Consider the following 111,286-nt stretch of genomic DNA (forward strand, 5'->3'; position numbering starts at 1 on the left):
GCCCGCTGTCGAACGGCGGCGCCTCGCTGATCTTTGAGGGCGTGCCCAACTATCCCGACTCTTCGCGTTTCTGGCAGGTGGTCGATAAGCACAAGGTCACCACCTTCTATACCGCCCCGACCGCCATCCGCGCCCTGATGCGCGAAGGCGAGGCGCCGGTGAAAGCGACCTCGCGCGCCAGCCTTCGCGTGCTCGGCACGGTCGGCGAGCCGATCAATCCCGAAGCCTGGCTGTGGTATCACCGCGTTGTCGGTAATGAGCGCTGCCCGATCGTCGATACCTGGTGGCAGACCGAGACCGGCGGCCACCTGATCACGCCGGTTCCGGGCGCGACGCCGCTCAAGCCCGGCTCGGCCACGCAACCCCTGCCGGGCGTCGTGCCGATGCTGGTCGATGCCGAGGGCAAGGAATTGCACGGTGCGACCGAAGGCAATCTGTGCATTGTCGATTCGTGGCCCGGCCAGATGCGCAGCGTCTATGGCGACCATCAGCGCTTCCTCGACACCTATTTTTCGACCTATCCGGGCAAGTATTTCACTGGCGACGGCTGCCGCCGCGATGAGGACGGCTATTACTGGATCACCGGCCGCGTCGATGACGTGCTGAACGTCTCCGGCCACCGCATCGGCACGGCGGAAATCGAAAGCGCGCTGGTCGGCCATTCGGGCGTCACCGAAGCGGCGGTGGTCGGCTATCCGCACGACATCAAGGGGCAGGGCATCTGGTGCTATGTCACGCTGAAATCGGGCGTTGTCGGCACGGACGCGCTGAAAAAAGAGCTGCGCGACCATGTGCGGCAGGAGATCGGGCCGATCGCCTCGCCCGACGTGATCCAGTGGGCGCCGGGTCTGCCCAAGACACGCTCCGGCAAGATCATGCGCCGCATCCTGCGCAAGATCGCCGAGGGCCAGCCCGAAGCGCTCGGCGATATCTCGACCCTGGCCGATCCGTCGGTGGTGGCTGACCTCGTTGAAGGTGCGAAGGGGCTGGGCTAGGTTTGTCTTTCCCTCTCCCCGTTCACGGGGAGAGGACGGGAAACAAGCCGCGACTGCGGCGCAGGCGACCGGGTGAGGGGATGTCACGCTCCTTTGTTCAAACGGCGGGCGGCCCCTCACCCGACAATCTGCGGCTTCGCCTTGCCTGTCGTCCTCTCCCCATGTCATGGGGAGAGGGAAGGAGCCTGATCCGATGACAAATTCTCCCGATCTCACCGACGATGAACTGGACCGTTATGCGCGGCATATTGTGTTGCGCGAGATTGGCGGTCAGGGGCAGATGAAGCTCAGGGCCGCCAGGGTCGCGCTGGTCGGCATGGGCGGGATCGGCGCGCCGGCGGCGCTCTATCTGGCGGCGGCAGGGGTTGGGACGCTGGGCCTGATCGACGACGATCATGTCTCCCTGAGCAATCTGCAAAGGCAGGTGCTGTATGCGACGCGCGATGCGGGCGCGTCCAAGGCGGAAAGCGCGGCGACCCATCTCAACGATCTTAATCCGTACTGCGATTGCCGCATTCACCGGCTGCGGCTCGATGAGGGTAATGCGGCGGAGGTGCTGGGCGGTTATGATCTGGTCATCGACGGCTGCGACAATTTTCCGACGCGGCTGCTGGTCAACCGGGTCTGTCACGGGTTGAAAGTGCCGCTGATCTCGGCGGCGATCGGGCGCTTTTCCGGGCAGTTGGCGACGTTTGACGGCTCGCCATGTTATCAGTGCCTCGTGCCGGAGGTTCCGCCCGACGCCGAAACCTGCGAGCGCGTCGGCGTGGTCGGGGCGCTGGCCGGGGTGATGGGGACGCTGGCGGCGCTGGAGGCCGTGAAATGGATCACCGGGGCGGGCGAGACGCTCAAAGGGCGGTTGATGATCTTTGATGGGCTGAGTTTTGACAGCCGCATCGTCAGACTGGCCGCCGATCCGGCCTGCCCGGTATGCCAGCAGGGCTGAGGGCGGCAGTTGAGTTGCGCTGCAACATAGTATATTTTGCAACCGCATAATCTGCGGAGCGCTCCCCATGTCGCCGACCACCCTTGAACAGGCCGCCGCGCAACTCGCGCCCGGCGAGACGGAACTTTATCCGGTCGCCAAACATACGCTGATCGAGGATGTGTACGCCTTTGCGATCGGCGTCTCGTTCATCGTGCTGGGGATGATCTTTCTGAAGGCGGTCGGTCTGGTCACCGGCGGCGTGGCCGGGATTGCGCTTTTGGTGTCCTACATCGTGCCGCTGCCGGTCGGGGTGCTGTTCACCCTGATCAATATTCCGTTCTTCCTGTTCTCCTGGCCCGCCATGGGCAGGCGCTTCATGATCAAGACCGTGCTGGTCAATCTGGCCATTATGGGCGCGGCGCAGGGCGCGCCATTGGCGTTTCACCTGTCCGGCGTCAACGCGATCTTCGCCGCCCTGTTCGGCGGCACCATCATCGGCATGGGGATTCTGGCCCTGGCGCGGCACGGCGCGGGGGCAGGCGGCACGGGCGTGCTGGCGCTGTTCTTACAAAAGCGCAAAGGGATCAATGCGGGCAAGACGCAGATGACCTGCGACGCCCTGATCCTGTCGGCCTCGATTCTGGTCCTGCAACCGCATCAGGTGCTGTTCTCGCTCATGTCGGCTATCGCCATGAGCGGCGTTTTGATCGGCTTTCACAAGCCGGAGCGTTATATCGGCAGATAGGTTTAGGTTTTCTGCGGCCTGCCGAAGGCTTCGCGCAGCTCGTCCTTGGCCCTTTCCAGCACGCCGCGCTGGCGCTTGGACAGATTATCGCCCGCGCGATTGATGTAGAAGGTCAGCATCGACATGGCTGAGCGGTAGGGGCTCGACTTGCGGCGGTGGCTCTGCTCCGCCGAGTGTTTCAGCGACTCGGCGATCTTCTTCGGGCTGTGCGAGGTGAAGATGTCCTTCTTGGTGTCCATCGCATTGGAATGCTCGGTGACTTCCTGCGACCATTTCTTCTGTGTTGCATTTTTCTGGGTCATGGCGGCTCTCCTTTCAGAAGGAAGCATAACCGCGTCAGGGATCAGGACGCGATGCCGGACACCGGCGCGGTGCGTTTAAAGCGCGTCAGGATCAGGCCGCGTCAGCTTCGCTCAGAAAGGTGGCGATCAGGGTGCGGATGCGCGTATTGCGTTCGGAAATTTCGCGCGAGGCCTGCGCCACCTGTCCGGCGGCCTGCGCGGTGTGCGCGGTTTCCGACTGCATGCGCGCGACGGTCTCGCTGACCGCCTGCGCGCCGCCGGAAGCGCTGGCGACATTGCGCGAAATGTCCTGTGTCGCCGCGCCCTGCTGGGTGACGGCGGCTGCGATGGCCGAGGTGAAGGCGGTGACGTCGCCCATGGCGCCGGTAATGTCGCCGATGGCGGCGACCGTCGCCTGGGTCGAGCTTTGGATGGCGGCGATCTGGGTCGAGATGTCGGCGGTGGCCTTCGCCGTCTGCTGGGCCAGCGACTTGACCTCGGAGGCGACGACGGCGAAGCCCTTGCCCGCCTCGCCCGCGCGCGCCGCTTCGATGGTGGCGTTGAGCGCCAGCAGATTGGTCTGGGCGGCGACGGCCTGGATCAGCCCGACCACTTCGCCAATGCGACCGGCGGCCTCGGCCAGGCTGGCCACCTTGGCGTTGGTGTCCGAGGTGACGCGTGTGGCCTCGCCGACCGCGGCATTGGCGCGCGTCACCTGCTCGCCGATGTCGTGGATCGAGGCGGTCAGCTCCTCGGTGGCGCTGGCGACGGTCTGGACATTGTCGGAGGCGTCGAAGGCCGCCTGACCGGCGCGGGCGGCGTTGTCGGCGGTGTGCTGGCTGGCGCGGCTCAAGGTGTCGCTGGCCGTGAGAATATCGTCACTGGCCACGGCGACGCCGTCGAGGGCCTGCGCGATCTCCGCCTGAAACGCCGCGACCAAGGTTTCCAGTTTTTGCTGACGCTCAGCCTTGCCCGCCTCATCCTGTGCGCGCGCCTGCGCCAGTTGCAGACGTTCGACGCCCTGAATGCGAAACTGCTCCAGCGCCCGCGCCATGCTGCCGATTTCGTTGCGCCAGTCGGTATAGGGCGCCTCCTCGTCGTAGCGGCCGTCGGCAATGGCGACGACGCTCTGCTCCAGCCGCTGCAAGGGCGCCATCAGGCGCTGCGACGCGAAAAAGGCGGCGGCGGCGAACAGCAGGATGAGCGCGACGCCCATGATGCTGATCTTGACCATCAGCCGGGCGGCGGCGCCGGAAATGTCGTGAGCGGCGGTGCCGGAGAACAGGATGCCGATCACCTTGCCTTGCGTGTTCACGACCGGCTGATAGATGGTGTAATAGGGCTTGCCCAGGATTTTGGCCTTGCCGATATAGGTTTTGCCAGCGCGAACATCGCTCCAGGCCTGGCTGTCATGGCCGAGCTTGGTTCCGGTCGCGCGCGTTCCGTCCGGCTTTTTGATCGAGGTCGCGGCGCGCACGAAGTCGTCGCTGGCCGCGTCATAGGTGAACAGGGTCGCCGCCTGACCCGATACGCGCGCCATCTGATCGACGAGGTCGTTCGCCGAGGCTTCGGGCAACTGATCCAGCGTCACCTTCCTGACATTGCCATCCGGCGTCCAATCCACGAGCGCGTCGCCAAACTGGCCCTGCAGGATAGACGCGTCGATGCGCATGGCGGCGTTCTGAAAGCGGATCGCGGTGCGGGTGGCGTCCGCCTGAACCTGAAAACTGACCACGACGATCAGGGCCGCAGCCGTCAGCCCTACAAGCGCGACGGTTAAAAGCCCGATCAGATGGGCAAGCCGGATGCGGGCAAACAGGGCGTTCATGTTCAGACGATCCTCAAAAACTATGCTGCACTGCTTCCATTTGCTGCCCGATGAGGCTTAATGGCGGTTTAATATCCGGGGCCGCTTCCCTGGCGTTAAAGCTTGGAACTCAAGTAAATCAGAGATTTGCATTGGGTTGTGTCATAAAAAATTCACAATTCAGAGGTGAATTCTCGGCGTCCGTGGCGCTGGTTGGACTTTCGCGCCCGCTTCCTGTATAGGACGCGGCTTCTCCGCAAATTGAGTATCCCGCTGTGGCCCATACGCTTGACCTGTCTGCAAAGCCTTCTTCGTCGCCTGTGAACATTACGGGCCTGACGCGCGAGGGGCTGGTCGAGGCGCTGATCGCGTCGGGAAGCGTGGAGCCGCGCAAGGCGAAGATGCGGATGCAACAGGTCTGGCGCTGGATTCACCATTACGGCGTCACCGATTTCGACCTGATGACCGATATCGCCAAGGATCAGCGGGCGCTGTTTAAGGACCACTTTACTTTGGCGCGGCCTGAGATCGTCGAGCGGCAGATTTCGCGCGACGGCACGCGCAAATATCTGATCCGCATGGCCCCCGGCATCGAGGTCGAGAGCGTCTATATTCCCGATGTCGGCCGGGCGGGCGCCCTGTGCGTGTCGTCGCAGGTCGGTTGCACGCTCAACTGCTCGTTCTGCCACACCGGCACGCAGAAGCTGGTGCGCAATCTGACCGCCGCCGAAATCGTGGCGCAGGTGCAGGTGGCGCGCGACGATCTGGGCGAATGGCCGTCGCCCAAGGAAGACCGCCGCCTGAGCAATATCGTCTTCATGGGCATGGGCGAGCCGCTCTATAATCTCGACAATGTCGCCGATGCGATCGCCATCATTTCCGACCATGAAGGCATCGCCCTGTCGCGCCGCCGCATCACGGTTTCGACCTCCGGCGTCGTGCCGGAACTGCCAGCTCTGGGCGAGCGCACGGCGGCCATGCTGGCGATCAGCCTGCACGCCACGAATGATGATTTGCGCGATGTGCTGGTGCCGCTCAACAAGAAGTATCCGATTGAACAGTTGATGGCGGGCATCCGCGCCTATCCGGGCCTGTCCAATGCGCGCCGCGTGACGTTTGAATATGTCATGCTCAAGGGCGTCAATGACTCACCCGCCGAGGCGCGTGAGCTGATCCGCCTTTTGAAGGGCATACCGGCCAAGATCAATCTGATCCCGTTCAATCCGTGGCCGGGGACGGATTATCAGTGTTCGGACTGGAAGACGATCGAGGCCTTCGCCGCCATTCTCAACAAGGCCGGTTACGCCTCGCCGATCCGCACGCCGCGCGGGCGCGACATTCTGGCGGCGTGTGGTCAGCTCAAGTCCGAGAGCGAGAAGAAGCGCGCCAGCGTCGTGCGCCGTGAAGCCAAAGCGGCGGCGGAAGTTGCCGCTGAGACTGCTTCAGAACAGGACACGGGCGAGGCTGAAGACCATCTGCCCTATGCGCACCTTGCGGCGGGCATGATCGGCTAACCCTTTACCGCTAAGGGGTTTGCGTCTGTCATAATAAATTTATCCACAGGCGTCGCGGGTGGACTTGATCTTGCACAGGGTCTGCTCCAAGACTGTCGCCGTCCCGCAAACGGCGCATGGTTCGCGTGACCCAGGGGTAAGTGATGACGTCGGATTTCAACTTTAATTTCCTGTCGCCCGAAGTGCTGCGCCCGGAAATGCAGGCCTTCGCCGCCGGTTTTCCGGTGACCCTGCTGCATGCGGGCGTGACCCTGCTGCTGCTGCTGATCGGCGCCACCATCTATTCCATCCTGACCCCCTATAAGGAAATCCATCAGATCCGCGAGGGTAATTCCGCCGCCGCCGTCGCCTATGGCGGGGTGATCATCGGTCTGGCGATTCCGCTGGCGGCGTCGATGGCGGCCTCGACGAGTTTGCGCGAAATTCTGCTGTGGGGCGGGGCGACCATCATCCTGCAACTGTTCGTCTTCCGTCTGGTCGATTTCCTGCTCACCGGCCTGCCCGCGCGCATCAATGAGGGCGAGGTGTCGGCGGCGGTGCTGCTGGTCGCGGCCAAGCTGGCGGCGGCTCTGGTGCTGGCCGCGGCGGTGGCGGGCTAGAGATGAAGGCCGACTGGCTTCTTTATGGCGCGGCGCTGATCGCCCTGGTGGCGGTTCCCGGCAAGTGGCATGAGCGCTCCGACGCGCCGCCCGCGCCGCCGCCGCCGGGCATTGGCGAGATGTCGCTGTTCGCCACCTATACTCCGTTCAACGCCATGTCGATCATCAACCTGCCGGTCGACAACACCAAGGTGATGACCGGCACGGCCTTTTCGGTCGCGAAGTCCGGCGAGTGGATCGTGGCCAGCGCCTCGGTGCGCGACTGCACGCATCCGTTTATCAATATCGGCGGCAATCTGGCCGCGCCGATGACGGTGAAAGCCATCAAGGGCGTCGATAATTATGTGATGGGCGTGACCGACGGCGCCGGGCGTCCGCTGCCTCTGGTCGATCCGAAGGATGTCAAGCCGGGCATGCGCGCCTTCATGCCGGGTTTTCCCGGCGGCGTGGTCGGCGAGGCGACGGCGCGGCTGATCGGTCAGACCCTGATCGAGCGCTCCAAACGCGGCGGGCATAATGAAACCGTGCTGGCCTGGGCCAAGGCGGGCCAGACGCACGACCTCAAGGGCGATCTGAATCAGCTTCTCGGCGGTCCGGCCATTGACGATACGTCGCGCGTGGTCGGGATCACCCTGAAGGAATCGCCGCGCCGGGGCCGCATCTACACCTCGACGCCGCAGACCGTGCTGGCCATCGCCAATCCGCCCGAGCGCACGCCGGACTATGAGTCCGAAGCTATCGTCACCAAGCGCAATTACGGCATTGTGGCGGATACGCTAAGGCGTGAATACCGGGTGGCTCAGGTGGGCTGCATCAAGTCGTAACGGCTTAAAATTACACATTTATACACACTTTTATTGCAAACGACGACTCCCGCAGCTATGATGCGCTGGGGGGACAAGAAGATGAAAAGCCGTGAGGTTATTCGGAAACTTGAGGCGAACGGATGGAAAGAGGTTCGCCAGTCAGGGAGCCATAAACAATTTCGCCACCCGGACATCAAAGGCGTGGTGACGGTCCCGCACCCCAAGGCTGACCTGCCCACCGGCACATTGAAGAGCATAGAGAAACAGAGCGGATTGAGTCTCAGATAGGATACCGGCCGATGACGAATCTTTATTTTCCAGCCATTATCGAGCGCGGCGTCGAAGGGTTTGGCGTTTTTTTTCCTGACCTGCCCGGTTGCGTCAGCGCAGGGGCCACGCTTCAGGCGACGGCGCGCCAGGCGGAAGAAGCCTTGTTCCTGCACCTGTCCGGCATGGCCGAGGACGGGGAGCCTGTTCCGACTCCGTCTGATATGGACGCCATTGAACGCGACCCGGATATTGACGAGGTCTGCCGCATTCTGGTCCGCGCTGAATTGCCGGGTCGCAAGGTGCGGGTCAATATCATGATGGACGAGGACGTGCTGGCGGCGATCGAGCGCGTCGCCGACAACCGGTCGCAGTTTCTCAACGATGCGGCCAGGGCCGCGCTGGCGGCGCGTCGGGCGGCATGACCCGCAATGCGCTCGATCCCGAACATCTCGCCCACCTGGCCGTTGCCGATCCGCGTCTGTCGCATCTGTGCGCACGGTTTGCGCATATCCAGTATCGCCTGAGGCCCGGCGGGTTCGAGGCGCTGCTGCGGCTGATCGTCGAACAGCAATTGTCGGTCAAGGCGGCGGATACGATTCTGGCGCGCGTTGTGGCGGGGGTGGGGGAGCTGACGCCGCAGACGGTGCGCGATCACCCCGACGAGGCGCTGCGGTCCTATGGCCTGTCGCGGCCCAAGATCGCCTATATGAAGGCGCTGGCCGAGGCGATATTGCGCGGCGAGTTCGATGCGGCGTCCCTGCTGGTCATGGATATCGAGACGGCGGCGCAGACGCTTTTAAAGCTCAAAGGCATAGGCCGCTGGACCGCCGAGGTTTATCTGATGTTTTCCGAAGGCAGGCTCGACCTGTTTCCGGTCGGGGACGTGGCCCTGCGTGAAGCGGTCGGCTGGCTGGATGGGCTGGAGGCGCGCCCGGATGAAAGCTATTGCGCGGAGCGGGCCTTGCTGTGGTCGCCGTATCGGTCGGTGGCGGCGCACCTGCTCTGGGCGTGGTATGGCGCGGTGAAGCGCGGCGAGATGGGCCGCGAGTTCAGCGCGTCTGTTTGAGCCAGGCGATCAGGTCGCGCCGGTCCTGGGCGTCGTTCATCCCCCAAAAGCCCATGCGCGTGCCCGGAACCGCCTTGCCGGGCGAGGCCAGAAACGCATTGAGCGTAGCGTCATCCCAGGTCTGACCATAGGCGCGCAGGGCGGGGCTGTAGTCATACCCCGGCAGGCTGCCAGCCTTTCGTCCGTACACGGAATAAAGGCTTGGGCCGAAGACGGTGACGTTCTTTTGCAGGGAATGGCAGCCTGCGCAGGCGGCGAACTGGCGCTGGCCGTTGGCGAGGTCGGGCGCGTGCAGGGCGGCGGGTTTCGGCTGGCAGGCGGTCAGGACGAGCAGCAGCGGCAGAAGGCGCTTCATGCGACCTCCAGCGCGTCGCCGAGGCGGATCAGGCCGCCTTCCAGCACCCGCGCCGTGACGCCGCCGTGGCCGCGCACGGCGTTGTAGCCGCCGGGACCGAAGGTCTCTTCCATGCGGGAACAGGGGTGACATTCGCCGGTGGTCTGCAACAGGGCGCCGCCGAGCCGGAAACGCTTGTCCTTGAGCGCCAGCAGATTGACGCCGGACACGACGATATTGCGGCGAAGCTGGTCCGGCGCGACGGTTTCTAAGCCGAGAAACTCGGCGATGGCGGCAAGGTCAGACGCGCCGATCAGAGTCAGGTGGCGTTCGCCGGAACGACCACTGTAGCGATCGCCGATCAGGCCGTTGTCGGGGGTGAGCGTGGCTTCATCTCGCGGCTGCATGGCGGCGCGGCGGGCGGGACGCACGCCAATCCACGCGATGCGACCGGGGCGCATCGGCGCGTTGATCAGTTGAGCGAGCGGCGAGCCGGGCTTGAGCATGACGCGTCATAGCGCGCCAGCCGCCGCGACCGCCAGCTATTTTTCCTTGACTGTCTTGACCGTATTGCCCGGCGCGGCTTCGACATCGGGCTTCAGCGCGTGCTGGTTGGCGTCCTTGGGGACGTCGAGCTTGTGGTCTTTTTCCGGGTGGAAATATTCCTTGTCCTCGCCGGCCTGATTGAGCTGGTCGGGCGAAAACACCTTCTGGCCTTCATGAACGGGATTGGGCATGGGAGCGCCTCCTTTATGGCGTTCAGTATAACGCCGGGTGGATAAGAGACGGGTTCGGATAGTGGCAGGGGAGGCAAGGGCGCGATAAGTTCTTGCGCAATAAATCTACATATGTATATTTAGCGCATGACACGCTCACGACGCCTATCGGATCAGGCTATAAATGTGCTGGCTGTGCTTCATCGTCATCGTGACGACTGGAGTTATGGGCTGGAGATTTCAGGCGAGACCGGCCTTAAATCGGGCAGCCTGTACCCGCTGCTGATCCGGCTGCACGAGCGCGGCCTGCTCGAAAGCCAGTGGTTGGCGCCGCAGCGCCCTGGGCGTCCGGCCCGCCACGGCTATCGGTTGACTAACGCCGGACGCGAAGCCCTTGCCGCGAACCGTCGTCAGGCGACCGCTTTATCGTTCACACCCAAGGAGGCCTGAATGCGCCTGTCGTTCCTGCTGATGCGCTTAGCCTTTGTCATCACGCCGTCAGCACGAGCTGAATGGCGCGCCGCCATGCAGGCGGAATATCAGGTCATGGATCGAGGAAGACTTTCGTGGTCGCTGGGCTGCCTAATGACGGCGACAGGCTGGCGGATGAAGTCGGGCACGGGATATCTGATGGGCGTGGTGTCGGCTTTCATTGTGACGGCTTTCATTTTGAATCCGGTGAGCCTCATACTGCTCATGCTACATTCGCGTCATGAGCCTGTCTGGCGACCACTGATTTACGTCGTGGCCGATATGCCGACCGTGCTTGCCTGTATGGCTCTCAGTCTGTGGAGGCCGCGCTACGGATATGTCAGCGCCGTGCTGATGACGGGACTTTTCTTTACTTCAACCTATGGACTCGCCTTGCTGGCAGGCAGGACGTTCAGCTATCTGCATTTCAATGATATGCCGCCGGTTATCGGCGAACTGCTGTTTTTAGGAATCTGCATGACCGCGGCGTTCATGGGCCGGGCTCTGCATTGGGGCCTGTTCCGCCGTGGCGCGTCCGCCACCCTTTGACTTTTACCCGGCGAGGCCTTATCGGCTGCGGCCATGAGCAATACGCCTGAGACCGAAGCGCCGCGGCGCAGAACCTTCGCCATTATCTCGCACCCGGACGCCGGTAAGACGACCCTGACCGAGCATCTGCTGCTGGCGGGCGGGTCGATCCGGGCCGCCGGGCAGGTGCGGGCGCGCGGCGAGAACCGGCGCACGCGCTCGGACTGGATGAAGATCGAGCGCGAGCGCGGCATTTCGGTGTCGTCCTCGGTCATGACCTTCGAGCATGACGACAAGATGTTCAATCTGCTGGACACGCCGGGCCACGAGGACTTTTCCGAAGACACCTACCGCACCCTGACCGCCGCCGACGCGGCCATCATGGTGCTGGACGCCGCCAAGGGCATCGAGCCGCAGACGCTCAAACTGTTCGAGGTGTGCCGCCTGCGCGACATTCCGATCATCACCTTCATCAACAAGATGGACCGCGAGGCTGAAGACCCGCTGGCCCTGCTCGACGAGGTGGCGGCCAAGCTGCAACTGGACCCGTCGCCGCTCTACTGGCCCGCCGGGTCCGGCAACCGTTTCCGGGGGATGGTCGAATTGGCGTCGGGGCAATTCTATCCGTTCACGCGCCGCGAGTCGGGCGCGGAGTACGATCAGGGCCATGACGGTCCGGCTTCGCTGAACGACGCGGTGACAAACGGCTGGCTCGACGCCGCGGAAAGCGACGAATTGCAGGAGACGGCGGAGCTGATCTCGGCGGGTTTCAAGCCGTTCGATGTCGAAAGCTTCCTCGAAGGCCATATGACGCCGGTGATTTTCGGCTCGGCCCTGCGCCACTATGGCGTCAATCAGCTTCTGGCCGCCATTGCGGCTTACGCGCCCGCGCCGAAGACAATCGCAGCCACGCGCGGCGGGACCGAGGCCGAAATCGAGCCGACCGAAAAGGAGGTCACCGGCTTTGTGTTCAAGGTGCAGGCCAATATGGACCCGAACCACCGCGACCGCATCGCCATGCTGAAACTGACCTCCGGCAAGTTCACGCGCGGCATGAAGCTCAAGGTTCAGAACACTGGCAAGCAGATTTCGGTCAATGCGCCGATCATGTTCTTCGCTTCGGACCGCGAACTGGCGGAAAACGCCTTTGGCGGCGACGTGATCGGCATTCCGAACCACGGCGTGCTGCGCGTCGGGGATTCCCTGTCGGAAAGCGGTCTGGTGCGTTTTGCGGGCCTGCCCAACTTCGCGCCGGAAATCCTGCAACGGGTGCGCGTCAAGGATCCGCTCAAGGCCAAGCACCTGAAAAAGGCGCTGGAATCGCTGGCCGAGGAGGGGGTGACTCAATTGTTTCGTCCGTCGATCGGGGCGGATTTCATTGTCGGGGCGGTGGGCCAGCTTCAGTTCGAGGTCATGGCCGACCGGCTGGCCAATGAATACGGACTGGAATGCCAGTTCGAGCCGTCGCCTTACGCCGAGGCGCGCTGGCTGGGCGGCGAGGCGGCGAAGATTGAGGACTTCGCGGGCAAGTACCGCGCGCAGATGGGCGCCGATATCGACGAGGCGCCGGTGTTTTTGGGCAAGTCCGGCTGGGAGATCAACTATGTGGCGGAGCGCTTCCCGGAGGTAAAATTCCTGCGGACGAAGGAGCGGGCCTAAACCGCTTTAATCTGCGCTCGTACTGGATCATGCCGATGAACAGGCAGACGATCTGCGCCCAGCCCGCCCATACGCCCAGCATGGTGACATAGGCGTAGCCGTTCAGATGGATCGCCTTACCGACGAAAACCGTGACCACCTCATTGATCTGGCAGGCGGCGGCGAAGGCGATCCAGAGGCGGCGGTCGTACAGGCTGAGCAGCAAAAAGCCGATCAGGGTCGCGATATCGAGCAGGACGAAAGCGATATTGGGGCCGTGATGTCCGCTCTGGGCCACGGCGCTCAAAATCCAGCCGCTGCCCATAATGCCCGCATACATCTGCTCGCTGCGTCCGCCGCGCCACAGCGCCCACAGACAGACCAGAAAGGCGGCCAGTTCGCTGCTGCCGACCCAGAATAGCCAGATGATATAGTCGCGATGTCCGTACATGATGTCTTTTCTGTATGCGGGCGGGTGTTACGCCGCCGGTTCGCGCCTATTTAAGGGGGCGGGCTGGGCGACAGCAAGACAGGAGCATCATTATGAACGCATCGGCAGCGGGACAATTTGCGATTGGCGGCGATCTGAAGGTCAACCGCCTCGGCTATGGCGCCATGCGCATCACCGGGCCGGGCGTCTGGGGGCCGCCGCACGACCGGGCCGAGGCGATCCGCACCTTGAAGCGCCTGCCGGAGCTGGGGGTCGATTTTATCGACACGGCGGACTCCTACGGGCCGGACGTGTCCGAGCAACTGATCCGCGAGGCGCTGCATCCCTATGACGGCCTCATTATCGCGACCAAGGGCGGACTGACGCGCAAGGGGCCGAATATCTGGATTCCGAATGGCGATCCCGACTATCTGATCAGACAGGCGCATAAGAGCCGCGAGCAGTTGGGCGTCGAGCGCATCGACCTGTGGCAGTTGCACCGCATCGACCCGAAGACGCCGCGCGACGAACAGTTTGCGGCGGTCAAGACGCTGCTGGACGACGGCGTGATCCGCCATGCGGGCCTGTCGGAAGTGTCGGTGGAGGAGATCGAGGCGGCGCGCAAGGTCTTTCCGGTCGCCACCGTGCAGAACAAGTACAATCTGGTCGAACGCCAGAGCGAGGCCGTGCTCGACTATTGCGAGGCGAACGGCATCGGCTTTATCCCGTGGTATCCGCTGGCGGCGGGCGAGCTGGCGCGGCCCGGCGGCGCGGTCGATACGATCGCGCAGACCTACAACGCCACGGCGGGCCAGATCGCCCTGGCCTGGGTGCTGAAGCGTTCAAAGGTCATGCTGCCCATCCCCGGCACAAGCAAGGTCAGGCATCTGGAGGAAAATGTCGCGGCGGCGGAGATTGCGCTCAGCGACGCGGATTTCGCCGCGCTGGATAAGGCGGGGCGCGGTTAGGGCTTAGGCGATGCGGCGCGCGGGCGTGGCGACGGCCTGGTTCTTGACGTACAGGCCGCGCATGCCCGGCATGGGCTTGAAGGCGTCGGTAATGCCCAGCACGGTCTCCGCCGCGCCGAGCAGCAGATAGCCGTCGTCGGGCAGAAGCGTCGCCATCTGCTCCAGTACGCGCTTCTTGGTTTCCAGATCGAAATAGATCAGCACATTGCGGCAGTAGATCACATCCTGACGACCGATCATGCGCAGATCGTCGAGCAGGTTCATCTTCTTATAGCGCACCGAGGCGCGTATCTTGGGCGAGATGCGCCACATCTCATCGACCTTCTCGAAATGCTTGACCATCATGGTGATGGGCAGGCCGCGCTGCACTTCGAACTGGGTGTAGAGGCCGGCTTGCGCCTTTTCCAGGCAGCGGTCGGAAATGTCAGTGGCCAGAATATCGAGCGTGACGCGCGGATACTGCATGCGCAGCTCGTCCATCAGCATGGCCAGCGAATAGGGCTCCTGACCGGTCGAGCAGGCCGCGCACCACACCTTGATCTCGCCGTTCAGGCGCGACTTGGCCAAAGCTGGCAAGACGTCGGACTTGAACTGGTCGAACGGGGTCTTGTCGCGGAAGAAGAAGGTCTCATTGGTCGTCATCGCGTCGGTGACGGCGGTCATCAGCTTTTCGTCGCGCTTGGCGCGCAGCGAGGTCAAAAGCGCGGCGACATTGGAGAAGCCTTCGCGGCGGGCGACGGGCGATAACCGGCTTTCGATCAGATAGGTCTTGTCGGCGCCGAGGATCAGACCTGAGCGCGCCTTGAGCGTCGAAGCAAGGTGGTCGATATCTTCAGGGCTCATTGCGGGCGTTCTCCTCGTGCGAAGGCCTTGCAGGCCGCCGACAGGGCAGGGATGGGTTTTATGAGTTCGGCAAGGCCCGCCTCGGCGACGGCGCCGGGCATGCCCCAGACGACGCTGGTGGCTTCGTCCTGCGCCAAGACGCTGGCGTTGACATCGACAAGCGCCTTGGCGCCGTCGCGGCCGTCATGGCCCATGCCGGTCAGCACGACGCCAAGCGCGTGATTGCCGTAGATGTCAGCGGCGGAGCGGAACAGGGGATCGACCGCCGGGCGGCACCAGTTGATCTGCGGCCCCTGATCCAGCTTTATCGTCGGCAGGCCCAGCGGGCCTTTGACGGTCATGTGCCAGTCGCCGGGCGCAATATAGATTGTGCGCGATTCGATATTCATGCCGTCCTTCGCCTCGACAACCCTTTGCGGCAGGGCCTTGTCGAGATGTTCGGCCAGGATGGCGGTGAAGGTGGCCGGCATGTGCTGCACGATCAGGACCGGCAGCTTCCAGTCCGGGCCGAGGCCCATCAGGAAGTTGCGCAGGGCGGGCGGGCCGCCGGTCGAGGCGCCGACGAACAGGGCGTCGATGCGCTTGGGGCCGGTGCTGCGCGGACGCAAAACCACCGGCGCGGCGGGCGCGGCGACCGGGCGCGGGGCGGGCGTGAAGGCCGATGGCGCAGACGCGGGACGCTCCAGCGTCGCGGGCTTTTCGGGCGCGGGCGCAGCGGCCCCCGGCGGGGTCGGCCACTGCCGCGTGCGACCGCACAGCGCGCGGATCTTGGTCAGAAGTTCGGTGCGGAAGCCGTCGGCGCCGCCGATGCGCGTCGAATCGGGCTTGGGGATATAGTCCGCGGCGCCCAGCTCCAGAGCGCGGATGGTGACATTGGCCCCGCGCGTCGTCAGGGTCGAGGCCATCAGCACCTTCAGCCCCGGCTTGGCGGCCAGCAGCTTGGGCAGGGCTTCGAGCCCACCCATATTCGGCATCTCGATGTCGAGGATCAGCACGTCCGGCTGAATTTCGCGCACCTTTTCGACGCCCTTGGCGCCGTCGATGGCCAGACCCGCCAGAACCATGTCCGGCTCCTGTTCAAGCCAGCGCGAGATCAGGCCGCGCACGACCGCCGAATCGTCGACGATCATGACCTTGAGCGGTCTTAAAGAGGCGGCGGTGTGCGGATTAAGCGCCATGCGGAACAGCCCGGTACTGGGGTTTAAATAAGGCCGACTTCCGAGAACTTGGCTTCCAGGATCTCGCCGTCAAAAGGCTTCATAATGTATTCCGACGCGCCTTCGGTCAGGGCTTCGGTGATGTGGGCCAGGTCGTTTTCGGTGGTGCAGAACACCACGACGGGCGATTTGCCGCCATCCTCCTTGCGCAACTGGCGCAGGAAGGTGATGCCGTCCATGACCGGCATGTTCCAGTCGAGCAGGATGGCCGAGGGCATTTTTTCCTTGCACGCCTTGAGCGCCTCAAGGCCGTCCCCGGCTTCGGAGACTTCAAAGGACAGGTTTTCCAGGATGCGGCGGGCGACCTTGCGGATCACGCGGCTATCATCGACGACGAGACAGGTTTTCATCCTGTTTTATTCCTTAGGATACAAAAATCAGGCCGCCTTCAGATGCGAATTGTCCAGCAGCGTATGCGGGTCCAACACTATCAGAAGTTCCTTTTCCAATTGATAAACGCCGACAATAATATCGCTCCAGCGCGGCGGCAGATTGCCGGGCGCGGCGTGGAACTTTTCGTCGTCCAGTTTCAGCACCTCATCGACCGAATCGATGACCAGACCGTAGGAATCGCCCTGCACCTCAAGCCCGATGGCCAGCGGCTCCGGCGCGTCGGCGGGGCGCGGCGGCAGGCCGAGGCGCTGACGCGCGCAGACGGCGGTGACGATGCGGCCGCGCAGGTTCAGAACGCCCGCGATTTCGGAGCGCGAGAGCGGCACGGGCGTCAGCCCGCGCGGATGGAAGACGTCGTGGACGCGGGCGGCGTCCACCCCGAACAACTGACCGCCGACGCGGAGGGTCACATAATCACGCAGGCTCATGCCACGGCCCTTTCACTGGAGGCGCCCGGCTTGCGCTGATGCTCGGCCAGACCTTGCAGATGGTAGTAATCGACATCGAGGATTTCGCAGGCGCGGCTGGACACCACCGCCGTGCCGCGCACGCCGGGGCGGTCCGCCGACAGTTCGATCTGCAGGCGGTCCTCGACGACATCGACGATCTCATCGACGGCCAGGCCCATCGCATAGCCTTCGCCGGTGAAGACCAGCAGCGGCTGAATGCCCTCGCTCATAATGTCGTGGACGCCGTTGAGCCCCAGGATCGGCATCAGCTTGCCGCGATATTGCAGAGCGGCGCGGCCGTCCATACGCTCGATCTTTTCGACCTCGACGTGTTCGAGGCGGGTGATATGCTCCAGCTCGACCGCCTTGGGCGCGCCGCTTCCGGCCTTGAACAGGAGCATGGCGACCTTGGCGGAATCGCCGGTCTCGACGACCTCCTCGCCATCCTCGGCCTGCTTTTCCTCCAGCATATTGCCCGCGCGCTCGGAAAGCGCGTTCGGATCGAGGATCAGCACGACGCTGCCGTCGCCCAGAATGGTGGCGCCGGAGAAGACATCGACGTCGCGCAGGATGGTGGCCAGCGGTTTGACGACGATTTCCTCGGTGTCGAGCACGTCCGCGACCACGAGGCCGTAGCGGCGCTCGCCGACCTGGATGACCATGACGAAGGTGGCGTCCTCATCGACAGCGGCTTCGAGTTGCAGGGTCGGGCCAAGCTGCACCAGCGGCAGAAGCTTGTCGCGCAGGCGCAGGACCAGCGAGTCGTTGATCTTTTCGATGCGGTGTTCGGCGTTGGCGCCGGTGCGCAACAGCTCCAGCACCGAGGTCTGCGGCACGGCGAACTTCTGCCCGCCCGCGCCGACGATCAGGGCCGAAACGATGGCCAGGGTCAGCGGAATTTTGATGGTGAAGGTGGTGCCCTGGCCGACAATGGAGGTCAGGTCGATCTGGCCGCCGATCTGCTCGATATTGGTGCGCACCACGTCCATGCCGACGCCGCGGCCCGACAGGTTGGTCACCTTGGCGGCGGTCGAGAAGCCGGGGGCGAAGATGAAGCGATGAATCTGCTGATCGCTCATGCCCTCGACTTCGCTGCGCGAGGCCAGGCCCTTTTCGATGATCTTTTCGCGGATGCGGCCCGTATTCAGGCCGCGCCCGTTATCGGAGATGCGGATGACGATGTAGCCGCCTTCGTGGAAGGCCGCCAGCTTGATCTGGCCGTTGGCGGGCTTGCCGAGCTGGACGCGCTCATCGGTCGATTCCAGGCCGTGGTCGGCGGAGTTGCGCACCATATGGGTGAGCGGATCGCGGATCAGCTCCAGCACCTGACGGTCAAGCTCGGTGCCTTCGCCCTCCATGACCAGGTCGATCTTCTTGCCCAGTTCGTAGGACAGGTCGCGCACCAGGCGCGGCAGCTTCTTCCACGCCGCGCCGATCGGCTGCATGCGCGTCTTCATCACGCTGTCCTGCAATTCGCCGGTCAGGGTCGAAAGGCGCTGCAACGGCGTGGCGAAGGCGGAGTCTTCGCGGTTTCTGGAAATCTGGAGCAGTTGGTTGCGGGTCAGCACCATTTCCGACACCAGGGTCATCAGCCCTTCCAGCACGTCGACCGAGACGCGGATCGACTGGGTGGTGGCGATGCCCTGCGGATCGTCGCTCATCGCCATCGGGGCGGCTTCGGGCTTCGGCGCGGGCGCAGCGGCCTTGACCGGCTCCGGCGCCTTTTCGACGACGGGTTCGGGCTTGGATTCGGTCCTGGGTTCGGGCTTGGGCTCGGTCTTGAGTTCGGCGGCGGGCGCCGGTTCGTCCATCCAGTCGGGCGCCTCGGCGGCGGCGAAGGCGGCTTCGAGATCGGCTTCGGAGACTTCGCCGGGGCGCAAGGTCCGGCCCGTCGCCGGATCGACATCGCCCGGTTTCAGGCCAGCAGCGCCATCCGTAGCGTCTTCGGGTCCGTCGGCGGCGGCGAAGGCGGCCTCCAGCTCGGCTTCGGAGACTTCGCCGACGCGAAGCACGCGGCCCGTGGCCGGATCGACGTCGCCCGCCTGCAAGGTGGCGGCGGCTTCTGCGGCGGCGGCGGTGGACAGGGCGGGAATGTTCAGTTCGGCGGGCTCGATCTCGCCGCCGATCGGACGGTCCGGCACATCGACCTTCTGCACGGCGCCCAGATCGACCGCCTGACCTTCGGCCATGGCTTCGAGCTGCGCAATCAGATCGTGATCGTCGCCGTCCGGTTCATTGCCGGTGGCTTCCAGACCCGCCAGGATCACCTTGATGCGGTCGATCGAGTGCAGCACCAGGGTCACGGCGTCGGGCGTGACCTCCAGCTTGCCGTCGCGGAAGCGGCCCAGCAGGGTCTCGCCCGCATGCGCCACCGCTTCGAGGCGGCCAAGGCCCAGAAAGCCGCAGGTGCCCTTGATGGTGTGGACCAGCCGGAAAATATTGTCGAGCGTCTTGCGCTCATTCGGATTGGCCTCGAACTTCACCAGTTCGGAATCGACCACCTCAAGACTTTCGGCGGTCTCCGTCAGGAATTCGGCAATTAGATCGTCCACAGCGCAACCCCGTACTCATGGCTCGTTGAAGGCCTGACCGCAGATACACGTGTCGCAGATACACGACGGGCGGGCCTGTTCCGGCTCACTATCACGGGGTTTGGTTAAGAGAGGGTTGGCAAGATATTGACAAAATCTGAAAATCTTACCGTTTGCAGCGTTTTCGTGAAAAACGCTGAGTTTGACGCGCTGCGGTTTAATGTCGCAGCGCATCCGGCGCGCCGTTTCGGGCGTGTTTTTCGGGAAAATGCGTTTGCGATCAGGCCGGAAGGCGGATGGTGAAGCTCAACGCGTCGGGCTCGGAGACGAAGTCGAGCTGTCCCCTGGCCTCATGCACGACGCTGTAGAGCCAGTGCGGCTGAATCCACTGGCCGGACAGGCCGTCGCCCAGCGGCAGACCTTTCAGCCCTTCTATGGCTTCGGGCTTGAGACGCGCGCGCGCGCCCTTGGCGTCGGCTCTCAGAATCAGGGCGTCGTCCTCATGTGCGGCGTTCAAGGTCGCCACGCCGCCGACCGGCAGCGAATTGCCCGCGATCAGGCCGAGATTGAGCAGGGCGCGCGCGGCGGGTTTGGAAAAAACCTCGTCGCCCGGAATGTCGAAGACCAGTTCGGCGCGCATGGTCGCAAACACGTCGTCGAGAATTTTCTGCAATTGCGCGCCATTGAACGATTCCGCCGAGGTCGCCGCGCCGAAGGCGACGCGCGCGAAATGCACCAGGGTCACCATCTTTTTCGCCGAGGCCGAGATCAGGTTGAGCGCCTCCTGACGCATATCCTGCGCCGACGGGTCTTCGAGCAGGTCGAGACCGGAAATGATCGCGCCCGCCGGGGAGATGAAATCGTGGCACAGCTTGGCGACCAGTTGCGTGGCCAGTTCGTGCGCGCCCATTTCAAGACCCTGCTCAGACGTCTGGTCCTGCGTTGACGTTTCCGTTTGAGCCAGAGGGGAAGCCAGAGGGGAGGCCAGATCGTCCATGTTCATATCGGTCCTGTGTTTAGCGCGGCTTATCTTTAATGTGAGGTGATTTGCCTTAAACTTGAAGCCAAGACGTAATAATATCCTTTAAGAAGGCGTTAATGCGGAATAAGCCTTATGCCGCCTGCGCCGCAAGCGCCGGTTCCATAATAAAAGACCCACATCGGAGACAGCTCATGACAGACACGCCCCGTTTCGCCCGCGCCGGTCGCGGCAAGATCTTCGATTCGATCCTCGACACCATGGGCGACACGCCGCTGGTGCGTCTGCCGCGCCTGTCCGCGGCCATGGGCGGCGAAAAAGGTCTTGGGGCCACCGTGCTGGCCAAGCTGGAATTCTTCAACCCGCTGGCCTCGGTCAAGGATCGTATCGGCATCGCCATGATCGAAGCCGCTGAGCAGGCGGGCAAGCTCAAGCCCGGCGGGACCATTATCGAGGCGACCTCCGGCAATACCGGCATCGCCCTGGCCTTCGTCTCCGCCGCCAAGGGCTATAAGTGCATCCTGTGCATGCCCGAATCCATGTCGATCGAGCGCCGCAAGATGCTGCTGCTGCTCGGCGCCCGGCTTGAGCTGACCCCGGCGGAGAAGGGGATGCGCGGCGCCATCAACCGCGCGCAGGAATTGCTGGCCGAGACGCCGGGCGCGATCATTCCGGCTCAGTTCGAGAATGCCGCCAATCCCTATATTCACCGCATCTCGACCGCCGAGGAAATCTGGAACGACACCGACGGCGCGGTCGATGTCGTCGTCTCCGGCGTCGGCACCGGCGGGACGATTTCCGGCGTCGGCGAGGTGCTGAAGGCCAGGAAGCCGTCTGTGAAGATGATCGCCATTGAGCCGGATTCCTCGCCCATCCTGTCGGGCGGCGAGCCGGGACCGCACAAGATTCAGGGCATTGGCGCCGGTTTCGTGCCCGCCATTCTCGACCGCGCGGTGATCGACGGCGTCGAAACCGTCTCCAGCGAAGCCGCCTTCGCCATGGCGCGCAAATCGGCCAGTCTGGAAGGCCTGCCGGTCGGCATCTCGTCCGGCGCGGCGCTGGAAGTCGCCTTCCGCCTGGCGGCGCGGGACGAGTATGCGGGCAAGACCATCGTGGCGATTATTCCGTCCTTCGCCGAGCGTTATCTGTCAACCGCCTTGTTCGAGAACCTGTAAAGGCGCCTCAGCCGGTTATTATATTTGCGCTTTCGCGCTAAATCGCCGCGTTAATCAAAACTCACCAAAGATTAACGGATGGCGGGCAAGATCGCGTTCATGTCGAATCACGCCGCGTCCGCTGCTGTCCGCGCCGAGCCCGATACGGGTGCGGAGGGCGGCGCCGTGACGGAGGCGTCCGGTTCCGAGGCGCCGCCGAAACGACAGGCGCGCACCACGCTGACCCGTCGTCTGGCCGACGTGGTCTGCCTGCCGGAAAGCCGCATCAACGCCTTTGAGCGCGCGGTGACCTCCGACCTGCTGGTCGAGATGCTGGCCGCCGCCGATCTGGCCGAGCGCGTGCGCGCCGCGCGCCGCATCAGCATCCTGTCCGAGCCGCCCTGGTCGTTGGTGCGTCTGCTGATCGTCGATGCGCCGGAGGCGGCGCGCTGCCTGATCGAGGACTGCGAAGCGCTCAGCGACGCCGATCTGCACTATTGCGTCAAACATGGCGAAGAGGCGCACCATCTGCTGCTGGCCGCGCGCAAGGATCTGCCGCCGCTGATCGCGGAAAGCCTGGTCGAGAGCGGCGGCCCCGCCGTTATTGAAATCCTGCTGAAAAACATGCGCGCGCGCCTGTCCCAGCCCGCCATTGAAGCGGTCGCCGCCCTGAGTCAGGCGCATACGCATCTGATCCCGTTGTTGTTGAAGCGTTCTGAATTGCGTCCGTCCTCGGCCTATGTGGTGTTCTGGTGGGCCAATGCCGAATGCCGCCGCATCATCCTGACCCGCTTCGCCGTCAATCGCGAGATCATGCAGGACATGGCCAGCGACGTCTTCGCCATGATGGCGAAGGAGAAGTGGCAAGACCCGCTGGCGCGCAAGGCGCTGCAATTCATCGAGCGCCGCCAGCGCAATCGCGAGGCGGTCGCCAAAAGCCCTTACGATTCGCTGGAAGCCGCCATCGCCGAGGCGGCCAAGACCGGCATGACGCGCACCCTGGCCGAGGAGATCGCCTATATGGCCGGGCTCAAGCCCGCCACCGGCGCCAAGCTGATGCGCGACGCGGGCGGCGAGGGGCTGGCCGTGATGTGCAAGGCGACGGGGCTGTCGCGCAAGGCGCTGCGCGCGCTGTGGAAGGCTTTGCGGCGGCCGATGCGCGATGAGGACGGCAAGACCCACCCCGACCTGGCCAATGTGCTGGTCACCTATGACATTATGGCGACCGATCGCGCCCAGACGGTGCTGCGTTACTGGAACTGGTCTTTGTCGTCGGCCCTGACCCACGCCATGTTGCGCGCCATCGCCTCCGGCGTCGATGTCGATTACGAATCGCTGAGCGTGCCTGAACGCGCCGCCATGCTGGCTTTTGCGCAGGATTTGAAGTCCTGATCTCCTGCATTTTGCTATTTAGGGTAAGTAAATATCAGCTTTTACAGGTGGATTACCGCTTTTTTTGAGATCACGACTTGAACACTTGCCGCAACTGGATTAGTGAAAGCTTTAGGTTCTCAAGGGATAAGCGTAATGGAAAATAAAACCGATACCCTGGATATGACGGCGGACATCGTTTCCGCTTTTGTCGGCAACAATTCCGTGCCGGCAGGCGAGTTGCCCGCGTTGATCCAGAGTGTATATCAGGCGCTCAACGCCATTTCGACAGGCGAGGAAACCAAGGTTGAAGCTCCCAAGGAGCCTGCCGTTTCTGTCAAGAAGTCGATTTCTTCTGATTACATCATCTGTCTGGAAGACGGACGTAAGTTCAAGTCGCTGAAGCGTCACCTGCGCACCAAGTACGGCATGAGCCCGGAAGAATACCGCGCCAAGTGGAACCTGCCCAAGGATTACCCGATGGTCGCCCCGAACTACGCCAAGGCGCGTTCGGACCTGGCCAAGCAGATGGGCCTCGGTCAGGGCGGACGTCAGGTCGCGCGCAAGAGCCGCGCCAAGGCGTAAGCCGACGTCTTATAGCGTTTTGAAAAGCTCCGGTCGCAAGCCCGGAGCTTTTTTCATGATCGGGATTCCGCCATAAGAATCCACAGCTTCCGCACAGGATGTAAAGCCGCGTTAACCCTTTTTTGCTTGCCAGGGACTCGCCAGTTAAGAGAAGGTGAATTTGGGTGATTCGGTATAATGTTTACGCTGGGGCAGTAGCGCTTTCTTCATATGGCGGGTTTGGCTTCCGATATGCTGGCGGCGCTGCATGCGCATGAAGCCGTTTTCCGCTACTGGAAAAGCCTGCGCCGTCGCGGTCGTCTGCCGTCGCGCGCCGATTTCGACCCTTCCGCCATTAAACTGCGTCTGCCGACCATCAGCCTGATCGACGTGCTGGACCCGGCGCCCGAAGATCGCGCCTCGTGCTTCCGGCAAAGACTGGCCGGCACCGAACTGTTCGCCGCCTATGGCGCCGAAATCACCGGCAAGACGCTGGACGCCATCTATACCGAAGACGAGGCGCAATACTGGGCCGAGCATCTCAGCTTCGTCGTCTCGCACCGCAAGCCCAATGTCGGCCTGCATTCGATGGCGTGGCGCGGCGCCCCTGCGCTTAGCCTGTTCTGGCTGCGCCTGCCGCTGGCCAGCGATGGCGAGAACGTCGACATGATCCTGGGTCACGACGCCCTGATCGGCAAGGTCGATCTGGCCCATTCGGGCATCCGCTCGGCCTCCTGATTTTTTCACCGCCAATTTGAACGCGCTGACGCCTCTTGTCATCAGGGGGCGGTTACACTGTGACGTTACATAAACTCAGAATAATATGAATTTAATTTGCTACTTAAGGTGAGGTTAAAATAGGATTATTTTCCGCTTAAAAGGCGCTAATAGGAAAGTTATCCTCCATCCCTGCGACGCGGTTATGATCTCAGTGTTGTTGTAAGGACGCGGGGAAGGCAGGGTTCACACCATGGGCAAGGCACAGGTTACCGTTGGCCGCACGGCGAAAAAGGCGCCGCCGGAAGATCGCGAGCGCGCGGCGTTCGTCATGGAGCTGGTGGCGCTGGCGACGGGCGTGCCGGCGGCGCAGATCGCCTGCGATACGCGCAACCACGCCCGCGCCGCGCGGGCGCGTCAGATGGCCATGTATCTGACCTATATCGGCTGGCGCTGGCCGCTGGCGCGCGTCGGGCGGGCCTTCGGACGCGACCGCACGACGGCGGGCCACGCCTGCCGCCTGATCGAGGACATGCGCGACGACGAAGCGTTCGACGCCCGGCTGGAGCGTCTCGAAGCCTGTTTGCAGGCGGCGCCGTCGCCCAGGGCGGTCAAGCTGTTATACGCCAATCTGATGGAGATGGCGTCGTGAGGGAGAAGGTCTTGCGCCGCCTGCGCAACGGCGCGCATCTGGAGCGCGAGGGGAGCGATTTCGCCCTGCGGCAGGGGCGCGACCGGCGCCGTCCGGCGCTGATGCGGTTAGCCAAGTCGCAAGTGACGGCGCTCGATCTGCCTCTGCGCCGTGACGGGGATATCTGGCGGCTGGCCGAGGGGCCGGGTGAAAGCCGTGAGATCGCCGAGGTCTGGCAGGTCGGCGACGCCGGCTGGGAACGCCGCAGCGTCAATACGGCGGAATCGCCGATCGCCTTCCTGCTGCGTCATGCGGACCGCGACGGTCTGCCCTTCCTGCAAAAGCGCCATGTCGCGGCGCTGGAGTCCCTGCGCGACGATCATGCGCGCGGCTATGCGCAGGCGGGGCTGAGCAGCAATTGGGAGCGTTATGGCGCGGGCGGTTCGGGCGGCGTGCGCAGCGGCGACGATGCGTCCGTGGCGCGCCTGCACGCACGCGACCGCTGCCATCGGGCGCTGGCCTGTCTCGACGCCGATTTGCGCATCGTGATCGCGCGCGTCTGCCTCGAAGGCGTGACTCTGGGCGTGATCGAAAAAGCCCTGCGCCTGCCGCGCCGCACGGCGAAGGATAAGGTGCGCGAGGGGCTCGACCGGCTGGCGCGGTTTTATGGGTATTGAAGGGGAACCACAGATTTACGCAGATTTACGCAGATTTTTTACGGAGATTTTTTATGTGCTTTTCGCAATCCTGATGATGCGCGAAGCGCGTCAATGCTGAACGAGCTGGGCGCGTAAGCGATGCAAAATCTGCGCAAATCTGTGTAAATCTGCGGTGAAAGCCTTTTGCAGCCGCTTTTGAAGCGCGTGAAGTTTTTCGTTGTCGAAACTGTTTAAGCCGTCGCGCGCTTGAGGCGTTCGACCATCGACATCAGGCCGTTGGTGCGTTGCGAGGACAGGGCTTCGTCGAGGCCGAGCCGGGTCAGGGCGTCGCGGATCGAGAAGCCCTGAATTTCGCTGTAGGGCAGGTCGTTGAGCAGGCGGATCAGCACCGCGATCAGACCGCGCACGATAAAGGCGTCGGAATCGCCGCGGAATTTCAACATCCCTTCGGGCGCCGGGTCCATGACCAGCCAGACCTGAGAGGCGCAGCCGCGCACGCGCGTCGCCTCGGTCTTCTCGTCGTCCGACAGGGGCGCAAGCTCCTTGCCGAGGTCGATAATGTAGCGGTAGCGCTCCTCCCAGTCATCGAACAGGTCGAATTCTTCGAGCAGCTCATCGAGGCGTTCGGAAACCTGCGACATCAGTGCGCAAACGCCTTGACGACTTCCAGCGCCGCAAATTCGTCATTGCGGATCTCGCGGATGGTTTCCTTCTGGCCGTGCAGTTGCGCGATGGCGTCGGGGACGTCGGGGGCGAAGCCGAGCGCATCGGTGACGAAGGCCGGGAACTTGGCGGGATGGGCGGTGGCAAGGGCGATCTGGGGCTTATCGAGACCCCGTTCAAACGCCGCCGCGACGGCCACGGCGGTGTGCGGGCAGATGACCTTGCCGTAGCGTTCATACACCGTCTTGATCGTCGCCTTGGTGGTCGCCTCATCGACGCGGCTGGCCGAGACCTCGGCTTGCAGGGCGCTTTGCAGATCGGGCGACAGATGCACATCGCCGGTGGCGTTGAAATCGTTGAACAGGGCTTGCGTGCCCGAGGCGTGGCGACCGGAGGCCTCATAGACCAGGCGCTCGAAATTGGACGGGGCCTGCACGTCCATCGACACCGAGGCGGTTTCGACCGCCGGACGGCGCAGGTAATGGCCGGTATTGACGGCGAGGGCCAGGGCGTCATTGCTGTTGACCGCCGCATGCAGGTCGCCAATGTCGCCGCCGATCTTGCGCGCCACCCAGCCGGCGAAGGCGTCGCCGAAATTGCCGGTCGGCACCACGAAGTCGGGCCGGTCCGCGCCGCTGGCCGCGCTGGCGGCGAGATAATAGGGAACCTGACCCAAGAGGCGGCCCCAGTTGATCGAGTTGACGCTGGAGATCAGGCCGCGCTCTTTTAAGGACGCTTCGCCGAGCAGGCGCTTGACGATGCGCTGGCAGTCGTCGAAATCGCCCTCGACGCCGACATTGAGCACATTGTCGGCTTCCATCGTGGTCATTTGCAGGCGCTGCACGGGCGAGACGCGGCCGAGCGGATGGAAGACCACCAGACGCACATGTTTTGAGCCCGCAAAGGCCCGCACCGCCGCCGCGCCGGTGTCGCCGGAGGTGGCGGTCACAAGCGTCAGCTTCTCGCCGTTCTGCGCCAGCGCCGCATCGGTCAGCGGCGCGATCATCTGCATGGCCATATCTTTGAAGGCGAGGGTAGGGCCGTGATACAGCTCCAGCAGCCACAGATTGTCGTCGAGTTGGGTCAGCGGGGTTGCGCCATCGCGCAGGAAGGCTGTCGAAGTGCGTTGAGCGGCGGTGTGGGCAGCATCAAAGCCAAGCGAGTCAACCACGCCAAACATATGCAAAAGCTGATATGTCAGATCCTCGTACGGCCCTTGCGAGGCCGCAAATAAATCAGACCCGGTTGGATCTACAGGATACTGTTCGGGCACATAGAGGCCGCCGTCGGGCGCCAGACCGTCCAGCAGCGCTCCGGCGAAGCTGCGCGGTTCGTGAAAACCTCGGGTGCCGACATAGTTCATTTTGTTACCAAATTCCCTGACCGGATAAGGACTTGCGCGCGCCGCAGCTTTACCCTTAATAGCGCACAGATTTCAGGGCGCGGCCTAGCACCTTATGCCCGTGGGGAAAAGAGTTTAGATGTCCGACAGCGCAAAATTGCCGCAAGTGTTGAGACAGGGTGCGCGTCTGACGGTCAAGGTCGGCTCGGCCCTGGTGGTCGACGCGCAGACCGGTCGGACGCGCGATGACTGGATGGCGGGACTGGCCGCCGATGTCGCCGCCCTGCGCGCGCAGGGCAAGGCGGTGGTGCTGGTGTCGTCGGGCGCGGTGGCGCTGGGGCGGCGCTATCTGGGGCTGACGCGCGCAAAGCTGAAGCTCGATGAAAAGCAGGCCGCCGCCGCCGCCGGACAACCCAAACTCATGAGCGCCTGGGAGGCGGCCTTTGCGGGGGTCGGGCTGAAGACCGCGCAGGTATTGCTGACGCGCGAAGACACCGAAAAGCGCCGCCGCTGGCTCAATGCGCGCGCCACGGTGGACACGCTGCTGGGGCTGGGCTGCGTGCCGATCGTCAATGAGAACGACACGCTGGCGACCGAGGAAATCCGTTACGGCGACAATGACAGATTAGCGGCGCGCACGGCGCAACTGGCGCGGGCGGAGACGCTGCTGCTTCTGTCCGATATAGATGGTCTGTACACGGAAGATCCACGTCGCAACCCGGCGGCGCGGCATATGGCGGTGGTCGAAAAGCTCGACGCGCAGATCGAGGCGATGGCGGGCGGCGCCAATGCCGAGGCGGGCGTCGGCACCGGCGGCATGGCGACCAAGATCGCCGCCGCGCGCATCGCCGGGTCCGCCGGTTGCGCGACCCTGATCGCGTTCGGCGATGTGGCGCGGCCCCTGTCCGAGGACCGGCGCTTCACCCTGATCCGCCCGCAATCGACCACGGCGGCGGCCTATAAGGCGTGGATTGCGGGGACGGTCGCGCCGGCGGGTCATCTGACGCTCGACGAAGGCGCGGTGCGGGCGTTGAAGACCGGCAAGTCGCTCCTGCCGTCCGGCATTGTCGAGGTGGCGGGCGGGTTTGAAAAGGGCGACAGCGTCTCGATCCTGACCCCGACGGGCGCGGAGATCGCGCGCGGCGTCGTCACCTATTCCGCCGACGCCATCCGCCTGATCCGCGGGCGGACGTCAAAGGATATCGAGGCGATCCTCGGCTACACCTCCGGCGATGAGGTCATTCATCGCGACGATATGGTGTTGATGTAGTACGTCCAGCTAGAGCGCCGATCTGATGGAATCAGATCGGGGCTCTAGGTCTTTGTTGTGTCGCTCTTCCTTATCCAAAAAGTGGAGCCACTTTTTGGGGAAACGCTCTATCCGTTCGGATTGGCGAGACGGTCGAGCAGGCGCAGCAGCCAGTCCGGCGGCGACCAGTGGCTATGCCACGCCCAGATGAAGAAGACCAGCAGGGCCGTAAGCACGGCGCTGACGCCGCGCCACAGCCCGACCTGATGGCGTGCGAACCACGAATGGCGGCGGAAGAAGTCGGGGGCCGCGCCGTGGGCGCCGGTCTCCAGCTTGAACGCCATTTCGAAGCCATCCTGAATGCGCTCGTCCGGGTCGGGGGCCAGGGCTTGCAGGATCACGCTGTCGAGCCAGGCGGGCAGGTCCGGGCGCCGTTCGGTCAGCGGAACCGGGCGCGCGAACACCGGCGTCTGGCCGGTTTCGATCTCGCCGAACGGATAGGCGCCGGTGAACATGCGGTAGAGGGTCACGCCCATGGCGAAGATGTCCGAGCGCTCGTCGCCCGGCTGGCCCTTGAACTGCTCCGGCGCCTTGTAGCTGGGCGTGCCGGGGATGAAGACCGTGTCCTTGTCCATGTTCGGGATGCGCGACACGCCCAGATCCACCAGCTTGAAGCCGCCGTCGGGCATCAGGATGATGTTCTCCGGCTTGACGTCGCGGTGGATGACGCCCGCGCGGTGCAGCGAGCCCAGCGCCTTGGCCAGTTTAGCGGCGATGCCGACCCCTTCCTTCAGGCCGATCTTCGGCGGGTGGGTCAGGCGATGCTCCAGCGTCTCGCCGACATAGAAGGGCTGGGCGATATAGAGGCAGGTCTGCCGCCCCGGCGCCAGTTGCAGCACCGAGCCGACCCAGATGTGCTGCACGCGCGACGCCACCCAGGCTTCACGCATGAAGGCCGAGCGCGCCGAGGATTCGGCGCCGATGGTGTGCGGCTTGGGGAATTTCAGCAGCACTTGCTGATGCGCCAGACGGGTCTCGCGCGTGTCGCGGGCGCGGAAGACGCGCGAATAGAGGCCGTCGGCCAGCGTCTTTTCCAGCCGGAAGCCGTCGATGACCTCGCCGACCTTCGGCGGCTCGATCATCGGCAATTTGGCGATGGCGGCGTCGAGGTCTTCGATCGAGGCGGGGGGCAGGTCGATGATGTCGATGACCAGGACGGTGGTATTGTCGTCGCCGCCGCGCGCGATGGCGGTCGCCACCAGCCGGTGCGCGGTTTCTTCGGTTGCGGCGCGCGCGTCGAGGATCAGGCCGATATCGGTGTCGCTCAACATGCCATGCACGCCGTCCGAACACAGCATCAGCCGGTCGTGCGGGGCCAGATCGGCGACGCCATAGTCGATGCGCACCGCTTCTTCGGCGCCGACCGCGCGGCTCAACAGCGTCGTGTCGGGACCGGCATTGTCTGGGCGGTGATCCTGGGTCAGCAGCTCAAGCTGGCCGTCGCGCAGCCGGTAGAGCCGGGTGTCGCCGACATGGAAGCTGTGCAGCCGACGGCCCTTCAGCACCACGCCGGTGAAGGCGCAGGCCATGCCCTTGAGGTTTTCGTTCTTCTGGCCTTCGCGATAGAGCCAGTAATTGATGCTCTCCAGCGCGCGCGCCGCCGTCTTGCGCGGCGACAGGATTTCGCTCTGGCCGAGATAATCGTCGATAAAGGTGCGCACCGACAGCTCGGCGGCGACGCGCCCGCCCTTGCGTCCGCCGACCCCGTCGGCCAGAGCCGCGACGGCGCCATGATGGCGTCCGGCCTCCTCGTCGAGATAGATGGCGGCGAAGTCCTGATTGTCGTCGCGCTTACCGATATCGGTGGCGTAACCGGAGGCGATGACAAGACGGGAGGTTGCAGGAGCGGCCATACCGACTTTGTGAACGAGGTTATGGCGTTCGTAAATGCCCGCATCGCCGCAGCGTAAACATTACCTGACAGCGTGGCTTTTTTGCGCGTCCGCTATTGCGGCAGCACCTTGGCGATGCTGGCGCGGGTGATTTCGTGATAGCCGGGTTCGGCCTCGGCGTAGATCGACCTGGCCATCTCCGGCCCCCAGCCCGCCTGCGCCATCAGCGCCTTGTAGAGCGGGGTCACGTACTTCATGCGCCCGACCGAGATCAGGAAGTCGTGCAGCACCGGCATGGCGGGCTGGTAGTGGTGTTTGACCGCCAGCAACAGCCAGTTGGACAGAATTTCGTCATTGTGCGAGGCGGTGAAGCCGTAGGCCTTGTCCAGCGCCGCCATCTGATCGACCGTCAGGGTATCGGGCAATTGCGTCAGGAAATACTGGAATTGCAGCGGCGACCAGTCCTGGGTTTGCAGATCGGCGGGCGCGGCGCCGTTCATGAAGGCGACCGCCTGACCCTTGACCTGATCGAGCAGGGCCGAGGTCGGCGCCACGGCGTTGTCGGGCAGGCCCTTGTCATAGAGCCATTGATGGATTTTCAGCGACTTTTCCAGATCGGCGTCGTTGTGCAGCAGGTTTTCGCGCAAATCGACGACGAAGGCGTCGGTGGTCATGCTCTGGAAGGCGTAGCGGTGGAAATAGCCTTTCAGATAGGCGTCGAGCTTCTTGCGCCCGAAATGCGCCTCCAGCATGCGCAGGAAGGCCGCGCCTTTTTCATACGGCACGTCGCTGAAATAGTCGTCGGGATCGACGCCGTTCAGATCGGGATGCAGCTTGGTGAACTCCGGCTGCTTGGCGTCGTCAAGGTCTTTCAGCGTGGCCTGCAAGTCCTGCCAGCCGAGAACCTTCAGCATGTCGGCGCGGTCCTTGCCATAGACCTGCTCCATGATGCGGTTCTCGAAATAGACGGTGAAGCCTTCGTTGAGCCAGAAATCCTCCCAGGTCGCATTGGTGACCAGATTGCCGGACCAGGAATGGGCCAGCTCATGCGCGACCAGCGACACGAGCGAGCGGTCGCCCGCGATCACGGTCGGGGTGGCGAAGGTCAGGGTCGGATTCTCCATGCCGCCGAACGGGAAGGAGGGCGGCAGGACCAGCACGTCATAGCGGCCCCACTGATACGGGCCATAGAGTTTTGAAGCGGCGTCCAGCATGGACTGCATGTCGGCGAATTCGTAGGCCGCCTTGTCCAGAATGGCGCGCTCGGCATAGACGCCGGTGTCGGGGCCTTCGGATTTGAAGCCGATATCGCCGATGGCGATGGCGATCAGGTAAGGGGCGATCGGCTGCTTCATGTCGAAGCGGAAGGCGCGCTGCGAGGGGTGGCCCTCGACCGGCTCGCCCTTGGGCGTCAGGCGCTCGGCGCTCATGACGGCGACCAGATTTGACGGGACGACGATGCGGGCGGTGTAGGTCTGGCGGATGGCGGGCGAATCCTGCGTCGGGATCCAGCTCCGGGTATTGATCTCTTCGCCCTGGCTGAACAGGAAGGGCAGCTTCTTGCCGGCGGTCTGCGACGGATCGAGCCATTGCAGCGCCGTGCCGCCTTCCTGCGTTGCGTAATGCACGACCACGGTTTGCGCGCCCTGCGGCAGTTCGATGGTGAGCGGCTTGCCCATCATCTCATTGCCCTTGCCCAAAGTGTATTTGAGCGGGGCGCCGGCGGCGTCGGTGACGCTCTGAATGTCCAGCGCCTTGGTGTCGAGGATCACCTGCTTGGCGTTGGCCTCGGTCGCCAGGGTCAGGGTCGCGGCGCCGGATAGGATTTTCTTGTTGAAGTCGGCGGTCAGGTCGAGATCGACATGGGTGACCCGCGCCTCCTGCGGCCGCGCCCAGGAATGATCGTCGATGGTGCGCGCGACAATGGCCTGCGGATCGTTGTTCTGCGCCTCATGCGAGGTGCAGTTCGTCATCAGCATACCGATCGCCAGCAAGGGCGCCGCCAGTCCCGCCAACCGTGCGAACAGGCCTGAGCCAAGGCGCGTCCCGGCGGATGAAGTCTTGGGGGCGGCGGTCATAGGCGGGCATATTCCTGACTGAAGCGCGCACGGGCAGGTGTGCGCCATCTATTTAAAAGCAATCCGCCTCATCACACAACTGTGAAAATGCCGCATCGCCGGGACGCGGCGATGCGGCGGTGTGCAGAGCGCCGATCTGATGACATCATATCGGCGCTCTCAGTTTTTGTTGTGTCGCTTTTTCCTTATCCAAAAAGGGGAGCCACTTTTTGGGGAAACGCTTTAGGCGCGGGCCTTACGCTTGAACTGCGCGCCCTCGGAGGGTTTGGCCGTATTGCCTTTGACGGCGTTGCCCTTCGCGAACGCAGGCTTGTGAGGCTTGGGGCCGCCGAACTTCTGCGGCTTCTGGCCGCCCTTTGGACCAAAGGGCTTGCCGCCGCGGCCCTTGCGCGGGCCGTCGGCGCGCGGCTCGAAGACGCCCGCCGGGTCCATGTCGCGAACCTGCTCGACCCGGCGCGCCTTGTCGGCGCGGTGAGCCTTGCGGTCCTGAGACGCGACATGAGAGGGGGCGCGCTCGGCGGTCATCGGATCGTAACGCTCAGGACGTTCGGGGCGACCGGCCCCGCTTCTGTTCGCGTTTGCCTTATTGGCGGGACGCTTGCGCTGGCGCTTATGCACGAATTCGGCGTCCGGGTCGCTGTGGCGCGCCTCATTATGCTTTTGATTGGGACGCTTCTGGTCGGGCTTCTTATGTTCGGGCAGGCGGTCCGGCGTCTTCGGTTTTTCGGTGTTGCCGGAGGCCAGAATGGCCTCGTCGAGCAGGCGCAGGGCGTTGTCCTTGCGGCGGTCGGCGAACGGGATGCGCTGGCGCGTCTTGCGCTCGATATCCTTGAGCAGGCGGCGCTCGTCATCGGCGCAGAAGGTGATGGAAATGCCCGAGCGACCGGCGCGCGCGGTGCGGCCAATGCGGTGGACGTAAGCGTCCGCCACCAGAGGCAGTTCATAATTGATGACGTGCGACACATTATCGACGTCGATGCCGCGGGCGGCGATGTCGGTGGCGACCAGGGCGCGCACCTTGCCGGCGCGGAAGGCCTGCAGGGCGCGTTCGCGCTGGCTCTGGTTCTTGTCGCCGTGGATGGCGGCGGCTTCAACGCCCCCGGCTTGCAGATAGGCCGCCACGCGGTCGGCGCCGCGTTTGGTGCGGGTGAAGACCAGGGTGCGGTCCAGCGCGCCATCGGCATAGAGCTCGCTGAGCAGGGCGCGCTTGCGCTGCGCCTCGACGAAGATCACGCTCTGCTCGACCTTTTCGGCGGTCGTGGCTTCGGGGGTGATCTCGACCTTTTTCGGATCGGTCAGCAGTTCGGAGGCCAGCACGCCGATCTCCTTGGGCATGGTGGCCGAGAAGAACAGGTTCTGGCGTTTGTGCGGCAGGCGCTGGGCGATCTGGCGGATCGGCTTGACGAAGCCCATGTCGAGCATCTGATCGGCCTCGTCCAGCACGAAGAAGCCGACGCCGCGCAGGTCGATGGTCTTCTGGTCGATATGGTCGATCAGGCGGCCCGGCGTCGCGACGAGGATGTCGAGGCCCTTGGCCAGCGCCTTGTACTGCGGGCCGTACTTCATACCGCCATAGATGGTGGCGATGCTAAGGCCAAGACCGGCGGAATAGGTTTTGAAGGCGTCGGCGATCTGCGAGGCCAGTTCGCGCGTCGGCGACAGCACCAGCACGCGCACGCTTTTCGGCTCAGGAATCTGCCGGTCGGTCAGAATGTGTTGCAGGATCGGCAGGGCGAAGGCCGCCGTCTTGCCGGTGCCGGTCTGGGCGATGCCCAAAAGGTCGTGCTTATCCAGAAGGATGGGGATGGCCTGCGCCTGAATCGGCGTCGGCTGGGTGTAGCCCTCTTTGGCGAGGGTGTTCAGGAGGACGGGCGACAGGCCCAGATCTTTGAAGTTTTGCGACACGCGCGAACTTTCTTAAATAAACAGCGCAAAACGCGCCGCGCCCGTCTCCGACGTTCGGAGCGGGCGATGGATGGGCGAAGCGTTCGCGTGGGGCGCGTCGGATGATAAGGCGTCAGACCGTTCAATGACGATCTTGGAGGCTGGCAAATATGGACCCGCATGCGATGCGGACATATTTCACGCGGCCAGCAGGGCTCAGGGTGAGCCACTAAAGGTTTCGCAGCTGCGAAGCCGCCTAAATGTACGCAAAGCCATGAAAAGTCAAGCGATGGTATTATAGGCCTGCAAAATGCGCCTGTGGACAGTTCCGCGCGGCACAACGCTTTATAAACGAAAAGGGGCTAGGCTGTTCGTCATAAACGACGTCCGCGCGCCTTATAAAGGCTGGCGCGGCGCCATCCAGTATCCTTGCTTCCGCGTATAGAAATAAGGCCCCCGCCAGAAGGCGGAGGGTCGCCGATTTGCAGGACCGATTTGTTATGACCGACCCGCTACGCCGCCCCGCGCCCACAAAGCCTGCGCCTTCTGCAGGTCATGCAGAGGACAATAAGGTCGAGATCATCATGCCGTCGCAATATGCGGATCGGCGCGCCGAGCCGCGCTTCGATTGCGACAATCGCGGCGCGCTGCTGCTGGCCGAAGGTCGCACCGTGCCGTGCCGCATCCTGGATCAGAGCGCGTCCGGCGCCCGCGTCTCCATCGGCGAAATGGACAAGATTCCGTCGGAGCTGTGGCTGATCGACCTCGACACGCACACCGTCCGGCGCGGCTCCGCCGCCTGGAGCATGGCCAATCGCATGGGGCTGAAGTTCAACTTCGTGCAGAAGCTGGCTGAGGGCCAGCCGCGTCCGGCCAAGGTGCCCGAAGACGTGTTCGCCGCCTGGCTTAAGCTGAGTGGTCAGGATGAGCCGCCGCAGGACGATGGCGACGATGTGGTCTATTTCGACTGACGCCGCTTGAGCCGTCCGCCCGTACGGGCTAAACCTGCCCGATCAGCAGGAGCGCGATATGACGGCGATTTCGGATACGGAAAAGGCATGGCTGGGCGGCGGACGCCTGCATGAGGACCGCGCCTTCACGCCGGTGCAGATCGCTGTGCTGACCGTGTCCGACACACGCGATGAAAGCAATGACACCTCCGGCGACGTTTTGGCGGCGCGCGTCGAGGCCGCCGGTCACACCCTGGCTGGACGCGCCATTGTCCGCGACGACATCGAGGCCATCCGTACACGGATTAAATCCTGGGTGGCGTCGGGCGAAGTGGACGCGATCGTCTCGACCGGCGGCACCGGCATTACCGGCCGCGATGTCACGCCCGAAGCGGTCGAGCCCTTGCTGGACAAGCGTATCGAAGGCTTTTCGACGATTTTCCATATGCTCAGCTATCAGACGGTTGGTCTTTCGACGCTGCAATCGCGCGCCTTGGCCGGGATTATCGACGGCGTGTTCGTCTTCTGCCTGCCCGGCTCGAACGGCGCGGTCAAGGACGGCTGGGACAAGGTGATCCGCTGGCAGCTCGACAGCCGGCACGGGCCATGCAACATGGTTGAGCTGATGCCCAGACTAAAAGAGAAATAAGACTCAAAGAGACGTAATATGCCCAAGCTCGTTCCTGTCGCCGAGGCCGTCGCCGCTGTGCGCGCCGCTGCGCCGCTCATGCCGATGCAGGATGTGCGGCTGGATAAGGCGGCGGGGCGCGTGCTGGCCGAGGCGATCGCCGCGACGCGCGATCAGCCGCCGTTCGCAGCCTCGGCCATGGACGGCTACGCCGCGCACACCGACAGCCTGCATGTCGAGGCGCCCGTGTTGCGCGTGATCGGTGAAAGCCAGGCGGGAAGCGGCTTTAAGGGTCAGATCGGCGTGGGCGATGCGGTGCGCATCTTCACCGGCGCGCCGGTTCCGGCGGGCGCCGACACGATCATTCTTCAGGAAAACGTCCGGCGCGACGGTGAGCGCATCGAAGTGCTTCCCGATGGCCGCAACACGGCGCCGCGTCATATCCGTCCGGCGGGGCAGGATTTCAAGGCGGGCGACGTTTTATTGAGCGAAGGGCAAAGACTCGATGCGTGGCGGCTGGCCCTGGTCGCGGCGGCGGGCCGCGATGGTGTCAGCGCGCGCCGTCGGCCCCGGATCGTCGTGCTTTGCACCGGCAATGAGCTGGTCGCGCCGGGTCAAGCGCCGGGGCCGGATCAGATCTACGAATCCGGGTCTTCGGCCCTTATTCCCCTGATCAAGGCGTGGGGCGGCAAGGCCGATTATGTCGGCGTTCAGGGCGACGATCTCAAGGCGATTGTCAAGGCGTTGAAAGGCGTTCTGAAAGACGATGCACCCGATCTGATCGTCACCCTGGGCGGCGCCAGCGTCGGCGATTTCGATCTGGTGCGTCCGGCGCTCGAACAACTGGGTTTTGAGGCCGATTTCGACAGCGTCAAGGTTCGTCCCGGCAAGCCGACCGCCTTCGGACGTCTGAGCGATGGCGCGCAGGCGCTGATGCTGCCCGGCAATCCGGCCTCGGCGCTGGTGATGGCGCAACTGCTGCTGAAAACCTGGATGGAAGCCGCGCTCGGCATGGCGGCGGGGCCGAAATTCGTCAACGCCGTATTGCAGGGGCCGGTGTCCGCCGCCGGGCCGCGCGAGGCGTTCCTGCGCGGTAGGCTGAGTTCGTCCTTACACGGACAATTGCAGGTCGAGGCCTTTTCCGATCAGGATTCCTCGCTGGTCAACGTCTTCGCTCAGGCCGACGCCCTCATCCGCCTGCCCGCCGACGCCCTGCCGATGAACGCCGGGTCGCGGGTGGAGATTCTGCCGCTGGAGCGGTTGTAGAGATTTGACCACGAAAGGCGCGAAATCCGCGCGTAGCGCTCTCTGTCATCCGAAACGGATTTATTGGAACCACGGAAAACACGGAAAACACGGAAATAATAAATCTTCTGACGCCGCGAAGCGGCGTTTCCGTGCTTTCCGTGCTTTCCGTGGTTAAAAAACGACCATCAAGCGACCACAAGCGACGGGGCGTTACATGCGGATTTCGTGTTTTTAACTTCGTTTCGTAGTAAAAACCTACCGCCGGACGTCGAAACCGCCGTCGCTGAGGAAACCGTCGAGATCGGATGCGGTGGCCAGCGACAGGTCGCCGGGCTGGGCGTGTTTGAGGCAGCCGCAGGCGATGCCGTAATCGAGCGCCTTCGCGTCCGTTTCGCCCTTGATCAGCCCGTGCAGCACGCCCGCTGCGAAGGCGTCGCCGCCGCCGATGCGGTCCACAATGCCCGCGACCTCGTACATCTGCGTCTCCAGCGTATCGTCGCGCGTGTACATCAGTCCGGCCAGCCGGTTATGGTCGGCGCTGACCTGTTCGCGGCGTGTGCAGACCAGACGTTGCAGGCGCGGGAAGGTCAGGAAGGCGTGGTCGGCGGCGGCGCGCGCATCGGCGAATTTTTGCCCCGACACCAGTTCGATATCGCGATGGCCGCCGAAGATCAGGTCGGCCTCCGCCATCAGTTGCGGGATCATATGCACCGGATCGCCGCCCCAGGCCGCCCACAGTTTCGGGCGATAATTGCAGTCGAACGACACCGCAACGCCCGCCGCTCTGGCCGCCCGCACCGCCGCTAAAGCGGCGTTGAAACTGGCCTCGCCCAGGGCCGCAGTCACGCCCGACACGTGCAGCCAGCCCGCGCCCTCAAGCGCCGCGCGCCAGTCATAGTCCGCGAAATCCGCCGCGGCAAAGGCCGAACCGGCGCGGTCATAGACGATGTCGGACGGGCGATGAATGGCGCCGGGGGTGAGGAAATAGAGGCCCATGCGGCCTGGAACTTGCGTCACGCCGGACACATCGACGCCCCAGCGGCGCAGTTCGTCGCGCGCGGCTATGCCCAGGGCATTGTCGGGAACCACGCTGATCATGCGCGTCTCATGGCCCAGACGCGCCAGTCCGACGCAGACATTGGCCTCGGCGCCGCCGACATGCAGGGCGAGGTCGGGCAGGCTCTCCAGCAGTTTGCCACCGGTGGCGCTCAGGCGGATCAGCAGTTTGCCAAAGGCGACGAAGGTGTTGGACATGGCGTGATTTCCCTTTTTGCGGGCGTTGTAGAACGCCTGCCTGCAAAAGGAAAGCCTACATCAGGGAACGGAACTTCAGCGTGCCGTTGACGGCCTTCAACTCCTCAAGCGCTTCCTTCGGATAGCCCTTATCGACATCGACAATGACATAGCCGAGCGTCTCATTGGTCTTTAAGTGCTGGCCCAGCACATTGAGGTCGTACTTGGCCATGATCTGGTTGATCGCCGCCATGACGCCCGGCACGTTGCGGTGCAGGTGCAGGAAGCGGTGACGGCCCTCGACCTCGGACAGTTGCACATGCGGCATGTTCACGCTGAAGGTGGTGTCGCCGCGATTGAGGAAGTTGAGCAGGCGCTCCGAGGCGAACTGGCCGATGGCCTCCTGCGCTTCTTCCGTCGAGCCGCCAATGTGCGGGGTCAGGATCAGGTTCTTCAGCCCGATCAGCGAGGAGACGAACGGATCGTCATTGGTGCGCGGCTCCTCCGGGAAGACGTCGATAGCGGCGCCATAGACCTTGCCCGATGCGAGCGCCTTGGCCAGGGCGTCGATCTCGACGACATGGCCGCGCGACAGGTTGATGAACAGCACGCCATCCTTCATGCGCGCGAACTGCGCTGCGCCGATCAGGTTCTTGTTTTCCGGGCGGCCATCGACGTGCAGTGAGATCACGTCCGCTTCGGCCAGCAGGGCGTCGAGCGAGCGGTAGCGGCGCGCATTGCCCAGCGTCAGCTTCTCGGCCAGATCGTAATAGATGACGCGCATGCCGAAGGCCTCGGCCAGCACCGACAATTGCGAGCCGATGGCGCCATAGCCGATAATGCCGAGCGTCTTGCCGCGCACATCAAGCGCGCCGGTGGCCGACTTGTCCCACTTGCCCTGATGCATCGAGACCGACTTGTCGTAGATCGAGCGCGTCAGGATGACGGTCAGGCCCATGACCATCTCGACCACCGAGCGCGTGTTGGAATAGGGCGCGTTGAAGACCGCAATGCCCTTTTGCGAGCAGGCTTTCAGGTCGATCTGATTGGTGCCGATGCAGAAGGCGCCGACGGCCAGCAGCTTGTCGGCGTGCTCCAGAACTTTCGCCGTCACATTGGTCTTGGAGCGCAGGCCTAAGATATGCACGCCCTGGATCGCCTCAATCAGCGCGTCCTCGTCGAGCGCGCCCTTGACGGTCGTGACGTCATAGCCTTCCTCGCGGAAGGCGCGCACCGCGTCGGGGTGGACGTTTTCCAGCAGCAGCACTTTCAGCTTGGAGCGCGGAAACGAATAGCGGCCCTCATAGCCTTCGGCGTGCAGCACCTCGTCCAGCGTCGCGGCGACCTGCACCGAAGCGCCGTCCGCCGTGGCGACCACCTTGGGGCGCGTCACATTTTCGGTAAAGGCGTAGAAGCGATTGGCCGCGCCGCCCTTATAGACCTCGTAATCGGTCCAGCCGTCGCCGATCATCACGACATCGCCCGACAGGCTCAAATTGCGCACGGCGACGATCTTGCCGCCGTCCTGCGAACAGGGATTGGTCTGATCGACGCCGGTGGCCACGCCGTTGGCGTCGAAGATCAGCCGGTTGGCCAGCACGTATTCGGCCTCGATGCCGAGTTCGGCCACGACCGGGTCGATGAACTCATGAAAGCCGCCGGAAATGATGCGGAACTTGCCGGGGTTTTCGGCGAACACGGCGCGGTTGCGCTCCACCGAGGCCGAGACGCGGCCCTTGAGCACCTCGGTCAGGGCGGCGATGTCCTCGCGCGTCGGTTTCAGGATCTGCACGCGGCGTTGCAGGGCTTCGGCGAAGCTGATCTCGCCCGACATGGCCTGATCGGTCAGGGTCTTGATATGGGCGACATCGGCCAATCTTTCAGCATCAGGGCGCGCCGGATCGGCGGCGGACAGAAGCTCGGCCAGCACATCGAGCGCCTCGACCTGGGTGAAGGTCGAATCGAAGTCGAGCACCAGGGTGGCGAGGTTCGGTTGCGGGAAGCTTGCATTCATGTCGGTCACGCCTATTTACGGGAGCCGACGGCCTGTGGGCCGCTGCGCCCTGAGAATTCGGGTAGCGGATAGGCCAAAAGACGCCCAGGCACAACCGCCTTTGTCGTTTATTCTGGCAAGCCGCGGGCGAATTCTTTAAAACTTGGCGAAAGCCGTAAATTCTGTAACAAATTCCGTCGTCATCTGTGTGTCTATATGTCCGATTCCGCCCCTTTTTCTGAAGACTACTCCGCCCGCTTCGTGATCGAGGCTCACCCGGTTCATGGCCGTCTGGTGCGGCTGGGCGACACGCTGGATCAGATCCTCAATGCCCACGCCTATCCCGAGCCGATCGCCAATCTGCTTGGCGAGGCCTGCGTGCTGGCCGTGCTGGTCGGGGCGGCGTTGAAGTTCGAGGGGCGTCTGATCTTGCAGGCGCAGGGCGACGGGCCGGTGCGCTATGTCGTGGCCGATTACGACACGCGCGGCGGCGTGCGCGGTTTCTGCCGCTTCGACGAGGGCGAGCTGAACGCGCTGATCCTGGCCAATGAGGGCGGCTTCAAGAGCCTCGGCGCGCGCGCCCTGCTGGGTAAGGGGACGTTTATCATGACCATCGACCCGGAAGGCCAGATGGAGCGTTATCAGGGCGTGACCCCGATCGAGGGCGAGTCCTTGAGCCTGTGCGCCGAACACTATTTCGCCCAGTCCGAACAGGTGCCAACCCAGGTCAAACTGGCGGTCACGCAAGACGAAGGGCGCTGGCGCGCGGCGGGTATGATGATTCAGGCCATAGCCAGCGACGAGGCGCGCGGCGACACGCGCGAATCCTTCCAGCACATCCGCGCCCTGTTCGAGACGCTGGGCGAGGAGGAGCTGACCGATTTCGAGCTGAGCGCCGAACGGCTACTGTACCGCCTGTTCCACGAGGACGGCGTGCGCCTGTCGCCCGCCAAGCCGGTGTTCAAGCTGTGCCGCTGCACTCAGGATCGCGTCGAGGAGCTGGTCTCCTCCTTTTCCGCTGAGGAGCAGAGCGATATGCGCGAGGCCGACGGCAAGGTGCATATCACCTGCGAATACTGCTCCAAGACCTTTCTGGCCTGATGACGACGCTCGGCTTCGCGCTGCCAGCCTGGTTTGATGCGTTGAACGCGGCGGATATCGTATTGCCGGAGGTCGGGGCGCGCGCCGCCTTCGCGGTCGATCTGGCGCGGCGCAATGTGGAGGCGGGCACTGGCGGGCCGTTCGGGGCGGCGGTGTTCGAGCGCGATACCGGGCGGATGCTCGCCGCGGGCGTCAATCTGGTCGCCACGGCGCGCTGTTCGGTCCTGCATGCCGAAATGGTGGCCCTGATGACGGCGCAGGCGCGGCTCAGACATTACGATCTCGGCGCCGGGCCGCACGCGCTGGAGCTGGTGACAAGCTGCGAGCCGTGCGCCATGTGCTATGGCGCCATTCCGTGGTCGGGCGTCAAACGGCTGATCTGCTGCGCCCGCGATGAAGACGCGCGCGCCGTCGGTTTTGACGAAGGCGATAAGCGCGACGACTGGCGGGCCTGTCTGGAGCGGCGCGGCGTCGCCGTGCTGTGCGACCTGCATCGCGATGACGCTGCGCAGGTGCTGCGCGATTACCAGACCGGCGGCGGCGCCATCTATAATGGCGGTTGCGGCTGACCGGGCGCGCTCCCGGACTTGAAGACGGCCGGCAAACCGCATAGCCTTTCCCCACATAACAAGATTATTCATAACAAGAATATTTGGGGAGAGGCTGATGAGAGACAAGGACGCGCGCCTGACGCGGCGCGTTTTTGCGGGCGCGGGTCTTGGCCTGCTGGGCTGGCCGTTGGTCGGACCGGCTCTGGCCCAGACAGAAGCCCAAAACAATAGCGACGCCGCTTCGCTGGCGGCAAGGGTGGACGCGGCCAGCCATCTGAAGGTGGCGGCGCATATCAATGGCGAAGGCCCGTTTTCTTTTGTCGTCGATACCGGCGCCGAACGCTCGGTGATCGCCGATAATGTCGCCGCCGCCCTGGGCCTGCCTGCGGGACCGAACGTGACGGTGGACGGCATATCCAGCCGGATCATTGCGCCCAGCGTTCACGTCGAACGGCTCGAATTCGGGCCGTTTTCGCGCAAACGGCTGAATTTGCCGGTGCTGTCGCGCGCCAATCTGCTGGCGGATGGTTATCTGGGGCTGGACGCGATCGACGGAACGCAGGTGACCTTCGATTTCGCGCGCAGGATAGTGCGCATCGACGACAGCAGCCAGTACGCCGTCATGCGCGGCGACTCCAGCGCCAGGGTGCGGGCGGATGGGCGGCGCGGCCATTTGCGCATTGGCGATAGCCGCGTCGATGGCGTGGCCGCGACCGCCTTTATCGATACCGGCGCCGAGGTTTCGGTGGGCAATCCGGCGCTTTATGCGGCGTTGAAGGCGCGCAACCCGGCGCTTGTCGAACTTGGCGCCCTCATGTTGAGCGGGGTGACCGGCGGTCAGTTGCCAGGCGTCGTCATCCCGGTTCAACGCATCCATTTACAGGACATTCTGTTCAGCGACTGTACGCTGGTGATCGCCGATCCGCCGGACTTTGCGACGTGGAAGCTCGACAACCATCCGGCCTTGCTGATCGGGCTGGATTATCTGCGCCAGTTCGCGTCTGTGACGATTGACTATCGCCATCAGGAAATGCGCTTCAACCTCGCCGACATCACGCCGCGCCCGACCCCGACGGTCCGCATCGAACAGATGGGCTGAGATCAGCCCATGTCGAGCGCGTAGCCCGCCGAGCGCACGGTGCGGATCGGATCGACGTCGTTCTTGTCGTTGAGCGCCTTGCGAAGGCGACCGATATGCACATCGACGGTGCGCGCCTCGACATAGACGTCATTGCCCCAGACCGCATCGAGCAGTTGTTCGCGCGAGAAGACGCGCTTGGGGTACTGCATCAGATAGTCGAGCAGCTTGTATTCGGTCGGCCCCAGATGGATGTCGCGTCCGCCGCGCTGCACGCGGTGCGACATGCGATCGACGACGATCTCACCGAATTCGACGCGATCCTCGGACAGGCCGGGGCGGATGCGGCGCAGCACGGCACGGATGCGCGCCATCAGCTCGGTCATCGAGAACGGCTTGACCACATAGTCGTCGGCGCCGGTGTCGAGGCCGCGGATGCGGTCGCTTTCTTCCGAGCGCGCGGTCAGCATGACGATCGGCAGGTTGCGCGAGGCCGGAACCTGACGCAGACGGCGGCACACCTCTATGCCCGACACCTTGGGCATCATCCAGTCGCAGACCAGAAGGTCCGGCTGGCGCTCCTTGACCATGACCAGGGCCTCGTCGCCATCGGTGGCGACCCCGACCTCATAGCCTTCCTTTTCGAGATTATAGCTCAGCAGCGTCGCCAGGGCGTCTTCGTCTTCGGCGATGATGATATAGGGCTTCATGAAAATTCCGGCAGGTTACGGGGGTCAGGTCGGGCTGAGCGTATCGCCTTTCGGGCGGTCTTCGACATAGTCTTCGCCCGTCAGCTCGTAATGGATATGTTCGGCCATATTGGTGGCGTGGTCGCCGATGCGCTCCAGATTCTTGGCCATGAACAGAAGGTGCGTGCAGGCCGAGATGGTGCGCGGATCGCCCATCATATAGGTCAGCAGTTCGCGGAACATGGCGTTGTAATGCTCATCGACCTCGGTGTCCGACGCCCAGACGGTCTGGGCGAGGTCCGCCTTGCCCGACTTGTAGGCGTCCAGCACGTCGCGCAGGCGTGAAGACACCAGCTTGCCCATGCGCTCGATCGAGCGGGTCAGCGGCGTCATCGGCTCGGCTTCGGAGATGACGACGGCGCGCTTGGCGATGTTCTTGGCCAGATCGCCGATTCGCTCCAGCGAGGTGGAGATCTTCATGGCGGCGACCGTCTTGCGCAGATCGTCGGCCATCGGCTGACGCAGGGCGATCAGACGGATGCACTTGCGTTCGATGTCCTTTTCCAGCTCGTCGAGGCGGTGGTCGCGGCCGACCACGCTCTGCGCCAGGCCGACATCGCGGCGCGCGACGGCTTCGACGGCGTCGGCGACCTGCGCCTCAGCCAGACCGCCCATCAGCACGACCTCGGCTGAAAGCTGGTCCAGTTCTTCGCCATAGGTTTTGACGATATGCGGGTTCATGTTCAGAGCCACGGTTGCATCCTTGCAGATTGAGGTCGGCGTTACAGCTATAATGGGGCCAGCGCGCCGCTAAATCCAAGCCCCCATTACGGATTTTCTGTGACAGTTTTATTATGACGACGCGAAAAGTGTGACAGTTCAACCGGCGTTGCGCGTGTCTGGACGGCTATCGGGCTGCGCAGGCGATTCGATCAGGCGCGGTCCGGCGTCGGCGACGCCGTAAAAGCCCTTTTGCGGCAGCCAGACCGAAAAGGCGGTGAAGGTGGCGGGCGGCGCCGCGGACGGCAGGTTGGTGATGTTGGTGCGCTCCAGATGGGCGAGGTCTTCGTCCGAATAGCCCTGCGCGCCGATGCTTTCGACCACCAGCCCGCCGCGATGGCGGTTGACGATGTGCTTGACGATGGCGAGGCCCAGCCCGGTGCCGAGACGGTCGCCGGATTTCTGGCCCTCGACGCGGTAGAAGCGCTCGGCCAGACGCGGCAGGTGTTCGCGCCGGATGCCGGGGCCTTCGTCGCGCACGGTGACGCGCGCGTACCAGTCGTGCAGATTGCGGTCGGGGCGCAGCAGCACCAGGCGCGACGCCTGCGGATCGGCGACGGCGGCGGCGTCCTGAAGGCGCAGGTCGAAACGCAGCTCGATACTGACCATGCTGCCCTTGGGCGCATATTTCAGCGCGTTGTCGATCAGGTTCTGCACCACCTGCACGATCTGGTCGCGGTCGCCGATCACGGGATAGAGCAGGGTGCGGCCCTGTGGCGCGTCCAGCCTGAGTTTGACGCCCTTCTGCTGCGCCAGCACGTTCAGACTGTCCACCACATCGCTGACCGCCTGCCCCAGATCGGCCTCGCCCGACGGCGGGACGTGTTCGCTCATCTCGATGCGCGACAGGGATAGAAGGTCGTTGATCAGCCGCCCCATGCGCTCGGCCTGCGCGCCCATAATGCCGAGGAACCTGTCGCGCGCGCCCTCGTCTTCGCGCGCCGGACCGCGCAGGGTTTCGATAAAGCCGGAAATCGAGGCCAGCGGCGTGCGCAGCTCATGCGAGGCATTGGCCAGGAAGTCGGCGCGCATCTTCTCCATGCGGCGGATGTCGGTTTCGTCGCGGATGACCAGCAAGGCCAAGCGCTGCATCGTCCCTTCGACCGGCAGGGGGGCGGCGAAGGCGCGCCAGAACTGGTCGCGCGCGCCGCCGGTGGTTTCGAAATCGACTGAGCGCGTCACCTGACCGAACAGGGCCTCATCGACGCATTCCAGCACTTCGGGATTACGGATGGCGCTGACCAGACTGCCGCCTTCACCGCGCATGTGAAAGGTCGCCTGCGCCGCCGTATTGGCGAACACCACCCAGCGCGCGGCGATGTCGTCGGGCTCATAGCCCGCGACGATCATCACCGGTTCGGGAATGGCGCGCAGCACCTCCTGAAAGCTCGGCCCCTGCGGCTGCACCTTGACCTGCTTTTCGGGGGCTTTCAGCGCGGCGATGCGGTCCTCGGCGTCGGACAGCTTCACCACGGTGCGGAACAAGGTATAGACGATGGTCAGCAGCGCCACGAAGACTTCCAGCGGGCGCAGATCCGGCACAAACGCCATGCCGACCAGCGCCGCCACGCCAATCAGCGTGCCGAGCGGAATCATGTCCCAGAAAGAGAGCCGCTTATCCATCATGGGCATAATAACACACGCCGAACTTTAAACCTTCAAGAACGGCGTGATTACCGCGCTTCGGCGAAGATTGTGTGACGCGGTTGTAAAGGCGGGATTAACAAGTCTGCGGACCACCCGACGTTACGGTCGCGTCTGGCCGTCGCCTCGGACCACGTATTTGAAGGTGGTGAGCTGTTCGGCGCCCACGGGGCCGCGCGCGTGCAGGCGGTCGGTCGAGATGCCGATCTCGGCGCCGAGGCCGAACTCGCCGCCGTCGGCGTACTGGGTCGAGGCGTTCCAGATCACGATGGCGGAATCGACCGCGTTGAGGAAGGTTTCGGCGGCCATCGCGTCTTCGGTGATGATCGCTTCGGTATGGCCGGAGCCATAGGTGCGGATATGCTGGATCGCCTTGGCCTCGTCCGCAACCACCTTCACCGACAGGATCGGCAGCAGATATTCGGTGCGCCAGTCGTCCTCGGTCGCGGGCGTCATCGACGGCACGAGCGCGCGCGCCTTCTCGTCGCCGCGCAGTTCGCAGCCCTTGGCGATGAGGGCGGCGGCGATGTCGGGCAGGAGCTGCGCCGCTGCGGCCTCGTCAATCAGCAGGGTTTCGGTCGCGCCGCAGACCGAGACGCGGCGCATCTTGGCGTTGGTCACGATCTCGACCGCCTTTTTCGGATCGGCGGCGGAATGGACATAGGTGTGGTTGAGGCCTTCGAGATGCGCCAGCACCGGGGCGCGCGCCTCCTTCTGCACGCGCTCGACCAGCGAGCGCCCGCCGCGTGGAATGATCAGATTGATCGTGCCGTTCAGTCCGCCAAGGATCAGTCCCACCGCATCGCGATCCGAGGTCGGCACCAGCTGCACGCAATAGTCCGGCAGCCCCGCCGCGTGGAAACCGTCCTGAAACGCTGTATAGATGGCCAGCGCCGAATTGAGCGCCTCAGACCCCGTGCGCAGGATCGCCGCGTTGCTGGAGCGGATGCACAGGGCCGCCGCGTCCGCCGTCACATTGGGGCGGCTTTCATAGATGATGGCGATCACGCCGATCGGCGTGGCCACGCGCGCGATGTCGAGCCCGTTGGGCCGCGTCCAGCGCGCCAGTTCGCGTCCGATCGGATCGGGCAGATTTGCGACTTCCTCCAGACCTTTCGCCATCGCCTCGACGCGCGCCGGATTGAGGATCAGGCGCTCGATCATCGCCTCGGTCAGGCCCTTGTCGCGCGCAAACGACTGGTCTTTTTCATTGGCGGCCAGAATGTCAGCCTCACGCGCCCGGATGGCTTTGGCGGCTTCCAGTATGGCCTTGGTGCGCGTCTCCGGCGTCACCAGCCGCAAGGCCTCGGCGCCGAGTCTGGCCTTTTCGGCCATACCGGTCATCAGGTGCTCAAGCGATTGGCGGCTGTGATCGTCCATTGGAAACATCCTCGTCGTACTTAGGCTCGTCGTACTTAGGGCCTATATAGCGCGAACCTCCGAAATTACGACCGTTTCATGCGATACCTTTGCGGGGACTGGCATCGGATTACGAAAAGTTAATCCCCGTCCTGAGCGGCGTCATGCTAGCCCTTGATGATTGTTGCAATTGTATCGGACGACCCTCATGCGATCCCTGCGCAAGGCCCTGCTGGCCGCCTGCCTGTTTCTGACGCCCGCCGCCGCCATCGCGGCCCTGCCCGCCACAAGCTTCGCCGCGCCGGTCGCGCCTGCGCCGCAGGGCCTGCTGCCGGACGTGGCGACGCCTCTGGCCTACCGGCTTGACCTGACCATACTGCCCGATCAGGAACGGTTTTCCGGCCATACCGAGATCGATATCGACCTCAAGGACGCGGCGAGCTACCTTTATATGCACGGTCGCGACCTCAAGATCAGCCATGCGGTCGCGAAGGTCGGGGGCAGGACAATCGCCGCGACCTTCACCCAGGTCGATCCGCTCGGCGTGGCGCGACTGGATTTCCAATCGAAGCTGCCCAAGGGCAAGGCGACTTTGATCTTCGACTATGACGCGCCGTTCCAGAACGGTCCGGCCGGGCTCTACCATATCAAGGTCGGCGACGACTGGTACGCCTGGACGCAGTTCGAATCCATCGACGCGCGCGACGCCTATCCCTCCTTCGACCAGCCGGGCTACAAGACGCCGTTCACCGTGTCGCTGACCACAAAGCCCGGCTATGTCGCCGCCTCCAATGCGCCGGAGACCGGTCAGGTCCAGGTCGGCGATCTGGTCAAACATACGTTCGAACAGACCAAGCCGCTGCCGACCTATCTGGTCGCCTTCGTCGTCGGGCCGTTCGTGACCAAGACCGGCGTGGTGCCGCCCTCGCCGGAGCGGTCCTATCCGTTGCCGCTGCGGGTGATCGCCACCAAGCCGAACGCCGACAAGCTCGACTATGTGATCAATGAGACCCCGTCGATCGTGCAGCATCTCGAAGCCTATTTCGGCATGCCCTTCCCGTTCCCCAAGCTGGATCAGATCGCTTCGCCGGTCATGCCGGGCGCGATGGAGAACGCTGGCGCGGACGTCTATGGCGACGACATCATCCTGCTCGACAAGGGCGCGCCGACCACGCAGAAGCAGGTCTTCGGCATGGTGGTGGCGCACGAACTGTCGCACCAGTGGTTCGGCGACTATGTGACGCCCGCCTGGTGGAGCGACATCTGGCTGAACGAAAGCTTCGCCAACTGGATGGGCTATCGCATCGGCAATGAGTGGCGGCCTGAGCTGAATATCGGCGTCGGCGCCATCGACGAAGCCTTTGGCGTCATGGACACCGACGCGCTCAAGGTCGGGCGTCCGATCCACCAGCCGATCACCTCCAACAGCCAGATCGACGCGGCCTTTGACGGCGTCACCTATGGCAAGGGCGGCCAGGTCGTGGCCATGATCGCCGCCTATCTCGGCGATGAAAAGTTCAAAGAGGGCGTGCGCCTGCATATGTCGCGTCACCCTTACGGCAACGCCGATTCCGAACAGTTCTTCGGCGCTCTGGCCGATGCGGCCAAGGATCCGCGCGTGCTGACCGCGATGAAGAGCTTTGTCGATCAGCAGGGCTTCCCCACCGTCGCCATCTCGCATGACGGCGACAAGCTGGTGGCGACGCAGGCGCGCTATGCGCGACTCGGCACGCAACTCGATCCGCAGATGTGGACCATTCCCCTGTGCGTGCGTCATGGCGTGTCGCGCACCTGTACGCTGGTCGATCAGGCCAGCCAGACCATTGACGCGCCAGGCGACGGCGTGATCATGCCCAATGCGGGCGGCACTGGATATTACCGCTTCACGCTCGATCCTAAGGACTGGGACGCCCTGATCGCCAGCGGGGCCAGCCTGTCGGCGGGCGAGGGATTGGCCGCCGACGACAGCCTGTGGGGGCAGTTCTACGCCGGTAAGGGCGACGCCGCGCAACTGATCGAAGCCGCGCGCGTCTTCGTGAACAATAAGGACTCCAATGTCGCGGTCGATGGCGGCGACAAGTTGTCCGATCTGCGCCATCGCGGCGTCATCGGCGACGACGCCAAGGCCGATTATCAGCGCGTGATGGAGGAAATCTATCAGCCGCGTCTGGCGGCGATGGGCTTTGATCCGAAGGCGGGCCTTTACCTGTCGGAAGATCCCGACCGGCAGAAGCTGCGTCAGGAACTGGTCACCCTGGTCGCTACAGAAGCCAAGGACAGCGCCCTGCTGCATCAGCTCGATGTCGCCGCCACCGCTTATCTGGCCGGGAATAAGGACGCGCTGGATCAGGCCTTCGTGAACCGCGCCCTGGCTGTGCATGTCCAGACGCATGGCCTCGCAGCGGCCAAGGATATGTATGAACGTATGTTAAACGCCGATACGGAAGACTTCCGCAGCGCGGCGCGCGGCGCGGTGACGGCGGGCGCGACGCCGGAGACGGCTGACTGGCTGCTCGGCGCGCTCGACGACAAGCGTCTGCGGTCTTCGGAAAAGCTGGCCCTGATCGGCGGCCTGATGCGCAGCCCGCAAACGCGCGACATGACTTTCGACTGGGTCAAGGCGCATTTCGACGACCTGACCGCCGGGGCGGGCATCTTCACCGCCGGTCGCGTGGCGGCTTTGCCCTCGGGCTATTGTTCGGCGGAGCGCGCCGACGAGATCGACCGGGTCATGCGCGCCAAGGTCGAGGCCGCCGGGCGTGGCACGCTGTCCTTCGACCGCATGCTGGAGGACATCCGCGATTGCGGCGCGCTCAAATCCGCCGAAAGCGCGAATCTGGCCGCGGCGCTGAAGTCGGCCAAATAAAAGCGGACCCGTAACGGGCCGGTCTCGCAAATGTGAGTGGAAGGGCGTCCGGGCGCATTGACCGGACGCCTTTTTTTCGCCAATTTTCGCCATCTGCGCGGTCTGCGATGACTGACGCCTGTACCGGTATGCGTATTACATCCGCTTTATCTTTTCCGGGGAACCTCCATGTCCGACACTGAACCCACGCCGCCTTCGGTTTCGCGCGGTCCATCGGCGGGCCTGCCGCCGGGCCTGATCGAGCGCGCCGTCAACATCATCCTGCGTCCCGCCCCGACCTGGGAGACGATCGCGAGCGAAAGCGCCAGCGTCAAATCCATCTATATGGGTTATGTGCTGTTTCTGGCCGCCATCGGCCCTGTCTGCGCCGCCATTGGCTCGATGGTGTTCGGGCGCGGCATACCGGGTCTGATGGTGCTGCACACGCCGCCGCTGGCGGCGGTGGCCGGGGCGATTGTCGGGTACGCGCTCAATCTGGGCATGGTCTATGTGCTGGCCCTGATCATCGACGCCCTGGCGCCCAGTTTCGGCGGGCGCAAGGACATGCTGTCGGCCTTCAAGGTCGCGGCCTATTCCTCGACCGCCGCCTGGGTTGCGGGCGTGTTCGGCCTGATACCTGCGCTGGCGATTTTGGGTCTGCTCGGTTTTTACAGCTTCTATCTCCTGTATCTGGGCCTGCCCAAGCTGATGCAGGCGCCCGCCGACAAGGGGCTGGGCTATACGGTGGTGGTCATCATCGTGTCGATCGTGCTGTGGATCATCGTCGCCGCCGTCGGCGGGGCGATTGGCGGCGCGGCGATGATGGGCATGGGCGGTGCGGCGCTGACCCAGCCGGTGGCCGACGGCACGGTGACCACGCCGGTCGGCGGCGTCGATCTCGGCAAGCTGCAAAAGGCCGCCGATCAGATGTCGAAACAGGCCGAGGCGATGAAGAACGGGACGGCGGCCCCGGTCAAGGTCGTCGACGCCACCGCCATGGCGGCGCTGATGCCCGCCAGCTATATGGGCGCGGCGGCGATCGACCCTTCGACCTCGTCCGGCGGCGCGGGCGGCGTCAATGTCGCCACGGCGGAGACCACCTATCCGGTCAATGGCGGGACGATCCGCCTCAAGATCAGCGATTCCGGCGGGCTTGGCGGGCTGGGCGGCATGATGGCGGCGGCCAATATGAATGTCAGCAACAGCAGCGCGGGCGGCTATGACAAGCTGACGACGCAGAATGGCGAAATGGTCAGCGAGAAATACGATTCCAACGCCCATCACGGCGAATATGCGGTGATCGCCGATGGCCGCTACAGCATCTCCGCCGAGGGCGACAATGTCGATATGGACAAACTCAAAACCCTGGTCGCCAGCGTCGATATGAACCGCCTCAAGGCGCTGGGGGGCTGAGGTCAGAACACCTCTTCAAGGCTGGGTGACAGCCGGGCCTGTCGTTGCCAACGCCCTATACGGGTATAGATCATCAAGGCCAGAAACTGGTGAAGCGCCAGATTGAGCAGGAGGATGGCTGAGACGGCTTGCGGAATATTGTCGTGGGACAGACGAGCGACCGTTACGCCCGCGCCTAAGAGCATCCCCGCTATAATGAGGGTCCACCATAGACCAACCAGGACGGGTATGTTCATGCGCCAGTTTTCTGGATTGCGATTGGCGTTATATAACTCTGCGACGACACGCAACGGCTGAACAAGGCTTGCGAAGGGAATGAACCACCAACCGACCGCCCAGCCCGGCGAAAATTCCATCGCCTTAGGCGTAAGCGTATGGGTGTTCTTATTGATCCGGTACAGCCAGATCATCATAACGATGAGAACCGGCAAGCTAATAAATGTGCAGACCTGTTGAGACGCCTTGAAGCTTTCAAACAGGATGGGCGGGAGCAGTAATTTGTGTCCCGCCGTCACGCTTATAAGAACCACGCTTCCAACAAAAGCGGCTGCGGCGGTCTGAACGATCAGTAAAATCTGTAACAGCCGCATAAATATGCGTGGCTCGCTGTAAGCCGTATTTTCCGACATAAAATCCCCTCCCAATTCGTCAATTTCATAATTCGCGGTTCGCGTAGAAAAGCAAGGCGGCGCCTCCGGTTTCGTTAAACCAGTTTACAAAACAAACTTGTTGATATATAGCTTTCCCCATTCGGCGTAACGCCGCCATTTTCGGGAGAGCCTTATGGACGCCCAAACCCTTCAACGCTCGCCAGATCGCTGGCCAGATCGCTGGCATGATCTTGACGCCGTGCGCGCCTTCGCCCTGATCTTAGGGATCGCCTTTCACGGCGCGATGTCCTTTATGACGCCGCGCATCTGGATCATCGACGATCCCCAGCATTCGGCGGGACTGAACATCGTCTTCTACGTCCTGCACATGTTCCGCATGACGACCTTTTTCGTGCTGGCGGGCTTTTTTGCGCGCCTGCTGATGCAGAAGCGCGGCGCGTTTGGTTTTGCGCGCAACCGCCTGATGCGCATCGCCCTGCCGCTGGTCGTCTTCTGGGTTCCGGTCTTCAGCGCCATCATCGCGGCGCTGATCATCGCCAATCCGCTGCCGCCGGGGGCGACTCCGCCGCCGACGCCGCCCCTTACCGCGGCGACCTTCCCGCTGACGCACTTGTGGTTCCTCTATGTGCTGCTGATCTTCTACGCCGCCGCCCTGTTGCTGAAGGGCGCGGGCGAACTGACGCGGCTGGGCGGACCTTTGGGCAGGTTGCTGGACGGCGCGACCCGTCTTCTGACGCGGCTCGACCTGATCAGCGGCGTGCTGATCCTGCCCGCCGCCGCCGCGCTCTATCTGGCGCCGTCGTGGTCGATGTGGTTCGGCGTGCCGACGCCGGATACCGGCCTTGTGCCCAACCTGCCGGCCCTGGTCGCCTATGGGACAGCCTTCGCCTTCGGCTGGCAGTTGCACCGCGCGCCGGAATTGATCGACCGTATCGCGCGCCGCTGGTGGGTCTATGGTCTGAGCGCGATCCTGGGGACGGTTCTGTGTCTGAATATGGTCGGCATGACGCCGGTGCTGACGCCGACCACGGGCCATGAGCATCCGCTCTACCTCCTGTGCTACCTGCTGACCGGCTGGTCGTGGAGCTTTGCGCTGATTGGCGCGGCGCGGACCTTCCTGCATGCGGAAAACCCGGCCATACGTTATCTGTCCGATGCGTCCTACTGGATCTACATCGTGCATCTGCCGCTGATCCTGGCCATGCAGCTCATGGTCCGCAGCCTCGAATGGCCCGCCGAAGCCAAGTATGCGCTGGTCGTTTTCGCCACCTTCGGCGTGTCGCTGTTGAGCTATGCGCTGCTGGTGCGCTACAGTTTCATCGGCGCGATTCTCAACGGTCGCAAGCGCCGCGCCCGTCGCACGGACGGCCAGCCGCAGGAGGACTTCGCATGAATGACGACGCCGCCCCCAACCTGACTTCCGGCGATCTCAGCTTTCTGAAATCGCTGGTCTCCGAAGGCCCCAGGGCGCAGGCCACAGCAGGGCAGGTCTTCATGATCGCCGGTCTGCTTTATGGCGTGCAATGCCTGCTCAACTGGCTGGGCGTCGCCTTTAAGCTCGACTGGTCGCCGCCGGTATGGCTGCTGGTTGGCTTCGGTCCGACCGCCCTGTTCCTGCTGGCTTTGGCGGTGATCATCTGGCGTGACCGCCGCAACCGGGTGGAGGGGGTGGCGGCGCGCGCGCTCAACGCCACCTACACTTCGGCGGGGCTGGCCAATCTGTTTGTCGTCGCCATCTTCGGCTACAACGCCATACAGGAAAAGAGCATGACCCTGTGGCTGCTCTATCCCGCGGTGATCTGCGTGTTTCAGGGCGCGGTCTGGTACGTGGCCTGGGTGATCCGGCGCAAGCTGTGGCTGGCTGTCATTTCGGCGGGATGGTTCCTGACCTCGCTGGCGCTCGGCGCGCTGATCCATAATGCGCCCGACTATCTGCTGGTGCTGAGCGTGGCGCTGATCGTCCTGATGGGCGGGGGCGGCTGGTACATGCAGCGGACGGCGCAGAAGTAGGGCCATGTCCGCTTTCGACGTCAATAAGCTCGATGACGCCATTCACGGACGTCTGCGCCTCGGCATCATGGCCTATCTGGCCGATGCGGAAGGCGCAGATTTCAATGAGCTGAAGGCGGTGCTGGAGGCGACGCAGGGCAATCTCAGCGTCCACCTGCGCAAGCTGGAGGAGGCGGGCTATGTCGAGATCGTCAAGAGCTTCAAGGACCGCAAACCCCTGACCCGCGCCCAAATTACGCCCGCGGGCCGCAAGGCCTTCGCCGCCTATCTGGAAGCGCTGTCGAAACTGGTGGAGCGGCGGTAAAGACCGCGCCACCATGCGCGATACCCGCCCGCGCGTTCGGCCTCGGTGTTCGGCGGTTGCGGTTTGACCACCAGCGTCACCGTCACGAAGGCCAGCACCAGAAGCAGCGCCCAGGCGCCCATCTTCTGCCAGGTGACGATGTGCCATTCGCGGCCCGGATAGCGCCATGTGTGGGTATAGGTGCCGATATTCTCGGCGATCCATAAAAAGAAGGCGCTGAGACAATTGGCCAGCAGGAAGGGCATGGCGCGCGTCTTTTTATCGACGCGGAAGAAGATGAAGCTTCTGAACCACACGCAGGCGATGGCGATGAAGATCAGGCCGCGAAAATCCCAGATATAATGGTGGCTGAAAAAGTTGAGATAGATGGCGCCCGCGACCAGCCAGGTGATCCATATCTTCGGATAGTGCGAAAAGCGCATGTCGAAGACGCGGATGGCGCGCACGATGAACGAGCCGACGCTGCCATACATGAAGCCGGTGAACAGAGGCACGCCGCCGATATGGAACAGGGACGGCTCCGGATAGATCCACGAGCCCATATGGGTCTTGAACACCTCCATCGCGGTGCCTGTCAGGTGATAGAGGGCGATCACCTTCATCTCGTCCCACGTTTCCAGCCGCGTCCACAACATCAGCGCCTGAATGACCAGAGCCGCGAACAGCAGAAAATCGTAGCGGTAGATGAGCGGGTGCTGCGGCCACACAAAATGCGTGACGATCATCAGACAAAGCATGGCGGCGCCGAACAGGCACGCCCACGCCATCTTCAGCCCGAACAGCACGAACTCCGCCAAAGGCGCGGGCAGACGGCGCAAGGTGGTGCGAATCCACCGTCGGGCAGGTTGCAGGAAGGGCGCGAGGGGGTGGGCCTGAGGCGTCATGCCTTTTCAAAGGCTTCGACAGTTTGCGACACCTTCGACGCGCGTTTGCGGATCATCAGGAAGCGGCCTGAAAAAGAGCCGTAGCGTCCGTTTACGGTCCAGCGCCCTTCAATTTCATCTTGGGTGTCGGCTAAAGCGCCTTCATAAAAAACAGTGTGACTTTGCGTGCCGTGTCCGTTGTAAATCTTCAGAAAGCTGACGGAGGACGCCTCGCGCACGCCTGTAATGTCCGCGCGTTCTTCAGTAGGTGTGTCGCGATAATGATTCATCGTTTCGTGGACCGAGCCAGTGAGATGACCGCCATTGTCAAGCATTACACAAACATAGTGACTTTCCGGCAAGTGCGGGTGGTCAGGGTAGGTGTAAAGGCCGTGCCAGACGCCAGTAAGATTAACTTCGCCCATGGTGATCACCCCTTCGCGCCTCGATTAACACACTTGGCCCCGGTCGCGAAGGGGATGCCGCATTGTCCGCGCCGTGCAATCTTGCTATGACCGCGCGACCCGCCATATAGGGCGGAAATGGAAGATGATCGCGTATGACCAGGCTGGCGCCCGCTGACGATATCAATACCCGCACCAGTATATTGGCGACCGGCGCGCGCGTGATGCGCACCGAGGGCGAGGCCTTGTTGCTGTTCGCCGCCTCGCTGGACGAGCGTTTCGTGCAGGCGGTCGAGACGATGTACGCGGTCAAAGGCCGCATCATCATGTCCGGCATGGGCAAGTCGGGCCATATCGCCGCCAAGATCGCCGCGACCTTGGCCTCGACCGGCACACCCGCCCAGTTCGTGCATCCGGCGGAGGCCTCGCACGGCGACCTCGGCATGATTACGCGCGACGATGTCGTGGTCATGCTCAGCAATTCCGGCGAGACCTCGGAGCTGTCCGATATCATCGCCCATACGCGCCGGTTTGCGATTCCGCTGATAGGCGTGGCGTCGCGGCCCGATTCGACCCTGCTCAAGGCCGCCGATATCGCGCTGGTTCTGCCCGCCGCGCCCGAAGCCTGCGCCATCGGCATGGCGCCGACGACCTCGACCACCATGACTCTGGCGCTCGGCGACGCCCTGGCCGTGGCGATCATGGAGAAGCGCGGCTTCCAGCCCTCCGATTTCAAGACCTACCATCCGGGCGGCAAGCTGGGCGCGCAATTGCTCAGCGTCTCGGCCTTGATGCATACAGGCGACGCCCTGCCGCTGATCGCGGAAGACACGCCGATGGGCGAGGCCCTGCTGGTCATGACCGCCAAGAGCTTCGGCGTGGTCGGCATTGTCGATGCGCACGGCAAGCTCAGCGGCATCATCACCGACGGCGACCTGCGCCGCAATATGGACGGGCTGATGAGCCATACCGCCGCTCAGGTCATGCACAAGGGGCCGCTCAGCGTGCGTCCCGACGCTCTGGCCGCCGAGGCGCTGGGCGTGATGAATGACAAGAAGATCACCTGCCTGTTTGTGGTCGATGACGACAGGGCGCCGGTAGGGCTGATCCATATCCACGATTGTTTGCGGGCGGGCGTAGCATGAAGACCATTATTCTGATCCCGGCGCGCTATGCGTCGTCGCGCTATCCCGGCAAGCCGCTGGTCATGCTGACGGGCCGCGACGGCGTGGCCAAGTCGCTGATCCAGCGCTCCTGGGAGGCGGCCAAAGCCGTGCCGGATGCGCATAGCGTCTATGTCTGCACAGACGACGATCGTATCCGGGCCGCCGCGGAAAGCTTCGGCGCCAAGGTGATCATGACGGCGGAATCCTGCGCCAACGGCACCGAGCGCTGCGCCGACGCGATGAGCAAGCTGCCCGAAGGCGCCGATCTTTATGTCAATCTGCAGGGCGATGCGCCTCTGACCCCGTCCTGGTTCATCGAAGCGCTGATCCATGAGATGCGCGACGATGAGGATGTCGAAATGGCGACGCCGGTGCTGCGCTGTGACGCCCAGACCTACGCCAACTTCGTCGAGGACCGTCAGCATGGCCGCGTCGGCGGCACCACGGCGGCGTTCGACAAGCATATGAACGCGCTCTATTTCTCCAAGGAAGTCATCCCCTATACCGGCAAGACTTTTAGCGAAAACGACGTGATCCCGGTGTTTCACCATGTCGGCGTCTATGCCTATCGCGCCGAGGCGCTGCGCGCCTACGGAAGCTGGCCGGTCGGGCCGCTGGAGCAGCATGAGGGGCTGGAGCAATTGCGGTTTCTGGAAAACGGTATGCCGATCCGCTGTGTCGAGGTCGATGCGCGCGGCCGTGTGTTCTGGGAACTGAACAACCCGGTCGATGTGGCCAGAATTGAGAGTGTCCTTTAATGTCCATTGCGCCCCAACACGTCAAAACCCGCGTCATCGAGGTCGGCGATATTAAAATCGGCGGCGACGAGCCGTTCGCCCTGGTGGCCGGTCCGTGCCAGATCGAAAGCCTCGATCACGCCCTGATGATGGCGGAGAAGATCGCCGAAGCCTGCGCGCCGACGGGGACGAAATTCATCTATAAGTCGAGCTACGACAAGGCGAACCGCTCCTCGATCGGCACGGCGCGCGGCGTCGGCATGGAGGAGGGCCTCAGCATCCTTCAGGCGGTCAAGAATCGCTTCGGCTGTCCGGTGCTGACCGACGTGCATGAAGCTTCGCACTGCGAGGCGGTCAAGGATGTGGTCGATGTGATCCAGATCCCGGCCTTCCTGTGCCGCCAGACCGACCTGCTGCTGGCGGCGGGCAAGACCATGCGCGCCATCAATGTCAAGAAGGGCCAGTTTCTGGCGCCGTGGGACATGAAGAATGTCGCCGCCAAGATCGCCAGCACGGGCAATGAGCGCATCATTCTGTGTGATCGCGGCACCAGCTTTGGCTACAATACGCTGGTGACCGATTTCCGTGGGGTGCCGACCATGGCGCAGACCGGCTATCCGGTGATGTTCGACGCCACCCATTCCGTGCAGCAGCCGGGCGGGCAGGGGGCGACCTCGGGCGGCCAGCGCGAATTCGCGCCGGTGCTGGCGCGCGCCGCCTGCGCGGTCGGGGTGTCGGCTGTCTTCATCGAAACCCACGAAGACCCGGACAATGCGCCGTCCGACGGCCCGAACATGATCCCGATCGGCAAGATGAAAGAACTGATCGGCGTCTTGCGCGCGTTCGACGATCTGGCCAAGGGGCGCTGAGCCTGCGTAAAGCGTAGGGCGTAATCGTCCCTGATGGGAACGAAAATCTGCATATTTGTGATTTTCCGACGACCTTCTGCGACAGGAAGGTGATTGCTGAGGCGTGTAATTGCGCATAAATGCTTATTTATGCGCAATGCTTCAGGGGACGCCATCATGTTTCGCGCCTTCACCATCGCCGCCCTGGCGGTCTTCGCTGCTTCCGCTCACGCCGAAGCGCCGGTCACAGCGACGCAAGGCGCCGGGACGATCACGCTCGACAATGGCCTGATCCACGTCGTTGTGGACTCAAACACCGGACAGGTTACATCGTTCCAACAGATGTTAGATAAGCCCACAGAGCTGATCGCCAAGGGCCAGTCGCTGTATTGGGACGCCAATGGCGAGCCGGACGCGCCGCCTGCCGGGGTGGATGTGCCGAAAAAAGGCTACTACCGCCCGCCACAGCATGAGGGGCTGGCGAAACTGGCCTCGGCGACGCCCGATCTGGCCGATGTCGAGGTCGAGGCGCCTCCGACGCCCGCCTTTCCGTTCGCGGTCGAATATCATTTTGTCATGAAGAAGGGCCTGTCCGGGCTTTACGCCTATGCCGCGCTGCGCCATCCGGCGGATCAGCCCGCCGCGACCCTGTATCAGACGCGCTTCGTCTTCCGCACCGCCTCGGACGACGCGGTCTTCAACTACTGGACCGTCGGACGCGGCAAGACGATCCGCATCCCGCGCGCCGGGATCGTCAGCAAGGTCACCGATGCGACCTGGCTTCTGTCGGACGGCACGGTCAAGACCAAGTACCTGAACTCGGTCTATTTCGCCAAAACGCCCATCTACGGCACGCTGGGCGTCGAACCGTCAGGCAGTCACGGAATCTGGATGATCGAACCGTTCGGCGACTATCATAATGGCGGCCCCAGCCGTCAGGGCCAGACCGTGCATGACGACGTGCTGCTGCGCGTGGTGCAGGACACGCATTTCGGCTCCTCGCCGGTCAAGGTTGCGGCGGGCGAGACCTGGAGCAAGGTCTATGGCCCGTTCCTGATCTATGCCGACCGCGCCGCCGATCCGAACGCCTTGTGGGACGACGCCGAACATCAACTGGCGGCGGAGCGTGCGCAATGGCCCTACGGCTTCGTTACCGCGCCCGACTACGTCAAGGCGCGCGGGGCCCTGACGGGTAAGGTCGCGCTGGACGGCCATGTCCCGGATCATGCGCAGGTCATCCTGTCCGATCCCGATCCGAAGGTGGTCTGGACCGCACAGGCCAAGGGTTATAACTATTGGTCGAACGTCAAGGCCGACGGCAGCTTTGCGATCAGCAATATCGTTCCGGGCCGCTACACCTTGTATGTCGATGGCGCCGATCAGCCGGATGATTATATCCAGACCGGCATAACCGTCGCCGCCGGTCAGAGCGCGATCCTGCCGCCGATCGACTGGCGCAGCGAAACCCACGGCAAGACCCTGTGGCAGCTTGGCGTTTTCGACCGCACGGCGGGCGAGTTCCGCAATGGCGACGACGCGCGCGGCTATCAGATGTTCGCGCGCTATCCTGAGCAGTTCCCGCACGATGTCGATTTCACCATCGGTAAGAACAATCCGAAGACCGACTGGAACTATGCGCAATGGTCCTGGTACGCGCAGAACCCTGTCTGGCGCCTGCGCTTCGACGCGCCCGCGCAGACCGGGCAGGCGACTCTGACCATCGGCGTCGCCTCGGCCCAGCCCGCGCACGGCAGGCTGACCGATGTGCAGGTCATGCTCAATGGCCAGCCCATCGGCGTCATTGCCCTGCCTAAGACCGGCACGGCGGGCTATCGCGGCGGCAATCAGGATTCGCCGTACAATGTCGTGCGCTTGACCTTCGACGCGGCGCTGATCAGGGCGGGCGAGAACGATCTGACCTTAGGCTTCGCCAGCGCCCAGCCCTTCCCGCCCGCCAGCGCCTATGCGCCGTCGAACGAGAACGACGACGATGATGCAAAGCCGGGAACGAAGAACCCCGGCCAGATCATGTATGACGCCATCCGGCTGGAGGTTGCGCCGCGACAGTAGCCGCTAAATTTTCACAGGATTCGGCGAAATGGGCCTTGCCAAGCTTTCGGGCTTACGTCTATAAGGCCCGCCTCACCGGCGGGAAGTCTCTTTCCGTATTGGATTATGAGCGGGCGTAGCTCAGCGGTAGAGCGCCACCTTGCCAAGGTGGATGTCGAGAGTTCGATCCTCTTCGCCCGCTCCAATCCTTCGTGTTCAGGTCTGTTTGCGCCTGAAATCAGATGAGCGGGCGTAGCTCAGCGGTAGAGCGCCACCTTGCCAAGGTGGATGTCGAGAGTTCGATCCTCTTCGCCCGCTCCAATTCTTCCCTTTAAATTCAATCCGGGCCGGTCGGGTAGGCGCCCAGCACGGTTTTGAAGTGCGCGCGCGTTATGTCGTTGCAGGCGCAGGCGGTGCGCCGCAGCCCCTTCATATCGCTGATGCAGATCAGGCGGCGGCGGTTGGACAACAGCCCGGCCTTGCGCAGGCGGCTGAGAACGCGCGTGACATAGCTGCGCCCAACGCCCAGCATGCTGGCGAACTGCTCCTGCTCCAGGCCGATATCGGGCGATCCCGTGCGTTCGGCGACCGCAATCAGCCACTTGGCCGCCCTTTGTTCGATCGTGTGCGAAGCGTTGCAGGCGACCGACTGAAACACCTGGGCCATCAGACAGTCCGAATAGCAGACCAGAACCTTGTCCAGTTGCGGCCAGGCGGCGCGCGCCTTGTCGAGATCCGCCACCGAAATGCGTAAGGACGGCCCCGGCGTCTGCGCCTCACAACGCGCAAAGGCGGGCAGGCTGCCGTGCGAAACAACGCCGCTGACCGCGCCTTCACGACCGATCAGGCCGGTTTCGACCGTCGATCCGTTCGGCAGCACGACCAGATAGGACACCATGGTCCCGTTGCACGGAAAGTAGGCGTATTTCACGGTTTCGCCGACATCGACCAGAATGTCGCCGCGATCCAGATGCACGGCCTCCATATCGGCGGCCAGCTTCGCGCTGACGCCCTCGTCCAGAAGACTCAACAAGCTGTTATCGCGCATCAGGGTTTGGATGTGCGCCTGTCTCTGTATCCGCAAGGGCATAAGGCTCTCCGTCGCGTGCGTACACTGTTGGACATACAGGCTGGAGAAAACTGGATATGATTGCGATGGGCCTCCGGCAGAAGAGCGCTTTCTTTTCCATAAAATTTCGCCTTTCCAGCCACTTGGCCGTTGCAAAACGGCATTGAAGGAGACGGAGCTGCGCTCCGCGCCACACCATGACGCCATGCTCAACGACGCAAACATGACAAAAGACGGGGCCGAACTGGCCGAGGCGATCCGCCGCGCCGAAGCCGCCGAGCGCGCCAGCCGCGCCAAATCCGACTTTCTGGCCGTGATGAGCCACGAAATGCGCACGCCGCTCAGCTCCATCACAGGCGCCGCCTATCTGCTGGGCCGCGCGCCGGAACTGTCGCCGCAGAGCCGCAAGCTGGTCGAGACGCTGAAGGCGGGCGCGGACAGCCTGCTGGCCCTGCTCAACGACTTTCTCGACATTTCAAAGATCGAGGCCGGACGGCTGGCGCTTGAGGCGGCGCCTTTCCGGCTGTCGGACATGCTGCGGCAGGTCGAAACCCTTATCAAAGCGCGACTCAATGGCGACGCTGTGCGCCTGCGCGTTGACTGCGTCGAACCGGCGCAACGCCTGCCCGTCGGCGATGCGCGCCGCCTGCAGCAGGTCGTCATGAACCTGGCGGCGAATGCGGTGAAATTCACCTCGCACGGCGAAATTGGTATTACAGCCGTTCTTACGATCACGGACGACAGGTCCGGCGTCCTGCATCTTTCGGTCAGCGACACAGGCATTGGCATCGCGCCGGAGCGCCTGACCGACGTGTTTGAGCCGTACACTCAGATTCATGGCGTCGGGGCGACCCGGCAAGACGGCACGGGACTGGGTCTGAGCATCGTGCGGCATCTGGTGGACGCGATGCAGGGCCAGATGCGCGTCGAGAGCGCGCCGGGCGTCGGCACAAGCTTCGCAATAACGATTCCCGTGCAGATGACGCCCGAACGCGCCGGGTAACTATACGATCCGCCCCTGACGGATCACCTCCTTGTACCAGAGGGCGCTCAGTTTCGGCGTGCGCTTCTGGGTGGCGAAATCGACATAGTGAATGCCGAAACGCTTGCCGTAGCCGTCGGCCCACTCGAAATTGTCCATCAGGCTCCACAGGAAATAGCCCTTGAGCGGGTAATCCTCCACGACAGCGCGACGGACATTTTCGAAATAGTTGCGCAGGTACATGACGCGGTCGGCGTCGTCGATATGGCCGTTGACGATGGCGTCGTCCGCCGAGGCGCCGTTTTCGGAGATGTAAAGCGTCTTCGGGCTCCACAGCTCGCTGACCATGCGCGGCCCCCAATAGGCGACCTCCGGCCCGACCACCAGCCAGGGCGAGGCCATGCGCGGCGAATCGGCATTGTGCGGGATGACCGCATAGCCTTTGGGGCCGTCGTCGGCGCGCACCCATTCCGGGGTGTAGATGTTGAGCGCGACGAAATCGAGCGGGCTTGCGATAATCGCCATATCGCCGTCCTTCACCTTCGGCGCGGCCTTGCCCTGTTCGCTCAGATAGGTGTCCAGATAATGCCCTTCCATGATCGCGGTCAGGAACATGGCGTTCATTTCGCACGTCGCCTTTTTGGCGGCGGCGACGTGTTCGGGGGTATCCATGACCGGACAATAGAAGGTGGTGTTGTCGGCCAGCCCGACCTGGGTTCCGGCCCTGGCATGGGCGCGGATCGCCTGCACGCCGAGGCCGTGCGCCAGCACGCCGTGGTGGCGGACCTGATTGACGCCTGCCGGGTCCAGCTTCAGGCCCGGCGCGTGAATGCCGACCTGATGGCCAAGATCGGTAAAGCAGCGCAGCTCATTGACCGTCATGATATTATGCACGCGGTCGGACAGCTTGTCGGCCATAAAGCCGGCATAGTCGGCAAAGGCGTAGGCGGTGTCGCGGTTCTGCCAGCCGCCCGGCAGGGCCTGCGGCAGATCCCAGTGGAACAGGGTGACATAGGGATCGATCCCCGCCGCCAGCAGCGTATCGACGACCTTGTTATAGTAGTCGATGCCCTTCTGATTCGGCTGGCCGCGGCCTTCGGGGAAGATGCGCGACCAGGCCAGCGACATGCGATAGGTTCCGACGCCGAGATTCTGCATCAGCTTCACGTCTTCGGGGTACAGGTGATAGCTGTCGCAGGCGACGTCGCCGTTGTCGCCATTGGCGATCTTACCCGGCGTATGGCTGAACACGTCCCAGTTGGTCTGGCCGCGTCCATCCTCATGGACCGCGCCCTCGATCTGATAGGCGGCGGTGGCGACGCCCCAGCGAAAATCCTTGGGGAAGCTCAAATCCATGGGCGCGGCTTTCGCCGCCGCAGGCGCCAGGCCCGCCGCCGCCAAGGCCGCCGCAAAACCCTGTCCCAGTCGCCGTCTGTTGATCTCAGTCATGGTATCCTCTCTATTGTGGTGTTTTATTGTTGAGAGAACATCCAACTTTTCGACGCTGTTCGCAACTCGATTTAGCCGCGTCTTATGTGCGATCCGATCTGCGCCGCCTTACAGCATCGCCGGTATGACCCGGTCCGGCGGGCGGTGGCCGTCCTGGAAGGTCTTGACGTTGAGAATGACGCGATCGCCCATATCCTGACGCGCCTCGATGGTCGATGAGGCCATGTGCGGCAGCAGGATGGCGTTGGGCAGGCCGATCAGTTCGGGGTTGATCGCCGGTTCGCGCTCATAGACGTCGAGGCCGACGCCCGCGATGCGCTTTTCGCGCAGCATGGCGGCCAGCGTTTTTTCGTCGACGATCTGGCCGCGCGCCGTATTGACGAGGATGGCGTGCGGTTGCAGCTTCGACAGGCGCTCGCCGCTGAGCAGGTGATGCGTGCCGGGGCCGCCCGGACAGTTGATCGACACCACGTCCATGCGCGACAGCATCTGGTCGAGATCGTCCCAGTAGGTTGCGCCCAGTTCATCGGAAATGCGCGGCGAGACCGGTTTGCGGTTATGGTAATGCACGCTCATGCCGAAAGCGCGCGCGCGTCGGGCCAGGGCCTGACCGATCCGGCCCATGCCGACAATGCCCAGCCGCTTGCCATAGATGCGCCGCCCCAGCATGAAGGTCGGCGACCAGACGGAGAATTCGCCCTTCTGCACCAGTTCGGCGCCTTCGACGAAGCGGCGCGACACGGCCAGAATCAGCCCCATGGTCATTTCCGCCGTGTCTTCGGTCAGCACGCCTGGCGTATTGGTGACGATAATCCCCTTTTCCGCCGCCTTGACGATGTCGATATGGTCGTAACCGACGCCGAAATTGGCGATCATTTTCAACCGCTCGGGCGCAGCGTCGAAAAAGTCCGCGTCGAGCCGGTCGTTGAGCGAGGTCACCAGCACGTCCGTATCCTGCGCCGCCGCCAGCAGCTTGTCGCGCGGCATGGGCGAAAGGTCGAACCAAAGCGTTGTGTTGAACAGCTCGCGCATGCGGGTTTCGACCGCATCGGGCAGTTTGATGGTCAGAACGACCTTGAGTTTAGCATTGCTCATGCGCGCCTTTATGGTCTTGTCGCGATCGCCCCGGTCTTCCCTTTACCGAAGCGGCGCCCTGAAAATTAGTCTTCTGTTTACCAAATCTGAACGCTTGGTGCGGATGCTGCGGAACGGTCGCGACGGCGCGCCGTCCTCATCGTCATCGTTACAGTTTTCGCGCTCATGTCCGAAGCCCGTTCATCATCAGAGTCTTCCGCGCACATAAGCGGTTTGCCGACGCGTTTTCAAGTCCAAAGCGGGATGGCGGCGATCGGCTTTGCGCTGTTGCTGATCGCGGGTTCGCTGAGTCTGAGCGGCTGCAAGGCGCACGCCGACGCCGAACAGAGTTACGACACGCCCTCCGGCCTGCCCGTGCCGCGCTGGGCGGCCCTGCGCGCCAAGGAGGTCAACGCCCGCAACGGCCCCAGCACCGATAACGCCGTGCTGTGGACCTACAAGCAGCCGGGTCTGCCGGTGCAGATCATTTCCGAGACCCGCGACTGGCGGCTGATCTGCGATCCATCGGGCGGCGTCGCCTGGGTGAGCCGCACGCTTCTGACCAATCGCAAGCAGGTGCTGACGCCCGCGGGGCAAAAGGTGCAGATACGCGCCGATCCGAACGAAACCTCCGTCGTCAAGGCGGTGGTGCAACCGCGTGCTCTTGTTGGCCTCGACAAGTGCGACAAGGCCTGGTGCCGTGTTTCCATTGACGGCGTTACCGGCTGGCTGCCACAGGCCCGGCTCTGGGGCGCGCAGGACGGTCAGGTCTGTCAGCGCCCCGACCTGCTGACAGGCCTCGGCCCGCCGCCAGCGTCCTGACAGCGCGCCGAAATCGTTACAAACGCCGCAAAGGGGTTGAGCCGAAGGCCCGCCTCGTGTAACGCATCCTTCCTTGAAATTACGTATTGACGCATCGACGACGCGGCGGCGCCGGGATGCCTGGAGCCTTGAAAACCGCATGAGCGATCGTCCTTCCTCCTTCTCCTACGAAGACCTGCTGGCCTGCGGCCGGGGCGAGATGTACGGCCCCGGCAATGCGCAATTGCCTGCGCCGCCCATGCTGATGATGGATCGCATCAATATGATCGACCAGACGGGCGGCAGTCATCACAAGGGCTATATCGAGGCCGAACTCGACATTTCGCCGGAACAATGGTTCTTCGCCTGCCACTTCATCGGCGATCCGGTCATGCCGGGCTGCCTTGGCCTCGACGCCATGTGGCAACTGGTTGGTTTTTACCTCGGCTGGCTCGGCCATCCGGGCCGCGGTCGCGCGCTCGGCGTCGGCGAGGTCAAGTTCACAGGTCAGGTCACGCCGGACGTGAAGCTCGTCACCTACAAGATCGACATGAAGCGCGTCATGGCCGGTAAATTGATCATGGGCATCGGCGACGGGGTTGTTGAAGCCGACGGCAAACCCATCTATCAGGCGTCGGGCCTGCGCGTCGGTTTGTTCGACGCCAAAAGCCTGTAAGCCGCTCAAGACGGCGCGGGATCACCACAGGGAACTGAATTAGGACGTTTATATGCGTAGAGTCGTCATTACGGGCTTGGGGATCGTATCTTCCATCGGAACGGGCGCTGACGAAGTCACCCGGTCGCTGCGGGATGCGCGTTCCGGCGTCGTTTTTGCCGAGGATTATGCGCGTCTGGGCTTTAAATGTCAGGTCCACGCCGCGCCGACGCTCGGCGACTGGACGGAGCTGGTGGATCGCCGCGCGGCGCGCTTCCTGTCGCCGGGTCTCGCCTATGGCCATATCGCCATGGAGCAGGCGATCGCTTCCGCCGGGCTGGAAAAAGACCTGATTTCCAATGACCGCACCGGCATTATTTTCGGCGCAGGCGGTCCTTCGACCAGCGCCATTGTGGCGGCGGCGGATGTCACGCGCGAAAAAACCTCGCCCAAGCGCATTGGCCCGTTCGCCGTGCCCAAGGCCATGTGTTCCGGCCCCTCCGCGACGCTCGCCACCTGGTTCGAGATCAAGGGCGTCAACTATTCGATCTCATCAGCCTGCGCGACCTCGGTGCATTGCATCGGCGCGGCGGCGGAACAGATCATGCTGGGCAAGCAGGACATGGTCTTTGCCGGCGGCACCGAGGAGCTGGACTGGACCTTGTCGGACATGTTCGACGCCATGGGCGCCATGTCCACCCATTTCAACGACAGCCCCGCCGTGGCTTCACGCGCCTATGACCGCGACCGCGACGGCTTCGTCATCGCGGGCGGGGCGGGCATGGTCGTGGTCGAAGACTACGAGCACGCCAAGGCGCGCGGCGCCAACATCATCGCCGAAATCGTCGGCTATGCGGCCAATTCGGACGGCTATGACATGGTGGCCCCGTCGGGCGAGGGCGCCGAGCGCTGCATGAAGATCGCCTTGAAAGAGGCGGGCGGGCGCCGGATCGACTATCTCAACCCGCACGGCACCTCGACCCCGGTGGGCGATGAAAAGGAGATGGGCGCAGTGCGCGCGGTTTTCGGCGATCAGACGCCGATGATCTCATCGACCAAGTCGCTGACCGGCCACAGCCTCGGCGCGGCGGGCGCGCAGGAGGCCATCTACTGCCTGTTGATGATGCAGAACGGCTTCGCCGCTGAGAGCGCGCATATCGAGAATCTCGATCCGGCCTTCGACGGCATGAACATCCTGCGTCAGCGCCATGACGGGCCGCTGGGCACCGTGATGTCGAACTCATTCGGCTTCGGCGGCACCAACGGCACGCTGATCCTGTCCCAGGAAGACCTGTAAACAAGAAGACCTGTAAAGAAGACCTTTAAAATAAGAGAGACACGCATGTCCGACGACTGGAATTTCCCCAAGGGCGAGCTGATGAAGGGCAAGAAGGGCCTGGTCATGGGCGTCGCCAATGACAAGTCCATCGCCTGGGGCATCGCCTCGCAACTGGCGGCGCAGGGCGCGGACATGGCGTTTTCCTATCTGGGCGAAAGCCTGCTGCGTCGCGTCGGGCCGCTGGCCGAATCGATCGGCGTCAAGCATCTGATCGAATGCGACGTCACCGACGACGCCTCGATGGACGCTGCGTTTGCGAAGCTGAAAGAGATTTATGGCGAGATCGACTTCGTCATCCATTCGGTCGCCTTCGCCAACAAGAACGAGCTGCAGGGCTCGTTCGTCGAGAACACCTCACGCGAAGGCTTTTTGCTGGCCATGAACGTCTCGGCCTTCTCCTTCGTCGATGTGTCGCGTCGCGCCGCCGAGCTGATGCCGAACGGCGGCTCGCTGGTCACGCTCAGCTATCTTGGCTCGGAGCGCGTGATTCCGAACTACAACACCATGGGCGTCGCCAAGGCCGCGCTCGAAGCCTCGACGCGCTATATTGCGCGCGACCTCGGCCCTAAGAAGATCCGCGTCAACGCCATTTCGGCGGGCGCCATGCGCACCTTGTCGCTGGCGGGGATTTCCGGCGGCCGCTCGCTGCACGCCAAGTCGGGCCAGTTCTCTCTGCTCAAGGAAGAAACCTCAATGGAGGGCGTCGCTGGCGCGGCCCTGTGGCTGGCCTCGGACCTTGGCCTGTCCACGACCGGCGAAGTCGTCCATGTCGATGCGGGCTTCCATGTCGTCGGCCTGCCGGAAGACATCGAAGGTTAGGTTATGCCGCGATGTCTGATCATCGCGGGACCGAACGGCGCAGGCAAGACGACGTTTGCGCTGAAATACCTGCCTATTTTGGGAATTCACAATTTTGCCAATGCGGATGAGATTGCGCGTGGTTTTGTCGCCGCTCGACGTATCACGAGCCCAAGGCAAGGCTGGCCGTTTATATCTTCAGCAAATAGAAGATTTTATCGAGGCGAGAGAGGATTTCGCCTTCGAAACGACCTTGTCAGGCTTGAGTTATCTTCGCACTCATTGAACGGCTCCAATGTGATGGCTGGGAAGTTGGGCTTTATTATCTTGCTTTGCATGACGTCGAAGTCTCCAGAGCGCGTGTGAAAGAACGCGTTCAGGCAGGCGGTCACGCTATTCCGAATGACGCCATTGATCGCCGTTATGGTAAAAGTTTGCGAAATCTCTTATATAGATACAGCATGAAGGTCGACAGATGCTTTTGCTATATAAATGACTTGCCTCTTGAGAAGCGAAGTTCCGCAGATAGCTGGCTTGCGTTCACAAACATCGGCGAAGTTCGTTTAATCGGGAATAAAGAGCTTTTCAATTTGATCGTGCGGAAGGCTACGCAATGACATCCATCTCAAAGCCAGCCCTCCAAATGGCTGAGGAGGAGTCGCACGATGCGTTGAACGCACTCCAGGATGCCGTAGTGGAGGCCATCGAACGCAAACGCAGGCTAGGCCAGTACTGGGTTGTATGGGACGGCGAAAAGCCTGTCGAAATTCATCCTGGCGATCATTCCAAAACCGCCGCCGAATGAGCTTCGGCCTTCCACCGTCTTTAGGCGATATCGAAACCCTCGCGCGGGCGACGCTGGAGAAGCTGCCGCAGCCGTTCGCCGGCTATCTGGACGGCGTGGTGCTGGTGGTCGAGGACTTCCCGCCGCAAGACATGCTGGATCAGCTTGAGATCGACGACCCGTTTGAACTGACCGGGCTCTACACCGGGCGGCCTGTCGAAATGGAGGCCATGACCGGCGATATGCCGCCAATGATCCATCTGTTTCGTCGTCCGATCCTCGATGAATGGGCGGCGTCCGGCGTCACGCTCGAAGCTCTGGTCGCCCATATCCTGATCCACGAAGCCGGGCACCATTTCGGTCTTAGCGACGACGATATGGGATGGATGGAGGCGGAGTTGGCGCGCGCCTAGTTGCGGTACATCTTGCCGCGTTCCGCCAGCACGATCAGGCTCATTGACACAACGCCGCACAGAAGCGCGCCGAAGGGCAGGATCCAGACATGGCCGGTCCAGCCCTGACCGATCAGCGAGGCCAGCAGCCCGCCACCGACGGTGGTGACCACGCCTTGCAGCGAGGCGGCGGTCCCGGCGACATGGCCCATCTTCTCCATCGACACAGCGTTGAAGTTGGAATTCGACAGGTTCATCGCGCCCATGGTCAGAGCCTGCAAAATCAGGAAGCTCATTATGGTCTCGAACCCCAGCAGCGCCCAGATCGTGTGCAGCAGGGTGAAGACGATAAAGGCCGTCAGGGTGGTGTGCGAAATCCGCTTCATGCCCAGCCGTTCGACCAGCGAGGCGTTGACCAGCGAGGCGACGCCCATGGTCCCGGCGCAGCCCGCGAACACCAGCGCCATCAGGGACGGTTTGTGAAACACGTCGGTGAAGATCTGCGGCATCAGCGCGACATAGGCCAGCAGAGAGCCCGTCAGCACCATGACCGCCAGCGTGTAGAACAGCGACGATGGCTCAGTGATGATGAACCAGCTCACGCGCTTCAAATGGCCGGGATCGGGGCGGTGGCGGCGCTCCTGCGGCAGGGTTTCGGGCATGCGCAGCCACGCCCACAGACCGGTCGCCGTCCCGATCAGCGACAGGGCGAAGAAGATGGTTCTCCATGGCGCAAAGCTCAGGATGGCTTGGCCGAAACTGGGCGCCAGCACCGGCGCCAGCAGAAACACCATGACGCTGAGCGAGGTCACCTTGGCCATGGTGCGGCCGGAATAGAGGTCGCGGATGATTGAGCGGCTGACCACATTCGAGGTCGCGGCGCACACGCCCTGCACCAGACGCAGAACCAGTAGGATGGCGAAGTTCTGGCTCAATCCGGCCAGCACGCCGAGCAGCACATAGAGCGCGATGCCGAACAACAAAACGCGCTTGCGGCCCAGCCAGTCGGACAAGATGCCGAAGATCAACTGACCGACGCCCAGCCCCATGAAATAGATCGAAATGATCCATTGCAGGCTGTTCTCGTTGGCGACATGCAGGTCGCGGCCAATCACCGGCAGGGCGGGCAGCATGGAATCGATGCCGAGCGCGCCCAGCGCCATCATTGACGCGATCAGGGCGACGAACTCGGCGAAGCGCGGCGCCTTGGACGCGGGCGGCGTGGCGACCGGTTGCGGCGCGGGATCAAGCAGGGCGGCGGGAGCGGACATACTGCCGCAGCCTATAGGCGGTTTCCGCCGCTGTGGCGAGAGGCGAGGAGAGCGCCGCCGCGCAAGAGCTATTACCGTTTCTTTCCAACAGGCGCGGCGGCGTGATCGTGGCTATTTCGCTCTTAGGTCTTCAATAACGGTCCCGACGCGCGCCATTTCGTCGTCATGGCTGGCGTCGCGCTGGGTTTCGGCAATGCCGGCCATGTACCAGGCCTGCATGGCCGGTTCAGCCAGCATGCGGTCAACATAGGCGCGCGCCTCCGCGCTGAGGTCGAAGCCAAGTCCATAGGTCTGGATACGGAAGACGACCGGCGCGTAAAAGGCGTCCACCGCCGTAAAGCGCCCGCCCGCCAGATAGGGACCGCCGAAATTGGCGAGGCCGTAGCGCCAGATTTCGTCGATGCGCGCCAGATCCCGGATCAGAGCAGGCGGCGTGTCGAACAGTTTGATACGCACGCCGACCGTCATCGAGCAGATGGAGCGCAGGGTGGAGAAGCCAGAATGCATCTCCGCCGCCGCCGAACGCGCATAGGCGCGCGCTTCACGGCGATCCGGCCAGACCAGTTTATGGTCTTCGGCGACATATTCGACAATGGCCAGCGAATCCCAGACCGTCACCGCGCCATCGACAAGGCAAGGAACCAGGGACGATGGCGAAAACGCCTTGAAGGCGGAGTTATCCGGCGCAAAATAATGCATATGCTCCGTAAACGGAATATTCAACGCTTTGAGCAAAATCCACGGACGCAAGGACCAGGACGAGTAGTTCTTGTTGGCGATATGCAGGTCGTACATCGGGCGCTCCTTGGCTTGCGAATGGCCGCACCTGTGTCGCGCAGACGATATAAAAACGCCAGAGGGAAATTCTGCGCCAAACGCTTAGACGGCCTATTGCGTTAAGCCGGGCTGCGGTTTGCGTTTAGCCGAACTGAAACGCGCTGATGGCGGCCCCGGTCGGGCCGAGGCTGTCTTCGTGATAGGTCATGCGCGCCGGGTCATCTGCGCCTGCGCCCGCCGCCACCATCAGCGGCAGCAGATGCTCCTCGCGCGGATGGCACAGGCGCGCGTTCGGCGCTTCGGTCCAGCGGAGCAGGGCGTCGCGGTCGCCCTGCACAGCCTCTTGCAGCCACTGATCGAAGTCATGCGAGGCGTGGCGCATATCGCCGTTCATGTCGCGCTGCATCAGGCGGCGCAGATTGTGATAGCTCATGCCCGAGCCGATGATCAGCACGCCCTCCTCTCGCAGGGGCGCCAGGGCGCGGCCCAGGGCCAGATGCGCCGCGGGGTCCAGTCCGGCCTTCAGCGATAGCTGGAACGTCGGAATGTCGGCCTCCGGCCAGGCCAGCAACATCGGGATAAAGACGCCATGGTCGAAATCACGCTGAGCGTCGGCGCGCACGGCGATGCCCGCCGCCGCCGCCAGCGCCTGAACGCGCGCGGCCAGCTCCGGCGCGCCCGGCGCAGGCCAGGACAGCTCATAGGTATGCGGCGGAAAGCCATAATAGTCGAACAGAAGACCGGGATTGGGCTTGGTCTGGACGGTGAACTCGGCCTCTTCCCAGTGCGCCGAGACGATCAGCAGCGCCTTGGGCTTTTCCCCGACATCGGCAGGCAGGCGCTTCAGATAGGCGCCCATCTCGTCCCACATATCGGCGGGCGACCAGTCCATGAAAAAGCATGGGCCGCCGCCGTGCGGAATGTACAAGGTAGGCGTCATTTCAATAAGCTTCCGCATCTATGATCAGGTCGATGTCGTCGCCGACAATCGGCTCGTAATTTCCAAGCCCGAACGCCTTGCGGCTGATGCGGGCGGTTCCGGAGAAGCCATAACCGGTCTTGAACAGGGCTGGGTTGAAGGCCTTGGCGTTGAAGGTCATATGCAGCGTCACCGGCTGAGTGATGCCGTGCAGGGTCAGATCGCCCGTGACATCGGCGGTCTTGTCGCCCGTAAGGGTAATCTGTGTGCTGACGAAATGCGCGTCGGGATACTGCGTCACGTCAAAATATTTCTCGCCTTTCAGCATGGCGTCAAACTGTGGCAGGGCCGTGGTCAGGGTCGCCATATCCAGCGTGATGTCGAGGCTGGACTGGCTCGGATCGTCCGTGTCCAGAACAAGCGCGCCTTGAGCGCCCATAATCTTACCCGTTGGGTGCGACAGGCCAAAATGCGGGTACTGAAAAATCACCGAGGTGTGATCAGGTTCAAAATGCAGGGTTTGCGCCGCCATAGCGGGGACGGGCGCGATCAGCAGGCCAAGGGCGATGATAAGGCGGCGCATGTGAAAAGGCGGTCGGTTCGCGGCCGCCTCCCTGAATTAGTTGGCTTCAGCTTCGATGTAGAGATCAACCTGATCGCTGACCATCGGCACATATTTGCCCATGCCAAAGTCGGAACGATTGATCGTGCCGGTAGCGGTGAAGCCGACAGCCTTCTTGTTGATCATCGGGTTGACGCCTTCCTTGTTGAGCTTGACGTTCAGCACGACCGGCTTGGTTATGCCGTGGATCGTCAGATCGCCCGTGACCTTGGCCGTGTCCTTGCCGGTCACTTCGACCTTGGTGCTTTTGAAGGTGGCGGTTGGGAACTGAGCCGCATCGAAGAAATCGGCGCTCTTGAGGTGTTCGTCCAGCGCCGGAACGCCGGTATTGATTCCGCTGATGTCAAACGAGACCTCAACCGACGAATTGGCCGGATTGGCGTCGTCGAGCGTCACCGAACCCTTGGCGTTCATGAACTTGCCCGTCGGATGCGAATAGCCGAAATGGGTGTACTGGAAGGTCACCGAGGTATGGGTGGGCTCCAGCGTGTAGGTGTCGGCGGCGAACGAGGGCGCGGCGAACAGGGCCAGCGCCAGAGCTGTGGCGCCGAAGAGCGGGGAAAGGACGCGGTTCATGTCTAAAATCTCCATCTGAGGGGCGCGTCAGCGCCTAAACGTAACAATAATGGTTACTGTTGAGTCCTGCAAGAGGGCGCGGCGTCATTTTGCCGCATCTTTTTGCAAAGGCCCACTTCCAACCTATACGCGCCGCCCCATATGTCGGTTTCAATCTGACATCAGAGGATGATAACATATGTCTCAGGAAGCTTCGTCGATAAATATGTATCAGGCGTCGGCGCCGATCATGGTGCGCGCGCTGAGCAATCTCAAAGCCATCCTGTCCAAGGCCGAGGCCTGGGCGGAGGAAAAGAAGATCGATGAAAAGGTCGTGCTGAATGCGCGGCTGGCCCTGGACATGCTGCCCTTCGTCAAACAGATCCAACTGGCGACCGACACCGCCAAGGGCGCGGCGGCGCGCCTCGGTGGGGTTGAGGTGCCGTCCTATGCCGATGACGAAGCGACGTTTGCCGAACTGCATCAGCGTCTGCAAAAAACCATCGACTTCATCTCGTCAGTCGATGCGGCGGGCTTTGCCGGCGCCGAAACGCGCGACATCGTGCTGAAATTTCCCTCCCGCACGATTGAATTCACCGGCCTCAACTACCTGACCGGCTTTGCGATTCCCAACCTGTTCTTCCATGTCACCACGGCCTACGCCATACTGCGCCATTGCGGCGTGCCGCTGGGCAAGACCGATTTTCTGGGTGGTTAAAACACCGAAATGGCGAACGGTTCGAGCGCTTTGAGATAATCTTCAAGGCGCACAAGGCCGACGCAGGAATAGGCTCCGGTTCTCAGACCGGGGCCTTTTTCGTACAGGCGCTGCGCCAGAAGGATAGCCGGAACGCACGGAATCTGCGGCCCGTCGCCCGCTTCGGCGATGATGAACCAGCGCTTTTCCAGCGGGGCGCCGTTGTGACCTTCGCCGCGCAGGATCATGTGCATGCCGCCGATATCGGAGCCGAAGGCGTTGAAAGCGTCGCTGAGACGCAACAGCGGCGCGGACAGCCTTTCCAACGGGAGAGGCAGGCCGCAACGCACCAGCCACGACGCCGCCCATAGGCCCAGATGCAGCGGCGCCAGCTCCAGCCCTGCGCCGAAGCGGATATCGGATAGTCCGTAGGCGGACGGTAACAGGTCAAGATCGGGAATTTCGCAATTGGCCAGCCAGCGTTTGCCCATGACTGGATAGGTCTGGCGGCGGATATCCTGCCAGCCATAGGCTTTTGGATGACCGGCAAAGGGGCGTAAGGCGCGACCGACATAGCTCATAATGGCGCGCGTCGTGGCCAGGCCGCGCTCGGCCTTCTGGCCTGGCGAAATGCCAAAATCGAGCGCGTCGAGTCGGGCGAAGTCGGGCCGGAAGCGTTCGATGACGGCGGAGGACAGGCCCGGCACCGTCGAGGCGCCGCTGATCAGGGTCACGCCTGCGGCGCGGGCTTCGGCGTCGAGCGCAGAAAAGTCGCGGACGAAATCGCGCGCGTCGGCCAGGTCGACATAATGACATCCGGCGCGCAGGCAGGCGCGCGCCACCGCATAGTCGCTGCCCTGATAGGGGCCGCAGGTATGGATGACGACGGCGGGTTGCAGATCGCGCAGGGCGGCGTCTAATCCGTTGTGGATGTCGATCCGCGCCGCTCTGGCGCGCGGCAGTTGGGCGGCCAAAGCCTCGGCCTTTCCGGGATCGCGTCCGGCGACGATGACAGGGACGCCGCGCGCGCTTAAGGCAAGTGCGATGCGCTTGCCGAAATTGCCATAACCGCCCAGGATGAGGACGTCAGCCATCGAGCGCCATCTCCGTCACGGTGAAGCTTCCGGCATAGCCGTAGGCCATCGCCGCGCCGAACAGGCCGCCGCTGAGGCGCATCGACATGGCGAAACTGTCCTCGCCCGTCGCGCGCTCGACCGCCTCGCCGCGTCCCAGCAGCGGCGTCGCCAGCCAGCCAATCGGCAGGTCGGCGCCGAACAGCCGCCAGACATAGCCAAGGTGGCGCAGTCGCACCTCGTCCCCCTCGAAGCTGTAGGCGCAATCCCAACCCACACCACAAGCCATATATTCGACCACGCGCGCGCCGCTTTTCGGGACCAGACGCGAGCGGAAGACATAGGGCTTGCGGCCCGGAAACAGAAAGCGCCGCTCGAAGATGAAGGCCTTGTTGTCCGGCTCGGAGAGGAATTGCACCGTACACGGAATCGCCTCGCCTCCCACAGGCGTCAACATACCCAGAGCGCCCATCAGCGGCGCTACAAGCCGCATCATCCAGCCCATGCGGATGTCAAGCTGTCCCGTCACCGTGACGCGGTCATGCGTGAACGGACGATTGGCGTAGTGCCGTTGAATCGCGGGCGGCAGGTCGGCCCAAGGCAGGCCGAAAACCGGCGCGAAGATGGGGCCACTCATATCTGCGGCCTGCGCAGAATGAACAGGCTGAGATTGCGCACCGCCTTCATTAGCGGATAGGCGATGACGGCCAGACGGCGATGGCGGAACAGGGCGACGTTCAGCCGGTTCAGCCAGCCGTGTTCGGAGCCGATCATCGCCAGCAGATGCAGGGCGTCCACGCCATGCCACAGACGGTCCTCGAACTTCACCATAATACCGGTGTTCAGATCGAGCTTCTGCGCGTGGATTTGTGCCAGAAGCGGCGCATCCTTCGTTTCGCGCGCATTGACGATGCGCAGCGCCCCGACCGCCTCGCGGATGCGCACGGTCTGCGCCGCCGCCGCGCAGAACGGGCAGGCGCCGTCATAAACAAGAACGACAGGCTCAGGAAGCGTGGACATGGCGTTTCCGGCGGCTATAGTCGGGCAAGGCATACCACGGCGGGGCGGGCTTGCAATGCTGTATCTGACGATCAAATGGCTGCACATCCTGTCCTCGACCGTGCTGTTCGGCACGGGCGTCGGCACGGCCTTCTTCATGCTGATGGCGCACCGTTCCGGCGATGTGCGCGCTATCGCCTGGGCGACGCGGACCGTGGTTCTGGCCGACTGGCTGTTCACCACGCCGTCTGTGATTTTCCAGCCGCTGAGCGGGCTGATGCTGGTTCATCTGGCGCATTATCCGATGACCGCAGCCTGGCTGGTCGCGGCCCTGATCCTCTATGTCTTCGCAGGCGCCTGCTGGCTGCCCGTGGTCTGGTTGCAATTACGGATGCGCGATCTGGCCGCGCAGGCGGAGACGCAGGGAGCTGCGCTGCCGGATATTTATCATCGCTATTTTAGGTTCTGGTTCGTATTGGGGTGTCTGGCGTTTCCGGCGGTCGTCACCATCTTCTGGCTGATGGTGACGACGCCAAATTGAGGAGAACACATGCTGCATCTCTATTCCTGGGGCACGCCGAACGGGCGCAAAATCTTTATTATGCTGGAGGAACTGGGCGTTCCTTATGAGTCGCATCCGGTCAATATCGGCAAGGACGAGCAGTTCGATCCCGAATTTCTGAAGATTTCTCCGAACAACAAGATTCCGGCTTTAGTCGATGACGAGGCGGGATTGAGCCTGTTCGAATCGGGCGCTATCCTGATCTATCTGGCGGAAAAGTTCGGCAAATTCCTCCCTGAGGGCAAGGACCGCCACACGGCGATCCAGTGGCTGATGTGGCAGATGGGCGGGCTTGGGCCGATGATGGGGCAACTGGGCTGGTTCGTGGTGTCCGACAAGGAGGCGACGCCGGTTGGAGTCGAACGCTACGCCAAGGAGACGGCGCGGCTGTTCAACGTGCTGGAAAAGCAGTTGTCGCAGCATCCTTATGTCGCGGGCGACGACTACAGCATCGCCGACATGGCCATCTATCCCTGGATCGCGCAGTATCGCGTGCGCGTGAAGGACTATATCGAGCCTCTGTTGCAGGAACGCCCGCATATCCTGGCCTGGCTCGACAAGGTCGGCGCGCGGCCCGCGGTTATCGCCGGGATGAAGCTGCCTTAAGCTTTTTTGCGGCGGACATAGATGGTCTTGTGGACCTTGGCGACGACAACGCCGTCCTTGTCGATAATGTCCGCCTCGTACTCAGGTTCATACTTGCCGCGCGCGTCGGTCTCGGCCTTGACGCGCGCGATCTCGGCGCGCGGAATATGGAAGACGGCGCGCACATCTGAGCGGCCAGGCTTCAGGAATTTGATCGAGGCCGCCTTGTCCCAGACAATGTAGTCGCGCCCGATGTTCTGCATCAGGATGGCGACGAAGAACGGGTCGCACATCATGTAGAGCGCGCCGCCGAACTGCGTGCCGAAGATGTTTTTGTTCCACCAGCGCAGCTTCATCTCGACCGTGACGGTGGTGAAGGCGTCGTCGATGCCGATCACGCGGATGCCGGCGCCGATAAAGGGCGGATACCAGTTGATCAGTTCAAAACGCCTGCGGGCGGAGAGGGGCATGCGGTAAAATCTTTCCCTTCCAAATCTTTCCGTTCCAAATCTTTCCGTTAACGTCATCCTTGTGCGCGCATCGGGGCGATCTGGCAAGTGGCTGTAACCCGGATGCGCTTACGCGCGTATCATGTTAGGTTACGATCAAACGGGAGGCGCGCATGGACAAAAAGAGCATCCATCCTTTGTGGCTGCGGCTGATCCACTGGTCGAACGCGATCGCCATTGTCGTTCTGATCCTGAGCGGCTGGCGCATTTATGACGCCACGCGCTTTCTCGGCTTTCGCATTCCGCCGCACTATACGCTGGGCGGCTGGCTGGGCGGGGCGATTCAGTGGCATTTCGCCGCTATCTGGGTGGTGTTCGCCGCGGCGCTTTTGTACCTGATCCTCGGTCTTGCGACACAGCGCATTCCGCGCAAATTCTTTCCGGTCACGCCGCGCGCCTTTGTCAGCGATCTCCTTGCAGCCCTGCGCGGCAAGCTGGGCCACGAAGACCTCAGCGTCTATAATACCGTGCAGCGCGTCGCCTATCTGTTCGCCATGCTGGATGTGGTCGTGCTGATCGTGTCGGGCCTTGTGCTGTGGAAGTCGGTGCAGTTTCCGTATCTGCGCGTGCTGGTCGGCGGCTATGAGGGCGCGCGTTATGTCCACTTCGCGGCCATGAGCTTCATGGTGGCGTTCATTCTCGTCCATGTCGTTATGGCGCTGCTGGTGCCGAAGACGATCAAGGCCATGCTGTGGGGGCGCTGAGTCATGGATAAGCTTCCTGACGATATCCAATCCGATAAGGGCGCCATTCTGAAAGAGGCGGAGGGTTTGCTCAAAGACCCGTCAAGGCGGCGTCTGCTTGGCAATATCCTGACGCTGGGCGGGCTGTCGCTGGCGACCGGGGTGATCATCAAGAATTACCACTCCGTCGATGAGATCCTGCGCCGCATTTCGCGCTTTAATGACGCGGCGCAATGGGCCCTGTTCAATCCAAAGCTGATGGCGCCGGAATATAGCGAAGCCGACATCGCCAATCCGTTTCCTTTCAACGCCTTTTACGGCATCAAGCAGGTTCCGCACGTCGATGCGGCCAGTTATCGGCTGCAACTGTCCGGCCAGATCGCGGACAAGCGCCCGTGGACGCTGGAGTCGTTGCGCGCCCTGCCGCAGACCTCGCAGATTACGCGGCATATCTGCGTCGAGGGCTGGAGCGCCATCGGCAAGTGGGGCGGGGTGCGCTTTTCCGACTTTCTGAAGCGGATCGGCGCGGATACGATGTGCAAATATGTCGGCTTCAAGTGCGCCGACGGCTATTACACCTCGATCGACATGCCGACGGCCCTGCACGCCCAGACCCTGCTGACCCTGACCTTCCGCGATCATGAACTGCCCGCGTGGTACGGCTTTCCGATGAAGCTGCGCATGCCGACCAAGCTCGGCTACAAGAACCCCAAGCACATCACCGACATCTTCGTCACCAATATCTTCCCCGGCGGCTATTGGGAGGACAAGGGATATAACTGGTTCGGCGGCAGTTAGGACGCGCCATGTAAAAGTTCCTCGCTGCGCTCAGTGTGCTTTTACATGGCGTCATAACGAAAGGTCATGGTTTGAAGCGGTTCTTCGCCACGCCCTTGCTGTTATCGGTTAAGCCATCAGGTCCGCAAACGGCGCGTTCAGGACGCGGGCGGCGTCGTCGGGCGCGATGGACAAGAGAAGCCCGCGCTGTCCGGCGTTAATATAGATGCGGTCGAAGAGTTGCGCGGTTTCGTCGATGGCGGTGGTCGTCAGTTTGCGCTGGCCGGAGGGCGAAATGCCGCCGACCTTATAGCCGGTCAGGCGTTCGGCGTCGGGGATCTTCATCATGTGCGCGGATTTGCCGTGAAAGGCCGCCGCCAGCTTCTTCATGCTGACCTCCTGCGGCGAGGGGACGACGACGCAGACGGGTTTTGCGTCCACCTCGGCCATCAGGGTTTTGAAGGTCTGGTCGGGATCGACGCCCAGAGCTTCCGCCGCCTGCAAGCCGACGCGCGGCGCGTCCGGGTCATAGGCGTAAGGGTGCAGGTCGAAGGCCACGCCCAGCTTTGACAGAAACAGGGTGCCGGGCGTGGTCTTAGACATGCCAGCCTTCCTGATTTGCGTCTTTCAGAAAAGCGGCGATATCTTCGTCCGTTGTCTGAAAGCTGGTCACGAGGCGATAGGCGTCGGGGCCGGAATTGGGCCACGGATAGAAGCGGTGTCCGGCGCTGGCGAGCCGATCGGCCACGGCGCGCGGCAGGGTGACGAACAGCTCATTGGCCTCGACGGGATGCAGCACGCTCACGCCGTTTAGCGCCTCAAGACCGTCGCGCAAAGACCGCGCCATCCGGTTGGCGTGCGCCGCCAGATCGAGCCACAGACCGTCCTGCAACAGGGCCAGCAACTGCGCCGAGATGAAGCGCGCCTTGGACGGCAACTGGCCGCCGCGCTTGTGGATATAGGGAAAATCGCGCGCCAGCTCCGGGTTGAAGATCACGACCGCCTCGGCGGCCAGGGCGCCGTTCTTGGTCGCGCCGAAGGACAGGATATCGACGCCCGCTTCCGAGGTGACTTCCGCCGGTCGGCAGCCGAGCGAGGCCACGGCATTGGCCAGACGCGCGCCGTCCATATGGACGTAAAGGCCGTGCTGATGGGCGACGGCGCACAAGGCGCGGACCTCCTGCGGCGTGTAGACGGTTCCCAACTCCGTCGATTGCGTCAGGCTGAGCGCGCGCGGGCGCGAAGTGTGCGGGGCGTGCTCCAGCGTCGTGGCGACCAGATTCGCAAAACCATTGGGCGTCAGCTTGCCGTGCGCGCCGTCCAGCGCGACGATCTTGCCGCCGGTGAAAAACTCCGGCAGGCCGCATGCGTCGTTATTGATATGGGCGATGCGGTGCGCCAGCACCGACTCATAGGGCCGGATCATCGCCGCCAGCGCTAGACCGTTGCAGGCCGAGCCGTTGAACACTGGCCAGATCTGCGCGTCGGGCGCCTCAAAGGTGGCGCGGAACGCCTCGCGCATGGCGGCGGTGACGGGATCGCCGCCATAGGCGGGCGCGAACCCCTCATTGGCGGCGGCAATGGCGGCCAATACGGCGGGATGCACGAAGGCGGCGTTGTCGCTGGCGAAACTGGCCATGAAAGCCTCGATAGGGTGGAGCGTCCAGGGGTGTCATAGCGGCGCGGCGCGGCGGCGTCCAGTCGCTGACGATTTGCGGTTTTTTTACAATGACGTCAACTTTGCGCAAAAAATTTCAGCGCGGCTGGAAGCGCTGCAAACCATTTAACTCTGTCTTATCATATCGCGTGATACGCCAGACCGAATGGTCACATCCCGTCAGTTCGACGCAGGATCGTCCAGAACAGATTTCCGGCGTTTCATGGTTTTCAAACGGCTCAGCACCCGATTATCGGTCCTTTACGGCGCCTTGTTCGCCTTTGGTCTGCTGATGACCGCCCTGACCGGCTATATCAGTGTGGTCAACAACGCCCGTCAAACCGCCCAGAACGAGTTGCAGGCTTCGGCGCGCGTCTTTCAGCGCGTCTGGTCCGATCGCGACGAGGTTCAGTCAGCGGGCGCCCTGTTGCTGGCGCACGATACGGATTTTCGCCAGGCTATGCTTCAGCAGGACGCCGCCACGGTCAGCGAGGACTTCGCCGTGCTGCAAAAGCGCGTTAAGGCGGATATGGGCTTTGTCATCGGCGCCGACGGCCAGCCGATGCAGGGCCGCAGCGACCCGGTCGCCATGGCGGTCGCCGCCGCCTTGCAGAACGCGCGCGATACGAAAAACCGAACTGGCGTGATCACGGTTGCGTCGCGGCCCTATCAGGTCGTCGCCATGCCGGTTCTGAAAACCTATAACGGCCCCGACCGGCTGGGTTGGGTCGTCTTCGTGTCGCAACTTGATGCGGTGGAGGTGCAGGCTCTGCAGAAGTTGGCCCCGGTGTCGGCGACGGCCACGATCCTGACCCAGACGCGCGGCGGCCTGTGGATGGACGGAAGCGGGCAGGGGAGCGGCTACGCCGCCGACGCGCTCAGCTTCTTTGTCGATAACAGCCTGCGCACCGGCGCAGCCGGGCCGGTGTCGGGCCATAACGGTCAGGCGATCGCCTTCGCCGCCCGCCTGCAAACCCTGGGCGCCGATCAGAAAAGCGTTCTGCTATTATCCTATCCGCTGAAGGCGGCCCTGCGCGATTATCAGCCGGTGATCAGCGCCCTGGCCCTGATCGGCGGTCTGGGGCTGGTCTTTGTCGTCCTGGCGAGCCTCTATCTGTCGCGGTCGCTGTCGCGGCCCATTCAGGATCTGACCAAAGCTGCGCGCGCCCTGCGCGAAGGCGGCGCCGGTCAGATCGACATCGTGGCGCGCTACGAAATGGGCGAGCTGGCCGAGGCGTTCAACGACATGGCCGCTTCGATGCAGGCCCGCGAGCAGGACATCACCCGGCTGGCCAAGTGCGATCCGGCGACCGGCCTGCCGAACCGTTCGGCCTTTGAGGACCACTTGCGCGCCCTGCACGACAGCGACGCCGTCGAACAGGGCGGCGTCGCCATTGTCTGTATCGGCGTCGACCGTTACACGCACATACGCGCCGTCTGGGGCGTCGCCTACGGTCACAGCCTGATGACGCGCCTGCAGGAAATCCTCGGCGGCATTTTCGCCAAGGCCTATATTGCGCGTCTGTCCGGCGACACGCTGGGCCTGTGCCTGACGCCGTGCGCGGCGGCGCAGGCCCTGCCGCTGGCGCGCGCCATCGCGGCGCGGCTCGACAAGCGCATCCGCGTCACCGAGGATCAGAGCCTGGACGTGCGCGTCAGCCTGGGCGTCTATCATGTCGGCAAGACTCGCGGCGCGACCGACGACTGCGTCGAGCGCGCGCTGATCGCGCTGGATCAGGCGCGCGCCGCCAAGGTCAAGGTGGCCAGCTTCGATCCGCGCGTCTATTCGGAACTGGCCGACACCCTGTTGCTGACCGATCAGCTTCACGCCGCGCTGCAAAATCGCGACATGATGGTCTATTATCAGCCCAAGTTCAGCTATCGCGAAGGTCGCATCAGCTCGGTCGAGGCGCTGGTGCGCTGGAACCACGCCGAACGCGGCTTCGTCTCGCCGCAGCGCTTCGTCGCCATCGCCGAGGAGACGGGCGCGATTCGCGACCTGACCCTACAGGTGCTGCAAACCTGCATCGACGACCAGAAGCGTCTGAAGGCGGCGGGCTTCGATCTGGACGTCAGCATCAACTATTCCGGCCGTCTTTTGTCGGACGACGCCTTCAATCAACGCACCCTGCGCCTGTGTCAGCAGGCGGTCGGGCGCATCTGCCTTGAAATCACCGAAACCGCCGTCATCGACGATCCGAAGATCGGACTGGCGGCGATCAACACCTTTGTCGATGCGGGGCTGGAAATCTCTATCGACGATTTCGGCACCGGCCTGTCCTCGCTGGCCTATCTCAAGCAGATTCCGGCGCATGAGCTCAAGATCGACCGCGCCTTCGTCATGGAGATCGAAAGCGGGCAGCGCGACGCGCTTGTGGTGCGCTCCTCGATCGATCTGGCGCACGGTCTGGGCATGAAGGTGACGGCGGAAGGCGTCGAGACGCGCGCAGCCTTCACCCTCTTGCAGGCCATGGGCTGCGATCTGGCGCAGGGTTACGGCATCGCCCGGCCCATGCCCTATGATGCGCTGGGACCGTTCCTGACGGATTTCAACGGCGTCGTGGGCGGAGCGGATGTGTCGCCGAGCGGACAGCGATTCGCGTCAAGGTAGCTATAGCGAGTGGAAATTTTGTTTGCGGCGCACAATTTCTGGCGGAATTGCGGCTAAAAGATTACCGGAAGGCAGCGCAAGCCTCTGAGATATCATAGGGCGAAGAAAAAGCCTGTGCGCCGACGTGGCGAGGATGGCGGAGAGGGTGGGATTCGAACCCACGATAGAGTTGCCCCTATGCCGCATTTCGAGTGCGGTGCTTTCGACCACTCAGCCACCTCTCCGCAGAGGACTCTCGTCAAAATGCTTTGAAAAACAAGCTTTTGAGCAGATAATAGGCGTCATCTTCGGCGCCCGGCGTGGTCAAGAGGCGTGTACCTACCTACAGTTTGTGCGAATCGCAAGCCCCTTTTTGGCGCTCTTTATGAGTTTTTTATTTCGGCTTTCCGGCGCGCTATAGATTTTTGATGGTGAGGTTTGACCTATAGAGCACATGGTACGGCTCGGTCGTTTCAACCGTTGCATTCAGGTGTCAGTCCTCGCCAAACCGGATTAAAAAAGGCCGGTTTTCGCTAAAAGCTGCATTTGGGTGCTATGCAAGACGACTTGGGAAAGTTAAGAAGACCTGTACTAAAGTTCCAGTCGAGTGATCGGCTGTTCGTTCGTATGGCCATGAGAGGGCACTAACATGAAACTCACTTTGCTGGCGGGCGCTGCGCTCGTCGCACTGGCGTTCGCGGGGACTGCCTCCGCCGAGCAGGCGCCAGGCTGGTACGGGGCACTCGACCTCGGCTATAACTCGATGGGCGATTACAAGGCGCGCTCGACCGGCATGATGCCGGACGGCGGTCCTTACGTCTATAATGTCGGCACTGACAATAACTGGGCCGGTTTCGCGCGTCTGGGCTATCGCTACAGCCCGAACTGGCGCGTCGAATTTGAAGGCGGCTATCGTCCGGGCGACATCAAGTCGGCGATCGGCTTCCCGCGCACCTATCCGACCGAATCCGGTCTGAAGGATACGGCGCTCTGCACCGTCGGCACGGTCCGCGGTTCGGGCGACGCCTGCGGCGGTCCGTCGGGCGCGTTCACGCAGTCGACCTTCATGGTCAACCTGTATTACGACATCATGCCGGAATCGAACTTCCACCCGTTCGTCGGCGTGGGTGTCGGTCTTGACCACGTCAAGGCCAAGATGTTCGGCCAACTGTCCACCAATCCGGCGGGCGGCTATCTGTCGAACCTGAGCATGGTCGGCAAGGATACGGTTCCGGCGGCGCAATTCCTGGCCGGTCTGGCCTGGAACGTCTCCGATCGTCTGGCGATTGACCTGACTTACCGTTATCTGGCCGCGCAAAAGGCTTCGTTCAACGCGAACATCGACCCGACCGGCGGTTGGCAATCTCCGGGAGAATTCTCCGGCAAGTTCGACGACCAGACGGTGACTGTCGGTCTGCGCTGGGCGTTCTCGACCCCGGCGGCGCCTCCTCCGCCTCCGCCGCCTCCGCCTCCGCCGCCGCCTCCCCCGCCGCCTCCCCCGCCGCCTCCGCCTCCGCCTCCGCCGCCTCCGGCGTACGAAGCGCGTCAGTTCATTGTCTACTTCGAGTTCGACAAGTCTGACCTGACCTCGGATGCGCAAGCGGTTGTGCAAGCGGCTGCCGACTACGCCAAGGCTGGCAACGCCGCCCGTATCGTGGTTGTCGGTCACACCGACACCTCCGGTTCGGCTGCGTACAACATCAAGCTGTCGGAACGTCGCGCCAAGACTGTGGCTGACGCTCTGGCGGGCCTCGGTGTCGACGCCTCCAAGCTGGCGGTCGACTGGAAGGGTGAATCGGATCCTGCGGTCGCCACCGGCGACGGCGTGAAGGAACCGCTGAACCGCCGTTCGACCATCGACATCACGTTCTAAGTTAGAACGCGATAGCGATCTGAGACAAAGACCCGGTCCGCTACGTGCGGGCCGGGTTTTTTTGTGCGAATCGCGTTGTGCGCTGCAATATAATGTGATCGTAGGCGTCTGCGTTTTTTCTGGAGTTTGCAAAAAGCTACATTTTGCACAAAAATAATCCGGGTTGCAGCAGAGCCAAGATATGCTGATCAGGCACCGCGACCTCCGCTAAATATAGTGTTCACGCGCGCGAAACGCGCAGTCTTGAGGCGAATCGCCTCTGAGGCAGATGTGGCAAAACTGCGTCACAATGTTGCCTACGAGACAAGTGTCATAAAACTTATGCACTTTTCGCTCAAACAAAGTTGCAAAACCTACTAAAGGATTATGGCAATCCATCAGCGTAAGATCTGCGGCGTGGCTCCTGTGGTCAGGCCCTGAGCCCTTGTGTCCGTAGCTCTGCTGAAGTCGAGTTTTTGCATCTGACTGTAAACCTGGAGAGGGGATACTCCGAAATGTCGAGATTTTATAAATACGCTTCTGCGGCCTCAGCCATTGTCCTGCTGGCGGCCGCGGGCGCGGTTCACGCTCAGGAAACCACGGGCGGCCTCAAGGGCTATGTGACGGACGCCTCGGGCAAGCCCGTCGCGAATGCGACGGTGACAATTGTTCACACGCCCACCGGTGTAACGACGACAACGACAACCGATTCGACCGGCTATTATGTCGCCGATCACCTGCGCGTTGGGGGCCCTTACAATATCGATGTCGCCGCCGACAGCTATACGACGGCTCAGGCCAGCGTCGCTATGATTGGCATCGGCCAACCGACGGAAGCCGACGTTTCGCTGGAATCAGCCTCTGCGCCAACTCAGGTGGTCGTGCGCGGCGCCCGTCGCGCCGTGATTGCGGGCCGCACCCGCGTCGGATCGGAAGAGATCGCTGCGGAACCCACCCTGAACCGCGACATTCGCGACTACGCGTTGAAATCGCCGACGGCCTGGGAAGATTCGACCAACAGCGGCGCCATCTCGCTGGGCGGCATGAATAACCGCTCCAACGCCATACTGATCGACGGCGTGCGTCAGGGCGACGATTTCGGCCTGAACGCCAACGGCCTGCCGACCCTGCGTTCGCCGATCTCGGTGGACGCGCTCGAAGCCGTCAGCGTCGATACCGCGCCGTATGACGTGCAGTACGACAACTTCCAGGGCGGCGTCATCAACTTCGTCACCAAGTCGGGCGGCAATGATTTCCACGGCGGTCTCTTCTACGAAAAGACCGGCAGCGACATGCGCGGCAAGACCTACAAGTACAAGTCCTATAACGGTTCGACCCAGAAGAAGACGGTCAGCGGCGACTTCTCGGAAAAGACCTATGGCCTCAACTTCTCCGGCCCGATCGTCAAGGACCACCTGTTCTTCTTTGTCGATTATGAGAAGTTCCAGGGCGAATCGCCGGCCCTTTACGGACCGGGCGATTCCAATGCGCCTGTGACCATCAATACGGTTAAGCAGGCCGATGTCGATCGCGTCGTCGATATCATGAAGTCGAAGTACAATTACGATCCGCTGAGCTGGAACGGCGGTTCGGTGCCCTATACCGATGAAAAGTACTTCGTAAAGCTGGACTGGCAGATCAACGACAAGCACCGTGTTAACGTGTCCTACCAGGACACCAAAAGCCAGTCGGTCAGCGATTATGACAACTCAACCTTCTATCAGGATCTGGCGCTGCAGTCGCACTGGTACTCCAACGAGACCGACCTGAAGGTCTATAAGTTGCAGGCCCTGTCGGACTGGACCGACACGTTCAGCACCGAATTCAACTATTCGCGCAAAGAGGTTTCGGCCCTGCCCAAGCCGCTGGGCGGCACGTCCTTTGCCGAATTCGACGTCCAGACCCCGGATGGCGGTTGGATCTATCTCGGTCCCGACCGTTATCGTCACTACAACATCCTGAAGAACAACAATACGCATATCGACCTGAAGGCGCGCTACCGTGCGGGTCACCACAACATGTTCTTCGGTTACGAACATGAAACCGTCGATGTGTTCAACGCCTTCGTCGCCAATTCGAACGGCACCTACAAGTTCACCAGCTACGGCGCGTCGGGTGCGTCCTATGCTTCGGGCATCGACGCCCTGGCGGCGGGCGATGCGAACTCGGTCTTCTATTCCAACGCCTACGACAATGTGAAGGCGGATGGCGCGGCCTCGTTCACCTACAAGACGGACAGCTTCTATGGCCAGGACGAATGGCGCATCACCCCGCGCTTCACCCTGACCTACGGCCTGCGCTACGACCGTTACACGTCGAGCACGCCGCCGCTGAGCAACCCGACCTTTGCCGCCAATTACGGCTATCCGAACACCATCAATTTCGATGGCCTGGATATCTGGCAGCCGCGCGTCAGCTTCAACTGGCGTCCGGAATTCGGCGATGGCCTGCAAATCTATGGCGGCGTCGGCAAGTTCCAGGGCGGTCAGGCGAACGTCTGGGTCTCGAACAGCTACTCCAATACCGGCAACATTCTGGGCACGGCAAGCTGCTCGGCCGGTACCTCCAGCAAACCGTTCACCATTTCCGCAGCCTGTAAGGCGGGCATGACCAATGTCGATGGCTTCAATGTCGCTCAAGGTCTGCAGGATATGAACGCGTCCAGCGCGGCGGCCGGCACCGGTTCGACCAATGCCTTGGCGCCTGACTTCACCTTGCCGAGCGTCTGGAAAGCCTCTCTGGGCGTTGCCAAGACCTTCGATCTGGGCAAGCTGGGCAATGGCTATCGTATGTCGGCCGAATACCAGTACACCAAGTACGACAAGGCGCTTTACTGGTACGACCTTTATCAGCAAGCCTCCTATTCCGGCACGGCGCCGGACGGTCGCCCGGAATATTTCAACATGTCGCCGAATGGCGCGCCGCGCGCCAACCGTCAGGACATCGCGCTGGGTACGATTGATGCCGGGGATGCGCGCCAACTGGCCTTCACGGTCAGCAAGGCGTGGAATGACGGTATCGCCAAGGGCCTGTCCTTCGACTGGTCAACCGTGTTCCTGCACTCGACGGACGCCAATTCCGGCACCAGCTCTGTCGCTTCGTCGAACATCAAGACCCTGGCCAGCGCCGATCTCAATACGCCGACTGTGGGGATTTCGAACTACCAGATCGACCGGATGACCAAGGTGACGCTCAGCTATCAGCACAAGTTCTTCGGCGACAATACGACGGGCATCTATCTGTACGCCCAGAAGCGTTCGGGTTCTCCCTATTCGTTCACCTTCGACGACACGACGTCGAACAAGAACGGCGCGGGCGGCCTGTACGGTCAGAACACCACCTATACCGGTTACGACACCGAACTGCTGTACGTGCCCAAGGCCGACTCGTCGGGTAATGTGACCCTGAGCTCGGACCCGATCGTGACCTATAAGGCGGGCTTCGACATCAACGGCTTTAACCAGTTCCTGAAGGATACGGGCCTGATCAAATATGCCGGTACGATTACGCCGCGCAACGCCTTCAAGTCCCCATCCACCATGCTGGTCAATCTGCGCATCACGCAGGAACTGCCGGCCATCAGCCCGCGCTGGGGTAAGCTGCAGCTCTATGTCGATGTGCAGAACCTCGGCAATATGATCAATCCGTACTGGGGCAATGTCTCGCAATACGGCTTCCCGTATGTCTATAACGCGGTCAATGCCTCGAACTGTCAGGCGGTCGCCAAAGCGTCAGGCGCTCCGCAACAGGCAAGCTGTGCGGCGACCGGCAACTTCTACCAGTATAACTCCTATACCCAGAAGGATCCGACCACCTATGCGACCTCCTCGGTCTATCAGATCAAGGTTGGTGTGAACTACAAGTTCTAGTCTTTCGACTGGAGATAAGATGGACGGCCCCCGGTTCTCCGGGGGCCGTTTTTATATGGCTATTTTGGGGGTGACCCCAGGGCGGGCTTGGTGCTAAGAGGGCCGTTGCAGGCGCAACACATGAGAGATGTCATGACACGTATCGTTCCCGCCGAATGGGAGGCGCATCAGACGATGTGGCTGGGTTTTCCGAGCCATGAAAATCTGTGGCGGGACGACCTGATCCCGGCCCAGGCCGAGGTGGCGGCGCTGGCGCGGACGCTTTGCGAACTGGGCGACGAACGTGTCAAGCTGCTGGTTATGGGGGCGGCGGCGCAGGCGGCGGCGCGGGAACTTCTCGGCGACGTTAAAAAGCTTGAGATCGTCGATGGCCGCTTCGGCGATATCTGGTTCCGCGACACCGGCCCGATCTATGCCGCCGAAGACGGCAAGCCGTTGCCGGTGGCGTTCCGTAACAACGGCTGGGGCGGCAAGTATCAGTTGCCGCACGACGATGAGGTCGCGGCCCAGATCGCCGCCGCCGATGGTTTCGCGCCCGTGACGCAGGGCTTTATCCTTGAAGGCGGGGCGCTGGATCACGACGGCCTCGGCACGGTGCTGACCACGCGTCAATGCCTGCTCAATCCGAACCGCAATCCGGGCTGGACCCAGGACGCCGCCGAACAGGCTCTGGCCGAAGCCCTGGGCGTGCGCAAGGTGATCTGGCTCGATGACGGCCTGCTGCACGATCACACCGACGGCCATGTCGATAATCTGGCGCGCTTCGTGGCGCCGGGCGTGGTCGCCTGTCCGGTGGCCTTCGGGCTCGACGATCCCAATGCCGCCATCTATGACCATACAGCGAAGCTGCTGGCGACCGCGACCGATGCGCGCGGCGAGAAGTTGCAGGTCGTGCGCATCCCCTCGCCGGGGCGAATCCTTGATGAGGATGGCGAAATCATCCCGGCCTCCCATATGAATTTCCTGATCGGCAATGACTGCGTGGTCGTGCCGGTCTATGCCGAACGCCCGGGCGAGCTGGCGGTCGAGGCGCTGCAAAGCCTGTTCCCGGAGCGGAACGTGCTGGGCCTGTCCTCGCGCGCCATCCTGACCGGCGGCGGCTCGTTCCATTGCATCAGCCAGCAAGTTCCATCTTTGTAGCTCAGGCGCCGCCCGAATTTTAAAAATGGGCTCCTCGCATAAGCTCGGGCGCCAACCTTGTTTTGGGAATATGGCGCGCTTGCCAAAATGCGAGCATTTTGGAGAGTAAAAGCATCATGACCCGAACCGTTACCGTCGCCGCCCTGCAAACCGCCTACGGGCCGGATATGGCGGCCAATATCGCCAAAACCGAGGCTCTGGTGCGCGAAGCGGCGGCTCTGGACGCCCAGATCATCCTGCCGTCCGAGCTGTTTCAGGGCGAATATTTCTGCATCAGCCAGGAAGAGCGCTGGTTCGCGACGGCCTGGCCGTGGCGCGAGCATCCGTGCGTTCTGGCCATGCAAAGACTGGCGGCGGAGCTGAATGTCGTCATCCCGACCTCGATCTATGAGAAGGAAGGGCCGCACTATTTCAATTCGCTGGTCATGATCGATGCGGGCGGCGATCTGATGGGCGTCTATCGCAAGAGCCATATCCCTGACGGTCCCGGCTATCAGGAAAAATACTATTTCCGTCCCGGCGACACCGGCTTCAAGGTCTGGGATACGAAGTTCGCCAAGGTTGGCGTCGGCATCTGCTGGGACCAGTGGTATCCTGAGGCCGCGCGCGCGATGGCGCTGATGGGGGCGGAGGTGCTGATGTACCCGACCGCCATCGGCTCGGAACCGCACGATGCGGAGCTTGACACCGCCGCGCCGTGGCAGCGCGTCATGCAGGGCCATGCGGTCGCCAATGTCATCCCGGTCGTCGCCTCCAACCGCACGGGTGCGGAGAGTCTCGTCGCGCCGCAGAACGGGCAGGGCCAGAACTTTTATGGCCACAGCTTCATCAGCAACCATCGCGGCGACAAGCTGGCCGAATTTGGCGCTGTGGAAGAAGGCGTGCTGGCCGCCAGTTTCGATCTTGATTATCTGAACACGCACCGCGCTGCCTGGGGCTTCTTCCGCGACCGCAGGCCGGAGCTGTACACGGCGCTGGCCTCAGCCCGTCCGCAATAGGCCGTCGCGCTCGGCGGCGGCGAGGATACGCCACTTGCCCGGTGCGAGTTCGCCCAAGGTCAGGTCGCCCATCTGCGACCGATGCAGCGTCTCGACATGGTTGCCGACAGCGGCGAACATGCGGCGGACCTGGTGGTAGCGGCCTTCATAGAGGGTCAGGCGGGCGGTCTTTTCGCCGGTGACCTCCAGAAAGGCCGGTTTCAGCGCGTCCTTTTCACTCTCCAGCACCAGCTCGCCAGTGGCGAAGATCTCCGCATAGCGCGGCTCTATGGTGCGCGCGCAGGTCACCTCGTAAATCTTGGCGACGTGGTTTTTCGGCGAGATGATGCGGTGCAGGTAATCGCCATCGTCGGTGAACAGGAGTAGCCCCGACGTATCGGAATCGAGTCGCCCGATGCTGGACAGGACCGGTTTGCGCGCCGCGAAACGCGCAGGCAGCAGCTCATAGACAAGCTGGCCGCGATCCTTGAGCGAGCAGACATAGCCGGCCGGCTTGTTCAGCATCAGCACGACGCCGAAATCGGGATCGAGTGGGCGGCCTTTATAACGGATGTTAGAATGTTCTACGGCTGCTTCATCGGTCAGCGCATGGCCCTCTGCGTCGGTGAAGACGCCCATGCGCAGCAGAGTCTGAACCTCCTTGCGGCTGCCATAGCCAAGGTTAGCCAGATGTTTGATCAGCTTCATTTGACCGCCTTCAACACCTTGTAGTGGTCGTTATTGGCCACAGGTTCGATGCGTTTGAACGCCGCCTTCATCGTCTCCTCATAGGGCAGGTGGCGGTTGGCGACCATCCAGAACTGCCCGCCGGGTTTCAGCGCGGCGGCGGCGCTGCGGATAAAGGCCTGGCCCAGATCGTGGCGGTCGGCGCGGTCGATATGGAAGGGCGGATTGCTGAGGATGAAGTCGTAGCGGTCGGGCAGGGCTTGCGTGGCGTCCAGCCAGTGAAAGTCCGCGCGCGGATCGTCGAGATTGAGCCGCGCCAGATCGAGCGCGCGCGCCTCGGCCTCGATCAGATCAAGTCGGGTGATGGCGGGTGAGGCTTTCAGCGCCACATCGCTCAGATAACCGATCCCGGCGCCGAGGTCCGCGCCGACGCCGCTGAAGGCGGGCAGATGGGCGGCCAGAAGTTGCGAACCGGCGTCGAGGCGATCCCAGGCGAAGACGCCGGGGCGGCTTAAGTAACCGTTTTCCACCCGGCGCGGCGCGTCCAGTTGCGCCCAGGCTCTGATCAGGTCGTTATCGAGCCGCTCCGGCGCGATTCGCGTCCAGAAGGCGCGGCACTTGTGTTTGGACAGGCTTGAGACCTCGCCGCACAGCGATTTCAGATCGTTTTCAACCGTCTTCGCGCCTTCGAGATTGGACACGCAGGCCAGAACCAAGCCGCCCGCTTGGGTTTGCAGCACCGCGCGGGCCAGCAGGGCGCGGTATTCCTCGCGTTGACGCGGCGGCAGGACGAGAACCATCGGAAACGCGCCACCTTCGCCATCGTGCATCGTAAAGCCCACGCGCACCAGGGCGTCGTGCGTCGGTTTGAAACTCTGTTCGCAGATCAGCTTGTCGCGCGGCGCGTCGAGTGGTCGCGCGCGCAGGAACAGCGCAGGCGTTTCCGGCCAGTCGAGCGCGCCATCGTCAAACGGCAGCAGCAGGGTCATGAGTACGGGATCGGTCATGCCGTGCCTATCGCACAGGCGTGGCCCAAAGCCAATAAGATCACGCGCCCTGATTAGGCAGGCCTGCTAAGTCGATAAATACGCGCCTCCCAACCTCTCATTGGCGCACGATAGTCATAGTCTTCAATGTGTTTGTAATTGCACATGAGGATTTCGCAGCGTCTGAAACCGCCTGGTAAGACCAGAGTCTGTTCATGTGGAGAGAAATTCAAGACGATAAAATACCCTTCGTCATCGAGCCTGCGAATATAGGCAAACAGATGCGGATGTTCGGGGAGTAGGTCTTCGTAGTCACCATACACCAGACAAGGTTCGGTGTGCCGTACAGCGATAAGAAAGGTGTAGCAGCCGTAGATCGGATTATAGTCGGCAGCGTCGGCATTGATTTCGCTGAAGTTTGAATTCAAATCGAACCACGGCGTGCCGGTCGTAAAGCCCCCGTTAGAACTTTCGTTCCACGGCATTGGCGCACGGGCATGATCGCGGCTGATGTGGTTCTGCTCTTCGAGAAAATTCGCGGCGGTCACACCCCCGGTCTCGACCTGATCGCGCCAGCCATTTTTCGACCAGACATCGTTGAACTGATCGGGTGCCGTGAAATGCAGATTGGTCAGCCCGATCTCATCGCCCTGATAGATAAAGGGCGTGCCTTTTTGCGTCAGCAGCAGGGTGGCCAGAACCTGCGCCGACCTGACGCGCCATGGTGGGCTGTCGTCGCCATAGCGCGAGACGAGGCGCGGATTGTCGTGATTGGACAGGAAGACAGCGGGCCAGCCATGCTTGTCGAAGGCCGCGTTCTGGCGAGCGAAGACGGCCTTCAGGTCGGGTAATGTCCACGGCCTCCAATGGCCATTCTCGTCGCGATCGACCTCAACGGCGGCGAACTGGAACGCCATGTCGAGTTCGCCGCGCCGTTCGTCGATAAAGTCCGGCGTCTGCGCCAGCGTCACGCCGAAGGCTTCGCCGACATTCATCGTGTCGTAGGCGTTCAGAACCTCGCGCCGCATCTCCTGCAAATAGTCATGCACATGCGGTCCCTGTGTATAGACATATTGCGGGCGGCTTTTCAGGTCCGGCGGCAGGTCCGGAAAGCTTTTGTCCTTGGAAATGAACGGGATGACGTCCATGCGGAAGCCATCGACGCCCTTATCGAGCCAGAAGCGCATCAGGTCGTGGACCTCATGTCGCACCGTCGGATTGTCCCAGTTCAGGTCCGGCTGCTTGTCGTGGAACAGATGTAAGTACCAGCTTTCCCCGTCGCGTTTCCACGCGGACCCGCCGAAGATCGAGGTCCAGTCATTGGGCGGCGTATCGCCCTCATGCCAGATGTAGTAGTCGCGGTACGGATTGTCCGGGCCTTTGCGACTCTCGACAAACCAGCGGTGTTCGTCCGAGGTGTGGTTGACCACGAGGTCGATGATCAGCTTCATGCCTGCGGCGCGAACGGCGGCCAGCAGGTCGTCGAAATCCTGCATCGTCCCGAATTCCGCGCCGACCTTGCGATAATCGCGGATGTCGTAGCCATTATCGGCATTGGGGCTGTCGAAATGCGGCGACAGCCAGATGACATCGACGCCCAACCCCTTGATATGGTCGAGTTTTTCGATGATCCCGCGCAGATCGCCTATGCCGTCGCCATTGCTGTCGTAGAATGAGCGCGGATAGACCTGATAGACCACCGCCTCCTTCCACCAGCGCCGTGTGTAGCCGTTGACTGATTCCATCCGCCAAGCGTGCGGCGGAAAATCGCCTCTTGCAAGCGTGGCTGAAAATCCGCATATAGGCGCAGAGACGGTCGGGCGAAGGCCTCGCCAACCTGGTCAGGGCCGGAAGGCAGCAGCCATAACGAATTCACCTTCGGGTCGGCCGTCTCACCTCCTTCGCTTCGCTCATTCGGTTCGTTTGCCGCTCAAGCGCCGCGAGGCTCGCGCAGCGTGCTCAAGAAGCGAAGCGTTAGCACCCCTAAAATTTTCGCATAGGGCGGTCGCCCTCGCCTCGCTTCACGATGAAGCTCGGAATTCATGACAGTCTAAGCCCTTCGCGCCTGTTAACGAATCGCGCTTAATGGCTGACGCCTGTGCAAAAAGTCCTTATATAGGTCATATGTCCGACACCGCCGATTTCGATGACCCGTTTGCCGTCGCACCCGAACCGGAGCGCGACGATCTGACGGCGGATATTTTTGGTGATGCGCCACCTACGCCTAAGGCCGCTCCGCCAGCGGAAAAGTCCGAAGCCTACACGGTGCTGGCGCGCAAATACCGCCCGCGCACTTTCGAGGATCTGATCGGTCAGGAGGCGATGGTGCGCACCCTGACCAACGCCTTCGCCACCCACCGCATCGCCCATGCCTTTATGCTGACCGGGGTGCGCGGCGTCGGCAAGACGACCACGGCCCGCTTACTTGCGCGCGCGCTCAACTATGAGAGCGCCACAGTCCACGGCCCCAGCGTCGATCTCAGCGTGATGGGCGTGCATTGCCAGGCGATCATCGAAGGCCGCCATATCGACGTTCTGGAGCTGGACGCGGCCTCGCGCACCGGCGTGGACGCCATGCGCGACCTGCTGGAAAGCGTGCGTTACGCCCCGGTCGAGGCGCGCTATAAGGTCTATGTCATCGACGAAGTCCACATGCTGTCCACGGGCGCGTTCAATGCGCTTCTGAAGACGCTTGAGGAGCCGCCGCCGCACGCCAAATTCATCTTCGCCACGACCGAAATCCGAAAAGTTCCGGTCACCATCCTGTCGCGTTGCCAGCGCTTCGACCTGCGCCGCGTCGAGCCGGAAATCCTGAGCCCGCATCTGGAAAAAATCTGCGGCCTGGAAGGCGTGCGCATCGAACCGGACGCCCTGGCCCTGATCGCGCGCGCCGCCGAAGGCTCGGTGCGCGACTCGCTGTCCCTGCTCGATCAGGCGCTGGTGCAGGGCGAGCCGGGCGAGGCGGTCGGCGCCGAGGTGGTGCGCGACATGCTGGGCCTGGCCGACCGCTCGGCGACGCTGTCGCTGTTCGAGAATGTCATTTCTGGCCAGATGAGCGAGGCGCTGCTGGCCTTCCGCACGCTCTATGGCTACGGCGCCGATCCGTCGCAGATTATGGGCGACCTGCTGGAATATTGCCACGCCACCTCGGTGGCCAAGGTGCTGGGCGCCGAAGCGACGCGGCTTCCCAATGCTCAGGCCATGCGCGTGACGGCGCTGGGGTCGCAACTGTCCGCCGGGACGCTGAGCCGGTTATGGACCCTGATGCTCAAGGCGTTCGAGGAGTTGCGCCGCGCGCCCGATCCGTGCGCTGCGTTCGAGATGGCGCTGGTGCGCATGTGCTACGCCGCCGACCTGCCGGGGCCGGAAGCGCTGATGAAGCGGCTGCAAAACGGCGAACCGCTCATGCCGGGCGCGCCCAGTGCGCCGGGCGGCGGCGCGGGCGGGCCGTCAGCGCGCGGTTCCGCCGCCGTGCAGATGCGCGCCGCGCCCAGCCTGCCCGATCCGCAAAGCTTCGACGAGGTGCTGCAACTGATTTCGGCCAAGCGCGATATCGGCCTGCGCGCCGATGTCGAGCGCTTTGTGCGGCTGGTCGCCTTCCGGCCCGGCGCCATCACCTTCGAACCCGCGCCCAACGCCCCCGGCGATCTGGTGCGCAAGTTGTCCCTGCGCCTGAAGGAATGGACAGGGCAGCGCTGGCTGATCGCCACCGAAGGCTCCGGCGGGGCCGAATCGATCATGGAGCGCGACAAGCGCGAGACCTCCGAGGCGAAGGCGCGCATCCAGGCGCATCCCTTCGTCGCGCAGGTTCTGGAGATTTTTCCCGGCGCCGAGATCACCGCGATCCGCGCGCGCCCGAATCCGGTGGCGAGCGACGCCGCGCCCGTCGCGCCCGTCGATGAACGCCCCGACAGCGACGAGGACGACTGATGGACTTTCAGCAGATGATGAAACAGGCCTCCATGGTGCAGCAGAAGTTGCAGGAGGCGCAGGCGAAAATGCACGAAAGCGTGGTCACCGGCGCGTCCGGCGGCGGCATGGTCAAGCTGGAGCTGAAAGGCACGGGCGACATGACCGCGCTCAGCATCGACCCGTCGCTGATGGCGCCGGGCGAGGGCGAGGTGCTGGCCGACCTGATCCGCGCCGCCTATGCCGATGCGCGCAGGAAGCTCGACGACATCAATACGCAGTTGATGCGCGACGCCGCCGCCTCGATGGGGCCGGGGGCGGTGCTGCCTGACCTGCCAAAATTCTTCTAAAACTTGAGCGGCGCCGGACCCGAAATTGAGCGCCTGATGGCGCTATTGTCCAAGCTGCCGGGGCTGGGGCCGCGGTCGGCGCGGCGCGCGGCGCTGGCGCTGTTGAAGCGGCGCGAGCAATTGCTGCTGCCGTTGACAGCCGCCATGCAGGACGCCGCCGAGCATGTCACGACCTGTAGCGTGTGCGGGCGGCTGGCGACGCGCGATCCCTGCGCGACCTGCATCGATCCGGCGCGCGACGCCAGCATGATCTGCGTGGTCGAGGATGACGGTTCGCTGTGGGCGATGGAGCGCGTCGGGGCGTTTCATGGCCGCTATCATGTGCTGGGCGGGCTGTTGTCGGCGCTGGAGGGGGTGCGGCCCGAAGACCTGAAGCTCGACCGGCTGATTGCGCGGGTGCAGGGCGGCGATGTGCGCGAAGTGGTCATGGCGCTGCCCGCCACGGTCGAGGGCCAGACGACCGCCCACTATATCGCCGACCGTCTTCGCGGCCTGAGCAACCAGATCGAGATCACCTATCTGGCGCGCGGCGTCCCCGTCGGCGGCGATCTTGACTGGCTGGATGACAACACGATTGCGCACGCTTTCAAAACGCGGCGCTGACGGCCTTCGAGAAGAAGGGTTTTATCCACAGATTACACAGATATTCAGGGTGATTCCACGCTACCGCTAACTATCGAGCCTGCCGCTTGACGCCACTTGCGCGAAGCGCCTTTCATGACGCCTTCCACTGACGATAGCGGTAGCGTGCGATTATCCTGAACATCTGTGTAATCTGTGGATACCCCCTTTCTTTCCTGCGCAGCTCCCCAGTCTTTATCGTTAATTTTCGCGCAATGGGCGGTTAGGGCTGGTTAACAAATCCTTAACGCTTTAAAGGCTGGCGGTGGAGGAGTTCGCCATGCCTTTGCGCTATATGTTTATCTTCGTCTTCGTCTTTACTCTGTTCGGCGCCTAGGCAGGTTCTGCGGCGGCGAGGGCCAGTTTGCGCTCGCGATGCTTCATGATCAGATAGACGACCAGGCAGCCCAGGAAGCGGCTGACCACTGATCCGGCCAGCGACCAGATGTTGAAAATGCCGGGAATCGCATAGCTGGCGATCCACAAAAACGCCGCCGCGTCGATGGGGCCGGAAATGCCCGCCGAGACGAAGACGCGCTTGGACAGCGGCAATTTTGCAAAGGTGAACAAGGCCCAGTCGATGGTTTCGCTGATCGCGAACGCGCAGGCGCTGGCGAAGGCGATGGTCGGGTCTGATGTGACGATCGACAGCAGCAGGCCGACAGCCAGAAAGCCGAAAATATAATGGCCGACCTCGCGCTGGGCGAAATCGCGCACCACCAGCACCAGTCCGGTCACCACCGTCATCGGGTTCCAGTCGCCATGTCCCGGCAGTGGATAGGTGGGGACGTGATCGAAGCACCAGTTGATAAACGGGATAAGGAACAAGTAGCCATAGGTCCAGGGCGCGCGACCGCTCAGCACCTTGCGCACAAAGGTTTTGAAATCTGTCATAGCTGCTCCCTAAAGCCCGTTTACGCAGCTTATCGCGGTCTGGATGAGGCGCAAGCGCCGACCTGTAGAAAAGACTTGTCAGACGCGGCTTAACAACCTAAGAACGTAACATGAACATGCTTCTCCTGAGTCTGCTGCTGGTCTCCTTGCTCGCCCTGGCCTTTGCGGGGGCGTGGTGGCTGGCCTTTGCCGAGGCGCGACGCTTGCGCGAACGCGCCGATGAGATGAACGATCGCCTGCTTGACGTCACCAATGAATTATCGGCGGCGAAGGAGCGGGCGCGCAATCTGGAAGATGCGCGCGCGGCGATGAGCGAGCAGTTCCAGATCGTGTCGCAGCAGGCCATGCAGGCGTCCAACGAAGCCTTGATGAAGGCTGCCGCCGAGCGCGAGAAGCTGGCGCTGGAGCGCGTCGGCCATACGCTGAAACCCGTAGCCGAGCAGCTCACGCGCTTCGAGGCGCAGGTCAAGGCGATGGAGGAGGCGCGCGCCAAGGATACGGGCGGGCTTAAACAGCAGATTCACGAGCTGATGACCGCCTCGAACGCCACACGCGAGGTGACGCAGAAGCTGGCCGGGGCCTTGCGGCGCGGCGCCGGGGTGCAGGGACGCTGGGGCGAGGAGGTGCTGCGCAATGTCTTGCAGGCGGCGGGCCTGTCGGCGCGCTTTGATTTTCTCGAACAGTTCAGCCTCGACACCGAGGAGGGGCGGCGACGTCCCGACGTGGTGGTGCGCCTGCCTGGCGACGCCTCGGCGGTGTTCGTCAGCGACGCCAAGGTCAATCTGACCGCCTATCTGCAAGCCGCTGAGACGACCGACGAGGCGACGCGCGACATGCTGCTGCGCCAGCATGCGCAGGGTCTGCGCGCCCACGTCAAGGATTTGTCCGCCAAGGCCTACTGGGATCAGTTCAAGGAGCAGGGCTCGCCCGATTTCGTCGCCATGTTCGTGCCCGGCGACGGGCTGCTGGCGGCGGCGCTCGACCATGCGCCGGACCTGTTGAGCGAGGCGATGGATAAGAAGGTGATCATCGTCACCCCGACCACCCTGTTCGCCCTGTGCAAGGCGGTCGCCTATGGCTGGCGCGTCGAAGACCAGATGAAGAACGCCACCCATATCGCTGATCTGGGCCGCGAACTGTATGCGCGTCTGTCGGTCATGGGCGGGCATGTGTCGTCGATGGGCGATGCTCTGGGGCGCGCGGTCGATAAGTATAACGCCTTTGTCGGTTCGCTGGAGACCAAGGTGCTGACCCAGGCGCGCCGTTTTGAAGACTTGCAGGCCGGGCATCAGGGCAAGGAGCTGCCCGATCTCAAGGCCATCGACGCCCAGCCGCGCACGGCTAACAAGCTGAATGCGTTAGAAGGTCTTGGAGAATCGACCGACGAGCGCGTGTCCGAATATTGATTTTAGCTGCGGCTGCGATTACATCTGCGACCATGGCTATACGAGACATCCTGACCGTTCCGAACCCGATCCTCAAACAGGTGTGCAAGCCCGTCGATAAGGTCGATGACGCCCTGCGCGCCTTGATGGACGACATGCTGGAGACCATGTACGACGCGCCGGGCATCGGACTGGCCGCGATCCAGATCGGCGAGCCGGTGCGCGTCATCGTCATGGACTTGCAGGAAAAGCCCGAAGGCGCCGATCCCGACGCCGAGGGCGTGAAACATCCGCGCTATTTCGTCAATCCGGAAATTGTCTGGGCGTCAGAGGAACTGGCCCCTTACGAAGAAGGCTGCCTGTCGGTGCCGGAAGTCTATGACGAGGTGCTGCGGCCCGCGCGCGTGCGCATCCGCTATCTCGACTATAACGGCCAGCAGGTCGAGGAGGAGGCCGACGGCCTTTACGCCACCTGCATCCAGCACGAGATGGATCACCTGAACGGCGTCCTGTTCATCGACCACCTGTCCAAGCTCAAGCGCGACCGCGCCGTCACCAAGGTCAAGAAGCTGGTGCGTTCGGCGGCGGCCTGAAGGTGGGCGGCTTAAAGGTTGCGCGATCCCTGCATTAGTGATTAGACCTCGCAACCATAGTTGCGAGGTTTTTTCATGCGCGGATTCTTTTAATGCGTCTGGTCTTTATGGGAACTCCCGAATTTGCGGTGCGCGCGCTGGCCGAGCTGGTGGCGTCGGGGCATGAGATCGTGTGCGTCTATTCGCAGCCGCCCGCGCCGAAAGGCCGGGGTCAGGTGCTGTCGCCGTCGCCGGTCCATACCTTCGCGCAAGGTCTGGGGCTTGAGGTGCGCACGCCGAAATCCATGAAAGACCCACAGGCCATTGCGGATTTTCGCGCGCTCGATATCGACGCCGCCGTGGTCGTCGCCTACGGCAAGATACACAAAAATGAGGTGCTGGAGCATCAATCGCTCGGTTGCTTAAACGTGCACGCCTCCCTGCTGCCGCGCTGGCGCGGCGCGGCGCCGATCCAGCGCGCCATCATGGCGGGCGACGCCTTTACCGGCGTCGAGGTCATGCGCATGAGCGAAGGTCTCGATGAAGGCCCGGTCATCCTGTCGGGGCGCGTCGAGATCGCCGCCGACGATACGGCGCAGAGCCTGCACGATAAGCTGGCGGCGCTTGGCGCATCGTTATTGCCGGTCGCCCTGGCCGCCATCGAGCGCGGCGGCGCGCAGGAACGCGCCCAGACCGGCGAGCCGACCTATGCGAAGAAGATCACACCGGAAGAGGCGCGCATCGACTGGACGCGACCGGCGCGCGATCTGGATTTCCATATTCGCGGCCTGTCGCCGTTTCCGGGCGCCTGGACGATGATGGACGCGGGCAAGGGCGCGCAGCGTCTGAAGGTGCTGATGTCGCGCCCAACTGACGAGGCCAGCGGCGAGGTTCCCGGCACGCTGCTGCTGGGTGCGGGCTTGAAGATCGCCACCGGCGACGGCGTGATCGAGCTGACCCGGGTGCAGCGCGAGGGCAAGTCGGCGCAGGACGGCGTCGAATTCCTCAAAGGGTCGGGCCTGAGGGCCGGGGATCAACTGATCTGATGCCGCGCTACAAGCTCTGGATCGAATATGATGGCCGCCCCTATAAGGGCTTTCAGGCGCAGGGCGACCTGCCGACCGTGCAGGGCGCGCTCGAAGCCGCCATCCTGAAATTCAGCGGCCAGACCTTGCGTCTGACCGCCGCCGGACGCACCGACACCGGCGTGCACGCCACCGGACAGGTGGTCAGCTTCGATCTCGACAAGCCGTTTCCCGCCGATACGGTGCGCGACGCCATCAATGCCTGTATCCAGCCGGAGCCGGTCGCGGTCTTGCGCGCCGAACAGGCCGATGACGACTTTTCAGCGCGCTTTTCGGCCACGGGACGGATGTATCTCTATCGCATCCTTAATCGCCGCGCGCCGCCTGCGCTCGATCAGGGCCGCGTCTGGCATGTCAAGAAGCCGCTCGATGCGGGCGTCATGGCTGAGGCAGCGAAGGTTCTGGTCGGCACACACGACTTCACCACCTTCCGCCACGTCGAATGTCAGGCTAAATCGCCGGTCAAGTCGCTCGACATCGCCCGCGTCGCACAGGTGGGGGAGGAAATTCACCTCGTCTTCGCCGCGCGCTCCTTCCTGCACCGGCAGGTGCGCTCGATGACCGGCACGCTGGTCGAGGCGGGGCTGGGACGCTGGACGGTCGCGGACGTGGCGGCGGCGCTGGCGGCGAAGGACCGCACAGCCTGCGGTCAGGTCGCGCCCGCGCACGGGTTATACCTAACCCATGTCACCTACGAAGCTGCGCCAAACTTCGAGAAATACGCCTCGATCAAGGCCTGATAGGCGTCGGTCAGCGCTTCGAGATCGGCCACGCTGACCGCCTCATTGACCTGATGCATGGTCTGGCCGACCAGACCGAACTCGACCACCGGGCACAGATCGCGGATAAAGCGCGCGTCCGAGGTGCCGCCACTGGTCGAAGGATCGGCCTTGACGCCGAGCTTCGCCTTGATCGTATCGAGGATCAGATCGACGAAATCGCCTGGCTCGGTCAGAAAGGCCTCACCCGACACGCGCGCCTTGAAGTCGATGCGGATCGGCGTGCCGTGGGCGTGCTTTTCGCACAGTTTCAAGAGCCAGCCGTTCAGGGTCGTGCCGGTATGGGTCGGGTTGAAGCGGATATTAACGCGCGCGCTGGCCTGGGCCGGGATGATGTTGGTGGTCGGATTGCCGGTGTCGATGCTGGTGATCTCCAGATTCGACGGCGGAAAGCTCTCATAGCCCTTGTCGAGCACGCGGCCCTTCATCTCGGCCAGCAGGTTGACCAGAACGGGCAGGGGGTTGAGCGCGCGGTCGGGATAGGCGACGTGGCCCTGTTTGCCGATCACGGTAAAGGTTGCGTTCAGGCTGCCGCGCCGCCCGACCTTGATCATGTCGCCTAAGCGATCCACCGAAGTCGGCTCGCCAACGATGCAGTGGTCGATGACTTCGCCCCTGGCTTTCAGATGCTCGACGACCTTTTTCGTGCCGTTGACCGCGTCGCCCTCCTCGTCGCCGGTGATCAGGAAGGACAGGCTGCCCGGATGCGAACTCAGCCGCGCCACCGCCGCGATCCAGGCCGCGATGGCGCCCTTCATATCGACGGCGCCGCGCCCGATCAGCGCGCCGTCATGCACCTCGGCGCCGAACGGATCGTACTTCCACAGGTTGCGCGCGCCGGACGGCACGACATCGGTATGACCGGCGAAGCACAGATTGGGCGCGGCGGTCCCGCGCCGGGCGTAGAGGTTTTCGATATCCTCGAACTTCAGCCGCGTGCAGGTAAAGCCCATGCCCTCCAGGGTGCGCTGCACGACGTCCATCGCGCCTGCGTCGGCGGGCGTCACGGAAGGTCGGCTGATCAGCGCCTTGGCCAGTGTGACGACATCGGGTGATTTTTTCGCGGAAATATCTGTTTTCACCATGCGCCCTGCTGTAAGACCCTTTGAACGCCGGGGAAAGACTCAAAACCGTTCGTCACATGTTTTTTGACCCTATGTTTTTCTGTTGAGGCTTCTCTGAAGTGACCGCATCCGACAACGGCGCCGAGGCCGTCTCGCAGGGCATGGAGCCCGACGACAACCGCCATCCCCTGCAAATCCGCAACTTCCTGCTGTTGTTCCTGTCGCGCATCGCCGCCGTTCTGGGCGGCACGGCGCAGGGCGCGGCCATCGCCTGGGAGGTCTATACGCTGGCGCGGCGTCACAATGATGTGAACGAGTCGGCCTTCTATGTCGGCATGTTCGGCCTGGCGCAGTTCATCGCCCTGTTCTGCCTGACCATACCGGCGGGGATTCTGGTTGACCGCGTGGCGCGCAAGAAGGTGCTGCTTGGCACCCTGTCGCTGCAATCCTTCTTATCGGTGGTTTTCTGTCTCTACACCCTGCTGCCCGATCCGCCGATCTGGGGGCTGTTCGTGCTGGGCTTCGTGCAGGGCGCCCTGCGCGCCTTCGGCGCACCGGCGACCTCGGCGCTAGGGCCGATGCTGGTGCCGCGTCAGGTGCTGCCCAAGGCGATTGCGATGAATTCGATGTCGATGCAGGTCGGCTCGATCGTCGGCCCGGCCCTGGGCGGCGTGCTGATCGCCTTTTCGACCCAGTCGGCCTATATTGTTTGCGCCGTTCTGATGGTCGTCGCCACCCTGATGATTTTCGCTATCGACGCCGACACCCAGCCGCAGGCGCCGACCGGCTCCAAGACCGAAATGGTCAAGGAGGGGGCGGAATTCATCTGGAAGTCCAAGATGCTGCTGGGCGCCATGTCGCTCGATCTGGCGGCGGTGCTGCTGGGCGGTGCGACGGCGCTGATCCCCGTGTTTGCGCGCGACGTGCTGGAGGTCTCGCCCTTCTATTTCGGCCTGTTGCAGGCGGCGACGCCCGCCGGCGCCATCCTGATGTCGCTGTCCCTGTCGCAGTTTCCGATCCGCCGCCACGCCGGGCCGTGGATGTACGCCTGCGTGGCGATCTTCGGGGCCGCGACCATCGTATTCGGCCTGTCGCGCAATATCTGGCTGTCAATCTTCGCTCTGATGGTGCTGGGCGCGGCGGATATGGTCAGCGTCTTCGTGCGCCAGACCCTCGTGCAATTGTTCACGCCCGATCACATGCGCGGGCGGGTGTCGTCGGCCTCGTTCCTGTTTATCGGCGCCTCGAACCAGCTTGGCGAATTCGAGAGCGGCGTGACCGCGCGCTTTTTAGGCCCGGTCGGGGCGGCCCTGTTCGGCGGCATAGGCTCGCTTCTCGTCACGGTGATCTGGATCCGGCTGTTTCCGGTCCTGTTCAAGGCCGACCGGCTGGAATGATCAGCGCATGCCGCGCGTGGTGGTCAGGCCGGTGCGCAGCGGGGCCAGGCTGTTGACGCGCAAAGCGCCAGCCTCGTTTTGCGCCAGCTCGGTCGAGTGGGCCATTGGGCGCGAGGTCGCCCCTTCATCCTCGAAATGATAGTCGCCGGTATTGACGGCCACGGCGCCGGAGCCGCCATCGGTATGGTTCGCCGCCATGGCGATCATGCCGTCGATGGCGCGCTTGCGGGCGCGGAAGGCGATCATGTCCTGACCCTGCAACAGGCTGGAATCGGGCACTTTTGCGCTCTTGGGGTTGATCGGGTGACCGTTCTGCCAGACTTCGAAATGCAGGTGCGGGCCGGTCGAACGTCCGGTCGAGCCGACATAGCCAATGATCTGGCCCTGGGTGACGTGCTGACCGGGCTTGACCGCAATGGCCGACATATGGCCGTAGCCGGTCTCCCATTCGCTATTATGGCGCAGACGCACCCAGCGGCCATAGCCGCCCCACCACTTGGCGTCCTCGACCACGCCGTCGCCCGCCGCCATGATCGGCGTGCCGATCGGCGCGGCGAAGTCGATGCCGGTGTGCAACTTGGTGAAGCCGAGGATCGGGTGCATACGCATGCCGAAGGTCGAGGAGATGCGCGCGCCATAGACCGGGGTGGTCAGCAGAAAGCCTTTGATGTTCTTGCCGTTCTCGTCGAAGAATTCCGGCTGGGAATCGCCCTTGGGCTGGAAGGAATAGAAGCGGTCGGCGCCGTCATGCGTCTGGATTTCGGCATAGAGCAGATTGCCCGCCTCGACCGTGCGGCCGCTTTCGGTGACCTTGCGGTCGAACACCAGTTTGAACGTGTCGCCCGGTTGGATGTCGCGCTCGAAGTCGAGCTTGTGCGCGAACAGCTTGACCACCTGAGCGGTCAGGGACGGGGTGGCGCCCAGGGCGGCGGCGGAGGTGAACAGGGAGCCGGACACCGCGCCGATGGCGACGCGGCGTTCGTCGCGCACCGATTCCTCCAGTGCGCGCAGGCGCATCGAGCCGTCGCGCGCCGTGGTCAGGGTCAATTGCTTGGCCGGTCCGGTGCGTAAGGTCAGGCCCAGCAGTTGCGCAGGCGCGTCAGAATTGCCGGCCGGGCGCGCGATGGCGGCTTCCAGGCTGAGGCCCGCCTTGAGATTTTGCAGATTGAAAGCCTGCGACAGCAGGGTGACGGCGGCCTTGGCCTCGGCGGGGGCCACGCCCATGCGCGACACGGCCTCGGCCAGGGTTTCGCCGGAGCGGATCGAGATCGGCACGTCAATCGCGGGGCTGAAGCCGGGGCGCGCGGCGGCTTCGGCGAAGGCCTGTGTCTCCAGCGCCATGCTGGCGGCGGGATCCATGGGCGCATTCAGACCGGGCAGGGGCTGGAACAGGCGCCAGGCCGCGACGCCCACCGTGATCGCCGCCGCCGAAGCGAACAGCATCGGCGACAGGCGAATGGGTTGGCGGCGGGGATCGAGTTGAGCCATATACGCGGTCAAGTCCTTCGTAGGGCGCCGAAAGCGGCGTAAGCACGGGAACAGGGCGGTCCGGTCGCGGTCCGGCGGAAATTCAGGACGAAGGCGAAAAGAATGGCCTGAGTCTTAAATTTGCGTCAAAATAAACTGTGGACTGCCCTCCATACGCCAAAAAAGGGCAAAATTGAGGCGCTTTTTCGCCTGTCGCCATGCGGTCAGCCAGGATTTTTACCTACGAATCGCCGCCGCTGTGAGGCAAATGCTGTGGAAAAAGGGTTAAGGCGATCTTAATTTCAAAGCGAGGACGTTTTCGCCTGAGCGGAGAAATCGTCGCCTTGCGTTAACAATCTGTGGAAAACTTGCGTCAGATCAAGGCGCGCGCGTCATCTTTTTGCCCCGCCCGTGTAAAACAGTTGGCGAAATCCGTTTGCGTCCGCATTTTCTTTACATGTTTCGGACATGGTGAATCCCCGGGCGCGAAACTGCCCCTGAAATGCAGAAAGCTTGCCGCCGCCGCTGATGACACAGCCGATCTCCCTCACCGATGACGAGGCGCTCTGGTTCCCCGTAAGCATGAGCGGCAGCGATAGTTTTTCGCGGCCGACGGGCGTTGACGGCGCGCCTCTGCCGGATGGCGACGGCGCCGATGACGGCATCGGAACGCCCAGGAATCGAACCTATGGAAGCGGCGGACCGAACGGTCCAAAACCGCCGCGCAGAGGCGGCATAAGGGCGTCGAGCTGGCTGTGGCTGACCCTGTGGGGCGCGACGGCGGCGGGCGTCATTGTCTATGCGGCGCGGCGCGAGATCGCCGCCGAGATCGTGCAGGGCTGGCTGGCCGGACAGGGCGCCCGCGCCAGGGTGCATTTCGATGCTCTGAGCCTCAAACACGCCGAAGGCAGCCTGCTGATCGGCGACAAGGACAGGCCGGAATTCAGCCTCGACCGCTTCGACATCGATTACAGGCTGACCCCGTTTGCGCGCGGCGGCCTGCCGCTGGCGCAGGTGACGCGCGTCCATCTCGTGCATCCGGTCGTTCAGGCTTCGCTGAAGAAGGGACAACTGCATTTCGGCGCGCTGGACAAGCTGGTCAATGGCCTGCTGAGCGCGCCGCCGTCCAAGGCGCCGCCGCCACAGGACATCATCGTTGAGGACGCGGTGGCCCGCCTGTCCACCGATTACGGCCTGCTGCGCGGGCGCGGGGCCTTAAGTCTGCATGAAGGCCGTCTGGCGGCGCTCAACTTCACCCTGCCCGCGACGCATCTCAGCGGCCCGCAAGGCGAGGGCGATCTGTCGTCGGCGCAGATTCTGGCGCGCTCGGTTAACTCGGCGCAGAATGGCGAACAACTGCACATTCAGGCGCGCGTCAGCGGCGACAATATCCGTATCGGCGACGCCGCGGGCGCGGTCGAAGGCGGGGCGGCGGTCGCGGTCGAGGATGCGTCGCTGGGGCTCGACCTGCTGGCGCCCTACCGCAAATCGCAAGCCTTTTTCGACGCCTTCACCGGCGCTGGCGAGGCGAAGCTGGACCTGCACGCCGGACAGGTCAGCGCCGGGGGCGCCGAGGCGCGCCATGTCGACGCGCGCCTGACCCTGGCCGGCGCCGTGCAAAGCGGCGAAAAGGCGGGCGGTTTCAGCGGCGCGGCGCAATTGGATACACAGGCCGAGTCGCTGTCCAGCGGCGCCCTGCGCGCCGAACAGGTGCGGCTGAGCGGCGACAAGCTGGCGCTGAAACTGAATTTGCAGGCGGGCGCCGCGCCGGTCATGACTCTGAGCGGGCCGGTCAGCCAGCATATCGGTCATCTTAGTCAGCCGGGTTTCGACGCGCGCGACGCGGCGTTCGATCTCGGTCGCGTGCTGCTGGCCGCGGATGACAAGGGCGCGCAGGCCGATTTCGAAGGCCGCGCCCGTATCGGCGCCGTGACAAGCGGCGATATCGGTCTGACGGCTGTGAAACTGACGCTGAACGGCGAGGCGCGCAGCAATGCGGCGACCGGCGGCTGGCGACTGGCCGCGCAGGGCGATCTCGATGCGGACGGGCGTTATGCCGGACTGAACGCCGCCGCGCAGGGCCGCCCGGAGCGCGTGCCGGTGACGGCGCCGCTCGTTCCGGTACAACCCAAACCTGCCGAACCGCCGAAAGAACCTCTCGACGCCATCGTCGCGCTGGATCGGGCGTTCGAGCGTTTCCGGCTCGGCGCGCGCGGTCTCAGCCTCGATATGGCGGCGGACGACGCGGCGACGCCGCCGACCTTGAAACTGCGCCTCAGGAACGGCGCGCGTTTCGATCTCAAGGGCGGCGGTCAGGCGCGCCTCGACGCCGGAAAAGCGGGCGTCGTTTATGATTCACGCGGCCAGGGCGCTTTCACCGTGACTCTAGACGGACCCGATCTGCCGCAGGCGAAGCTCGACGTCGCCCGTCTCGACGCCAACGGCGCAGGCGACTGGAGCTTGAGCGCGCAGGGCGATGTCGCGCCGGTCGTCGGGGCGCAGTTCGACGGCCACGGGCGGTTCGCCATGACGAACGACGGCCTTGTCGCGACTTTGAGCGAACCGGCGACCTTTACGGCGGCGTCGGCGGAGATCGGCGATCATCTGGAGCATCTGTCGGCCAGCCTGACCCCGGCGAAAGCGCCGCTGCTGGCCATGTCGCCGCAGGGCTGGCGTTCGGAAGCGGGCTTTTCGGACCTGTCCTTGAGCGCGCCGAACGAACAGGCGGCGTTTGCGGGCGGGGGCGGGACGTTCGCCGCCTATGCGCTGCCGGGCGGCGACGCGACCGGTCTGAAGGCCGATCTCAGCGCCGGTCTGGTCAGCGATACGCTGGAGGGCGACCAGAAACGCTTTCATCCGTTGCAGATCACCGGCGCCCTGACGCAGGACGCGCGCGCCATGACGGGCCGCTTCTTCGCCGCCACGCCGAACGCGAAGGATGCCAACGGCAAGCCGCTGCCGGTGGCGCAGCTCGACCTCGTCAACAGCGTGACCAGCGGCAAGGGGACGCTGAAAATCCACACCTACGGCCTCGATTTCGCACCGGGCGGGCTGCAACCCACCGATCTGACCCCGCTGACCGCCGCGGCCAGCAATGTCAGCGGCAAGGCGGTCTTCGATGGCGGTTTCGCCTGGGACGCAAAGACCGTGACCAGCGGCGGGACGCTGACGCTCGACGGCCTGAACTTCACCGCCGGTCCAGCCAATGCCCGCACGCTGAGCGGCAAGATCGTCTTTACCTCCCTGTCGCCACTGTTGTCCGACCCGCATCAGCGGCTCAGCATCGCCAATATCGATTCCGGCCTGCCCTTGACCGATCTCAATCTCGGCCTGCAATTCATGGGAGACCATATTGCTCTGGAGGAGGCGCAGGTCATGACGCCGGGCGGCGTCGTGCGGCTGGAGCCGATGGCCCTG

General features: G+C 63.1%; 107 protein-coding genes, 3 tRNA genes and 1 other RNA gene (1 of these 111 cut by a window edge). 64 read left to right on the forward strand and 47 right to left on the reverse strand.

Annotated elements, in window-relative coordinates; translation table 11 throughout:
* The 3 genes from ACTHLA_RS15320 to ACTHLA_RS15330 all read left to right on the forward strand — a co-directional run.
* Window positions 1-995, forward strand: a 995-nt coding sequence (locus ACTHLA_RS15320) for an AMP-binding protein (RefSeq protein WP_440191270.1), incomplete at its 5' end; no start/stop codon positions are given.
* A 193-nt stretch (window positions 996-1,188) separates the two neighbouring features.
* Window positions 1,189-1,941, forward strand: coding sequence for a HesA/MoeB/ThiF family protein (locus ACTHLA_RS15325; protein ID WP_440191273.1), 753 nt, complete (start codon window positions 1,189-1,191; stop codon window positions 1,939-1,941).
* Window positions 1,942-2,008: 67 nt separating this feature from the next.
* Window positions 2,009-2,668, forward strand: a complete 660-nt coding sequence (locus tag ACTHLA_RS15330; RefSeq protein WP_440191276.1) for a YitT family protein — start codon at window positions 2,009-2,011, stop codon at window positions 2,666-2,668.
* Window positions 2,669-2,670: 2 nt separating this feature from the next.
* Here the strand turns inward: ACTHLA_RS15330 and ACTHLA_RS15335 are convergent, their stop codons facing one another.
* Window positions 2,671-2,970 (reverse strand): DUF3175 domain-containing protein, encoded by a 300-nt coding sequence (locus tag ACTHLA_RS15335; protein ID WP_440191279.1) that lies wholly within the window; start codon window positions 2,968-2,970, stop codon window positions 2,671-2,673.
* 91 nt (window positions 2,971-3,061) lie between these two features.
* Window positions 3,062-4,777, reverse strand: a complete 1,716-nt coding sequence (locus ACTHLA_RS15340) for a methyl-accepting chemotaxis protein (RefSeq protein ID WP_440191282.1) — start codon at window positions 4,775-4,777, stop codon at window positions 3,062-3,064.
* Window positions 4,778-5,031: 254 nt separating this feature from the next.
* Between ACTHLA_RS15340 and rlmN the strand changes: the two genes are divergently transcribed.
* From rlmN to ACTHLA_RS15370, 6 genes are all read left to right on the forward strand, one after another.
* Window positions 5,032-6,270: a 23S rRNA (adenine(2503)-C(2))-methyltransferase RlmN gene (gene rlmN, locus ACTHLA_RS15345; RefSeq protein WP_440191285.1), complete on the forward strand. Its 1,239-nt coding sequence runs from the start codon at window positions 5,032-5,034 to the stop codon at window positions 6,268-6,270.
* Window positions 6,271-6,413: 143 nt separating this feature from the next.
* Entirely contained in the window at window positions 6,414-6,869 is a 456-nt protein-coding gene (locus ACTHLA_RS15350) for a DUF350 domain-containing protein (protein WP_440191288.1), read from the forward strand.
* Window positions 6,870-6,871: 2 nt separating this feature from the next.
* A complete protein-coding gene (locus tag ACTHLA_RS15355) occupies window positions 6,872-7,693 on the forward strand; it encodes a peptidase (RefSeq protein ID WP_440191291.1) in 822 nt (273 codons plus the stop codon).
* Window positions 7,694-7,774: 81 nt separating this feature from the next.
* Entirely contained in the window at window positions 7,775-7,963 is a 189-nt protein-coding gene (locus ACTHLA_RS15360) for a type II toxin-antitoxin system HicA family toxin (protein ID WP_440191294.1), read from the forward strand.
* Between the two features lie 11 nt (window positions 7,964-7,974).
* Window positions 7,975-8,367, forward strand: coding sequence for a type II toxin-antitoxin system HicB family antitoxin (locus ACTHLA_RS15365; protein WP_440191297.1), 393 nt, complete (start codon window positions 7,975-7,977; stop codon window positions 8,365-8,367).
* Window positions 8,364-9,011, forward strand: a complete 648-nt coding sequence (locus ACTHLA_RS15370) for a DNA-3-methyladenine glycosylase family protein (RefSeq protein ID WP_440191300.1) — start codon at window positions 8,364-8,366, stop codon at window positions 9,009-9,011. Before ACTHLA_RS15365 ends, ACTHLA_RS15370 begins: the two co-directional genes overlap by 4 nt.
* Here ACTHLA_RS15370 and ACTHLA_RS15375 read toward each other — a convergent pair.
* The 3 genes from ACTHLA_RS15375 to ACTHLA_RS15385 are packed head-to-tail and all read right to left on the reverse strand — an operon-like array spanning window position 8,995 to window position 10,082.
* Entirely contained in the window at window positions 8,995-9,366 is a 372-nt protein-coding gene (locus tag ACTHLA_RS15375) for a c-type cytochrome (RefSeq protein WP_440191303.1), read from the reverse strand. The two genes, ACTHLA_RS15370 and ACTHLA_RS15375, sit on opposite strands and share 17 nt — an antisense overlap.
* The gene (locus ACTHLA_RS15380) at window positions 9,363-9,851 is read right to left on the reverse strand and encodes an MOSC domain-containing protein (protein WP_440191306.1); all 489 of its coding nucleotides are present in this window, start codon (window positions 9,849-9,851) and stop codon (window positions 9,363-9,365) included. The genes ACTHLA_RS15375 and ACTHLA_RS15380 overlap by 4 nt, the downstream gene beginning before the upstream one ends.
* Window positions 9,852-9,887: 36 nt before the next feature.
* Window positions 9,888-10,082, reverse strand: coding sequence for a hypothetical protein (locus ACTHLA_RS15385; RefSeq protein ID WP_440191309.1), 195 nt, complete (start codon window positions 10,080-10,082; stop codon window positions 9,888-9,890).
* Window positions 10,083-10,247: 165 nt separating this feature from the next.
* Here ACTHLA_RS15385 and ACTHLA_RS15390 point away from each other — a divergent pair, with 165 nt between their 5' ends.
* From ACTHLA_RS15390 to ACTHLA_RS15400, 3 genes are read left to right on the forward strand one after another with little or no spacing between them, the layout of a single operon-like run.
* Window positions 10,248-10,511: a PadR family transcriptional regulator gene (locus ACTHLA_RS15390; protein WP_440191312.1), complete on the forward strand. Its 264-nt coding sequence runs from the start codon at window positions 10,248-10,250 to the stop codon at window positions 10,509-10,511.
* A complete protein-coding gene (locus ACTHLA_RS15395; RefSeq protein WP_440191315.1) occupies window positions 10,512-11,081 on the forward strand; it encodes a hypothetical protein in 570 nt (189 codons plus the stop codon).
* Between the two features lie 33 nt (window positions 11,082-11,114).
* A complete protein-coding gene (locus ACTHLA_RS15400; RefSeq protein ID WP_440191318.1) occupies window positions 11,115-12,719 on the forward strand; it encodes a peptide chain release factor 3 in 1,605 nt (534 codons plus the stop codon).
* On the opposite strand, the gene ACTHLA_RS15405 is transcribed toward ACTHLA_RS15400, so the two are convergent.
* Window positions 12,658-13,149 (reverse strand): hypothetical protein, encoded by a 492-nt coding sequence (locus ACTHLA_RS15405; RefSeq protein ID WP_440191321.1) that lies wholly within the window; start codon window positions 13,147-13,149, stop codon window positions 12,658-12,660. The genes ACTHLA_RS15400 and ACTHLA_RS15405 overlap by 62 nt on opposite strands.
* 92 nt (window positions 13,150-13,241) lie before the next feature.
* Here ACTHLA_RS15405 and ACTHLA_RS15410 point away from each other — a divergent pair, with 92 nt between their 5' ends.
* Window positions 13,242-14,096, forward strand: coding sequence for an aldo/keto reductase (locus tag ACTHLA_RS15410; protein WP_440191324.1), 855 nt, complete (start codon window positions 13,242-13,244; stop codon window positions 14,094-14,096).
* A gap of 3 nt (window positions 14,097-14,099) precedes the next feature.
* Here the strand turns inward: ACTHLA_RS15410 and ACTHLA_RS15415 are convergent, their stop codons facing one another.
* From ACTHLA_RS15415 to chpT, 6 genes are all read right to left on the reverse strand, one after another.
* The gene (locus ACTHLA_RS15415) at window positions 14,100-14,939 is read right to left on the reverse strand and encodes a CheR family methyltransferase (RefSeq protein WP_440191327.1); all 840 of its coding nucleotides are present in this window, start codon (window positions 14,937-14,939) and stop codon (window positions 14,100-14,102) included.
* Window positions 14,936-16,117, reverse strand: coding sequence for a protein-glutamate methylesterase/protein-glutamine glutaminase (locus tag ACTHLA_RS15420; RefSeq protein ID WP_440191330.1), 1,182 nt, complete (start codon window positions 16,115-16,117; stop codon window positions 14,936-14,938). The genes ACTHLA_RS15415 and ACTHLA_RS15420 overlap by 4 nt, the downstream gene beginning before the upstream one ends.
* Before the next feature lie 23 nt (window positions 16,118-16,140).
* Window positions 16,141-16,506, reverse strand: a complete 366-nt coding sequence (locus ACTHLA_RS15425) for a response regulator (RefSeq protein WP_440191333.1) — start codon at window positions 16,504-16,506, stop codon at window positions 16,141-16,143.
* 27 nt (window positions 16,507-16,533) lie between these two features.
* Window positions 16,534-16,977: a chemotaxis protein CheW gene (locus ACTHLA_RS15430; RefSeq protein ID WP_440191336.1), complete on the reverse strand. Its 444-nt coding sequence runs from the start codon at window positions 16,975-16,977 to the stop codon at window positions 16,534-16,536.
* Window positions 16,974-19,550 (reverse strand): chemotaxis protein CheA, encoded by a 2,577-nt coding sequence (locus tag ACTHLA_RS15435; RefSeq protein ID WP_440191339.1) that lies wholly within the window; start codon window positions 19,548-19,550, stop codon window positions 16,974-16,976. The genes ACTHLA_RS15430 and ACTHLA_RS15435 overlap by 4 nt, the downstream gene beginning before the upstream one ends.
* 259 nt (window positions 19,551-19,809) lie before the next feature.
* Window positions 19,810-20,526, reverse strand: a complete 717-nt coding sequence (gene chpT, locus ACTHLA_RS15440) for a histidine phosphotransferase ChpT (protein ID WP_440191342.1) — start codon at window positions 20,524-20,526, stop codon at window positions 19,810-19,812.
* A 176-nt stretch (window positions 20,527-20,702) separates the two neighbouring features.
* Between chpT and cysK the strand changes: the two genes are divergently transcribed.
* The 6 genes from cysK (at window position 20,703) to ACTHLA_RS15470 (ending at window position 25,622) form a co-directional block, all read left to right on the forward strand.
* A complete protein-coding gene (gene cysK / locus ACTHLA_RS15445) occupies window positions 20,703-21,683 on the forward strand; it encodes a cysteine synthase A (RefSeq protein WP_440191345.1) in 981 nt (326 codons plus the stop codon).
* 99 nt (window positions 21,684-21,782) lie between these two features.
* A complete protein-coding gene (locus tag ACTHLA_RS15450) occupies window positions 21,783-23,054 on the forward strand; it encodes a DUF2336 domain-containing protein (protein ID WP_440191348.1) in 1,272 nt (423 codons plus the stop codon).
* A gap of 135 nt (window positions 23,055-23,189) precedes the next feature.
* Window positions 23,190-23,618, forward strand: coding sequence for a MucR family transcriptional regulator (locus ACTHLA_RS15455; RefSeq protein ID WP_440191351.1), 429 nt, complete (start codon window positions 23,190-23,192; stop codon window positions 23,616-23,618).
* 210 nt (window positions 23,619-23,828) lie between these two features.
* Window positions 23,829-24,335 carry a motility/cell cycle regulatory protein MopJ gene (gene mopJ, locus ACTHLA_RS15460; RefSeq protein WP_440191354.1) on the forward strand — a complete coding sequence of 169 codons (507 nt, stop codon included), beginning with the start codon at window positions 23,829-23,831 and terminating at the stop codon, window positions 24,333-24,335.
* 232 nt (window positions 24,336-24,567) lie between these two features.
* On the forward strand, window positions 24,568-24,966 hold the full coding sequence (locus ACTHLA_RS15465) for a helix-turn-helix domain-containing protein (protein WP_440191357.1): 399 nt from the start codon (window positions 24,568-24,570) through the stop codon (window positions 24,964-24,966).
* Complete coding sequence (locus tag ACTHLA_RS15470) at window positions 24,963-25,622, forward strand: DUF6456 domain-containing protein (RefSeq protein ID WP_440191360.1); 660 nt, start codon at window positions 24,963-24,965, stop codon at window positions 25,620-25,622. Before ACTHLA_RS15465 ends, ACTHLA_RS15470 begins: the two co-directional genes overlap by 4 nt.
* Before the next feature lie 212 nt (window positions 25,623-25,834).
* Here ACTHLA_RS15470 and ACTHLA_RS15475 read toward each other — a convergent pair whose 3' ends face one another.
* Together ACTHLA_RS15475 and thrC are read right to left on the reverse strand one after the other, a co-directional pair.
* Complete coding sequence (locus ACTHLA_RS15475) at window positions 25,835-26,245, reverse strand: SufE family protein (protein ID WP_440191363.1); 411 nt, start codon at window positions 26,243-26,245, stop codon at window positions 25,835-25,837.
* On the reverse strand, window positions 26,245-27,630 hold the full coding sequence (gene thrC / locus ACTHLA_RS15480) for a threonine synthase (RefSeq protein WP_440191366.1): 1,386 nt from the start codon (window positions 27,628-27,630) through the stop codon (window positions 26,245-26,247). Before thrC ends, ACTHLA_RS15475 begins: the two co-directional genes overlap by 1 nt.
* Window positions 27,631-27,748: 118 nt before the next feature.
* Between thrC and proB the strand changes: the two genes are divergently transcribed.
* Window positions 27,749-28,879 carry a glutamate 5-kinase gene (gene proB, locus ACTHLA_RS15485; protein ID WP_440191369.1) on the forward strand — a complete coding sequence of 377 codons (1,131 nt, stop codon included), beginning with the start codon at window positions 27,749-27,751 and terminating at the stop codon, window positions 28,877-28,879.
* 107 nt (window positions 28,880-28,986) lie between these two features.
* On the opposite strand, the gene ACTHLA_RS15490 is transcribed toward proB, so the two are convergent.
* The 3 genes from ACTHLA_RS15490 to ACTHLA_RS15500 all read right to left on the reverse strand — a co-directional run bounded on the left by ACTHLA_RS15490 (window position 28,987) and on the right by ACTHLA_RS15500 (window position 34,733).
* A complete protein-coding gene (locus ACTHLA_RS15490; protein WP_440191372.1) occupies window positions 28,987-30,771 on the reverse strand; it encodes a protein kinase domain-containing protein in 1,785 nt (594 codons plus the stop codon).
* A 92-nt stretch (window positions 30,772-30,863) separates the two neighbouring features.
* Window positions 30,864-32,828 carry a M1 family metallopeptidase gene (locus ACTHLA_RS15495; RefSeq protein WP_440191375.1) on the reverse strand — a complete coding sequence of 655 codons (1,965 nt, stop codon included), beginning with the start codon at window positions 32,826-32,828 and terminating at the stop codon, window positions 30,864-30,866.
* 222 nt (window positions 32,829-33,050) lie between these two features.
* Window positions 33,051-34,733, reverse strand: coding sequence for a DEAD/DEAH box helicase (locus ACTHLA_RS15500; RefSeq protein WP_440191378.1), 1,683 nt, complete (start codon window positions 34,731-34,733; stop codon window positions 33,051-33,053).
* A 479-nt stretch (window positions 34,734-35,212) separates the two neighbouring features.
* Between ACTHLA_RS15500 and ACTHLA_RS15505 the strand changes: the two genes are divergently transcribed.
* From ACTHLA_RS15505 to ACTHLA_RS15515, 3 genes are read left to right on the forward strand one after another with little or no spacing between them, the layout of a single operon-like run.
* Window positions 35,213-35,683, forward strand: a complete 471-nt coding sequence (locus tag ACTHLA_RS15505; RefSeq protein ID WP_440191380.1) for a PilZ domain-containing protein — start codon at window positions 35,213-35,215, stop codon at window positions 35,681-35,683.
* A gap of 58 nt (window positions 35,684-35,741) precedes the next feature.
* Window positions 35,742-36,311 (forward strand): molybdenum cofactor biosynthesis protein B, encoded by a 570-nt coding sequence (moaB, locus tag ACTHLA_RS15510; protein ID WP_440191383.1) that lies wholly within the window; start codon window positions 35,742-35,744, stop codon window positions 36,309-36,311.
* 18 nt (window positions 36,312-36,329) lie between these two features.
* Window positions 36,330-37,556 (forward strand): molybdopterin molybdotransferase MoeA, encoded by a 1,227-nt coding sequence (locus tag ACTHLA_RS15515; protein WP_440191386.1) that lies wholly within the window; start codon window positions 36,330-36,332, stop codon window positions 37,554-37,556.
* 237 nt (window positions 37,557-37,793) lie between these two features.
* Here the strand turns inward: ACTHLA_RS15515 and ACTHLA_RS15520 are convergent, their stop codons facing one another.
* Both ACTHLA_RS15520 and serA read right to left on the reverse strand, forming a co-directional pair.
* Window positions 37,794-38,792 carry a PfkB family carbohydrate kinase gene (locus tag ACTHLA_RS15520; protein ID WP_440191389.1) on the reverse strand — a complete coding sequence of 333 codons (999 nt, stop codon included), beginning with the start codon at window positions 38,790-38,792 and terminating at the stop codon, window positions 37,794-37,796.
* Between the two features lie 55 nt (window positions 38,793-38,847).
* A complete protein-coding gene (serA, locus tag ACTHLA_RS15525) occupies window positions 38,848-40,785 on the reverse strand; it encodes a phosphoglycerate dehydrogenase (RefSeq protein WP_440192000.1) in 1,938 nt (645 codons plus the stop codon).
* 195 nt (window positions 40,786-40,980) lie between these two features.
* Between serA and ACTHLA_RS15530 the strand changes: the two genes are divergently transcribed.
* The 3 genes from ACTHLA_RS15530 (at window position 40,981) to ACTHLA_RS15540 (ending at window position 43,515) form a co-directional block, all read left to right on the forward strand.
* On the forward strand, window positions 40,981-41,865 hold the full coding sequence (locus tag ACTHLA_RS15530; protein WP_440191392.1) for an Hsp33 family molecular chaperone: 885 nt from the start codon (window positions 40,981-40,983) through the stop codon (window positions 41,863-41,865).
* Complete coding sequence (locus ACTHLA_RS15535) at window positions 41,865-42,434, forward strand: nucleoside deaminase (protein WP_440191395.1); 570 nt, start codon at window positions 41,865-41,867, stop codon at window positions 42,432-42,434. The genes ACTHLA_RS15530 and ACTHLA_RS15535 overlap by 1 nt, the downstream gene beginning before the upstream one ends.
* Window positions 42,435-42,531: 97 nt before the next feature.
* A complete protein-coding gene (locus ACTHLA_RS15540; protein ID WP_440191398.1) occupies window positions 42,532-43,515 on the forward strand; it encodes an aspartyl protease family protein in 984 nt (327 codons plus the stop codon).
* 2 nt (window positions 43,516-43,517) lie between these two features.
* Here the strand turns inward: ACTHLA_RS15540 and phoB are convergent, their stop codons facing one another.
* The 4 genes from phoB to ACTHLA_RS15560 form a co-directional block, all read right to left on the reverse strand.
* Window positions 43,518-44,204: a phosphate regulon transcriptional regulator PhoB gene (phoB, locus tag ACTHLA_RS15545; protein WP_440191401.1), complete on the reverse strand. Its 687-nt coding sequence runs from the start codon at window positions 44,202-44,204 to the stop codon at window positions 43,518-43,520.
* A 24-nt stretch (window positions 44,205-44,228) separates the two neighbouring features.
* Window positions 44,229-44,924 carry a phosphate signaling complex protein PhoU gene (phoU, locus tag ACTHLA_RS15550; protein WP_440192003.1) on the reverse strand — a complete coding sequence of 232 codons (696 nt, stop codon included), beginning with the start codon at window positions 44,922-44,924 and terminating at the stop codon, window positions 44,229-44,231.
* A gap of 138 nt (window positions 44,925-45,062) precedes the next feature.
* Complete coding sequence (locus ACTHLA_RS15555; protein WP_440191404.1) at window positions 45,063-46,595, reverse strand: sensor histidine kinase; 1,533 nt, start codon at window positions 46,593-46,595, stop codon at window positions 45,063-45,065.
* Between the two features lie 114 nt (window positions 46,596-46,709).
* Window positions 46,710-47,987 (reverse strand): glutamate-5-semialdehyde dehydrogenase, encoded by a 1,278-nt coding sequence (locus tag ACTHLA_RS15560; protein ID WP_440191407.1) that lies wholly within the window; start codon window positions 47,985-47,987, stop codon window positions 46,710-46,712.
* Window positions 47,988-48,174: 187 nt separating this feature from the next.
* Here ACTHLA_RS15560 and ACTHLA_RS15565 point away from each other — a divergent pair, with 187 nt between their 5' ends.
* Together ACTHLA_RS15565 and ACTHLA_RS15570 are read left to right on the forward strand one after the other, a co-directional pair.
* Complete coding sequence (locus ACTHLA_RS15565; protein ID WP_440191410.1) at window positions 48,175-50,832, forward strand: M1 family aminopeptidase; 2,658 nt, start codon at window positions 48,175-48,177, stop codon at window positions 50,830-50,832.
* 168 nt (window positions 50,833-51,000) lie between these two features.
* Entirely contained in the window at window positions 51,001-52,224 is a 1,224-nt protein-coding gene (locus ACTHLA_RS15570) for a Yip1 family protein (RefSeq protein WP_440191412.1), read from the forward strand.
* 2 nt (window positions 52,225-52,226) lie between these two features.
* On the opposite strand, the gene ACTHLA_RS15575 is transcribed toward ACTHLA_RS15570, so the two are convergent.
* The gene (locus ACTHLA_RS15575) at window positions 52,227-52,853 is read right to left on the reverse strand and encodes a DUF4328 domain-containing protein (protein WP_440191415.1); all 627 of its coding nucleotides are present in this window, start codon (window positions 52,851-52,853) and stop codon (window positions 52,227-52,229) included.
* A 154-nt stretch (window positions 52,854-53,007) separates the two neighbouring features.
* On the opposite strand from ACTHLA_RS15575, the gene ACTHLA_RS15580 reads away from it, so the two are divergent.
* Genes ACTHLA_RS15580 through ACTHLA_RS15590 form a run of 3 tightly spaced genes read left to right on the forward strand, consistent with a single transcriptional unit; the run spans window position 53,008 to window position 55,149 of the window.
* Window positions 53,008-54,228: an acyltransferase family protein gene (locus ACTHLA_RS15580; RefSeq protein ID WP_440191418.1), complete on the forward strand. Its 1,221-nt coding sequence runs from the start codon at window positions 53,008-53,010 to the stop codon at window positions 54,226-54,228.
* Window positions 54,225-54,845 carry a hypothetical protein gene (locus ACTHLA_RS15585; protein WP_440191421.1) on the forward strand — a complete coding sequence of 207 codons (621 nt, stop codon included), beginning with the start codon at window positions 54,225-54,227 and terminating at the stop codon, window positions 54,843-54,845. Before ACTHLA_RS15580 ends, ACTHLA_RS15585 begins: the two co-directional genes overlap by 4 nt.
* Window positions 54,846-54,849: 4 nt before the next feature.
* Window positions 54,850-55,149: a winged helix-turn-helix domain-containing protein gene (locus ACTHLA_RS15590; protein WP_440191424.1), complete on the forward strand. Its 300-nt coding sequence runs from the start codon at window positions 54,850-54,852 to the stop codon at window positions 55,147-55,149.
* On the opposite strand, the gene ACTHLA_RS15595 is transcribed toward ACTHLA_RS15590, so the two are convergent.
* Window positions 55,110-56,033, reverse strand: coding sequence for a DUF817 domain-containing protein (locus tag ACTHLA_RS15595; RefSeq protein ID WP_440191427.1), 924 nt, complete (start codon window positions 56,031-56,033; stop codon window positions 55,110-55,112). The two genes, ACTHLA_RS15590 and ACTHLA_RS15595, sit on opposite strands and share 40 nt — an antisense overlap.
* Window positions 56,030-56,437 (reverse strand): hypothetical protein, encoded by a 408-nt coding sequence (locus ACTHLA_RS15600; RefSeq protein WP_440191430.1) that lies wholly within the window; start codon window positions 56,435-56,437, stop codon window positions 56,030-56,032. Before ACTHLA_RS15600 ends, ACTHLA_RS15595 begins: the two co-directional genes overlap by 4 nt.
* 134 nt (window positions 56,438-56,571) lie before the next feature.
* Here ACTHLA_RS15600 and ACTHLA_RS15605 point away from each other — a divergent pair, with 134 nt between their 5' ends.
* The 6 genes from ACTHLA_RS15605 (at window position 56,572) to ACTHLA_RS15630 (ending at window position 61,537) form a co-directional block, all read left to right on the forward strand.
* Complete coding sequence (locus tag ACTHLA_RS15605) at window positions 56,572-57,561, forward strand: KpsF/GutQ family sugar-phosphate isomerase (protein ID WP_440191433.1); 990 nt, start codon at window positions 56,572-56,574, stop codon at window positions 57,559-57,561.
* Window positions 57,558-58,340 (forward strand): 3-deoxy-manno-octulosonate cytidylyltransferase, encoded by a 783-nt coding sequence (locus ACTHLA_RS15610; RefSeq protein WP_440191436.1) that lies wholly within the window; start codon window positions 57,558-57,560, stop codon window positions 58,338-58,340. The genes ACTHLA_RS15605 and ACTHLA_RS15610 overlap by 4 nt, the downstream gene beginning before the upstream one ends.
* The gene (gene kdsA, locus ACTHLA_RS15615; protein ID WP_440191439.1) at window positions 58,340-59,188 is read left to right on the forward strand and encodes a 3-deoxy-8-phosphooctulonate synthase; all 849 of its coding nucleotides are present in this window, start codon (window positions 58,340-58,342) and stop codon (window positions 59,186-59,188) included. Before ACTHLA_RS15610 ends, kdsA begins: the two co-directional genes overlap by 1 nt.
* Window positions 59,189-59,344: 156 nt before the next feature.
* On the forward strand, window positions 59,345-61,237 hold the full coding sequence (locus ACTHLA_RS15620) for a polysaccharide lyase family protein (protein WP_440191442.1): 1,893 nt from the start codon (window positions 59,345-59,347) through the stop codon (window positions 61,235-61,237).
* Between the two features lie 109 nt (window positions 61,238-61,346).
* Window positions 61,347-61,421: transfer RNA gene (locus tag ACTHLA_RS15625), tRNA-Gly, on the forward strand.
* 41 nt (window positions 61,422-61,462) lie between these two features.
* A tRNA-Gly gene (locus ACTHLA_RS15630) sits at window positions 61,463-61,537 on the forward strand.
* A 16-nt stretch (window positions 61,538-61,553) separates the two neighbouring features.
* On the opposite strand, the gene ACTHLA_RS15635 is transcribed toward ACTHLA_RS15630, so the two are convergent.
* A complete protein-coding gene (locus tag ACTHLA_RS15635; protein WP_440191445.1) occupies window positions 61,554-62,306 on the reverse strand; it encodes a Crp/Fnr family transcriptional regulator in 753 nt (250 codons plus the stop codon).
* Window positions 62,307-62,508: 202 nt separating this feature from the next.
* Here ACTHLA_RS15635 and ACTHLA_RS15640 point away from each other — a divergent pair, with 202 nt between their 5' ends.
* Window positions 62,509-63,288, forward strand: a complete 780-nt coding sequence (locus tag ACTHLA_RS15640) for a sensor histidine kinase (RefSeq protein WP_440191448.1) — start codon at window positions 62,509-62,511, stop codon at window positions 63,286-63,288.
* On the opposite strand, the gene ACTHLA_RS15645 is transcribed toward ACTHLA_RS15640, so the two are convergent.
* Both ACTHLA_RS15645 and ACTHLA_RS15650 read right to left on the reverse strand, forming a co-directional pair.
* Entirely contained in the window at window positions 63,289-64,716 is a 1,428-nt protein-coding gene (locus ACTHLA_RS15645) for a GH1 family beta-glucosidase (protein ID WP_440191451.1), read from the reverse strand. It lies immediately after the preceding gene.
* A 108-nt stretch (window positions 64,717-64,824) separates the two neighbouring features.
* On the reverse strand, window positions 64,825-65,811 hold the full coding sequence (locus ACTHLA_RS15650; protein ID WP_440191454.1) for a 2-hydroxyacid dehydrogenase: 987 nt from the start codon (window positions 65,809-65,811) through the stop codon (window positions 64,825-64,827).
* Between the two features lie 243 nt (window positions 65,812-66,054).
* Between ACTHLA_RS15650 and ACTHLA_RS15655 the strand changes: the two genes are divergently transcribed.
* The 6 genes from ACTHLA_RS15655 (at window position 66,055) to ACTHLA_RS15680 (ending at window position 70,580) form a co-directional block, all read left to right on the forward strand.
* Window positions 66,055-66,612, forward strand: a complete 558-nt coding sequence (locus ACTHLA_RS15655; protein ID WP_440191457.1) for an SH3 domain-containing protein — start codon at window positions 66,055-66,057, stop codon at window positions 66,610-66,612.
* 139 nt (window positions 66,613-66,751) lie between these two features.
* Entirely contained in the window at window positions 66,752-67,267 is a 516-nt protein-coding gene (gene fabA, locus ACTHLA_RS15660; RefSeq protein ID WP_440191460.1) for a 3-hydroxyacyl-[acyl-carrier-protein] dehydratase FabA, read from the forward strand.
* Window positions 67,268-67,319: 52 nt separating this feature from the next.
* Window positions 67,320-68,543 (forward strand): beta-ketoacyl-ACP synthase I, encoded by a 1,224-nt coding sequence (gene fabB, locus ACTHLA_RS15665; RefSeq protein ID WP_440191462.1) that lies wholly within the window; start codon window positions 67,320-67,322, stop codon window positions 68,541-68,543.
* Between the two features lie 45 nt (window positions 68,544-68,588).
* The gene (locus tag ACTHLA_RS15670) at window positions 68,589-69,404 is read left to right on the forward strand and encodes an enoyl-ACP reductase FabI (protein ID WP_440191465.1); all 816 of its coding nucleotides are present in this window, start codon (window positions 68,589-68,591) and stop codon (window positions 69,402-69,404) included.
* A 592-nt stretch (window positions 69,405-69,996) separates the two neighbouring features.
* Entirely contained in the window at window positions 69,997-70,188 is a 192-nt protein-coding gene (locus ACTHLA_RS15675) for a hypothetical protein (RefSeq protein ID WP_440191468.1), read from the forward strand.
* On the forward strand, window positions 70,185-70,580 hold the full coding sequence (locus ACTHLA_RS15680) for a metallopeptidase family protein (RefSeq protein WP_440191471.1): 396 nt from the start codon (window positions 70,185-70,187) through the stop codon (window positions 70,578-70,580). The genes ACTHLA_RS15675 and ACTHLA_RS15680 overlap by 4 nt, the downstream gene beginning before the upstream one ends.
* On the opposite strand, the gene ACTHLA_RS15685 is transcribed toward ACTHLA_RS15680, so the two are convergent.
* The 5 genes from ACTHLA_RS15685 to ACTHLA_RS15705 all read right to left on the reverse strand — a co-directional run bounded on the left by ACTHLA_RS15685 (window position 70,577) and on the right by ACTHLA_RS15705 (window position 74,724).
* Complete coding sequence (locus ACTHLA_RS15685) at window positions 70,577-71,830, reverse strand: multidrug effflux MFS transporter (RefSeq protein ID WP_440191474.1); 1,254 nt, start codon at window positions 71,828-71,830, stop codon at window positions 70,577-70,579. The genes ACTHLA_RS15680 and ACTHLA_RS15685 overlap by 4 nt on opposite strands.
* A 111-nt stretch (window positions 71,831-71,941) precedes the next feature.
* Entirely contained in the window at window positions 71,942-72,625 is a 684-nt protein-coding gene (locus ACTHLA_RS15690) for a glutathione S-transferase family protein (RefSeq protein WP_440191477.1), read from the reverse strand.
* A gap of 124 nt (window positions 72,626-72,749) precedes the next feature.
* The gene (locus ACTHLA_RS15695) at window positions 72,750-73,547 is read right to left on the reverse strand and encodes a DODA-type extradiol aromatic ring-opening family dioxygenase (RefSeq protein WP_440191480.1); all 798 of its coding nucleotides are present in this window, start codon (window positions 73,545-73,547) and stop codon (window positions 72,750-72,752) included.
* Between the two features lies 1 nt (window position 73,548).
* The gene (locus ACTHLA_RS15700) at window positions 73,549-74,109 is read right to left on the reverse strand and encodes a YceI family protein (RefSeq protein ID WP_440191483.1); all 561 of its coding nucleotides are present in this window, start codon (window positions 74,107-74,109) and stop codon (window positions 73,549-73,551) included.
* A gap of 36 nt (window positions 74,110-74,145) precedes the next feature.
* The gene (locus ACTHLA_RS15705) at window positions 74,146-74,724 is read right to left on the reverse strand and encodes a YceI family protein (protein WP_440191486.1); all 579 of its coding nucleotides are present in this window, start codon (window positions 74,722-74,724) and stop codon (window positions 74,146-74,148) included.
* 178 nt (window positions 74,725-74,902) lie between these two features.
* On the opposite strand from ACTHLA_RS15705, the gene ACTHLA_RS15710 reads away from it, so the two are divergent.
* Entirely contained in the window at window positions 74,903-75,421 is a 519-nt protein-coding gene (locus tag ACTHLA_RS15710; protein WP_440191489.1) for a DUF1993 domain-containing protein, read from the forward strand.
* Here ACTHLA_RS15710 and ACTHLA_RS15715 read toward each other — a convergent pair.
* The 3 genes from ACTHLA_RS15715 to ACTHLA_RS15725 are packed head-to-tail and all read right to left on the reverse strand — an operon-like array spanning window position 75,418 to window position 77,493.
* A complete protein-coding gene (locus tag ACTHLA_RS15715; protein ID WP_440191492.1) occupies window positions 75,418-76,494 on the reverse strand; it encodes a saccharopine dehydrogenase NADP-binding domain-containing protein in 1,077 nt (358 codons plus the stop codon). The genes ACTHLA_RS15710 and ACTHLA_RS15715 overlap by 4 nt on opposite strands.
* Window positions 76,487-77,110: a DUF4166 domain-containing protein gene (locus ACTHLA_RS15720; protein WP_440191495.1), complete on the reverse strand. Its 624-nt coding sequence runs from the start codon at window positions 77,108-77,110 to the stop codon at window positions 76,487-76,489. The genes ACTHLA_RS15715 and ACTHLA_RS15720 overlap by 8 nt, the downstream gene beginning before the upstream one ends.
* Window positions 77,107-77,493, reverse strand: a complete 387-nt coding sequence (locus tag ACTHLA_RS15725) for a DCC1-like thiol-disulfide oxidoreductase family protein (protein ID WP_440191498.1) — start codon at window positions 77,491-77,493, stop codon at window positions 77,107-77,109. The genes ACTHLA_RS15720 and ACTHLA_RS15725 overlap by 4 nt, the downstream gene beginning before the upstream one ends.
* A 55-nt stretch (window positions 77,494-77,548) precedes the next feature.
* Between ACTHLA_RS15725 and ACTHLA_RS15730 the strand changes: the two genes are divergently transcribed.
* Together ACTHLA_RS15730 and ACTHLA_RS15735 are read left to right on the forward strand one after the other, a co-directional pair.
* Entirely contained in the window at window positions 77,549-78,013 is a 465-nt protein-coding gene (locus ACTHLA_RS15730) for a DUF2269 family protein (RefSeq protein ID WP_440191501.1), read from the forward strand.
* Between the two features lie 9 nt (window positions 78,014-78,022).
* Window positions 78,023-78,640: a glutathione S-transferase family protein gene (locus ACTHLA_RS15735; RefSeq protein ID WP_440191504.1), complete on the forward strand. Its 618-nt coding sequence runs from the start codon at window positions 78,023-78,025 to the stop codon at window positions 78,638-78,640.
* On the opposite strand, the gene ACTHLA_RS15740 is transcribed toward ACTHLA_RS15735, so the two are convergent.
* Window positions 78,637-79,089: a DUF4442 domain-containing protein gene (locus ACTHLA_RS15740; RefSeq protein WP_440191507.1), complete on the reverse strand. Its 453-nt coding sequence runs from the start codon at window positions 79,087-79,089 to the stop codon at window positions 78,637-78,639. The genes ACTHLA_RS15735 and ACTHLA_RS15740 overlap by 4 nt on opposite strands.
* A 152-nt stretch (window positions 79,090-79,241) precedes the next feature.
* Between ACTHLA_RS15740 and ACTHLA_RS15745 the strand changes: the two genes are divergently transcribed.
* Both ACTHLA_RS15745 and ACTHLA_RS15750 read left to right on the forward strand, forming a co-directional pair.
* A complete protein-coding gene (locus tag ACTHLA_RS15745) occupies window positions 79,242-79,832 on the forward strand; it encodes a cytochrome b/b6 domain-containing protein (RefSeq protein ID WP_440191510.1) in 591 nt (196 codons plus the stop codon).
* A 3-nt stretch (window positions 79,833-79,835) separates the two neighbouring features.
* On the forward strand, window positions 79,836-80,609 hold the full coding sequence (locus ACTHLA_RS15750) for a molybdopterin-dependent oxidoreductase (protein WP_440191513.1): 774 nt from the start codon (window positions 79,836-79,838) through the stop codon (window positions 80,607-80,609).
* A gap of 108 nt (window positions 80,610-80,717) precedes the next feature.
* On the opposite strand, the gene ybaK is transcribed toward ACTHLA_RS15750, so the two are convergent.
* Both ybaK and ACTHLA_RS15760 read right to left on the reverse strand, forming a co-directional pair.
* Entirely contained in the window at window positions 80,718-81,191 is a 474-nt protein-coding gene (gene ybaK / locus ACTHLA_RS15755) for a Cys-tRNA(Pro) deacylase (protein WP_440191516.1), read from the reverse strand.
* On the reverse strand, window positions 81,184-82,227 hold the full coding sequence (locus tag ACTHLA_RS15760) for a threonine aldolase family protein (RefSeq protein ID WP_440191519.1): 1,044 nt from the start codon (window positions 82,225-82,227) through the stop codon (window positions 81,184-81,186). Before ACTHLA_RS15760 ends, ybaK begins: the two co-directional genes overlap by 8 nt.
* 241 nt (window positions 82,228-82,468) lie before the next feature.
* Between ACTHLA_RS15760 and ACTHLA_RS15765 the strand changes: the two genes are divergently transcribed.
* On the forward strand, window positions 82,469-84,856 hold the full coding sequence (locus tag ACTHLA_RS15765) for a putative bifunctional diguanylate cyclase/phosphodiesterase (protein ID WP_440191522.1): 2,388 nt from the start codon (window positions 82,469-82,471) through the stop codon (window positions 84,854-84,856).
* 134 nt (window positions 84,857-84,990) lie between these two features.
* On the opposite strand, the gene ACTHLA_RS15770 is transcribed toward ACTHLA_RS15765, so the two are convergent.
* Window positions 84,991-85,080, reverse strand: a tRNA-Ser gene (locus ACTHLA_RS15770).
* 404 nt (window positions 85,081-85,484) lie between these two features.
* On the opposite strand from ACTHLA_RS15770, the gene ACTHLA_RS15775 reads away from it, so the two are divergent.
* The 4 genes from ACTHLA_RS15775 (at window position 85,485) to aguB (ending at window position 92,694) form a co-directional block, all read left to right on the forward strand.
* Complete coding sequence (locus ACTHLA_RS15775) at window positions 85,485-86,708, forward strand: OmpA family protein (RefSeq protein WP_440191525.1); 1,224 nt, start codon at window positions 85,485-85,487, stop codon at window positions 86,706-86,708.
* A gap of 494 nt (window positions 86,709-87,202) precedes the next feature.
* A complete protein-coding gene (locus tag ACTHLA_RS15780) occupies window positions 87,203-90,556 on the forward strand; it encodes a TonB-dependent receptor (protein WP_440191528.1) in 3,354 nt (1,117 codons plus the stop codon).
* Window positions 90,557-90,688: 132 nt separating this feature from the next.
* The gene (locus ACTHLA_RS15785) at window positions 90,689-91,696 is read left to right on the forward strand and encodes an agmatine deiminase family protein (protein WP_440191531.1); all 1,008 of its coding nucleotides are present in this window, start codon (window positions 90,689-90,691) and stop codon (window positions 91,694-91,696) included.
* A gap of 116 nt (window positions 91,697-91,812) precedes the next feature.
* Window positions 91,813-92,694 carry an N-carbamoylputrescine amidase gene (gene aguB, locus ACTHLA_RS15790; RefSeq protein WP_440191534.1) on the forward strand — a complete coding sequence of 294 codons (882 nt, stop codon included), beginning with the start codon at window positions 91,813-91,815 and terminating at the stop codon, window positions 92,692-92,694.
* Here the strand turns inward: aguB and ACTHLA_RS15795 are convergent.
* The 3 genes from ACTHLA_RS15795 to ACTHLA_RS15805 are packed head-to-tail and all read right to left on the reverse strand — an operon-like array spanning window position 92,677 to window position 96,091.
* Window positions 92,677-93,381, reverse strand: coding sequence for a pseudouridine synthase (locus tag ACTHLA_RS15795; RefSeq protein ID WP_440191537.1), 705 nt, complete (start codon window positions 93,379-93,381; stop codon window positions 92,677-92,679). The genes aguB and ACTHLA_RS15795 overlap by 18 nt on opposite strands.
* Complete coding sequence (locus ACTHLA_RS15800; RefSeq protein WP_440191540.1) at window positions 93,378-94,367, reverse strand: class I SAM-dependent methyltransferase; 990 nt, start codon at window positions 94,365-94,367, stop codon at window positions 93,378-93,380. Before ACTHLA_RS15800 ends, ACTHLA_RS15795 begins: the two co-directional genes overlap by 4 nt.
* Before the next feature lie 53 nt (window positions 94,368-94,420).
* Window positions 94,421-96,091 carry a glycoside hydrolase family 13 protein gene (locus ACTHLA_RS15805; protein ID WP_440191543.1) on the reverse strand — a complete coding sequence of 557 codons (1,671 nt, stop codon included), beginning with the start codon at window positions 96,089-96,091 and terminating at the stop codon, window positions 94,421-94,423.
* Between the two features lie 61 nt (window positions 96,092-96,152).
* Here ACTHLA_RS15805 and ffs point away from each other — a divergent pair.
* The 4 genes from ffs (at window position 96,153) to recR (ending at window position 99,208) form a co-directional block, all read left to right on the forward strand.
* Window positions 96,153-96,246, forward strand: an RNA gene (gene ffs / locus ACTHLA_RS15810) — signal recognition particle sRNA small type.
* A gap of 224 nt (window positions 96,247-96,470) precedes the next feature.
* Entirely contained in the window at window positions 96,471-98,276 is a 1,806-nt protein-coding gene (locus ACTHLA_RS15815; protein WP_440191546.1) for a DNA polymerase III subunit gamma/tau, read from the forward strand.
* Complete coding sequence (locus ACTHLA_RS15820) at window positions 98,273-98,605, forward strand: YbaB/EbfC family nucleoid-associated protein (protein WP_440192006.1); 333 nt, start codon at window positions 98,273-98,275, stop codon at window positions 98,603-98,605. The genes ACTHLA_RS15815 and ACTHLA_RS15820 overlap by 4 nt, the downstream gene beginning before the upstream one ends.
* Before the next feature lie 3 nt (window positions 98,606-98,608).
* A complete protein-coding gene (gene recR, locus ACTHLA_RS15825; protein WP_440191549.1) occupies window positions 98,609-99,208 on the forward strand; it encodes a recombination mediator RecR in 600 nt (199 codons plus the stop codon).
* A 351-nt stretch (window positions 99,209-99,559) separates the two neighbouring features.
* Here the strand turns inward: recR and ACTHLA_RS15830 are convergent, their stop codons facing one another.
* Window positions 99,560-100,120, reverse strand: a complete 561-nt coding sequence (locus ACTHLA_RS15830) for a VUT family protein (protein ID WP_440191551.1) — start codon at window positions 100,118-100,120, stop codon at window positions 99,560-99,562.
* A gap of 110 nt (window positions 100,121-100,230) precedes the next feature.
* Between ACTHLA_RS15830 and rmuC the strand changes: the two genes are divergently transcribed.
* From rmuC to truA, 4 genes are all read left to right on the forward strand, one after another.
* A complete protein-coding gene (rmuC, locus tag ACTHLA_RS15835) occupies window positions 100,231-101,526 on the forward strand; it encodes a DNA recombination protein RmuC (protein ID WP_440191554.1) in 1,296 nt (431 codons plus the stop codon).
* 32 nt (window positions 101,527-101,558) lie between these two features.
* The gene (gene def, locus ACTHLA_RS15840) at window positions 101,559-102,098 is read left to right on the forward strand and encodes a peptide deformylase (protein ID WP_440191557.1); all 540 of its coding nucleotides are present in this window, start codon (window positions 101,559-101,561) and stop codon (window positions 102,096-102,098) included.
* A 92-nt stretch (window positions 102,099-102,190) separates the two neighbouring features.
* Window positions 102,191-103,123: a methionyl-tRNA formyltransferase gene (gene fmt / locus ACTHLA_RS15845; protein ID WP_440191560.1), complete on the forward strand. Its 933-nt coding sequence runs from the start codon at window positions 102,191-102,193 to the stop codon at window positions 103,121-103,123.
* Window positions 103,123-103,902 carry a tRNA pseudouridine(38-40) synthase TruA gene (gene truA / locus ACTHLA_RS15850; RefSeq protein WP_440191563.1) on the forward strand — a complete coding sequence of 260 codons (780 nt, stop codon included), beginning with the start codon at window positions 103,123-103,125 and terminating at the stop codon, window positions 103,900-103,902. The genes fmt and truA overlap by 1 nt, the downstream gene beginning before the upstream one ends.
* Here the strand turns inward: truA and dapE are convergent.
* Window positions 103,854-105,026, reverse strand: coding sequence for a succinyl-diaminopimelate desuccinylase (dapE, locus tag ACTHLA_RS15855; protein ID WP_440191566.1), 1,173 nt, complete (start codon window positions 105,024-105,026; stop codon window positions 103,854-103,856). The genes truA and dapE overlap by 49 nt on opposite strands.
* Window positions 105,027-105,124: 98 nt before the next feature.
* Between dapE and ACTHLA_RS15860 the strand changes: the two genes are divergently transcribed.
* Window positions 105,125-106,402, forward strand: a complete 1,278-nt coding sequence (locus ACTHLA_RS15860) for an MFS transporter (RefSeq protein ID WP_440191569.1) — start codon at window positions 105,125-105,127, stop codon at window positions 106,400-106,402.
* Here the strand turns inward: ACTHLA_RS15860 and ACTHLA_RS15865 are convergent, their stop codons facing one another.
* Window positions 106,403-107,890, reverse strand: a complete 1,488-nt coding sequence (locus ACTHLA_RS15865) for a peptidoglycan DD-metalloendopeptidase family protein (RefSeq protein WP_440191572.1) — start codon at window positions 107,888-107,890, stop codon at window positions 106,403-106,405.
* A 507-nt stretch (window positions 107,891-108,397) separates the two neighbouring features.
* Between ACTHLA_RS15865 and ACTHLA_RS15870 the strand changes: the two genes are divergently transcribed.
* Window positions 108,398-111,286: the 5' portion of an intermembrane phospholipid transport protein YdbH family protein gene (locus ACTHLA_RS15870; protein ID WP_440191575.1), read on the forward strand. The gene runs 666 nt beyond the window's last position; 2,889 of the gene's 3,555 nt are visible here — the first part of the coding sequence; it begins with the start codon at window positions 108,398-108,400; its stop codon lies beyond the right edge, outside the window.

The organism is Asticcacaulis sp., from assembly GCF_051956075.1.
Classification (GTDB): Bacteria; Pseudomonadota; Alphaproteobacteria; order Caulobacterales; family Caulobacteraceae; genus Asticcacaulis.

Coding starts and splice junctions, on each gene's coding strand:
- ACTHLA_RS15385 (WP_440191309.1), bottom strand. CDS start 10,082: ATGCCCAATCCCGTTCATGAAGGCCAGAAGGTGTTTTCGCCCGACCAG.
- ACTHLA_RS15350 (WP_440191288.1), top strand. CDS start 6,414: ATGACGTCGGATTTCAACTTTAATTTCCTGTCGCCCGAAGTGCTGCGC.
- ACTHLA_RS15360 (WP_440191294.1), top strand. CDS start 7,775: ATGAAAAGCCGTGAGGTTATTCGGAAACTTGAGGCGAACGGATGGAAA.
- ACTHLA_RS15675 (WP_440191468.1), top strand. CDS start 69,997: ATGACATCCATCTCAAAGCCAGCCCTCCAAATGGCTGAGGAGGAGTCG.
- ACTHLA_RS15750 (WP_440191513.1), top strand. CDS start 79,836: ATGGATAAGCTTCCTGACGATATCCAATCCGATAAGGGCGCCATTCTG.
- ACTHLA_RS15380 (WP_440191306.1), bottom strand. CDS start 9,851: ATGCTCAAGCCCGGCTCGCCGCTCGCTCAACTGATCAACGCGCCGATG.
- ACTHLA_RS15325 (WP_440191273.1), top strand. CDS start 1,189: ATGACAAATTCTCCCGATCTCACCGACGATGAACTGGACCGTTATGCG.
- ACTHLA_RS15805 (WP_440191543.1), bottom strand. CDS start 96,091: ATGGAATCAGTCAACGGCTACACACGGCGCTGGTGGAAGGAGGCGGTG.
- ybaK (WP_440191516.1), bottom strand. CDS start 81,191: ATGTCTAAGACCACGCCCGGCACCCTGTTTCTGTCAAAGCTGGGCGTG.
- ACTHLA_RS15610 (WP_440191436.1), top strand. CDS start 57,558: ATGAAGACCATTATTCTGATCCCGGCGCGCTATGCGTCGTCGCGCTAT.
- def (WP_440191557.1), top strand. CDS start 101,559: ATGGCTATACGAGACATCCTGACCGTTCCGAACCCGATCCTCAAACAG.
- ACTHLA_RS15355 (WP_440191291.1), top strand. CDS start 6,872: ATGAAGGCCGACTGGCTTCTTTATGGCGCGGCGCTGATCGCCCTGGTG.
- ACTHLA_RS15595 (WP_440191427.1), bottom strand. CDS start 56,033: ATGACGCCTCAGGCCCACCCCCTCGCGCCCTTCCTGCAACCTGCCCGA.
- ACTHLA_RS15410 (WP_440191324.1), top strand. CDS start 13,242: ATGAACGCATCGGCAGCGGGACAATTTGCGATTGGCGGCGATCTGAAG.
- phoB (WP_440191401.1), bottom strand. CDS start 44,204: ATGAAGCCCTATATCATCATCGCCGAAGACGAAGACGCCCTGGCGACG.
- ACTHLA_RS15620 (WP_440191442.1), top strand. CDS start 59,345: ATGTTTCGCGCCTTCACCATCGCCGCCCTGGCGGTCTTCGCTGCTTCC.
- ACTHLA_RS15455 (WP_440191351.1), top strand. CDS start 23,190: ATGGAAAATAAAACCGATACCCTGGATATGACGGCGGACATCGTTTCC.
- ACTHLA_RS15530 (WP_440191392.1), top strand. CDS start 40,981: ATGTCCGATTCCGCCCCTTTTTCTGAAGACTACTCCGCCCGCTTCGTG.
- ACTHLA_RS15785 (WP_440191531.1), top strand. CDS start 90,689: ATGACACGTATCGTTCCCGCCGAATGGGAGGCGCATCAGACGATGTGG.
- ACTHLA_RS15795 (WP_440191537.1), bottom strand. CDS start 93,381: ATGAAGCTGATCAAACATCTGGCTAACCTTGGCTATGGCAGCCGCAAG.
- ACTHLA_RS15830 (WP_440191551.1), bottom strand. CDS start 100,120: ATGACAGATTTCAAAACCTTTGTGCGCAAGGTGCTGAGCGGTCGCGCG.
- ACTHLA_RS15655 (WP_440191457.1), top strand. CDS start 66,055: ATGGCGGCGATCGGCTTTGCGCTGTTGCTGATCGCGGGTTCGCTGAGT.
- ACTHLA_RS15775 (WP_440191525.1), top strand. CDS start 85,485: ATGAAACTCACTTTGCTGGCGGGCGCTGCGCTCGTCGCACTGGCGTTC.
- ACTHLA_RS15740 (WP_440191507.1), bottom strand. CDS start 79,089: ATGCCCCTCTCCGCCCGCAGGCGTTTTGAACTGATCAACTGGTATCCG.
- rmuC (WP_440191554.1), top strand. CDS start 100,231: ATGAACATGCTTCTCCTGAGTCTGCTGCTGGTCTCCTTGCTCGCCCTG.
- ACTHLA_RS15695 (WP_440191480.1), bottom strand. CDS start 73,547: ATGACGCCTACCTTGTACATTCCGCACGGCGGCGGCCCATGCTTTTTC.
- ACTHLA_RS15780 (WP_440191528.1), top strand. CDS start 87,203: ATGTCGAGATTTTATAAATACGCTTCTGCGGCCTCAGCCATTGTCCTG.
- ACTHLA_RS15590 (WP_440191424.1), top strand. CDS start 54,850: ATGTCCGCTTTCGACGTCAATAAGCTCGATGACGCCATTCACGGACGT.
- ACTHLA_RS15420 (WP_440191330.1), bottom strand. CDS start 16,117: ATGGCGCTTAATCCGCACACCGCCGCCTCTTTAAGACCGCTCAAGGTC.
- ACTHLA_RS15585 (WP_440191421.1), top strand. CDS start 54,225: ATGAATGACGACGCCGCCCCCAACCTGACTTCCGGCGATCTCAGCTTT.
- ACTHLA_RS15640 (WP_440191448.1), top strand. CDS start 62,509: ATGACAAAAGACGGGGCCGAACTGGCCGAGGCGATCCGCCGCGCCGAA.
- ACTHLA_RS15710 (WP_440191489.1), top strand. CDS start 74,903: ATGTCTCAGGAAGCTTCGTCGATAAATATGTATCAGGCGTCGGCGCCG.
- proB (WP_440191369.1), top strand. CDS start 27,749: ATGTCCGACAGCGCAAAATTGCCGCAAGTGTTGAGACAGGGTGCGCGT.
- ACTHLA_RS15725 (WP_440191498.1), bottom strand. CDS start 77,493: ATGTCCACGCTTCCTGAGCCTGTCGTTCTTGTTTATGACGGCGCCTGC.
- ACTHLA_RS15600 (WP_440191430.1), bottom strand. CDS start 56,437: ATGGGCGAAGTTAATCTTACTGGCGTCTGGCACGGCCTTTACACCTAC.
- ACTHLA_RS15465 (WP_440191357.1), top strand. CDS start 24,568: ATGGGCAAGGCACAGGTTACCGTTGGCCGCACGGCGAAAAAGGCGCCG.
- phoU (WP_440192003.1), bottom strand. CDS start 44,924: ATGAACCCGCATATCGTCAAAACCTATGGCGAAGAACTGGACCAGCTT.
- cysK (WP_440191345.1), top strand. CDS start 20,703: ATGACAGACACGCCCCGTTTCGCCCGCGCCGGTCGCGGCAAGATCTTC.
- ACTHLA_RS15605 (WP_440191433.1), top strand. CDS start 56,572: ATGACCAGGCTGGCGCCCGCTGACGATATCAATACCCGCACCAGTATA.
- ACTHLA_RS15395 (WP_440191315.1), top strand. CDS start 10,512: ATGCGCCTGTCGTTCCTGCTGATGCGCTTAGCCTTTGTCATCACGCCG.
- ACTHLA_RS15745 (WP_440191510.1), top strand. CDS start 79,242: ATGGACAAAAAGAGCATCCATCCTTTGTGGCTGCGGCTGATCCACTGG.
- ACTHLA_RS15505 (WP_440191380.1), top strand. CDS start 35,213: ATGACCGACCCGCTACGCCGCCCCGCGCCCACAAAGCCTGCGCCTTCT.
- ACTHLA_RS15570 (WP_440191412.1), top strand. CDS start 51,001: ATGTCCGACACTGAACCCACGCCGCCTTCGGTTTCGCGCGGTCCATCG.
- ACTHLA_RS15735 (WP_440191504.1), top strand. CDS start 78,023: ATGCTGCATCTCTATTCCTGGGGCACGCCGAACGGGCGCAAAATCTTT.
- ACTHLA_RS15400 (WP_440191318.1), top strand. CDS start 11,115: ATGAGCAATACGCCTGAGACCGAAGCGCCGCGGCGCAGAACCTTCGCC.
- ACTHLA_RS15565 (WP_440191410.1), top strand. CDS start 48,175: ATGCGATCCCTGCGCAAGGCCCTGCTGGCCGCCTGCCTGTTTCTGACG.
- ACTHLA_RS15760 (WP_440191519.1), bottom strand. CDS start 82,227: ATGGCCAGTTTCGCCAGCGACAACGCCGCCTTCGTGCATCCCGCCGTA.
- mopJ (WP_440191354.1), top strand. CDS start 23,829: ATGGCGGGTTTGGCTTCCGATATGCTGGCGGCGCTGCATGCGCATGAA.
- ACTHLA_RS15865 (WP_440191572.1), bottom strand. CDS start 107,890: ATGGCTCAACTCGATCCCCGCCGCCAACCCATTCGCCTGTCGCCGATG.
- kdsA (WP_440191439.1), top strand. CDS start 58,340: ATGTCCATTGCGCCCCAACACGTCAAAACCCGCGTCATCGAGGTCGGC.
- ACTHLA_RS15340 (WP_440191282.1), bottom strand. CDS start 4,777: ATGAACGCCCTGTTTGCCCGCATCCGGCTTGCCCATCTGATCGGGCTT.
- ACTHLA_RS15580 (WP_440191418.1), top strand. CDS start 53,008: ATGGACGCCCAAACCCTTCAACGCTCGCCAGATCGCTGGCCAGATCGC.
- aguB (WP_440191534.1), top strand. CDS start 91,813: ATGACCCGAACCGTTACCGTCGCCGCCCTGCAAACCGCCTACGGGCCG.
- ACTHLA_RS15430 (WP_440191336.1), bottom strand. CDS start 16,977: ATGAGCCTGCGTGATTATGTGACCCTCCGCGTCGGCGGTCAGTTGTTC.
- ACTHLA_RS15405 (WP_440191321.1), bottom strand. CDS start 13,149: ATGTACGGACATCGCGACTATATCATCTGGCTATTCTGGGTCGGCAGC.
- ACTHLA_RS15650 (WP_440191454.1), bottom strand. CDS start 65,811: ATGAGCAATGCTAAACTCAAGGTCGTTCTGACCATCAAACTGCCCGAT.
- ACTHLA_RS15705 (WP_440191486.1), bottom strand. CDS start 74,724: ATGAACCGCGTCCTTTCCCCGCTCTTCGGCGCCACAGCTCTGGCGCTG.
- ACTHLA_RS15365 (WP_440191297.1), top strand. CDS start 7,975: ATGACGAATCTTTATTTTCCAGCCATTATCGAGCGCGGCGTCGAAGGG.
- ACTHLA_RS15330 (WP_440191276.1), top strand. CDS start 2,009: ATGTCGCCGACCACCCTTGAACAGGCCGCCGCGCAACTCGCGCCCGGC.
- fabA (WP_440191460.1), top strand. CDS start 66,752: ATGAGCGATCGTCCTTCCTCCTTCTCCTACGAAGACCTGCTGGCCTGC.
- ACTHLA_RS15475 (WP_440191363.1), bottom strand. CDS start 26,245: ATGTCGCAGGTTTCCGAACGCCTCGATGAGCTGCTCGAAGAATTCGAC.
- ACTHLA_RS15375 (WP_440191303.1), bottom strand. CDS start 9,366: ATGAAGCGCCTTCTGCCGCTGCTGCTCGTCCTGACCGCCTGCCAGCCG.
- ACTHLA_RS15560 (WP_440191407.1), bottom strand. CDS start 47,987: ATGGACGATCACAGCCGCCAATCGCTTGAGCACCTGATGACCGGTATG.
- ACTHLA_RS15700 (WP_440191483.1), bottom strand. CDS start 74,109: ATGCGCCGCCTTATCATCGCCCTTGGCCTGCTGATCGCGCCCGTCCCC.
- ACTHLA_RS15690 (WP_440191477.1), bottom strand. CDS start 72,625: ATGTACGACCTGCATATCGCCAACAAGAACTACTCGTCCTGGTCCTTG.
- truA (WP_440191563.1), top strand. CDS start 103,123: ATGCCGCGCTACAAGCTCTGGATCGAATATGATGGCCGCCCCTATAAG.
- ACTHLA_RS15645 (WP_440191451.1), bottom strand. CDS start 64,716: ATGACTGAGATCAACAGACGGCGACTGGGACAGGGTTTTGCGGCGGCC.
- ACTHLA_RS15520 (WP_440191389.1), bottom strand. CDS start 38,792: ATGTCCAACACCTTCGTCGCCTTTGGCAAACTGCTGATCCGCCTGAGC.
- ACTHLA_RS15680 (WP_440191471.1), top strand. CDS start 70,185: ATGAGCTTCGGCCTTCCACCGTCTTTAGGCGATATCGAAACCCTCGCG.
- ACTHLA_RS15730 (WP_440191501.1), top strand. CDS start 77,549: ATGCTGTATCTGACGATCAAATGGCTGCACATCCTGTCCTCGACCGTG.
- ACTHLA_RS15765 (WP_440191522.1), top strand. CDS start 82,469: ATGGTTTTCAAACGGCTCAGCACCCGATTATCGGTCCTTTACGGCGCC.
- ACTHLA_RS15450 (WP_440191348.1), top strand. CDS start 21,783: ATGTCGAATCACGCCGCGTCCGCTGCTGTCCGCGCCGAGCCCGATACG.
- thrC (WP_440191366.1), bottom strand. CDS start 27,630: ATGAACTATGTCGGCACCCGAGGTTTTCACGAACCGCGCAGCTTCGCC.
- ACTHLA_RS15370 (WP_440191300.1), top strand. CDS start 8,364: ATGACCCGCAATGCGCTCGATCCCGAACATCTCGCCCACCTGGCCGTT.
- fmt (WP_440191560.1), top strand. CDS start 102,191: ATGCGTCTGGTCTTTATGGGAACTCCCGAATTTGCGGTGCGCGCGCTG.
- ACTHLA_RS15495 (WP_440191375.1), bottom strand. CDS start 32,828: ATGACCGCCGCCCCCAAGACTTCATCCGCCGGGACGCGCCTTGGCTCA.
- ACTHLA_RS15575 (WP_440191415.1), bottom strand. CDS start 52,853: ATGTCGGAAAATACGGCTTACAGCGAGCCACGCATATTTATGCGGCTG.
- ACTHLA_RS15635 (WP_440191445.1), bottom strand. CDS start 62,306: ATGCCCTTGCGGATACAGAGACAGGCGCACATCCAAACCCTGATGCGC.
- ACTHLA_RS15535 (WP_440191395.1), top strand. CDS start 41,865: ATGACGACGCTCGGCTTCGCGCTGCCAGCCTGGTTTGATGCGTTGAAC.
- ACTHLA_RS15715 (WP_440191492.1), bottom strand. CDS start 76,494: ATGGCTGACGTCCTCATCCTGGGCGGTTATGGCAATTTCGGCAAGCGC.
- ACTHLA_RS15720 (WP_440191495.1), bottom strand. CDS start 77,110: ATGAGTGGCCCCATCTTCGCGCCGGTTTTCGGCCTGCCTTGGGCCGAC.
- ACTHLA_RS15515 (WP_440191386.1), top strand. CDS start 36,330: ATGCCCAAGCTCGTTCCTGTCGCCGAGGCCGTCGCCGCTGTGCGCGCC.
- ACTHLA_RS15540 (WP_440191398.1), top strand. CDS start 42,532: ATGAGAGACAAGGACGCGCGCCTGACGCGGCGCGTTTTTGCGGGCGCG.
- ACTHLA_RS15490 (WP_440191372.1), bottom strand. CDS start 30,771: ATGGCCGCTCCTGCAACCTCCCGTCTTGTCATCGCCTCCGGTTACGCC.
- dapE (WP_440191566.1), bottom strand. CDS start 105,026: ATGGTGAAAACAGATATTTCCGCGAAAAAATCACCCGATGTCGTCACA.
- ACTHLA_RS15670 (WP_440191465.1), top strand. CDS start 68,589: ATGTCCGACGACTGGAATTTCCCCAAGGGCGAGCTGATGAAGGGCAAG.
- ACTHLA_RS15415 (WP_440191327.1), bottom strand. CDS start 14,939: ATGAGCCCTGAAGATATCGACCACCTTGCTTCGACGCTCAAGGCGCGC.
- serA (WP_440192000.1), bottom strand. CDS start 40,785: ATGAATGCAAGCTTCCCGCAACCGAACCTCGCCACCCTGGTGCTCGAC.
- ACTHLA_RS15555 (WP_440191404.1), bottom strand. CDS start 46,595: ATGCCCATGATGGATAAGCGGCTCTCTTTCTGGGACATGATTCCGCTC.
- ACTHLA_RS15685 (WP_440191474.1), bottom strand. CDS start 71,830: ATGTCCGCTCCCGCCGCCCTGCTTGATCCCGCGCCGCAACCGGTCGCC.
- ACTHLA_RS15815 (WP_440191546.1), top strand. CDS start 96,471: ATGTCCGACACCGCCGATTTCGATGACCCGTTTGCCGTCGCACCCGAA.
- fabB (WP_440191462.1), top strand. CDS start 67,320: ATGCGTAGAGTCGTCATTACGGGCTTGGGGATCGTATCTTCCATCGGA.
- ACTHLA_RS15800 (WP_440191540.1), bottom strand. CDS start 94,367: ATGACCGATCCCGTACTCATGACCCTGCTGCTGCCGTTTGACGATGGC.
- moaB (WP_440191383.1), top strand. CDS start 35,742: ATGACGGCGATTTCGGATACGGAAAAGGCATGGCTGGGCGGCGGACGC.
- ACTHLA_RS15335 (WP_440191279.1), bottom strand. CDS start 2,970: ATGACCCAGAAAAATGCAACACAGAAGAAATGGTCGCAGGAAGTCACC.
- ACTHLA_RS15425 (WP_440191333.1), bottom strand. CDS start 16,506: ATGAAAACCTGTCTCGTCGTCGATGATAGCCGCGTGATCCGCAAGGTC.
- chpT (WP_440191342.1), bottom strand. CDS start 20,526: ATGGACGATCTGGCCTCCCCTCTGGCTTCCCCTCTGGCTCAAACGGAA.